This window comes from Burkholderia sp. BCC1972 (assembly GCF_905339605.1).
In the GTDB taxonomy this organism is placed as follows: Bacteria; Pseudomonadota; Gammaproteobacteria; order Burkholderiales; family Burkholderiaceae; genus Burkholderia.
In genome coordinates this window covers 57672-160931 of record NZ_CAJPGH010000020.1, presented here as the reverse complement: position 1 = coordinate 160931, position 103260 = coordinate 57672, and the positions used below count along the sequence as shown (strand labels likewise).

General features: G+C 66.1%; 82 protein-coding genes (1 of these 82 cut by a window edge). 27 read left to right on the top strand and 55 right to left on the bottom strand.

Going from position 1 to position 103260, the window contains the following annotated elements:
* Window positions 1-55 precede the first annotated feature (55 nt).
* A protein-coding gene (locus U5798_RS25905) for an IS3 family transposase (protein WP_322083641.1) occupies window positions 56-1266 on the top strand; the annotation gives its coding sequence in 2 pieces (ribosomal slippage) (window positions 56-371 and window positions 371-1266; 1212 coding nt in all).
* Window positions 1267-1445: 179 nt separating this feature from the next.
* Here U5798_RS25905 and U5798_RS25900 read toward each other — a convergent pair.
* From U5798_RS25900 to U5798_RS25860, 9 genes are all read right to left on the bottom strand, one after another.
* Complete coding sequence (locus U5798_RS25900) at window positions 1446-3089, bottom strand: DUF6396 domain-containing protein (protein WP_322083636.1); 1644 nt, start codon at window positions 3087-3089, stop codon at window positions 1446-1448.
* Window positions 3086-4831 (bottom strand): phospholipase D-like domain-containing protein, encoded by a 1746-nt coding sequence (locus U5798_RS25895; protein WP_322083635.1) that lies wholly within the window; start codon window positions 4829-4831, stop codon window positions 3086-3088. The genes U5798_RS25900 and U5798_RS25895 overlap by 4 nt, the downstream gene beginning before the upstream one ends.
* A 103-nt stretch (window positions 4832-4934) precedes the next feature.
* Window positions 4935-5741: a 4-hydroxy-2-oxoheptanedioate aldolase gene (hpaI, locus tag U5798_RS25890; protein WP_322083634.1), complete on the bottom strand. Its 807-nt coding sequence runs from the start codon at window positions 5739-5741 to the stop codon at window positions 4935-4937.
* Window positions 5742-5753: 12 nt separating this feature from the next.
* Entirely contained in the window at window positions 5754-6557 is an 804-nt protein-coding gene (gene hpaH / locus U5798_RS25885; protein ID WP_124447897.1) for a 2-oxo-hept-4-ene-1,7-dioate hydratase, read from the bottom strand.
* A 20-nt stretch (window positions 6558-6577) separates the two neighbouring features.
* Entirely contained in the window at window positions 6578-6970 is a 393-nt protein-coding gene (locus U5798_RS25880) for a 5-carboxymethyl-2-hydroxymuconate Delta-isomerase (RefSeq protein ID WP_322083633.1), read from the bottom strand.
* A 44-nt stretch (window positions 6971-7014) separates the two neighbouring features.
* Window positions 7015-7863 (bottom strand): 3,4-dihydroxyphenylacetate 2,3-dioxygenase, encoded by an 849-nt coding sequence (gene hpaD / locus U5798_RS25875; protein WP_124447901.1) that lies wholly within the window; start codon window positions 7861-7863, stop codon window positions 7015-7017.
* Window positions 7864-7913: 50 nt separating this feature from the next.
* On the bottom strand, window positions 7914-9377 hold the full coding sequence (gene hpaE / locus U5798_RS25870) for a 5-carboxymethyl-2-hydroxymuconate semialdehyde dehydrogenase (RefSeq protein WP_322083632.1): 1464 nt from the start codon (window positions 9375-9377) through the stop codon (window positions 7914-7916).
* A 22-nt stretch (window positions 9378-9399) separates the two neighbouring features.
* Window positions 9400-10164 (bottom strand): fumarylacetoacetate hydrolase family protein, encoded by a 765-nt coding sequence (locus U5798_RS25865; protein ID WP_322083631.1) that lies wholly within the window; start codon window positions 10162-10164, stop codon window positions 9400-9402.
* Window positions 10161-10850, bottom strand: coding sequence for a fumarylacetoacetate hydrolase family protein (locus U5798_RS25860; RefSeq protein WP_322083630.1), 690 nt, complete (start codon window positions 10848-10850; stop codon window positions 10161-10163). The genes U5798_RS25865 and U5798_RS25860 overlap by 4 nt, the downstream gene beginning before the upstream one ends.
* A gap of 152 nt (window positions 10851-11002) precedes the next feature.
* Between U5798_RS25860 and hpaR the strand changes: the two genes are divergently transcribed.
* On the top strand, window positions 11003-11443 hold the full coding sequence (gene hpaR / locus U5798_RS25855; protein WP_124447909.1) for a homoprotocatechuate degradation operon regulator HpaR: 441 nt from the start codon (window positions 11003-11005) through the stop codon (window positions 11441-11443).
* A 55-nt stretch (window positions 11444-11498) separates the two neighbouring features.
* On the opposite strand, the gene U5798_RS25850 is transcribed toward hpaR, so the two are convergent.
* Window positions 11499-12710: an SDR family oxidoreductase gene (locus tag U5798_RS25850; protein ID WP_322083629.1), complete on the bottom strand. Its 1212-nt coding sequence runs from the start codon at window positions 12708-12710 to the stop codon at window positions 11499-11501.
* A gap of 650 nt (window positions 12711-13360) precedes the next feature.
* Here U5798_RS25850 and U5798_RS25845 point away from each other — a divergent pair.
* Window positions 13361-13705 (top strand): DUF3564 family protein, encoded by a 345-nt coding sequence (locus U5798_RS25845; protein ID WP_124447913.1) that lies wholly within the window; start codon window positions 13361-13363, stop codon window positions 13703-13705.
* 46 nt (window positions 13706-13751) lie between these two features.
* On the opposite strand, the gene U5798_RS25840 is transcribed toward U5798_RS25845, so the two are convergent.
* Complete coding sequence (locus U5798_RS25840) at window positions 13752-13997, bottom strand: hypothetical protein (protein ID WP_322083628.1); 246 nt, start codon at window positions 13995-13997, stop codon at window positions 13752-13754.
* A 112-nt stretch (window positions 13998-14109) separates the two neighbouring features.
* Between U5798_RS25840 and U5798_RS25835 the strand changes: the two genes are divergently transcribed.
* Window positions 14110-16008 (top strand): peptidoglycan D,D-transpeptidase FtsI family protein, encoded by a 1899-nt coding sequence (locus U5798_RS25835; RefSeq protein ID WP_124447915.1) that lies wholly within the window; start codon window positions 14110-14112, stop codon window positions 16006-16008.
* Between the two features lie 138 nt (window positions 16009-16146).
* Here U5798_RS25835 and U5798_RS25830 read toward each other — a convergent pair whose 3' ends face one another.
* The 5 genes from U5798_RS25830 to U5798_RS25810 all read right to left on the bottom strand — a co-directional run bounded on the left by U5798_RS25830 (window position 16147) and on the right by U5798_RS25810 (window position 23159).
* Window positions 16147-17862: a cation:proton antiporter gene (locus U5798_RS25830; RefSeq protein ID WP_322083627.1), complete on the bottom strand. Its 1716-nt coding sequence runs from the start codon at window positions 17860-17862 to the stop codon at window positions 16147-16149.
* 166 nt (window positions 17863-18028) lie between these two features.
* On the bottom strand, window positions 18029-19441 hold the full coding sequence (locus tag U5798_RS25825; protein WP_322083626.1) for a cytochrome c: 1413 nt from the start codon (window positions 19439-19441) through the stop codon (window positions 18029-18031).
* Window positions 19438-21216, bottom strand: coding sequence for a GMC family oxidoreductase (locus U5798_RS25820; protein ID WP_322083625.1), 1779 nt, complete (start codon window positions 21214-21216; stop codon window positions 19438-19440). Before U5798_RS25820 ends, U5798_RS25825 begins: the two co-directional genes overlap by 4 nt.
* Window positions 21216-21956, bottom strand: coding sequence for a gluconate 2-dehydrogenase subunit 3 family protein (locus U5798_RS25815; RefSeq protein WP_322083624.1), 741 nt, complete (start codon window positions 21954-21956; stop codon window positions 21216-21218). The genes U5798_RS25820 and U5798_RS25815 overlap by 1 nt, the downstream gene beginning before the upstream one ends.
* Before the next feature lie 786 nt (window positions 21957-22742).
* A complete protein-coding gene (locus tag U5798_RS25810) occupies window positions 22743-23159 on the bottom strand; it encodes a DUF3995 domain-containing protein (protein ID WP_124447925.1) in 417 nt (138 codons plus the stop codon).
* A 270-nt stretch (window positions 23160-23429) separates the two neighbouring features.
* On the opposite strand from U5798_RS25810, the gene ald reads away from it, so the two are divergent.
* On the top strand, window positions 23430-24545 hold the full coding sequence (ald, locus tag U5798_RS25805; RefSeq protein ID WP_124447927.1) for an alanine dehydrogenase: 1116 nt from the start codon (window positions 23430-23432) through the stop codon (window positions 24543-24545).
* Window positions 24546-24600: 55 nt separating this feature from the next.
* Here ald and polX read toward each other — a convergent pair whose 3' ends face one another.
* The 5 genes from polX to U5798_RS25780 form a co-directional block, all read right to left on the bottom strand.
* Entirely contained in the window at window positions 24601-26367 is a 1767-nt protein-coding gene (polX, locus tag U5798_RS25800) for a DNA polymerase/3'-5' exonuclease PolX (protein ID WP_322083623.1), read from the bottom strand.
* A gap of 157 nt (window positions 26368-26524) precedes the next feature.
* On the bottom strand, window positions 26525-26917 hold the full coding sequence (locus U5798_RS25795) for a TraR/DksA family transcriptional regulator (protein ID WP_124447931.1): 393 nt from the start codon (window positions 26915-26917) through the stop codon (window positions 26525-26527).
* A 301-nt stretch (window positions 26918-27218) separates the two neighbouring features.
* A complete protein-coding gene (locus U5798_RS25790) occupies window positions 27219-28307 on the bottom strand; it encodes a glycosyltransferase family 1 protein (protein WP_322083622.1) in 1089 nt (362 codons plus the stop codon).
* A gap of 237 nt (window positions 28308-28544) precedes the next feature.
* The gene (locus U5798_RS25785; RefSeq protein ID WP_322083621.1) at window positions 28545-29951 is read right to left on the bottom strand and encodes an undecaprenyl-phosphate glucose phosphotransferase; all 1407 of its coding nucleotides are present in this window, start codon (window positions 29949-29951) and stop codon (window positions 28545-28547) included.
* An 11-nt stretch (window positions 29952-29962) separates the two neighbouring features.
* Window positions 29963-30745, bottom strand: coding sequence for a Crp/Fnr family transcriptional regulator (locus tag U5798_RS25780; protein WP_124447937.1), 783 nt, complete (start codon window positions 30743-30745; stop codon window positions 29963-29965).
* A 919-nt stretch (window positions 30746-31664) separates the two neighbouring features.
* Between U5798_RS25780 and U5798_RS25775 the strand changes: the two genes are divergently transcribed.
* The 6 genes from U5798_RS25775 (at window position 31665) to U5798_RS25750 (ending at window position 38578) form a co-directional block, all read left to right on the top strand.
* Window positions 31665-32447 carry a Crp/Fnr family transcriptional regulator gene (locus tag U5798_RS25775; RefSeq protein WP_322083620.1) on the top strand — a complete coding sequence of 261 codons (783 nt, stop codon included), beginning with the start codon at window positions 31665-31667 and terminating at the stop codon, window positions 32445-32447.
* Window positions 32448-32627: 180 nt separating this feature from the next.
* Complete coding sequence (locus tag U5798_RS25770) at window positions 32628-32879, top strand: acyl carrier protein (protein ID WP_124447939.1); 252 nt, start codon at window positions 32628-32630, stop codon at window positions 32877-32879.
* Window positions 32876-34072, top strand: coding sequence for an acyl-CoA dehydrogenase family protein (locus tag U5798_RS25765; protein ID WP_124447941.1), 1197 nt, complete (start codon window positions 32876-32878; stop codon window positions 34070-34072). The genes U5798_RS25770 and U5798_RS25765 overlap by 4 nt, the downstream gene beginning before the upstream one ends.
* Complete coding sequence (locus U5798_RS25760; protein WP_322083619.1) at window positions 34069-35043, top strand: amino acid--[acyl-carrier-protein] ligase; 975 nt, start codon at window positions 34069-34071, stop codon at window positions 35041-35043. The genes U5798_RS25765 and U5798_RS25760 overlap by 4 nt, the downstream gene beginning before the upstream one ends.
* Entirely contained in the window at window positions 35040-36095 is a 1056-nt protein-coding gene (locus U5798_RS25755) for a DUF1839 family protein (RefSeq protein WP_124447945.1), read from the top strand. The genes U5798_RS25760 and U5798_RS25755 overlap by 4 nt, the downstream gene beginning before the upstream one ends.
* A complete protein-coding gene (locus U5798_RS25750; protein ID WP_322083618.1) occupies window positions 36092-38578 on the top strand; it encodes a glycosyl hydrolase 2 galactose-binding domain-containing protein in 2487 nt (828 codons plus the stop codon). The genes U5798_RS25755 and U5798_RS25750 overlap by 4 nt, the downstream gene beginning before the upstream one ends.
* Before the next feature lie 60 nt (window positions 38579-38638).
* Here U5798_RS25750 and U5798_RS25745 read toward each other — a convergent pair whose 3' ends face one another.
* Together U5798_RS25745 and U5798_RS25740 are read right to left on the bottom strand one after the other, a co-directional pair.
* The gene (locus tag U5798_RS25745) at window positions 38639-40030 is read right to left on the bottom strand and encodes a sigma-54 dependent transcriptional regulator (RefSeq protein WP_185658097.1); all 1392 of its coding nucleotides are present in this window, start codon (window positions 40028-40030) and stop codon (window positions 38639-38641) included.
* A 690-nt stretch (window positions 40031-40720) separates the two neighbouring features.
* Window positions 40721-41944 (bottom strand): glycosyltransferase family 4 protein, encoded by a 1224-nt coding sequence (locus U5798_RS25740; protein WP_260434795.1) that lies wholly within the window; start codon window positions 41942-41944, stop codon window positions 40721-40723.
* Between the two features lie 216 nt (window positions 41945-42160).
* Here U5798_RS25740 and U5798_RS25735 point away from each other — a divergent pair, with 216 nt between their 5' ends.
* Entirely contained in the window at window positions 42161-42823 is a 663-nt protein-coding gene (locus tag U5798_RS25735) for a GNAT family N-acetyltransferase (protein WP_124447953.1), read from the top strand.
* Window positions 42820-44340 (top strand): mannose-1-phosphate guanylyltransferase/mannose-6-phosphate isomerase, encoded by a 1521-nt coding sequence (locus tag U5798_RS25730; RefSeq protein ID WP_124447955.1) that lies wholly within the window; start codon window positions 42820-42822, stop codon window positions 44338-44340. The genes U5798_RS25735 and U5798_RS25730 overlap by 4 nt, the downstream gene beginning before the upstream one ends.
* 81 nt (window positions 44341-44421) lie before the next feature.
* Here U5798_RS25730 and U5798_RS25725 read toward each other — a convergent pair whose 3' ends face one another.
* From U5798_RS25725 to U5798_RS25710, 4 genes are all read right to left on the bottom strand, one after another.
* Window positions 44422-45687: a right-handed parallel beta-helix repeat-containing protein gene (locus tag U5798_RS25725; RefSeq protein WP_322083617.1), complete on the bottom strand. Its 1266-nt coding sequence runs from the start codon at window positions 45685-45687 to the stop codon at window positions 44422-44424.
* Between the two features lie 36 nt (window positions 45688-45723).
* Window positions 45724-46869 (bottom strand): acyltransferase, encoded by a 1146-nt coding sequence (locus U5798_RS25720; protein WP_322083616.1) that lies wholly within the window; start codon window positions 46867-46869, stop codon window positions 45724-45726.
* A gap of 44 nt (window positions 46870-46913) precedes the next feature.
* A complete protein-coding gene (locus U5798_RS25715) occupies window positions 46914-48338 on the bottom strand; it encodes a DUF6418 domain-containing protein (RefSeq protein WP_124447961.1) in 1425 nt (474 codons plus the stop codon).
* A gap of 221 nt (window positions 48339-48559) precedes the next feature.
* A complete protein-coding gene (locus U5798_RS25710) occupies window positions 48560-50875 on the bottom strand; it encodes a GNVR domain-containing protein (RefSeq protein ID WP_124447963.1) in 2316 nt (771 codons plus the stop codon).
* Window positions 50876-51372: 497 nt separating this feature from the next.
* On the opposite strand from U5798_RS25710, the gene U5798_RS25705 reads away from it, so the two are divergent.
* Complete coding sequence (locus U5798_RS25705; RefSeq protein WP_124447965.1) at window positions 51373-52554, top strand: polysaccharide biosynthesis/export family protein; 1182 nt, start codon at window positions 51373-51375, stop codon at window positions 52552-52554.
* 133 nt (window positions 52555-52687) lie between these two features.
* On the opposite strand, the gene U5798_RS25700 is transcribed toward U5798_RS25705, so the two are convergent.
* The 4 genes from U5798_RS25700 to U5798_RS25685 all read right to left on the bottom strand — a co-directional run bounded on the left by U5798_RS25700 (window position 52688) and on the right by U5798_RS25685 (window position 60632).
* Window positions 52688-53941, bottom strand: coding sequence for a flippase (locus U5798_RS25700; RefSeq protein WP_124447967.1), 1254 nt, complete (start codon window positions 53939-53941; stop codon window positions 52688-52690).
* A 38-nt stretch (window positions 53942-53979) separates the two neighbouring features.
* Complete coding sequence (locus U5798_RS25695; RefSeq protein WP_322083615.1) at window positions 53980-55170, bottom strand: glycosyltransferase family 4 protein; 1191 nt, start codon at window positions 55168-55170, stop codon at window positions 53980-53982.
* Window positions 55171-55594: 424 nt separating this feature from the next.
* The gene (locus U5798_RS25690) at window positions 55595-57370 is read right to left on the bottom strand and encodes a serine aminopeptidase domain-containing protein (RefSeq protein ID WP_124447969.1); all 1776 of its coding nucleotides are present in this window, start codon (window positions 57368-57370) and stop codon (window positions 55595-55597) included.
* A gap of 832 nt (window positions 57371-58202) precedes the next feature.
* Complete coding sequence (locus tag U5798_RS25685; protein ID WP_322083614.1) at window positions 58203-60632, bottom strand: glycosyl hydrolase family 28-related protein; 2430 nt, start codon at window positions 60630-60632, stop codon at window positions 58203-58205.
* Window positions 60633-61221: 589 nt separating this feature from the next.
* On the opposite strand from U5798_RS25685, the gene U5798_RS25680 reads away from it, so the two are divergent.
* Complete coding sequence (locus tag U5798_RS25680) at window positions 61222-63423, top strand: glycoside hydrolase family 3 C-terminal domain-containing protein (protein WP_322083613.1); 2202 nt, start codon at window positions 61222-61224, stop codon at window positions 63421-63423.
* Between the two features lie 73 nt (window positions 63424-63496).
* Here the strand turns inward: U5798_RS25680 and U5798_RS25675 are convergent, their stop codons facing one another.
* Window positions 63497-63619: a hypothetical protein gene (locus tag U5798_RS25675; RefSeq protein WP_260434796.1), complete on the bottom strand. Its 123-nt coding sequence runs from the start codon at window positions 63617-63619 to the stop codon at window positions 63497-63499.
* Window positions 63619-64197: a DUF4865 family protein gene (locus U5798_RS25670; RefSeq protein WP_322083612.1), complete on the bottom strand. Its 579-nt coding sequence runs from the start codon at window positions 64195-64197 to the stop codon at window positions 63619-63621. Before U5798_RS25670 ends, U5798_RS25675 begins: the two co-directional genes overlap by 1 nt.
* Before the next feature lie 130 nt (window positions 64198-64327).
* Here U5798_RS25670 and U5798_RS25665 point away from each other — a divergent pair, with 130 nt between their 5' ends.
* A complete protein-coding gene (locus U5798_RS25665; protein ID WP_322083611.1) occupies window positions 64328-65185 on the top strand; it encodes a LysR family transcriptional regulator in 858 nt (285 codons plus the stop codon).
* A 113-nt stretch (window positions 65186-65298) separates the two neighbouring features.
* On the top strand, window positions 65299-65886 hold the full coding sequence (locus tag U5798_RS25660) for a YigZ family protein (RefSeq protein ID WP_322083640.1): 588 nt from the start codon (window positions 65299-65301) through the stop codon (window positions 65884-65886).
* Between the two features lie 60 nt (window positions 65887-65946).
* Here the strand turns inward: U5798_RS25660 and ppk2 are convergent, their stop codons facing one another.
* From ppk2 to U5798_RS25625, 7 genes are all read right to left on the bottom strand, one after another.
* Window positions 65947-66894: a polyphosphate kinase 2 gene (ppk2, locus tag U5798_RS25655; RefSeq protein ID WP_124447983.1), complete on the bottom strand. Its 948-nt coding sequence runs from the start codon at window positions 66892-66894 to the stop codon at window positions 65947-65949.
* A gap of 88 nt (window positions 66895-66982) precedes the next feature.
* Window positions 66983-68377: an OmpW/AlkL family protein gene (locus U5798_RS25650; protein WP_322083610.1), complete on the bottom strand. Its 1395-nt coding sequence runs from the start codon at window positions 68375-68377 to the stop codon at window positions 66983-66985.
* Between the two features lie 4 nt (window positions 68378-68381).
* Window positions 68382-69677: an HlyD family secretion protein gene (locus U5798_RS25645; protein WP_322083609.1), complete on the bottom strand. Its 1296-nt coding sequence runs from the start codon at window positions 69675-69677 to the stop codon at window positions 68382-68384.
* 12 nt (window positions 69678-69689) lie between these two features.
* Window positions 69690-70694: a hypothetical protein gene (locus U5798_RS25640; RefSeq protein WP_322083608.1), complete on the bottom strand. Its 1005-nt coding sequence runs from the start codon at window positions 70692-70694 to the stop codon at window positions 69690-69692.
* A complete protein-coding gene (locus U5798_RS25635; protein WP_124447991.1) occupies window positions 70691-72811 on the bottom strand; it encodes a peptidase domain-containing ABC transporter in 2121 nt (706 codons plus the stop codon). The genes U5798_RS25640 and U5798_RS25635 overlap by 4 nt, the downstream gene beginning before the upstream one ends.
* A gap of 144 nt (window positions 72812-72955) precedes the next feature.
* Window positions 72956-73141: a hypothetical protein gene (locus U5798_RS25630; protein WP_006479215.1), complete on the bottom strand. Its 186-nt coding sequence runs from the start codon at window positions 73139-73141 to the stop codon at window positions 72956-72958.
* Between the two features lie 224 nt (window positions 73142-73365).
* Window positions 73366-73542, bottom strand: a complete 177-nt coding sequence (locus U5798_RS25625) for a hypothetical protein (protein WP_006479216.1) — start codon at window positions 73540-73542, stop codon at window positions 73366-73368.
* 278 nt (window positions 73543-73820) lie between these two features.
* On the opposite strand from U5798_RS25625, the gene U5798_RS25620 reads away from it, so the two are divergent.
* Window positions 73821-75236: a TolC family protein gene (locus tag U5798_RS25620; protein WP_322083639.1), complete on the top strand. Its 1416-nt coding sequence runs from the start codon at window positions 73821-73823 to the stop codon at window positions 75234-75236.
* Window positions 75237-75320: 84 nt separating this feature from the next.
* Here the strand turns inward: U5798_RS25620 and U5798_RS25615 are convergent, their stop codons facing one another.
* The gene (locus U5798_RS25615; RefSeq protein WP_089453165.1) at window positions 75321-75770 is read right to left on the bottom strand and encodes a winged helix-turn-helix transcriptional regulator; all 450 of its coding nucleotides are present in this window, start codon (window positions 75768-75770) and stop codon (window positions 75321-75323) included.
* A 352-nt stretch (window positions 75771-76122) separates the two neighbouring features.
* Here U5798_RS25615 and U5798_RS25610 point away from each other — a divergent pair, with 352 nt between their 5' ends.
* Entirely contained in the window at window positions 76123-77046 is a 924-nt protein-coding gene (locus U5798_RS25610) for an alpha/beta fold hydrolase (RefSeq protein ID WP_124447995.1), read from the top strand.
* Window positions 77047-77154: 108 nt separating this feature from the next.
* Here U5798_RS25610 and ggt read toward each other — a convergent pair whose 3' ends face one another.
* On the bottom strand, window positions 77155-78876 hold the full coding sequence (gene ggt / locus U5798_RS25605; protein ID WP_322083607.1) for a gamma-glutamyltransferase: 1722 nt from the start codon (window positions 78874-78876) through the stop codon (window positions 77155-77157).
* A 428-nt stretch (window positions 78877-79304) separates the two neighbouring features.
* On the opposite strand from ggt, the gene U5798_RS25600 reads away from it, so the two are divergent.
* From U5798_RS25600 to U5798_RS25590, 3 genes are all read left to right on the top strand, one after another.
* Window positions 79305-79829 (top strand): metal-dependent hydrolase, encoded by a 525-nt coding sequence (locus U5798_RS25600; protein ID WP_124447998.1) that lies wholly within the window; start codon window positions 79305-79307, stop codon window positions 79827-79829.
* A gap of 190 nt (window positions 79830-80019) precedes the next feature.
* Complete coding sequence (locus U5798_RS25595; protein ID WP_322083606.1) at window positions 80020-84480, top strand: DEAD/DEAH box helicase; 4461 nt, start codon at window positions 80020-80022, stop codon at window positions 84478-84480.
* 138 nt (window positions 84481-84618) lie between these two features.
* Window positions 84619-85893 (top strand): APC family permease, encoded by a 1275-nt coding sequence (locus tag U5798_RS25590; RefSeq protein WP_322083605.1) that lies wholly within the window; start codon window positions 84619-84621, stop codon window positions 85891-85893.
* A gap of 97 nt (window positions 85894-85990) precedes the next feature.
* Here the strand turns inward: U5798_RS25590 and U5798_RS25585 are convergent, their stop codons facing one another.
* The 4 genes from U5798_RS25585 to U5798_RS25570 form a co-directional block, all read right to left on the bottom strand.
* Window positions 85991-86287 (bottom strand): XRE family transcriptional regulator, encoded by a 297-nt coding sequence (locus tag U5798_RS25585; RefSeq protein ID WP_124448004.1) that lies wholly within the window; start codon window positions 86285-86287, stop codon window positions 85991-85993.
* A 75-nt stretch (window positions 86288-86362) separates the two neighbouring features.
* The gene (locus tag U5798_RS25580; protein WP_322083604.1) at window positions 86363-86722 is read right to left on the bottom strand and encodes a type II toxin-antitoxin system RelE/ParE family toxin; all 360 of its coding nucleotides are present in this window, start codon (window positions 86720-86722) and stop codon (window positions 86363-86365) included.
* 127 nt (window positions 86723-86849) lie between these two features.
* On the bottom strand, window positions 86850-87836 hold the full coding sequence (gene pcaQ / locus U5798_RS25575; RefSeq protein ID WP_124448008.1) for a pca operon transcription factor PcaQ: 987 nt from the start codon (window positions 87834-87836) through the stop codon (window positions 86850-86852).
* Window positions 87837-87913: 77 nt separating this feature from the next.
* Window positions 87914-88651, bottom strand: coding sequence for a helix-turn-helix domain-containing protein (locus U5798_RS25570; RefSeq protein WP_124448010.1), 738 nt, complete (start codon window positions 88649-88651; stop codon window positions 87914-87916).
* A gap of 120 nt (window positions 88652-88771) precedes the next feature.
* Between U5798_RS25570 and U5798_RS25565 the strand changes: the two genes are divergently transcribed.
* The 3 genes from U5798_RS25565 to pcaG all read left to right on the top strand — a co-directional run bounded on the left by U5798_RS25565 (window position 88772) and on the right by pcaG (window position 90929).
* Window positions 88772-89347, top strand: coding sequence for a YiiX/YebB-like N1pC/P60 family cysteine hydrolase (locus tag U5798_RS25565; RefSeq protein WP_322083603.1), 576 nt, complete (start codon window positions 88772-88774; stop codon window positions 89345-89347).
* A gap of 277 nt (window positions 89348-89624) precedes the next feature.
* Window positions 89625-90332 (top strand): protocatechuate 3,4-dioxygenase subunit beta, encoded by a 708-nt coding sequence (gene pcaH / locus U5798_RS25560; protein ID WP_322083602.1) that lies wholly within the window; start codon window positions 89625-89627, stop codon window positions 90330-90332.
* 3 nt (window positions 90333-90335) lie between these two features.
* Window positions 90336-90929 (top strand): protocatechuate 3,4-dioxygenase subunit alpha, encoded by a 594-nt coding sequence (gene pcaG, locus U5798_RS25555; RefSeq protein ID WP_124448014.1) that lies wholly within the window; start codon window positions 90336-90338, stop codon window positions 90927-90929.
* A 427-nt stretch (window positions 90930-91356) separates the two neighbouring features.
* On the opposite strand, the gene U5798_RS25550 is transcribed toward pcaG, so the two are convergent.
* Window positions 91357-92136, bottom strand: a complete 780-nt coding sequence (locus U5798_RS25550) for an AraC family transcriptional regulator (RefSeq protein ID WP_124448016.1) — start codon at window positions 92134-92136, stop codon at window positions 91357-91359.
* Between the two features lie 142 nt (window positions 92137-92278).
* Between U5798_RS25550 and U5798_RS25545 the strand changes: the two genes are divergently transcribed.
* Complete coding sequence (locus tag U5798_RS25545; protein WP_322083601.1) at window positions 92279-93058, top strand: alpha/beta hydrolase; 780 nt, start codon at window positions 92279-92281, stop codon at window positions 93056-93058.
* A gap of 35 nt (window positions 93059-93093) precedes the next feature.
* Here U5798_RS25545 and U5798_RS25540 read toward each other — a convergent pair whose 3' ends face one another.
* The 8 genes from U5798_RS25540 to U5798_RS25505 all read right to left on the bottom strand — a co-directional run bounded on the left by U5798_RS25540 (window position 93094) and on the right by U5798_RS25505 (window position 102439).
* The gene (locus U5798_RS25540) at window positions 93094-93921 is read right to left on the bottom strand and encodes a M55 family metallopeptidase (RefSeq protein ID WP_322083600.1); all 828 of its coding nucleotides are present in this window, start codon (window positions 93919-93921) and stop codon (window positions 93094-93096) included.
* Window positions 93918-95000, bottom strand: coding sequence for a P1 family peptidase (locus tag U5798_RS25535; protein ID WP_322083599.1), 1083 nt, complete (start codon window positions 94998-95000; stop codon window positions 93918-93920). Before U5798_RS25535 ends, U5798_RS25540 begins: the two co-directional genes overlap by 4 nt.
* Window positions 95000-95893 carry a glutathione ABC transporter permease GsiD gene (gsiD, locus tag U5798_RS25530; protein WP_124448022.1) on the bottom strand — a complete coding sequence of 298 codons (894 nt, stop codon included), beginning with the start codon at window positions 95891-95893 and terminating at the stop codon, window positions 95000-95002. Before gsiD ends, U5798_RS25535 begins: the two co-directional genes overlap by 1 nt.
* A 13-nt stretch (window positions 95894-95906) precedes the next feature.
* Complete coding sequence (gene gsiC / locus U5798_RS25525; protein WP_124448024.1) at window positions 95907-96827, bottom strand: glutathione ABC transporter permease GsiC; 921 nt, start codon at window positions 96825-96827, stop codon at window positions 95907-95909.
* A gap of 67 nt (window positions 96828-96894) precedes the next feature.
* Window positions 96895-98457 carry a glutathione ABC transporter substrate-binding protein GsiB gene (gsiB, locus tag U5798_RS25520; protein WP_322083598.1) on the bottom strand — a complete coding sequence of 521 codons (1563 nt, stop codon included), beginning with the start codon at window positions 98455-98457 and terminating at the stop codon, window positions 96895-96897.
* A gap of 129 nt (window positions 98458-98586) precedes the next feature.
* Window positions 98587-100485, bottom strand: a complete 1899-nt coding sequence (locus U5798_RS25515; protein WP_322083597.1) for a dipeptide ABC transporter ATP-binding protein — start codon at window positions 100483-100485, stop codon at window positions 98587-98589.
* A gap of 26 nt (window positions 100486-100511) precedes the next feature.
* Complete coding sequence (locus U5798_RS25510) at window positions 100512-101498, bottom strand: isoaspartyl peptidase/L-asparaginase family protein (RefSeq protein WP_124448030.1); 987 nt, start codon at window positions 101496-101498, stop codon at window positions 100512-100514.
* Window positions 101495-102439, bottom strand: coding sequence for a MurR/RpiR family transcriptional regulator (locus U5798_RS25505; RefSeq protein ID WP_322083596.1), 945 nt, complete (start codon window positions 102437-102439; stop codon window positions 101495-101497). The genes U5798_RS25510 and U5798_RS25505 overlap by 4 nt, the downstream gene beginning before the upstream one ends.
* A 469-nt stretch (window positions 102440-102908) precedes the next feature.
* Between U5798_RS25505 and U5798_RS25500 the strand changes: the two genes are divergently transcribed.
* A protein-coding gene (locus U5798_RS25500; RefSeq protein WP_322083595.1) for an MFS transporter crosses the window boundary here: on the top strand, window positions 102909-103260 show its 5' end (the start). It continues 920 nt past the right edge of the window; only the first 352 of its 1272 coding nucleotides appear in the window; its start codon is at window positions 102909-102911; its stop codon lies off the right edge, out of view.

Sequence of the window (103260 nt, the reverse complement as noted above, 5' to 3'; positions counted from 1 at the left end):
TAAACTAGCGGGTAGGCATAAGACTGTGTTTTTGACTAACACCAGGCAGGAAGTGATGGACGTGTTGACGGGCCCGGAGCGCCGGCGGCGCTGGACGGCGGAGCAGAAGCTAACGATGGTGCGTAAGAGCTTCGAACCGGGGAAGTCGGTTTCGCTGGTCGCGCGCCAGCACGGCGTGAACCCGAACCAGCTGTTCCACTGGCGCAAGCTGTACCAGGACGGGAGCCTTTCAGCGGTCAAGGCTGGCGAGGAAGTGGTTCCGGCATCCGAACTGGCCGATGCACTCAAGCAGATTCGCGAGCTGCAGCGGATGCTCGACAAGAAGACCATGGAGAACGAGATTCTCCGAGAAGCAATCGAGTATGGTCGAGCAAAAAAATGGATAACGCACTCGCCCTCGCTGCCGGAGGACGACCAGTGAAACTGGTTTGTGAAGTTCTCGGCGTGCCGCGCTCGAACGTATCGGCACGACTGTCGCGTCCGGCGACGTGGCGCGACGGCCGTCAATCGAGGCAAACCGACGATGAGAGCGTGGTCGAGGAAATCCGTCGGGTCGTCAGCGATTTGCCCAGCTATGGCTATCGCCGGGTTTGGGGCACCTTGCGCAACGAGCGCGTTGCGGTTGGGCTGGTGCCGTTTAATGCCAAGCGCATCTATCGCGTCATGCGCACGCACGGGCTGCTGATGCAGCGCCGACCGATTCCGCCTCGGCCGCAACGTCGACATGACGGCAAAGTGGCCGTCGCGCGCAGCAACCAGCGATGGTGCTCGGACGGCTTCGAGTTCCGTTACGACAACGGTGAACCGCTGCGCGTGACGTTTGCGCTGGACTGCTGCGACCGGGAAGCAATGAGCTGGGCGGCCACGACGGCAGGTCACAGCGGCGACATCGTGCGCGACGTGATGCTGGCTGCCGTAGAAAATCGGTTTGGCAACGAGCTGCATCCCCCATCCGAAATCGAGTGGCTGAGCGACAACGGTTCGGGCTATACGGCCGACGATACGCGCCGGTTCGCAGCGGCCATCGGCCTGACGCCATTGACCACGCCGGTATGCAGCCCGCAAAGTAACGGGATGGCCGAGAGCTTCGTGAAGACGATGAAGCGCGACTACGTTGCCTTCATGCCGAAGCCGGATGCGGCGACTGCTGCGCACAACCTGGCCATCGCGTTCGAGCATTACAACGAGAAGCATCCCCATAGCGCGCTGAAATACCGCTCGCCTCGCGAGTTCCGGCGCTCATTGGATTCAGCAACCTTAGTGTGACGCTGACGCTGTGTCCGGGATTACAGGATCAACTCCACTCAGTGACGGAACCGCCGTCCTGTTTCAAGACATCTCACCTATCCTGCGCACTGCACTCGACGGTGTCGCTCTTGCGAGCGATCGGCTTGGCGTCAACGATGACCACGCCAGCCTACGTCGAATGCAGCGCTACACCCCTTTTAGAGAGTAATGGTGTAAATGCCGGCGGCGCCCGTTTCAGCATTCGGGCTCCCCAAATAGGTCCATTCAACCTCATCGCTCACAACGTCGATGAATTGCTCTGTAGGTGATGGAAACGCCCGCCCTTTTTCGACAAACGCTTGCTGATCCCATCGGTTAAACAAAGCGGCCATCGGGTGGTCATCTGCAACGCGGCCCTCCCACACGCCTGTTTCCGTGCAGCGACAATCACCCGAGCATTTCACTGCCAACGGCTGCGCCGCTACCTCGCGCAATAATCCCGCCTCAACCATATTCGCCAGAAAATCCGCACGCTGTGGCGGCAGGCGGTACGCTTCACCGAGGAAATGCCATTGCACTCGGTCCGGCGATAGCCATTCGTGCAACGGCGGCTCGAACCGCTCTCCCGTTTCAAAGCGCTCTGGCGAGCCGGATCGGGCAATCAACCGCCCATTGGGCTCATTCGATGAACCGTACAGTGCAAGCCAGTATCCCGTTTTGGGTACGCTTTGATCACCACTAACTGCAAGCGTGCTCGTTCCCAATGCGGCGACCGCATGACCGTCGGGTATAAAAGAACGTCCCTGAAGCGCACTGCTCTTTTGCCGCCTGACCGGTGGAGTGACCGCCTTCGCGGCATTGATCAGAGTTTGTCCGTCACCGTTCCATTTGGGTAGCGGCGCTGGCGGTAACGGCAGTATCTTGTCCAGGTTGGGAAGCTTCAATCGTCCGTCGTAAAGCTTCAAGATATCGGCAATTTTTCCGTACCGTTGAGCACGCGCTTTGTCGATATGGCCTACCAGATTGGTTCCATTTTCGAGATCCATCCCGTCAAATTCCGAAACGAGGCTATCTGCACATTTGGTGCTCCCGAGCTTCACACCTTCATGCAAGACCTTCAGCGCGTGGAGTTTTGCCTCAAGTGTGTTGGGACGCGCATAGATCAGCCCTAGCTTCTCTGCGGCGTCTCCATATCCCTGTGCAAAAGCACATTCGAGCATCTTGGTTCCCACCGGTTGGTTGGCCCAAAAGCCCTCACTGGGGTTATCGTAAGATGCGGCCAGCTTGTATCCCAGAAACGCCATTGCAGCCGGACTACCCATATCCGCTGCTCGCTGGAAAAAAGCGTAAGCGCTCGTAGCATCCCCCTCCTTTACCACGCCGTTGAGATGATATACACCCATCCTGTCGTACGCGTCGGGAATATCGAGCCTCATCGCCTTCTCGACCCATTGAATGGCGACCTCCGGATTGTGGTCTGGTACGCCGGAATGATCACTCAAGATCAACGACGCCAGATTCAGCATCGCTTTCCAATGCTTTTTTTCAGCTGCTTGCAGATAGAGCCGATACACCTTTGCATAGTCGATGTTGTCGGCGGGTATAGCCGGGTCGTCCAGCCTCAACGCCTGCTGGAACCACATTTCTGCCTGTGGGTCAACGGACGGCACCCGTTGCGCCTCATATACACAGGTAAAGTCTTTTCGATGTGGATCAAAGAGTGGTAGTTTTTCGTTTCGTGGCAGATCAGACATAGCAGTGGTCAAATTATTGCCGATAGAAGTCAGGATGCCCGCATGCGCCGTATTTATTAACAACAAAGCGGCGAGGGAAAAACGCAATACGTGGATAAAAATATTCATGCGTACACACTTTCAGGAGGGCCACCAACGCCACCGCTGTTTGGCACGGAGATCGCCCCGTACAGCGTCGTGGTCGAACGATGTTCGACGAATGGCAGCAAAAAACCCGTCATCGGTTGCGTACCCGCTTGCTGGATATCTTGATTCTTGCTCATTCGTCGATTCCAATTCCGGAATGCATCCGGCATATCTTTCGGGTGACCACTATATTTAATATCACCACCATAGAGCAATCCGAATACGCGCTCCCGGAGATCGGCCGCATAAATACCACCGGTTGCAGCTATATTAATTTCACTATCAATAGCCATGCTTCGCTGATTCAGGTTTGCGCTACCCACCGTAATAAACACGTCATCAATGATCATCAGCTTGGAGTGAATATAGATTTCCCGATAAGACATGTTTTTATCCGCATCGGGACCACTCGTTCGCAATCTCGCGACACTGACAACGACACCCAGTGTTTTCTCGAGATTTTCCACACCAGGCCGATCAAGCACTTCACCACGGCCTCTGCTGCTCTTTCCATAGACAAAATCAAGTTTCCCTTTATCGACAAGCCCCTTTTGCTCAGACATCGAATCACCAGCGCCAAGCAGGGTCAGTGTATCGTACGTTCGAGGCACCATTTCCTCCCGCTCCGGATGTGGGATCACGATAAAAAGATGCAGCTTCGGCATTTCGGTAACTGGCTTATTTGCCCTCTTCATCCAGTCTTCACAATGTTTTTTTCGTGTCTTTATCAGGTGACGGGCAAATTCCGGGTAGAAGAAATACTGATTTTCCATGTAAATATAGTTGCGTGCGCTACTGGTGGCCTGGAAATACACCTCCTTGATTGATTTTTCTCGTTCACGAGGTTGTGTGCGCACAATTTGCACAAGATGTGCCGGATTTCCGGCTGCCCGAGGAATCTTGGCTGGTGGTGCTGGAGGAATCTGGTACGGCAATTCTCCAACGTTGAGCGCCGCAGCCCATGCGTTTTCAAAATTGAAATGCATCTGCGCAAGCGCCGGCCCAACAATTCGGCACGCGTAGTCCTGAAATGGACGTCCACGCACATAGTTTTCGTGCCCTATTCCGTGCTGCACGTCGTTTTTCGAGAACTTGTTTTTCAAGTCCTGGTACAAGCTAGTTTTTGCCGGCGCAGTCTGCGTTGAAATTTCTCGCTTCAGCTCGTCTTCAATAAGTGACGATGACAAGACCTCACGCTTTCGATCATCGATTTCGTGGGCAGTCCGATCCCAGTAGTCGGTAACCGAATTCAGCCCCATGACGTAACCAACCGCCTTACTTCCGTTGTCGTAGTCGTAATCGATCAGGATTGGTTTCTGGTGATGTGTCCCATAGTCTTCCATCCCGCTTCGCTCATCAACAACACTGAATGTACTGGTTACAGGCTTGTCTTCTTCCGCAGGCGCAGTCGTCATCAAGGCTTTCGCATCGGCAGGCGAGACTTCACGCAGTACAACACGAAGGCGAGGATTTTTTCCGCTATTGCTTTTTCCTCCGGGTAGGTTCTCGGCCCACCACGCAACACAGGTCTTGTGACGCTCGCTCTTCTCATCGCCATACGCGGGCCCCTGTCGAAGATGGTAAACAATAGGACCGCTAGTCCAATTTTCCTGAACATCTGAAAAACCGGGCATATTGTTTTGGACGGCGGAGCCCCGTGGAGTAGACCAGATTAGCAATCGCACTGTGACAGGATTTTCCTTGCGCGTCGTGATTTCGTCCAATAATTGCCCGTAAGTTTGCCCTCGCGGCCAATTTTCGCACGCACGATCAGCACGACGGAAAGCGGACCGTTCGACTGGTCGAACGCCGCCCCCCACCGCATCATCAATACGTCCCGTCGCCCTTCTTCACCGCGCCGCCGCCATTCGCCTTGAACTGCGCGGCCAGCCGCTCCGCGCTTCTCGCCAGCAGCGTCGTATCGACGCCCACCGCGACGAACAGCGCCCCCGCTTCCAGGTAGCGCCGTGCGGCCGCCTCATCCGCGCTCAGAATGCCCGGCGCCTTGCCGGCCGCCTTGATCGCCCGGATCGCGCCGTCGATCGCGGCCTGCACGTCCGCGTGCCCGGGATTGCCGAGACGCCCGAGATCGGCGGCCAGGTCGGCCGGCCCGATGAACACGCCATCCACACCTTCGACCCGCGCAATCGCCTCGATCGCGTCGAGCCCCGCACGCGTCTCGACCTGCACGAGCACGGCCATCTCGTCGTTCGCGCGATGCAGGTAGTCGCCCACCCGATTCCACCGTGACGCACGTGCCAGCGCACTGCCGACGCCGCGAATCCCGTGCGGCGGGTATCGCGTCGCGGCCACGGCCGCGCGCGCTTCGTCGGCGCTCTGCACCATCGGCACGAGCAGCGTCTGCGCGCCGAGATCGAGCACCTGCTTGACGATCACCGGATCGTTCCACGGCACGCGCACGACCGGATGCGACGGGTACGGCGCGATCGCCTGCAGTTGCGCGAGGATCGTCGGCACCGTGTTCGGCGCATGCTCGCCGTCGATCAGCAGCCAGTCGAAACCGGCGCCCGCGACGACCTCGGCGCTGTACGGATTCGCGAGCCCGAGCCACAGCCCGACCTGCGCGTCGCCGCGCGCCAGCGCGGCCTTGAACACATTCGACGGAATCTGCATCGTTCGCTCACCTCACTCGAAGTAGCACTGGATCGTTCCGAGCGAGCCGTAGTCGACGCTGAACGTGTCGCCCGATCGCGCCGCGCACGGCCGCGTGAACGAGCCGCCGAGCACGATCTGCCCCGGTTCCAGCGCGACATCGAAGCGCGCCAGCCGGTTCGCGAGCCATGCGACGCCGTTCGCCGGATGGTTCAGCACGCCGGCCGCGACACCCGTTTCCTCGACCACGCCGTTGCGCGACATGATCGCCGCGACCCAGCGCAGGTCGACGTCCTGCGGCCGCACCGGGCGGCCGCCGATCACGACGCCCGCGTTCGCCGCGTTGTCGGCGATCGTGTCGAACACCTTGCGCGGCCGTTTCGTGTCCGGGTCGATCGACTGGCTGCGCGCGTCGATGATCTCGAGCGCGGGCACGACGTAATCGACCGCGTCGTACACGTCGAAGATCGTGCAGTTCGGGCCCGAGAGCCGCTTGCCGAGCACGAACGCGAGCTCGACCTCGACGCGCGGCACGATGAAGCGGCCGGTCGGGATCGTGCCGCCGTCTTCGAAGAACATGTCGTCGAGCAGCGCGCCGTAGTCGGGCTCGTCGATCTGCGACGTGTTCTGCATCGCCTTCGACGTGAGGCCGATCTTGTGACCCTTCAGCGTGCGGCCTTCCGCGAGCTTGAGAGTGACCCACGCGCGCTGGATCGCATACGCGTCGTCGATCGTGATGTCGGGATGGTCGAGCGAGATCTGGCGGATCTGCGTGCGCGCGCGCTCGGCGTCGTGCAGACGCTGCGCGAGCTGGTCGATGATGGCGGGTTCGAGCATGGTCGGATCGGGAATGAGGTTCAGCCGGCCCGCTTGTAGCGGGCGTGGATGTTGTTGTGCTTGTACGAGCCGCTTTCGCTGAACTCGGTCAGCTCCATCGACAGCGCGAGGTAGCGTTTCGCGTACAGCTCGGCGAAATGCGCCTTGATCGCGTCGAACAGCGCGTCGCACGCAGCTTGCTTCGTTTCGTCGCTGCGGCCCGCGCCGATCTTCAGCGTCACGTGGACGAACGCGTCGTCCTCGGTGCCGTCGGCCACGCAGTAGTCCTGCAGCTCGATCGCGCGCGAGCGGATGCCGCCGGTCGGGAACACGCCGCCCTGCGCGATCAGCGTCGCGTTGATCGTGCGCAGCAGCACGGGAATGCGTGCGTCGTCGCGGATGTTCGCGGTGTATTCGACGACGATGTGTGGCATGGCAAATCTCCGGTCGGATTCGGTTGCTTGGCGGGCCGCCGCGCTCAGGCCAGCGGGAAGATCGCGTTGATCTGCCCGGTGCCCGAACTCGCGAAATAGTCGGTGACGATCTCGACGGGCTTGTCGTAGCGGTCCCAGCCGAGCAGCCCGAGCAGCATCGCCGTGTCGTGCATCCCGCCTTCGCCGTGGCAATGCAGGTTGTACTCCGGCAGCATCGCGCAGAAGGTCTTGAAATCGCCCTGCTTCCACAGCTCGACCACGCGCAGGTCGACCTGCCGGAAGAATTCGCGGCTGATCTGGTGGATCGATTCCTCGGGGCTGTCGTTGTCGTTGAAGCGGTGCGACAGCGAACCGCTCGCGAGGAACGCCACGTTCGAATCGCTCTTCTCGATCGCTTCGAGCAGCGCCTCGCCGAAGCGGCGGCTTTCGTCGAGCTGATGCCACATGCACCAGCCCGCGATCGACACGACCTTGAAGTGCTGGTCGCCATTCATGTAGCGCATCGGCACGAGCGTGCCGTATTCGAGTTCGAGGCTGTCGATCTCGTGCGCGCGCGTCGCGATGCCGCGCTCGGTGGCCGTCTCGGCGATCAGCCGGCCGAGCGCCGGGTTGCCCGGATACGCGTACTGCATGTCGCGGATGAAATGCGGCAGCTCGTTGCTCGTGTAGGTGCCCGCGAACCGCGCATTGCAGTTCACGTGATACCCGGCATTGACGAGCCAGTGCACGTCCGACACGACGATCGTGTCGACGCCGAGCGCGCGGCAGCGCTCGCCGATCAGCTGGTGGCCGCGGATCGCCGCTTCACGGCAGCCGTGATGCCGGCCGGGCAGTTCCGACAGGTACATCGACGGCACGTGCGTGATCTTCGCGGCGAGGGACAGTTTGCCCATCGTTCAAGTCTCCCTATCGTTCGTTCTTGCGGCGACACGACCGGCGCCCGTCACACGCCCCAGCGCGGGATGTGATGCGAACCCATCGAGATGCACACGTTCTTGATCTCCGCGAACACCTCGAAACTGTATTCGCCGCCCTCGCGCCCGGTGCCCGATTCCTTCACGCCGCCGAAAGGCTGGCGCAGGTCGCGCACGTTTTGGCTGTTCACGAACACCATCCCGGCCTCGATGCCGCGTGCCAGACGATGCACCTTGCCGACGTCCTGCGTCCAGATGTACGACGCGAGGCCGTACGCCGTATCGTTCGCGAGCCGCAGCCCTTCGTCTTCGTCCTCGAACGGGATGATGCACGCGACCGGCCCGAAGATCTCTTCCTGCGCGATGCGCATCCGGTTGTCGACGTCGGCAAACACGGTCGGGCGCACGAAATTGCCGTTGCGCAGATGATCGGGCAGCCCGGCCGGCTTGTCCGCGCCGCCCGCGACCACACGTGCGCCTTCCTGCTCGCCGATGCGGATATAGCCCGTCACCTTCTCCCAGTGCTGGCGCGTGATCATCGCGCCGAGATTCGTGCCCGGATCGGACGGATCGCCGACCACCAGGTTGTTCGCGCGGCGCGCGAATTCCTGCACGAAGCGATCGTAGATCGTGCGCTGCACGAAGATCCGCGACCCGGCGGTGCAGCGTTCGCCGTTGATCGAGAAGATCGTGAACAGCGACGCATCGAGCGCGCGATCGAAATCGGCGTCGTCGAAGACCAGCACCGGCGACTTGCCGCCGAGCTCCATCGAATACTTCTTGAGGCCGGCGCGCTCCATGATGCGCTTGCCGGTGACCGTGCCGCCGGTGAACGACACCGCACGCACGTCCGGGTGGCGCACGAGCGCGTCGCCGGCCGTCGCGCCGAAGCCCTGCACGACGTTCAGCACGCCGGGCGGAATGCCGGCTTCGAGCGCGAGCCGGCCGAGCTGGTCGGCCGTCAGCGGCGACAGCTCCGACATCTTCAGCACGGCCGTGTTGCCGAGCGCGAGGCACGGCGCCGTCTTCCACGTGGCCGTCATGAACGGCACGTTCCACGGCGACACCAGCGCGCACACGCCTACCGGCTGGTACAGCGTGTAGTTCAGCATCTGGTCGTCGACCGGATACGTGCGGCCGTTCATCTGCACGCACACTTCCGCGAAGAAGTTGAAGTTCTCGGACGCCCGCGGAATCAACTGCTTGCTCGTCTGCGCGATCGGCAGGCCGGTGTCCTGCGTCTCCAGCGCCGCGAGCATCGGCACGTTCTTCTCGATCAGCTCGCCGAGCTTGCGCATCAGCTTCGCGCGCTCCTTCGCGGGCGTGTTCGCCCATTTCGGGAACGCCGCCTTCGCCGCGCGCACGGCCGCGTCGACCTCGGCCTCGCCGCCCGACGCGACGTCGGTGATGACTTCGCCCGTCGCGGGGTTCAGCGTCGTGAAGGTCTCGCGGCTCTCGACTTCGCGGCCGTCGATCCAGTGCTTGATGGTCATATGCTCTCCTGGTGCGACGGGCTCAGCCGACGCGATAGTAGTCTGCTTCGCCGACGATCGTGTTCACGAGCCGGCCGATCCCTTCGATCTCGGTCACGACCTCGTCGCCCGGCTTCGTGTCCGCCAGCCCCTCGGGCGTGCCGGTCAGGATCACGTCGCCCGGCGAGAGCGTCATGAAGCCGCTGATGTGCTCGATCAACGCCGGCACGTCGAAAATCATGTCGCGCGTGCTGCCGCGCTGCGTCTCCCGGCCGTTCACGGTCGTGCGCAGCATCAGGTCGCCCGCGTCGCCGATCTCGTCGCGGCTGACGAACCACGGCCCGAGCGGCGTGCAGGTGTCGCGGTTCTTCACGCGCAGGTTCGGGCGGTAGTAGTTCTCGAGATAGTCGCGGATCGCGTAGTCGTTCGCGACCGTATAGCCGGCTACGTAGTCGATCGCCTGCGCGCGGCTGACGTTGCGCGCGGGCCGGCCGATCACGACGGCCAGCTCGCACTCGTAGTGCATGTGCGTCGCATCCGCCGGGCGCACGGTGCGCGACCGGTGGCCGATGAACGTGTTCGGCCCCTTCAGGAAGATCAGCGGCTCGCTCGGCGCCTTGAACGCGAGTTCCTTCGCGTGGTCGGCGTAGTTCAGGCCGAGCGCGAACGTCGTGCGCGGCGCGACGGGCGGCAGCCACGCCACCGCGTCCTCGGCGACCTCGCGCCCCGTATCGAGGCGGATCGTGCCGTCGCCGGCCGGTTCGGCCGCATGCAGTGCGCCGTTGTAGATCACGCGTGCCGTCTTCATCGAGCTTCCTCCGCAACCAGCGTATGCCGCAACGTGCCGATGCCGGCGGCCGCAATCTCGATCGTGCTGCCCGCACGGGCGCGCGGTGCGCCGCCCGCGACGCCGAGCAACAGCACGTCGCCCGCGTCGAACGACATGAACGCCGTCACGTCGGCGATCAGCTCGCGCACCGGGCGGATCAGCGCGGCGGTCGACGCGGACGCGGCCGCCTCGCCGTCGATCCGCACCGTCAGGCCGATCGCGTCGACGTCGCCCAGCGCGGCGGCCGGCACGATCGCCGGTCCCAGCGGGCAGAAGCCGTCACGGCACTTGAAGCGCACGGCCGGACGGTAGTAATCGGGATGCGGCACCGACACGTCGCTCGCGAGCGTGAAGCCGTGCACGTAGTCGAGCGCCTGCGCGGCCGGCACGCGCGTCGCGCGCCGGGCGAACACGACGGCCACCGATGCGCCGATCTCCAGCGCGTCGACACCGGCCGGCACGACGACGGCCGCGCCGTCGGCCGCATGCGTGTTGGCGGGCTTGATGTACAGGATCGGTGCCTGCGGCGGACGGCCGTAAGGCGGTGCGTTCACGGCGTCGCCGAGCGCGTCGAGCGCCGCGCGCTCGTTGAGCAGCGCCCCGTAGACGGTACCGATGGCGACCGGCAACGGCGGCGCCGCGGCGGTCGTGCAAGACAGCTCCATGCGTCATTCCCCTGCCGCGCGTCGCGGCGCATCGTCAATAGTTAATATCTTAAGTAAACAATCGGGCGCTGGCAACCTCGATTACCCTGAGTTGCGAAATTCATCACCTTCGGCTGTTAAGATTGATGCGTCCCCGTCCTTTACCCACCCCGATGAACCGTACGCTCGACCATCGCAACCTGGCCATGCTGCTGCTCGAGGCCCGCGAAACGCTGATGGGTCTGTTTCGCCCCATTCTCAAGGAATTCGCGCTGACCGAACAGCAATGGCGGATCATCCGCGTGCTCGACGGCGAACCGGCGCACGCGCTCGAAGCGGGACAGATCGCCAAACGTTGCTGCATCCTGAGCCCGAGCCTCACGGGCGTGCTGGAACGGATGGAGCGCGACGGCCTGATCACGCGCACGCGCGCGCAGGAAGACCAGCGCCGGCTGCTGGTCAGCCTGACGCCGCAAAGCAGGAAACTGGTGACGGAAATCGGTCCGCGCATCGACGAGCAATACCGGCAGCTCGAATCGCGTTTCGGCCAGGACGGCCTCGAAGACATCTACCGCGCGCTCGACCGGCTCATCGAGCTCGGCGGCAACGCGTGACGACGGCGCCCGCGCCCGCCATGCGCGGGAACGGGCGCCGCGCCCGTGCGGACGGTCAGTGCAGTGCGCCGCGCATCAGCTCGGTCACGGCCACGCCGCGCGACGTGCGCATGCATTCCTCGACGTAATCGATGAACGGCAACGGCTCGAAATCGATTTCGTCGCGCACGCGGCGGTTGTCGAACACGCGGTCGACCGTCGCGAACTCTCCACAGCGCTGCAACGCGCGGCCGATCACGCGCTCGAGTGCCGGATCGGGCCGCCCGAGCACGTCGCGCACCACCAGCGGCAATTCGGCCGGCGCGCACGCCGCGTAGCGCGGCGCACCCGTCATCCCGGCCGCCTCGTCCATCGCGCGCACGATCTGCGCCACCTGCGGCGCCTCGTCGCCGGCCGACACGTGATAGACGTCGTGCGCGAGTGTCGGCTTCACGGCCAGCAGCATCGTCGCGCGCGCCACGTCGTCCACCGACACGATGTCGATCCGCGTCATCGGCCGCGCGGTGAAGCGGCGCGCGGCATGCGCCAACCGGAACATCCAGAACGAATTCGGCGCAGGCCGCGTGCCGAGCACCGTATGACCGACCACGTGCGACGGCCGCACGACGACGAGCGGCAGTCCGAGCGCGCGCAGGCGCTGCTCGGTTTCGGCCTTCGCGTGCAGGTAGTCGGCCGCCAGTACCGCGCCCGGCAGGCCTTCGTCGTCGCGCGCCGCGTCGTCCGCCGCATCGCCCGCCCCCGCTTCCTGCACGATCCCGCCACGGCCCGCATGTGCATAGGCCGTGCCGACGTATACGAAGCGCTGCAGGCGCGGCGCGCGCGCGAAGCGTTCGGCGAAGTGCACGGCATCGGCGATGTCGGCCTGCAGGTGCGCGCCATCGGCCGGCGATGCATGGCCCGCGCAGTGAATCACGTGTGTCGCGCCGGCGAGGCGAGGCGCGTCGGCGCCGTGCCATACGTCGCCGAGCGCGCCGACGATCACGTTCGCATCGGTCAGGCGCGACGCCCAGTAGGGCGCGAGGCCCGCGCGCAGCGCCGCTTCGCGCAGCCGCGCGACCGCGTGGCCGCGGTCCTGCGCACGCACGACGCACACGATGCGTTCGAGCAGCCCTGCGTTGACGAGCGCCGTCAGCACGGTACTGCCGATGAAGCCGGTCGCGCCGGTCAGCACCAGCCGTCCGACGTTCGCCGCCGCGACCGGTGCGCTGGCCGGCGACACGAGGCTCGTGCGCCAGTTGAGCGACAACGCGGTTTTCCAGATCAGCACGATAGTCTCCTTCGAAGAATCGGCCGGGTGGCGCGGCGCCCGCGGTTGCAGGCTGCGCACGGCTCACCGGCCGGGCCGGGGCTGACGCGCGCCCCGGCAGTCCCGATCGGGCATGCGGCCCGCGATCGCGTCGATCGCGTCTCTGGCACGAGGCGGCGGCAGCCGCCGCGGACGGGCGTCCGCGGCACGGGATCGGGATGTTCCCAGTGTGGGGCCCGACCGAATGCAAGTCTGTCCCGAAAGTTTCGTGAAAGTGTGCCGATTTGTACGCGATTGTCTGAGTGTGTCGTTCCGGGCCCGTCGTCAACGCGCCGAAACATCCGGCCGCGCAACGGCCGGACTGCGTCATGTCGCATCCGGCGACGTCGTTTCCCGCCGCCGGCCGCGCGCGACAGATCGACGCGCCCGGCGGCCATGTCATCCCATGTCTCGCGCGTCGGAATGCGCGCGCCGGCGCGGCAACCGCCCGTGACGCCCGCTAGTGCGCGGGCCTCCGGAATGACCACGAATCGTCAGACGTCGTTTCATCTGAATCCGCAATAGACTCAATATGGATTTATTGCGGATTAACACTTGCGTTTCACACCAGTCTATCTAGACTGGTCAAGTCAAAACGGTCGAATGTGTCATTTTTTTAGGAGACGATCACAATGCGCCTCACCATTCGGATTAATGGCAGCGATTCCGCAACCCGGCATGCCTTCGCGGTACTGTGGGTCGACACCGACGAAGGGCTGTGGTCGCGCGAGGCACATCAGGGCATCGATCTTCCGACCTGGGGCAAGGTCCGCGACGTCGAGGGCGCGATGGCCCTCTGCGCGGCCGACAGCGGCAACGCCGTCTGCCAGTTGAAGGGGCTGTCGTTCGGTGCGATGCAGCGCGAACAGGGCCCCGCCGTACTCGCCGGCGATCACGCCGGTGCATGGCGGCTGCAGGAAGTCGATCGCTGCACGACCCAGCCGGAATACCGGGAATTCATTTCCGTCGCCCGCTAGCATTCATTGACGTAAATCGTCTGCGGTCTTCGGGTTTATTCCGGCATCAGTGATATTCATTGCGATATTCATTATTAACGGCGCCCCTTTTCGGGGCGTTTTTCATTTTCGGGCATAAAGAAATAATCAGGAACCGGGCAATTGATCGCGCTGCATCGACGGCCGCGATCGACCGGTGCCGGAATCCGCAGCCCCGGATCGACGCGCGGCCCGCGTCGCCTGCCGTGACGTCGACATCCGCTTTCGCCGTGTTTTTCCTCCCCTGTTTCCGCGCGAGCCGAATCCAGGTCAACGTTTTTTCACGGGGCCGGAACACACTTTCCCCACACGGCGTTTACTCATTTATTACAATCGCATTATCCAGACTGATTTGCCGCCGTCGGGCGGCCCGAACCGGCCATTGCATGAGCGTGAAAAAGAAGACCCACCCCGCCGATCCGTACGCGGCCGCGACCAAGAATCCGATGCTCGCGTCGCGCCTGCCGATGTGGCGCTCGAGGTTCATCGTGATCATCGTGTTCCTCGCGTTCGCCGCACTGATCGCGCGGGCCTTCTGGGTGCAGGTCGCGAACCAGGATTTCTATGTCGGCCAGGGCCAGAAGCGCTACCAGCGCACGATCGAGCTCGACGCGATGCGTGGGCGCATCGTCGACCGCAACGGCGCGATGCTCGCGGTCAGCCTGTCGACCTATGAAATCTGGGCGAACCCGAAACAGGTCGCCGATACCGACTACCCGCAGATCGCGAAGGTGCTGGACATGCCGCTCGTCGAGGTGAAGCGGCGTCTCGGCAACGAGAAGACCTTCGTGCTGCTCAAGCGGCAGGTCGACGCCGATACCGCGGGCCGCCTCGACAAGCTCGCGATCGACGGCATCACGCAGATCGCCGATTCGAAGCGCTTCTACCCCGAAGGCGAGTCGGCCGCGCACGTGGTCGGCTTCACGAACGTCGAGGACAAGGGCCAGGAAGGCGTCGAGCTTGCGGCGAATGCACGCCTGCAGGGCACGTCCGGGCAGCGCGAGGTGATCCGCGACCGGCTCGGGCGCATCGTGTCGGACACGCGCCCGCTCGTGCCCGCGCAGCACGGCGCGACGATCGAGCTGACGATCGACCGCCGGATCCAGCAGCTCGCGTACAGCCAGCTCAAGGCGGCCGTGATCGAGAACAACGCGGAGGCCGGCAGCGTCGTCGTGCTCGACGCGCAGAACGGCGAGATCCTTGCGCTCGCGAACTACCCGACCTTCGACCCGAACGACCGCGCCCGCCTCACCGGCCAGCAACTGCGCAACCGCGCGGTGATCGACACGTTCGAGCCGGGCTCGACGATCAAGCCGCTCGTCGTCGCGCTGTCGATCGACGAACGCAAGGTCACGCCGAACACGATCATCAACACGTCGCCGGGCACCTACAAGATCGGCCCGGCCGTGATTCACGACACGTCGAACCACGGGTCGCTGACCGTCGCGCAGGCGCTGCAGAAGTCGAGCAACGTCGCGCTCGCGAAGCTCGCGCTGAACTTGCCCGCCGAAACGATCTGGAACAAGTACCAGGAGTACGGGATCGGCCGCGCACCGGAACTGACGTTCCCGGGCGTCGCGTCGGGCCGGCTGCGCGGCTACAAGCGCTGGCGTCCGATCGAACAGGCGACGATGGCCTACGGCTACGGCCTGTCGATGTCGCTGCTGCAGATCGCGCAGACCTACACGGCCTACGCGGGCGACGGCACGCTGCACCCGGTGTCGCTGCTGAAGAACGGCACCGACCAGCAGACGATCGACGCGCATCGCGGCCACCGCGTGACGTCGCCGCAAACGGCCGCGTCGATCCGCTCGATGCTCGAGATGGCGGTCGGCGAAGGCGGCACGGGGCGCCGCGCGCGCGTCGATGGCTACCGGATCGGCGGCAAGACCGGTACCGCCCGCAAGCAGGTCGGCGCGACCTACGCGAAGGGCAAGTACCGCGCGCTGTTCGCGGGGATGGCACCGATGAGCAACCCGCGCCTGATCGTCGCGGTGATGATCGACGAGCCGCGCGGCAAGGGCTACTACGGCGGCACGGTGGCCGGCCCGGTGTTCGCGTCGGTCACGAGCGGCTCGCTGCAGTTGCTCGGCGTGCCGCCCGATGCACCGGTCGAGCCCGAGAATGCGCCGGCGAAGGCCGCTGCGCCGCAGAAGACGGTCGCAACGCCGAAGGCGGCGGCGGCCGCCGCCACGGCCGCTGCGGCGCAGAAACCGTCGGCACCGCTCAAGACGGCCGCGCAGGCCGGCACGGTCGCGCCGACGAAGGCTGCAGCCGCAAGCTGACGAAGCCTCACGGGCGACGCCGCATGCGCGTCGCCCTTCCGTTGCTTTCGTCCCACCTTCCAGGAACGCCCCGCACTATTCGAGCGTTTCCACCGCGTCCCGTCCGATGCGCGGCGCGCAGCGCGATGCCGCGCGCGGTCAGTGCGCAGCCGCGACCGGCTTCGCCATCCTGCCGAGCACGTGCTCGGTCATCCCGCGCGCGAGTTCGGTCTCGCCCATGAACACGGTGCCGATTCCTTCGTGAGACAGCAGCGCGGCCTCGTCGCCGCTGTTCGTGCACAGCACGACCTCGAGCGTCGGGTTGAGCGTGCGCGAGATCTCGACGATCTGCCGCACGTCGAACACGTCCGGCAGCGTGACGACCAGCATCCCGGCGCGCGCGATGTGGGCCTGCACGAGCACGATCGGCTCGATCGCGTCGCCCGACACGGCCGCGACGCCGTCGGCACGCAGTTTCTCGACGAGTTCGCGGTTCTGCTCGACGACGACGTACGCAATGCCGCGCTCGTCCAGCGCATGCGCGATCCGCGTGCCGACCTTGCCGTAGCCGACGATCACGACCTGCCCGGTCAGGTGCGTCTGCGGCGTCGACATCGGCAGCGCGGCGAGCGGGTCGTCGCGTGCCTCGAGCTTGCGCGCGAACGCCGAATGCTTGCGGATCCATGCGAGCGCCGGGTCGATCATCGCGAACAGCAACGTATTCATCGCGATCGAGATCAGCGCGACCGCCAGAATCAGGCTCTGCCCCTCGGCCGACAGCAGCCCGAGTGCCCGGCCGAGCCCCGCGAGGATGAACGAGAATTCGCCGATCTGCGCGAGGCCCGCGCCGACCGTCAGCGCGGTGTTCAGCGGATAGCGGAACGCGATCACGAGCGCGACGGCCGCGAGCGTCTTGCCGACCAGCACGATCGCCGCGACCTCGATCACGTGCAGCGGCTCCTCGATCAGCACCTTCGGGTCGAACAGCATGCCGACCGAGATGAAGAACAGCACCGAGAACGCGTCGCGCAGCGGCAGCGTCTCGTCGGCCGCGCGCCGGCTGAATTCCGACTCGCGCATCATCATCCCGGCGAAGAACGCGCCGAGCGCGAAAGACACGTCGAACAGCTTCGCCGCGCCGAACGCGATGCCGACCGCGGCCGCGATCATGCACAGCGTGAACAGCTCGCGCGAACCGGTGCGCGCGACGAGCCACAGAATGCGCGGGAACACGCGCTTGCCGACCACCAGCATCAGCGCGATGAACGCCGCGACCTTCAGCATCGTGACGCCGAGCGTGCCCCACACGCTGCCGCCGGCCGCATGGGTATCGCCGGGCGGCGTGCCGCCGAGCAACCCCGCGACGGGCGGCAGCAGCACCAGCACGAGCACCATCACGAGATCCTCGACGACCAGCCAGCCGACCGCGATGCGCCCGTTGACCGTCTCGACGAGCCCGCGCCCCTCGAGTGCGCGCAGCAGCACGACGGTACTCGCGACCGACAGCGCGAGCCCGAACACGAGCGCCGCGCCGAGGCTCCAGCCCCACGTGAGCGCGAGCCCGCCGCCCAGCAGCGTCGCGACGGTGATCTGGACGACGGCGCCCGGCAGCGCGATCTTGCGCACCGCGAGCAGATCGCCGAGCGAAAAATGCAGGCCGACGCCGAACATCAGCAGCATCACGCCCACTTCGGCGAGCTGCTGGGCGAGCGACAGGTCGCCGACGAAACCGGGCGTGCCGGGGCCGATCACGATCCCGGCGAGCAGATAGCCGACGAGCGGCGGCATTTTCAGCAGCGACGCGAGGTAACCGAAGATCATCGCGAGACCGAAACCGGCCGCGAGCAACGCAATCAGGCTGACATCATGAGGCATCCCCCCTCCCAAGCTCTTGTAACTATTTAGTAAGGTTCAAGAGTGAAAGGATAAGGGATGAGGCGGAAGAATGGCGCGCGGCCGCGAAAAATTCATGCGGCCGCGCGCCTTTGCGGGGTGCAACCCCGGCGAAACGACAGGCGGGGCCGGCGCCCCGCCGCCCGCGTCAGCGCGACGCTTGCGGGAACCGCGCGCCCGGCGGCGGTTCGGGCCGTGTCGACGGCACGCTCTTGCGCACCTTCGCGACCTGCGCGGCCGTCACCGGCGCGCCCGTGTTGCCCCAGCTCGTGCGCACGAAGTTCGACACGTCCGCGACTTCCTGGTCCGACAGGCGCCAGCCGAACGGCGGCATCGTGAAGGTCGACGGCGCGGTGTGCGTTCCCTGCAGCGCACTGCCTTCCAGCACGACGTGGATCAGCGAGGTCGGATCGTCGCCCTGCACGACCGGGTTGCCGGCGAGCGCCGGGAACACGCGCGTGTAGCCGTGGCCGTCGCTGCGGTGGCAGGCCATGCAGTTGTCGCGATAGACGGCCGCACCCGGCTTGCTTGCGTCGCCCGTCTGCAGCGCCTTCGCGGCAGCCGCGTCGTACACGTGCGGCTGCTCGCCCTGCACGCGCGGCGGCAGCGTCTTCAGGTAGCGCGCGATCGCGTTCAGGTCGTCGTCGGTCATGTGCTGCATGCTGTGGCCGACCACGTCCGTCATCCCGCCGAATGCGGCCGTGCGCAGCGTGCGGCCCGTCTTCAGGAACTGCACGATCTCGGCGTCGTTCCACGTGCCGAGGCCCGTGCGCGGCTCGCCGCGCAGGCTCGTCGGCACCCAGCCGTCGATCGCCGCGCCGCCGGCCAGGAAGTCCGGGCCGTCCGCGTCGGTCAGGCCGCGCTCCTGCATCGTCGGCGCGCGCGGCGTGTGGCACGCGCCGCAGTGGCCGAGACCCTGCACGAGATACGCGCCGCGCGCGACCACCGGATCGGTGTACGGCGCCGCATCGAACGGCTTCGGCGTCGGCGCGAACATCTTGCGCCAGATACCGAGCGGCCAGCGCATCGACAGCGGCCACACGATGTCGACCGCGCGGTTCTGGTGCTCGACGGGCGCGACGCCGTGCATGAAGTACGCGTACAGCGCCTTCATGTCGTCGTCGGTCAGGCGCGCATACGACGGGAACGGCATCGCCGGATACATCGTGTCGCCGTTCTTGCGCACGCCTTCGCGCACCGCGCGCGTGAAGTCCTCGTAAGTCCAGCCGCCGAGGCCCGTCTTCGGGTCCGGCGTGATGTTGGTCGAATAGATGCCGCCGATCGGCGTGTCGAACTTCAGCCCGCCCGCGAACGGCTTGCCGCCGTTCGCGGTGTGGCACGCGATGCAGTCGCCGGCACGCGCGAGGTATTCGCCACGCTTGATAAGGGCCGCGTCGGCGGATCGAGGCGCGGGTGCGGCGGCCGCAGCGGAAGCCGCCGCAGGCGCTGCCGGTTGCGCAAATGCCGTCGTGCCCGCGAAGCCGAACGCGGCCCAGATGGCGCCGGCCGCCAGCGCGCGCGACACCCGGCGCGCGACGTCGTGGTTCATCGTCCTCTTCATACGGTCACCAGCGGGGCAGGATTTTTCAGGTATTGCTCGCGGATCGCGCGTGCCGACCAGTAGGCCAGCGCCGCGATGATCCCGGTCGGGTTGTAGCCGATGCCCTGCGGCAGCGCCGATGCGCCCATCACGAACACGTTGTGCACGTCCCAGCACTGCAGGTAACGGTTCAGCACGCTCGTCTTCGGGTCGGTGCCCATGATCGCGCCGCCGACGAGGTGGGTCGTCTGGTAGGCGCGCGAATCGAAGTGCTTGCCGAACTCGCGCGTCGACACGCCGATCGCCTTCGGCCCCATCGCTTCCGCGATCTTCTTCATCTGCCCGGTCACGTACTGCGCCATCTTGATGTCGTTGTCCTTCCAGTCGAACGTCATCCGCAACAGCGGCTGGCCGTATGAATCGCGATAGGTCGGATCGAGGTCGAGATAGACGTCGCGGTACGACATGTTGGTGCCGTGCGCGTCCATCGAGATCGTGTGCGCGTAGTTGTCCTTGACGGCCTTCTTCCACGCGGAGCCCCACTGTGGCGTACCGGGCGGCGTCGCGATGCCGCTGATCGGCTTCACGCCGGCCTGGTTCACCCACAGCGGCGAGCCGCCGACGAAGCCGAGCGGGCCGTGGTCGAAGTTGTCCGCGTTGAAGTCGTCCACCGCGACACCGTTGCCGCCCGCGCCGATGAACGGGTTCGTGTAGGTGTCCTTGTCGAAGAACGCCTTGATCGTCGACAGGTTCTGGTACGCGAAATTGCGGCCCACGACGCCCTCGCCCGAGATCGGGTCGTACGGCTTGCCGATGCCCGACAGCAGCAGCAGGTGCACGTTGTGGTACTGGAACGCGGCCACGATCACGAGATCGGCCGGCTGGTGCACTTCGCGCCCGGCCGGATCGACGTAGGTCACGCCCGTCGCGCGCTTCTTCGTGTCGTCGAGATCGACGCGCAGCACGTGGCACTTCGAGCGCAGCTCGAAGTTCGGCGCCTGCTTCAGCGCGGGCAGGATGTTCAGGTTCGGCGACGCCTTCGAGTACATGTAGCACGCGTAGCCGCTGCAGTAGCCGCAGAAGTTGCACGGCCCCATCTGCACGCCGTACGGGTTCGTGTACGGGCCCGACGTGTTCGCCGACGGCAGCCGGTACGGATGCAGGCCGAGCGATTTGGCCGCGTCGGAGAAGCGCTGTGCCGAATACGTGTTCAACTGCGCGGGCAGCGGGAAGTTGTCGCTGCGGTTCGCTTCGAACACGTTGCCGTCGCCGACCACCTTGCCGCCGACCTTGTACGCCTGGCCCGACGTGCCAAACACCTTCTCGGCGAAGTCGAAATGCGGCTCGAGCTCCTCGTAGGTCACGCCCGTATCCTGGATCGTCATCCCTTCGGGGATGAACTTCCTGCCGTAGCGCTCTTCATAGTGGCTGCGCAGGCGCAGCTCTTCCGGCGTGATCCGGAAATGCACGCCCGACCAGTGCAGCCCCGCGCCGCCGACGCCTTCGCCCGGCAGGAACGCGGCGAGCTGCCGGTACGGCAGCGCGGTGTCCTGCAGGCCGTGGCGGATCGACACGGTCGTCTTCGACAGGTCCAGGAACAGCTTCTTGCGGATGTTGTAGGTCAGCTCGTCGATCGTGTTCGGATACGCGCCGTCCGGATAGGTGTCGCGATATTCGCCGCGCTCGAGCGCGACGACCTTCAGGCCTGCTTCGGTCAACTCCTTCGCGAGGATCGCGCCGGTCCAGCCGAAGCCGACGATCACCGCATCGACGTGCGGCTTTTTCTCTGCGGCCATCAGCTGCGCTCCCCGTTGATCGAGACGGGCCCGTACGGATAGGGCTTGCCGCTCTGGTTGACGAAATCCATGAAGTCCGCGCGCGCGCCCGGAAAGCCGATCATCTTCCACGCGGCCATGTCGTGATTGCCGCCGTGCACCGGATCGCAGAAATAGCCTTCGCGCGTGTTCTGCAGCAACTGGCCGAAGAACACGCCGGGCGGCACGTCGTCGATCTGCGCGCCGCCCTTCTCCAGCGCGCCGAGCACGGTGTCGCGCGTCGGTGCATCGAGATCCGCGAACGCCTTGCCGTGCGCCTTTTCGCAATAGCGGTTGACGGCCGCGATACCGAGCCGGTAGATGTCGCGCGGCACCAGCTTCAACTGGTAGCCGAGCTCGGGCACGCCTTGCTGGAACGGCCCCTGCATGTACCACGTCGCGCCGTGCGCATACGGCGTCTCCATCTGGCGGTCGATGAATTCGGGCACGCCGGATTCGAGCGCGCCGGGGCCTTCGGTGTCGGCCGGGATCAGCCGGTCGACCGCGGCCTGGACGAACGCCCACTCCTTCGCATCGAAGAAGGTCGGCTTGTACGGGGCGCGTTCGGCGCCGGACGATGCGGCGGGCGCGTTGCCGGCCGTCGTCGCGGACGGCGACGACGAACGCAGGTCGCAGCCGGCGACCGACGCGATCGGCACGAGCGCGACCGACGTGCGCAGGAAACGGCGGCGCGAGTTGGGTTTGTCAGGTGGCGTGGACATGGTCGGATGTTGATCGTTGGGGATCGGGATCCGGACGCGCGCACTCCGCATGCGTCGTATCCGGTATGGCAGCCATGCCGCACGCGGCCAGCCGTCCTGTTCTTTCGTGTGCTGCGAACAACCTCGATGCGGGCACCGGCCGCGCGATGCGCAGCGGCGACTTCATGCAGCCGCGCGGCGCACCGGCTCCGGCAGCGCCGCACGGATCGACCTCTTATCGGGCTCTATCGTCAGACAAATACCATCTTTCTTCCGGCATTTGCCCCTCATCGCCATGACCCTGTTTCAACTTAGACGCCGCGTTTGCCGACGGCAAGCGAGACGTGCACGACCCTCTTTCGAGCACTGGGCGACGAGTGCCGCGAATTATATATGGAACCGGTTCCATTACGAGGGGGTTCGATGCAATTCAATGCATCGAAAATCGCAACAATCAAAAAAACAGGAAGCCGGAATGCGCAAGGATGGCGCAATGGCAGACGGATGAAGGCAGCGGGCTGGCGTTTGTTCCGCGCTGGAGATGTCGGATGGCTGTCTCTGTCCAGCGACGCGGCACCGCGTGATGGCGTCGGCGTGCGTCCGCATCATCCGTCGGCCGACATCCGGACTGCGCTGGCTGTCGGCGCGCGCGACGGCGTGCCGGTGATGCTCGAAGTCGATGCGCAGCACTTGCACCTGCAGGGCCACACGTTCTTCGTCGCCGAAAACGGCGTCTGGCTAGCCGATGCCGTGCCGGCCGAATGCCTCACGCCGATCGATACGCGGGCGGGCCGAACCGCCCGCCCGTCACCACGGCCAGAACATCGACGCGATCGACAGCGCCAGTGCCGCACACAGCGGCGAGTAACACAGCGAATCCATCCGCGCGAAACGCGACCCGCGAATCCGCTTGAAGAAGCCGACGTAACGGAAATCGCCGACGGCGCGCACCGCGAAGATCAGTGCGAACGCAACGACCGCGAACGCGATCGCATTGGGATACGCGTTGCGCCCCAGCCAGCCGGCACGCGCGGCCACCACCCACGCGCCGCCCAGCAGCGCCGCCGCGACGACAAGCGTGCCGATGGCGGTCGGCCGCAGCAGCGGCACGCCATCCTGTTCCGGAATCGCCGCACGCTTGCCGCGCCGCCCGCCCAACGCCCAGTAGGCGTGTACGAGCGCGATCGCACAAAGCGTCGGCACGCTGAAATACGCACCGGTCATGTCGGTAGTGTCCTTGTCTCGTTGTTCTGCCGGAAGGATCCGGCACGCGGCCCCGGCCCGCGCCACGCATGACGATACCGAAACCCGGCATCGCGTGCATTGCGACGTCCGGTCGCAACCCGTCGCAGCGCATGGTGCGATGCAGTGCGCGCGACTACCGCACGGGCCTGCCACTTGACTTCCCTTGGCGCGCTACTACCCTGTTATTCCAGTACTGCGGTCGGCATGCCGCTCGCACGACGACGATAACGAAGGCCATGGAGGCGACTCATGCTGATCGGTGTGCCGAAGGAGATCAAGAACCACGAATATCGCGTCGGCCTCACGCCGGCCAGCGCGCACGAACTCGTGCGGCACGGCCATCGCGTGCTTGTGCAGCGCGGCGCGGGCACCGCGATCGGCCTGCTCGACGACGACTACACCGCCGCCGGCGCATCGCTTGGCGACGACGCCGACGAAGTCTTCGCGCGCGCCGACATGATCGTCAAGGTCAAGGAGCCGCAGCCGGCCGAATGCGCGATGCTGCGGCGCGGCCAGATCCTCTATACGTATCTGCATCTCGCGCCCGATCCCGGCCAGGCCGCCGCGCTCGTGAAATCCGGCGCGGTCTGCATCGCGTACGAAACCGTGACGGGCCCCGGCGGCGGCTTGCCGCTGCTCGCGCCGATGAGCGAAGTGGCCGGACGCATGTCGATCCAGGTCGCGGCAACCCACCTCGAAAGTCCGCGCGGCGGCCGCGGCCTGCTGATGGCCGGCGTACCCGGCGTGCCGGCCGCGCACGTCGTCGTGCTCGGCGCGGGTGTGGTGGGCACCGGTGCGCTGCAGATGGCGGTCGGCCTCGGCGCGCGCGTCACCGTGCTCGACAACAACGTGAACCGGTTGCGCCAGCTCGACCTCGTGTTCGCCAACCGGATCGCGACCGTCTGTTCGAATGCGCATACGGTCGACGAAGCCGTGCGCGATGCCGACGTCGTGATCGGTGCGGTGCTCGTGCCGGGCGCATCGGCGCCGCGGCTCGTCACGCGCGACATGATCGCGACGATGCGCACGGGCGCGGTCGTCGTCGACGTCGCGATCGACCAGGGCGGCTGCTTCGAGACCTCGCATGCGACGACGCATGCGGACCCGACCTTCGTCGTCGACGGCGTCGTGCACTACTGCGTCGCGAACATGCCCGGCGCGGTCGCGCGCACGTCGACCTTCGCGCTGAACAACGCGACGCTCGGGCATGCGCTCGCGCTTGCAGACAAGGGCTGGAAGCAGGCCATGACCGACGATCCGCACCTGCGCGCGGGCCTCAACGTCTGCGACGGGCACATCACGTACGAAGCGGTCGCGCAGGCGCTCGGCCTGCCTTATGTGCCGGCCGCCGGCGTGCTCGCATGACGGTGCCGGCATGACGTGAACGCATGGCGGGCGGCATGCGCCGCCGGCCATGCGTTCACGTGCCCTTCGACCGGCTCCGCTTCGTCCCGCTGCCCTTGCCCATCGTCCGTGCCAGCAACGGCCGCAGTTGCGCGAGCGTACGCGTGTTCAGCACGTCGGGCCGCGTCAGCCAGCCGCGCCGTGCCTGATCGACGCCGTACGCAAGGTTGTCGAGTTCGTCGGCGTTGCATGCATCCGAGCCGATCGCGACCGGCACGCCGGCCTTCGCGGCCTCCCGGCACCAGATGTCGGGCAGATCGAGCCGCCGCGGCTGGGCATCGAGCTCGACGAAGCAGCCGCGCGCCGCGGCCTGCGCGATCACGCGCGGCACGTCGAGTTCGCATGCATCGCGCTCGCCGAACACGCGGCCGGTCGGGTGCGCGAGAATCGTGAAATGCGGATGGTCCATCGCGCGCAGCATGCGATCGGTCTGCGCGTCGCGCGACAGGTCGAAGCCGTCGCATACCGCGCCGACCACGAGATCGAGCCGGCCGAGCATCGCATCGGGCACGTCGAGGCTGCCGTCCTCGTGAATGCCGGCTTCCACGCCCTTGAGCAGCACGAAATCGTCGAAAGACGCATTGACACGATCGATCTCGTCGAGCTGCCGCGCGAGCCAGTCGAAATCGCTGCGACCGCGGCCGGCGTGCGGCGCGCGGTCGGTCACGGCCAGGTACGCGAGCCCGCGCGCACGGGCTGCCTCCGCCATGGCGCGCAGGCTGTCGCGGCCGGCCGACGCGTCGGTATGCGCATGCAGGTCGCCGTGGAGATGCTTGCGCTCGACCAGCGCCGGCAGCGCGCCGGCGCGCGACGCGTCGATCTCGCCGCGATTCTCGCGCAGTTCGGGCGGCACCTCGTGCAGCCCGATGGCGGCGTAGACCGACGCCTCGGTGTCGCCGGCAATCCGCTCGTCCCCGCGAAACACGCCGTATTCGTTGATCTTCAGCCCGCCGGCCTGGGCGATCCTGCGCAGCGCGATGTTGTGCGCCTTCGATCCCGTGAAATAGACGAGTGCCGCGCCGAACGCATCGGCATCGACGACGCGCAGGTCGACCTGCAACCCGCTCGCGAGCACGACGCTCGACTTCGTCTTGCCGTGCGCGAGCATGCGCGCCACGTCGCCGCAGCCGACGAACGCAGCAGCGACGGCGGCCGGGTCGCGTGCGGTGACGAGGATATCGAGATCGCCGACGGTTTCGCGGCGCCGGCGGAAACTGCCGGCCGGCACGGCCTGGCCGACGCCCGCGACCGCGCGCAGGCGGTCGAGCAACGGCATCAGCGATTGCGTGGCATCGGGCAGCAGGAAGCGTTGCGGTTCGCGGTGCAGGCGATCGTCGATTGCGTCGAGCAGATGGGCTTCGGTTTTCGCGCCGAAGCCCGGCAGTTCGCGCACGTGCCCGTTCTTCGCCTCTGCCCGCAACTGTTCGAGCGAATCGACGTGCAGCGCATCATGCAGCGCCTTCACGCGTTTCGCGCCCAGCCCCGGCACGTCGAGCAACTCGACGATCGCGCCCGGCAACGCATGGCGCAGCGTTTGCTGCAGCTCGCAGGTGCCGGTCGCGGCGATCTCGCGCAGCTTCGACGCGAGATCGGACCCGATCGACGGAATCTTGCCGAGATCGTCGCCGTGCGCGATCATCGTCGGAATATCGCGGCCGTAGTCGGCAATCGTCCGTGCGGCGTTGCGGTAGGCCCGCACGCGGAACGGATTGGCGCCCTGGATCTCGAGCATGTCGGCGATCTCGGCGAACACGGCCGCGCACTCGGCATTGTGGATCGGCATGGTCGGCGTGGCTCCCTTCCACGTGGATGGCGCCGTGCGCCGGCGCGGCGGCGTATGCGCGCCCGGCACCGCATGTCAGGATGTCGACGCTGCCGGGCGCACGACCTTCATCGTACGCCCGCTGCGCAGCGCGCGCAGCGCCGTTGCGGCGGCGACGTCAGAGGGAGGCGCGCGGTGTCGTGGCGTATTGCCGCTCGTAGATCGACTGGCAATGCGTGCAGCGTTCGGCGCTCGGGCGCGCCAGCAGGCGCTCGTAGCCCACCGAGCCGTCGCAATCGATGCATTCGCCGTAGCTGCCGTCGCGCATCCGCTGCTGGGCGCGGCCGATTGCACGCAGTTCGGTCAGCTTCATGCCGATCAGCGCATGATCGACGTCGACGAACAGATCCGCGTTCGCCTCGTCGCCCTCGTCGGGCGCCGCGCCGGCAAGGTCCGCATAGGATTCCGACGCGCGATGGTCCTCGCTCGTGCGGATCTCCGCACGCAGCGCCTGCTCGCTCTCGTTCAGCCGCTGTTTCAGCGTCTGCCATTGTTGTTGGTCGAGCGCCATGGCCGTGTCTCCTGTTCCGGGTTCCGCGCGAAAAAGTGCGGCGCGCGGTGTCGCGCCGGTGCGCGGCGCGGAGGCGTCACCGCCTGCGCCGCACGTCCGGGGGTGCGCCCGGCAGCACGAAGCGCAGGACGCATTCGACGCAGGATAAACCCATTGAACACGCGTGTGTTGACCCGAATCAGCTTGCATGCCGCGCGCCCAAAAATCGGGGACGGACGCGAAAACGCGACCACGCCGGATTCGTCCGATGCAGACGCGACCGTATCGATCGAGCCGTCGGGCCGGACGGCGTCACCGCCCGTCAGGCATCGGCACGGACGATGTCGAGCAACGCGCGCGCCGAACGCTGCCAGCTGTACTGCTGCGCACGCTCGCGGCCCATCGTGCGCAGCCGCGCACGCAGTTCGGGATCGTCCATCACGCGAGCGATCGACGCAGCGATATCCGGTGGCGAATAGGCATCGCAGAACAGCGCCGCCCCGCTGCAGACTTCCGGCAGCGAGCCCTCGTGCGACACGATGACGGGGCAACCGCACCGCATCGCCTCGAGCGGCGGCAGGCCAAATCCTTCGTACAACGATGGAAAAACGAAGCATCCCGCGTGCTCGTACAGCGCCTTCAGCTCGCCGTCGCTCACATAACCGGCCCACGTGACGTACGGATCGTCCTCGCGCAGGCCGGCCTCACGCACACCGAAGATCTTCGCATTGGCGCCGCCCGCGATCACGAAGCGCAACGTCGGGTGCGATGCCCGCATCAACGCGATCGCGGCCAGCGCGCGCACGAGATTCTTGCCGGGCGCGAGCGACCCGACGAACAGCACGTAGCCGTCCGTCTCGAGATTCAGGCGCGACAGCACACCGCGATCGGCATCGATCCGGTCGATATGGTCGACGGCACCCGGCACGACGGACAGGCGTGCCGGCGGCACGCCGAGCCGCGCGGCGAGCCGCGCCCGCGAAAAATGCGACACCGTCACGATATGGCGGGCGCGCCGCTTCAGGATCGAGAACGCGAAGCGGTACCACAGACGGAACGCGAGCGAATAGCCGGCCGGCAGATCGAAGATCGCCGCATCGTGGATCATCAGCAGCTGATCGCGCTTCGCCAGCGGGCCGATGTTGCACAGGCTCAGCAGGGTCCGGCCGCGTGTCGTGCGCGGCAGCGTCCATTGTTCCCACAGCGTGCCGCGCCGGCGCCCGGTGGTCTGCGACCGCACGCCGGCCGGCATCGCCGCCGGATCGTGATCGGACGGCACGACGAGCGACGGTTCGTCGCCGGCGTTCGCGATGCGCGCGAGTTCGGCCGTCAGTTCGTATGCCGCGCGCTGGACGCCCGTCATGCGCTGCGCGGTGAATTTCCCGTTGATTGCGAGGCGGCGCAGCCGCATGGTGTGCGCGGCTGTGCCGACGCCCCGTTCCGCGCGCGCTTCCTGAAGTACCGGTGCGCTTCGCTCCCGAATCGACGTTGACATGATCGTGACTGTTCCGATGGCTGCGACGCGACGAAGCGCCGCCGGACACTCCGCGGCGCGGAATGCTGATGTGCCGTCAGTGTGTCCGCGGCCGTCGTTCCGGTCGGTACGTTCGACCGCACAACGCACGGCTTTCCCGACGCTTCGCTATCCTCAGAAAGCGTTGCGCCCGATGAAACCTCGCACGATCGTCAGCAGGATGATCTTCATGTCGAACCAGAAGCTCCAGTTCTGCATGTAGAAGAGATCGAATTTCACGCGGGCCGCCATCGCCTCGACCTTGCGCGTCTCGCCGCGATAGCCGTTCACCTGCGCCCACCCGGTGATGCCCGGACGCACGCGATAGCGGTACATGTAGGAGTCGATCAGCTGCCGGTAGAGATCGTCGTGTTCGATCGCATGCGGGCGCGGCCCGACGACCGACATCTGACCGAACAGCACGTTGAAGAACTGCGGCAGCTCGTCGAGCGACGTGCGCCTCAGGAACGCGCCGACGCGCGTGATGCGCGCATCGTTGCGCGACGCCTGCCGCACGACGCCCGGCTGCGCGCGATGCACGCGCATCGTCCGGAACTTCAGGATGTCGAACTCGCGGCCGTCCACGCCCTTGCGGCGCTGCCTGAACAGCACGGGCCCCGGCGACGACAGCTTGACCGCGACCGCCAGCATCGACAGCAGCGGCAGCAACGGAATCAGCACGCCGACCGCAAACAGCCGGTCGAACGCGAACTTCGCCCACAGCTCCGGCGCGGAGCTCGGCGTGGTCGCGAGATTGATCGCCGGCATGCCGAGCACGTCGGTCGCGGAGCGATCGACGACCGCCATCTGCCGCACGTCGGGCAACAGCCTCAGTTCGACGAATTCGTCGCGCAACTCGCGCACGATGCGCTGGATCCGCCATTCGTGCGACATCGGCAGCGTAAGCCACACCTCGTCGATCCCGCCGCCGCGAATCATGTCGCGCAGCGCGGCCCAGTCATCGATCACCGGTACGCCGCCGATGCCGCCTGCGGCGGCCGGCGCGTCGTCATCGAAGACGCACGCCGCCACGAACGGGCCGTTCGGCGCGAGCTGCATCCGCTCGACCGCCACGCGCCCGTACGCCGTTGCGCCGACCACGGCAACACGGCGTTGCCGCGCCCGCGGGTCGTTGCGCGTCAGCACCCACGCCAGCAGCGCGGCACGGCCGAGCAGCAACGCCGCGTCGCCGGCCAGCACCGTGCGCACGATCCAGCGTGTCGTGACCGTGCCGCCGCGATTCATGATCCACATCGTGCCGGCCACCGTCAGCACGCTCGCGCAGACGACCGCCACCAGCGTCTGCGTCAGCACGTGCGCGCCGCCCTGCGCCGCCACGCCGCCGCGCACGGTGCGCAGGTAGCGCGGCAGCAGCGCCACCGTCAGTACACACAGCAGCGCGATCGCGCCGCGCTGCGCATCGGACAGCTCGCGCCACGCCAGGCCGGATGCCGCCTGCGCCGCAAGCGCCCCAGCCAGGACGAGCACGACGTCGACCGCCGCGATCGCGGCGCGCCGCATCGTATTCGTTCCACCGGACATCGACTGCATCGTTATGCACCATGTGCCGGGAATCCGCCACGCACCTCCGGCATGCGCGGGCGAAGCGGCGCCTGCCTCGTATTGCCGCGCGCCCCGAGCAAGCGGCGATAGTCGGCGCGAATCAGGTCGTAGCATTCACACGCGTGGTGTTCGAGACCGTCGCGGTCGAGCACCGTGATGCGGCCGCGGCGCTGCCGGATCAGCCCGGCTTCCTGCAGGTTGCCGGCCGCCTCCGTCACGCCTTCGCGCCGCACGCCGAGCATGTTCGCGATCGTCTGTTGCGTGACGGGCAACTCGTCGCCGTCGATGCGGTCGTGCGCGAGCAGCAGCCAGCGGCTCAGCTGCTCGCTGACCGAGTGATGCCGATTGCACAGCGCGGTGCGCGAGATCTGCGCCATCGTCGCCTGGCAGTAGTTGAGCAGCAGCCGGTACGTCTGCGGCGATCGCTCGAATTCGGCACGCATCACGCAGCTCGGCACGCGATACGCCATCCCGCCGATACGCACTTCGACCCGGCTCGATGCCGCGACGCCGCCGACCAGCGTGCCGAGGCCGACCACGCCTTCGCGGCCGACCACCGCCACCTCGACCATCGCACCGTCTTCCATCAGGTGCTGCACCGACATCATCGACGTCGTCGGAAAATACAGATGGCGCATCGGCTCACCGACCCGGTCGAGCATCCCGGCCTTGATCCGGACCAGTTCCAGATGCGGTGCGATGGTACGGATGCTGTCCTCCGGGAGGGCATCGAGGATGGCGTTCGCCGTGTAGCTCGAGTGAAGATGAAGCATGTCTGTATCCCTTTTATTGTCCGCGCCGCGTGCAGCCGCAAGCACGGAACTCGTTATCGCGATGCGCGCCCGGACGTTGACAGTGGTTGCGGCCCACAACCCTGATTCCGACTGGTCATCGGCTTGTTATCGCCGGATCGAGTCGACGTCGCGTTTCGACGCGCGAATTCGAATAAGCGATTTACGTGCCAATACCCGTCCATCCTTAATATATGAATCACGCCTGATTTAGATCGCCCGAATATGCGGCCTCGCCACATAAGAAACGTCTCATTTCCGGACACTCTGCCGGCGACGGACACAGCGCGTGATTTGACTGATCAATTCAGATGTAAGGAATCAGGGCAATGGAATCGGAACCATGAGGCTTATCGTTCAAATACTTACAGCCGTTTTTCAATTGTTTCCGTGATGTCCCGGGCCGTACTTCCCCGCGTGGCCGCACCGCACACGCTCGTTTGAAACTGTCTCAAATTTGAATCGGCACACGCGCTTCCCGTTCTGTAACCCAGCGCACACATCGCTCCCACACCATTGATTCTCAAGGCAATTCAGGCGAGCCCCGTTTATTTGTCAAATAATGTTCAATGTTCGCCCGATGATTTTCACGTACGATGCGCAGCGCCATCCGATTGATTCCCGATCCACCTTGAATGTCCGATCCGGACAGCATTCCGTTTCCGAATGATTAATTCGACGCGAATGAATCATTAAATTCACGTGACGTTTCCGCTCAAGCAAAATCGTCAAACTTTGTGAAATGACGTAATGTGAAACTGATCGGATTCAATCGCGTGCTAGCCTTTTTACCGCATCGTCATTCGATTTTCGATGAACACAAGTCCGCACGATCGTGCTAATTCCCGTTTCCCCGGGATCGCCGCGACGACGCGCGACCGCCACCCTACGAGGATGTGCCGTGACCTTCCAGGCCAACGACGCCGTCGCCTACGCGAACGGCATGATCGAGCTTTCCCACAGCTTCGATGCCAACCGGTTTCTCGCGGCCATCGACCGCGACGAACTTGCCACGCTGGCGCCCCAGCTTCAGCTCGTCCACCTGAAATCGGGGCAAGTGCTGTGCGAACCCGGCGAGATGCTCACCGCGGTGTACCTGCCCATCACGACGGCGATCTCGCTGCAGTACGTGTCGTCCGGCGGCATGACGCTGGAGGTTGCGGAGATCGGCAGCGAGAGCGTGGTCTGCGACGACGTGATCGGCGGCAGCGGCCGGATGCCGTGCCGAGCGGTGGCCTGCCGCGACGGCTTCGTCTACCGGCTCGACCGGCGCGTATTCTCCGCCGCGTTCGACGCATCGCCGGTGATCCGCCATCTCGTGTTCGTCTGCGTGCGGCTGCTGATGGCACAGGTGGCGCAGATCACGTTCTGCAGCCGGCATCACGTGCTGAAACATCAGTTATGCAGATGGTTCCTGCTGGCGTACGACCGTACGCGCAGCATCGAGATACAGGTGACGCACAGCATGCTCGCGCAGATGCTCGGCGTGCGGCGCGAAACCGTCACGGATGCCGCGGGCGAGATCCAGAAGCTCGGCCTGATCCGTCAATACCGCAGCTCGATCGAGCTCGCCGACCTTGCCGGCCTCGAAAAGATGTCGTGCGGCTGCCGCGCGATCGTGCGCGATGAAATGAAGCGCATTCTCTCCGCCGATTCCGGCGTGCCGGCCGCATCGCGCGCGTGATCGACGGAGCGGCCCGGCGCGGTGCCTCGGCGCCGCGAGCACACCAGGTCAGCGGTTTGTAGGGTGGCGAACAGAACGCCGTGCCTGCCAATGGTCTACTGATGCCGGACTGCCGGGGGGACGTCAGCGCACATCGCGCGTCTGCCCGAGCGGACGACACCACGCACGCCGGAGCAGCACGTGAAAAACGAAATCAGAACCATCCTCAAGCACGTCGCCCACCTCGAAGCCGCGATCGATTCGATCGGTGACGGGGACGACCTCTACGAAGCGGGCCTCTCCTCGCTCGACACGATCCAGCTGATGCTCGCGATCGAGAAGCAGTTCGACATCGAGATTCCCGACGAGATGCTGAACCGCAACCTGTTCCGCAGCATCGACGCACTCGCGGCCACGATCGCCACACTGCAACGCACCGAGCACTCCGCATGAGCGCGCTGCTTCCCGAACTCGCGGCCGACAGCGAATCGCATCGGCTCGACGAGGCCGCGCTCGCCGTCGCACAGATCGCCGCTCAGCATGCGGATGCGGTCGATCGCGACGCGCGCTGCCCCGTCGAGGCGATCGAGGCGATGCGCGCGCGCCGGCTGCTCGGCGCGATGGTGCCGACGCATCTCGGCGGCGCGGGCGCGTCGCTGGAAGACATCGCGTCGGCCTGCTCGATCCTCGGCCAGGCCTGCGCGTCGTCGGCCATGGTGTTCGCGATGCACCAGATCCAGGTCGCCTGCATCGTCGACCATGCCGCCGACCAGGGCTGGCACAAGCTGTTCCTGCAGCAGCTCGTGCGCCACCAGTGGCTGCTCGCGTCGGCCACGTCGGAAGACGGCGTCGGCGGCAACCTGCGCGCGAGCCAGTGCGCGCTCGAAACCGACGGCGGCGGGTTCCGGCTGCGCAAATCCGCGCCGACGATCTCGTACGGCGACTACGCGGACGGCATCCTCGCGACCGCGCGGCGCGACGCCGACGCACCGGCTTCCGAGCAGGTGCTCGTCACGCTGCTGCGCGACGGCTACACGCTCACGCGTCGCGGCGAATGGGACACGCTCGGGATGCGCGGCACCTGCAGCAACGGCTTCGTGCTCGATGCGCAAGGCGCCGCCGTCCAGTGCCTGCCGGTGCCGTTCGCGAAGATCGCCGAAGAAACGATGGTGCCGGTCTCGCACATCCTGTGGGCCGCGGTATGGATCGGCGTGGCCGGCGACGCGTTTCATCGCGCGCACCAGTTTTTCCGCGCACAGGCACGCCAGACCGACGGCGCACCGTCGCCCGCGGCGCGACGCATCGCCGAATCGCTCGCGCTGATGCAGGCGATGCAGGCCCGTGTCGACGCCGTGCTGCGCCTCCATGCGAACGCGTCGTCGAGCTCGTGGTCGGCCGGCATGGCCCGGGCCGCCGAAATCAACACGCTGAAGACCTACGTGTCGACGACCGCGCTCGAAGTCGCGCACCAGGCGATGATGATCTGCGGGATGGCCGGCTACAAGCAAGGCACGCCGTTCAGCATCGGCCGCCACCTGCGCGACCTGCTCGCGGCGCCGCTGATGATCAGCAACGACCGCATTGCCGCCAATACTGCGAGCCTGCTGCTCGCGCTGCGTCCTGCCACGCTGGAGAAACATTCGTGAACGACCGCCTCGCCGTGCCCTCCGCCGCCTCCCCTTCCGCCGACGCGCCGCTCGACCGCGCAGGCGTCAACCCGCTGCGCGACGAACTGATCGACGCGGGCCTGCTGGTCTCGACCGGCATCCAGGGCCTGTTCGGCCGCAGCGAGCGATTCGAGCGCGTGGTCGAAGCGCTCGACGCATTCGTCACGCGGCTCGGCGCCGACCAGCAGGCCGAAGTGCTGCGCTTCCCGCCGGCGATGAGCCGCACCGAGTTCGAGCGCAGCGAATACATGAAGAGCTTCCCGCAGCTCGCCGGCAGCGTGCATGCGTTCTGCGGCGACGAACGCCAGCACCAGCGCGTGCTGCAATGCCTCGATCGCGGCGACGACTGGACCGAAAGCCAGAAGCCGACCTACGTGGTGATGACGCCGGCCGCGTGCTACCCCGTCTATCCGGTCGTCGCACGCGCGGGCGCGCTGCCCGCCGACGGCCGGATCGTCGACGTGTTCTCGTACTGCTTCCGTCACGAGCCGTCGCTCGACCCGACCCGCATGCAGCTGTTCAGGATGCGCGAGTACGTGCGGATCGGCACGCCCGAACAGATCGTCGCGTTCCGCGAAACGTGGATCGAGCGCGGCACGCGGATGATCGAGGCGTTGCACCTGCCGAATGCGATCGATCTCGCGAACGATCCGTTCTTCGGGCGCGGCGGCAAGATCGTCGCGAACAGCCAGCGCGAGCAGAACCTGAAGTTCGAGCTGCTGATCCCGATCGAGCACGACGGCCGCCAGACCGCATGCCTGAGCTTCAACTACCACATGGACCATTTCGGCCTGCTGTGGAACATCCGCACCGCGACGGACGACGTCGCGCACACGGGCTGCGTCGGCTTCGGCCTCGAACGGCTCACGCTCGCGCTGTTCCGCCATCACGGCTTCGACATCGATGCGTGGCCGCAAGCCGTGCGCGACGTACTGTGGGGCACGCGATGAGATTCGTCTCTCGCGACGGTGAAGACGCGTCGTTCGAGGAGGTGCGCCACCGCGCACGCCACTACCGGCCGCACCCGCTGCACAGTCAGGAGATGGTCTGGAAGCAGACCAACTGCTACGTCGACATGTGGCTCGAGGTGCTCCGCTGGTGGGGCCTGAATCCGTACGCGGCGCTGCCGTTTACGATCGCACTCGATTTCGAGGGCGACCAGTTCACCTTCTTCAAGTTTCCGCACGACGAACTGGAGCGGCTCTACGGGATCGTCGTGCAGGAACACTCGATCTACGAGCCGCTCGACCGGCACATCGAGACGCAGGTCGCGCGCGGCCACCTGATGATCGTCGAGGTCGACGCGTGGTTCCTGCCCGACACGCGCGGCAGCAGCTACCGCACGCAACACACGAAGACGACGATCGGCATCGACGCCATCGACCGCGTGAAGCACCAGATCGGCTATTTCCACAACAGCGGCTACTACGTGGCCGAGGATTTCGACTACAACGGGCTCGTCGGCGGCAGTTCGCCGATGACGCTGCCGCCGTACGTCGAATGCGCGAAGCGGCGGTTTACGCCGCTCGACGAGCGCGCACTTTGCGACGCGTCGCTCGCCGCGCTGCAGCGTCACCTGCGGCGCCTGCCGGTCGTCAATCCGATCGCCGCCTTCCGGCGGCAGTTGCAGATCGACGCGCGCACCCTCGCCGATGCGCCGCTCGAGCACTTCCATGCGTACTCGTTCAATTCGGTGCGGCAGCTCGGCGCGAATTTCGAATTGTTCGGCCATTACGCGCGCTGGCTGCAGGCCAGCGGCTGCGTCGGGCCGTTCGCCGAGATCCGCGCCGCGTGCGATCGCATCGCGTCCGAAGCGATGGTGCTGGAATTCCGGCTCGCGCGTGCCTGTGCGCGCGGCAAGGAAGAACGCGGCGACTCGACGCTCGAGGCGATCGAGGCCGCGTATGCCGACCTCGTCGCCTGCGCGCGGCAGATCGGCTCGCCGCTGCGGCATGTCGCGCCGGCGCGCAGCGACGCGGCGCCCGTGCCGGCCATGCGGTGACGCGCGCGCGTGCCCTGCCCGCGTGGTCGATGCTCGCGACGGCCGCAGGCGCCGTACGTGAACCGCGCGACCTTCCGGCCGATGACGGCGGCTGGATCGCGGCGCCCGTGCCCGGCACGGTTGCGCAGGCGCTCGCGCTGGCCGGCCGGCTCGGCGACGCGCCGTCGCTCGACGAGCGCGACCACTGGTACCGGATCGCACTGCGCGGGCACGGGCCGCGCGTGCTGCGCTTCCACGGCCTCGCGACGCTCGCGCAAGCCTGGCTCGACGACACGCCGATCCTCCGCTCCGACAGCATGTTCGTCGCGCACGACGTGCCCGTCTCGCTCGACGGCACGCACCGGTTGACGCTCTGCTTCCGTGCGCTCGCGCCGCACCTGCACGACGCGCGCGCGCCGCGGCGGGCGCGCTGGCGTACGCGGCTCGCCGAGCCGGCCGCGCTGCGCACGGTCCGCTCGTCGCTGTTCGGACACATGCCGGGCTGGTTCCCGCCTTACGTCCCGGCCGGCCCGTGGCGGCCGGTCGACGTGCTCGATCCGGCCGACGGCCCCGTCCTGGCCGAATCCCGCCTGCAGGCGCGCGTCGAAGGCGACACGGGCTGGCTCGACGCGGAACTGACGTTCGCCGCGCCGCTGCCCGCGAACCTCGCCGCGCGGCTTTCATGCGGAGAACATCAAGCGACGCTCGAACGCGCCGGCGCCGACCGGCTGCGCGCGAGCGTCGCGGTCCCCAACGTGCGCCGCTGGTGGCCGCATACGCACGGCGAGCCCGCGCTCTACGAGATCACGCTGCATATCGGCGACGAACGGCGGCCGCTCGGCTCGACCGGCTTCCGCACGATCGAGGTCGACGGCGGTGCCGACGGCAAGGGTTTCGGATTGCGCATCAACGGCGTACCGGTGTTCGCGCGCGGCGCCTGCTGGAGCAGCGCCGACCCACTCGCGCTGCACGCGGACGACACGACCTACGGCCGCCTGCTCGGGCTCGCACGCGACGCCGGCTTCAACATGGTCCGCGTCGGCGGCACGATGACCTACGAGTCCGACGCGTTCCACGCGTGGTGCGACCGGCTCGGACTGCTGGTCTGGCAGGACTTCATGTTCGCGAACTTCGACTACGCGCTCGACGATCCCGCGTTCGCCGACGACATCGATCGCGAAGCCGATCAGTTGCTTGCACGCCTCGGCGCCTCGCCTTCGCTTGCAGTGCTGTGCGGCGGGAGCGAGATCGCGCAACAGGCCGCGATGTCGGGGCTCGGGCCGAAGCAGCGCTTCCTCGAACTGACGGCCGAGCGGCTGGCCGGCCATGCGGCCGCGCGCCGCCCCGACGTGCCGTACGTACCCGATTCGCCCGACGGCGGCGTGCTGCCGTTCACGCCGCGCGAACGCGTGTCGCACTACTACGGCGTCGGCGCGTACCTGCGTCCGCTCGACGACGCGCGGCGCGCGGATGTGCGATTCGCGAGCGAATGCCTCGCATTCGCGAACCTGCCGTGCGATGCGACGCTCGCGGCGCTCGGCTGGCCCGGCGTGCATGAGCCGCGCTGGAAAGCCGCCGTGCCGCGCGACCCCGGCACGTCGTGGGATTTCGAGGATATCCGCGACCACTATCTGCAGACGCTGTACGACGTCGCGCCCGACCGGCTGCGGCGCGAGGATCCGGCCCGCTACTTCGAGCTGTCGCGTGCGGCGATCGCGGACCTGATGCGCGAGACGTTCTCCGAATGGCGTCGCAGCGGCTCGCGCTGCGCCGGTGCGCTCGTATGGCAGTTCCAGGACGTGATGCCCGGTGCCGGATGGGGGATGATCGACGCCGCGCACCGGCCGAAATCGGCGTGGTACGCGCTGCGCCAGGTGCTGCAGCCGGTCCAGGTGCTGCTCGTCGACGAAGGCCTGAACGGGCTCGACGTGCACGTGGTCAACGAACGCCCGGTGCCGCTGTCGGCGGCGGTCGAGCTGGTCGCGCTGCGCGACGGCCGCACGCCGGTCGCGCGGGCCGGTTGCCCGGTGCGGATCGCCGCGCACGACGCGATACGGATCGGATCGGGCGACCTGCTCGGCCGCTTCTTCGACTGGACCTATGCGTACCGCTTCGGGCCCTGCGAACACGACACCGTCGTCGCGACATTGCGCGCCGACGACGGCACGCTGTTGTCGCAGGCGTTCCATTTCCCGTCCCGCACGCATCCGGCCGTGCTGGCGCGCCGCGAACTCGGGATCGAGGCGTGCGTGTCGCGCGCCGGTAACACGTGGCACGTCGACATCGACACGCGGCACGTCGCGCGCCACGTGCAGATCGACGCGCCGGGCTTCGTGCCGCGCGACGACTGGTTCCACCTCGCGCCCGGCACGCCGGCGCGTGTCGCGCTCGTTCCGTTGACCGCCTCCGGCAACAACCCGGCGACCGACGCCAACGTGCCGCCGGTGGTGGACATCCGCGCAGTGAATGCCGCGCGCGCGGTGCGCGCCACGCAGGCCGATTGACGTGACGCTCGCGGCCGCTTCAGGCCGCGAGCGTGTTCCATCCAGTCTCGATCAGATCGCTCAGTCGGACGAACCAGTACCGCGCGGCCGCTCGATGCCGTACGCCTCCATCCAGCGATACAGCGTCGCGCGCGACACGCCCAGCTCGCGCGCGGACGCCGCGACGCGGCCGCGCGTGCGCAGCAACGCGGTTTCGATCGCCTCGCGCTCGATCGACTTGCGGATGTCGGCCACCGACGGCGACGCCGCATCGAGGCAGTATTCGAGTTCGAGATCGCGCGCGGTGATCAGGCGCCCTTCCGTCATCACGACCGCACGGCGCACACGGTTGATCAGCTCGCGGACATTGCCCGGCCAGTCGTGCTTGTACAGTGCAGTAATCGCATCGGTCGAGAACCCGCGCACGCGATGGCGCGCGTCGCCGCGGAAACGCTCGAGCATGTGGTGCGCGAGCAGTTCGATGTCCTTGCCGCGTGCCCGCAGCGGCGGCTGGTCGATGCGCATCACGCACAGACGGTGGAACAGGTCGGCACGAAAACGGCCTTCCTCCATCGCGTCGCGCAGGTCGACGTGCGTGGCCGACACGATCCGGACATCGACGGGCACCGGATCGCTGCCGCCGAGACGATGAATCGAGCGTTCCTGCAGAAACCGCAGCAGGCTCGCCTGGCTCTCGTGCGGCAGGTCGCCGATTTCGTCGAGCAGCAGCGTGCCGCCGTTCGCGGCTTCGACGTAGCCGATCTTGCGCGCGTTCGCGCCGGTAAACGCGCCGCGCTCGTAGCCGAACAACTCGGATTGCAGCAGGTGCGGCGGAATCGCGCCGCAGTTGACCGCGACGAACGGGCCGCTGCGCCGCTCCGAATGGCGATGGATCGCGACGGCCGTCAGTTCCTTGCCGGTGCCCGTTTCGCCGAACACGAATACCGGTGCGTCGGTGCGCGCGAACCGCCGCACCGTATCGAACAGCCGCAGCATCGCGCTGCACGTGCCGACGATGCCCTTCTCCTCCGATTCGAGCTGTTCGCGGTCGCGTGCGAACAGGCATTCCATGCCATACGCATGGCCGACCGTATCGGCGATCCGCTGATGCGACGCGGGCAACGTGACGTAGTCGAAGCAATAGTCGCGCAACAGCGCACGCACGTTCGGCGACGCGGTCTGGCCGACGTCGACGAGCGCGACCCACACGACGTCGCGCATCGACGCGCAGGTCGACGCGATGCTGCCGATCGCATCGGCATGGCCGCCGCTGAGATCGAGAATGCCGCAGGTGATTTCGCCGGACGTGTCGCGCAACTCGTTCGCATGCGCGACGACCGACACTTTCCAGTCGCGGCGCGACAGTTCCTTTCGCAGCATCACGGACGGCGACTGCGTCCAGTAAATCAGCGGACGCTGCCCGTTACCGCTCTCCGCGCCGGCGCTCTTATCGCGCGTTATTGGCATATTCATAACGAACCATCACTTTCTCCACTCCGCGCCCCGTTCGCGTGCGCTGCGGCCGGTGGCGCATGGCCGCCTTTCCGCGCTGCGTTGCCGCAGCCTTGGCGAAGATCGAATCTGCACACGGCGAGAACCCCCGGAGGTCGAGCCGGATGTCATCCGGCCTCGTTGTCATCGAACTCGAACGGAACGCGCGGCTGCGGGAGCCACGACATTCCGGCTTTGAAGCGACCCGCCGTCAGGCGGGGCACGTCGGCAAACGGAACATCCGTCCGCATGTGCGTCGCGTCGTACACGACAGTCGCGCCCGATGCCGAACCGAACGGCGGTCAACCTGCTCGCAGATTGACCGCCGCATTTCATCCGTTCTTGAATTTACACCCCGTTTCGAGATGGTCTTGTTACCAAAAGATAATCCTGAATCAACCGGTTACGCAGCCCGTCGGTGCGCGCGACACATGTTTGGCCACTGAGATTTGATTATCACCGAGCATTCCCGTCAATCAGTGGCAAATACTACTTTTCCGCAAGATAACCACGATCGATTGCGTGCAATTTTCACCGAAATCCGGGAAAAAGACCGGCACCGCATGCCGCGCGCCGCATAATCGGGCGCGCCGCCGGCCGGCTGCACCGTCTTGGGACGGCATGCCGGCCGCCCGACCGTTACACGCCGTAATCAACCGGCGCGAATACCGGTCAGGTTCGCAGCGCCGCCCGGCCCTGCCGGACCGGCCGATCGCGCATGCCGTCTGCGGCCGGCGCCTCGTCGTCCGGTGTAAAGCCGGCGGGACCGGCCATCTCCTCCTGCAACGCGGCATAGCCGTCCATCACGAAGCGGGTGAACTCGTCCCGAAAGCGCGCCGAACCAAAGCGTTCGGCGTTCGCGCGACACGCGTGCGGATCGATCGACCCGCGCGGCAGCGCTTCGAAACGGGCCAGCGCGTCGAGCAGCGCGTCGACCGTCTGCGCGCGGTAGAACAGGCCCGTTGCACCGGCGGCCGGCCATGCGCGCACCGATTCGCGCACGCCGCCCTTCCCGTACGCGATCACGGGCGTGCCGCACGCCTGTGCTTCGACCGGCGAAATGCCGAAATCCTCTTCCGCCGCGAACACGAATGCGCGCGCACGCTGCAGGTGGTCGTGCAGCACGTCGAACGGCTGGTAGCCGAGCAGTGTGACGTTCGGCCCGGCCAGCGCGCGGATCTTCGCCATCTCCGGTCCGTCCCCGATCACGACGAGGCGGCGTTCGGGCGTACGCGAGAACGCGTCGACGATCAGGTCGATCCGCTTGTACGGCACGAGCCGCGATGCAGTCAGGTAGAACGCTTCCTTGTCCGGGCGCAGCGACAGGTGGTCGACATCGACCGGCGGATAGATCACTGTCGCATCGCGCCGGTAAGTCTTGCGGATCCGGCGTGCGATGAAGTTCGAATTCGCGGCCACACGATCGACGCCGTTCGCCGAGCGCGCATCCCAGTTGCGGATGTAATGCAGCAGCGCCCGCGCGATCGCCGATTTCGGCCCGCGTGCGAGCCCGGCTTCGTTCAGGTACTGGTGCTGCAGGTCCCAGGCATAGCGCACCGGCGAATGCACGTAGCTGGCGTGGAACTGGTCCGGGCCGCTCAGCACGCCCTTCGCGACCGCATACGAGCTCGACAGCACGACATCGTATGCCGACAGGTCGAACTGTTCGATCGCAAGCGGAAACAACGGCAGGTAGCTGCGGTAGCGCGTGCGCGCGAACGGCAGCTTCTGGATGAAGGACGTGCGCACCGCCCGGCCGCGCAGGCAGTCACGATCCTCGAGGAAATCGACGAGGCTGTAGACATCGGCCTGCGGAAAGCAGTCGATCATGTGGGCCAGCACGCGCTCGGCGCCGCCAGGCACGACCAGCCAGTCGTGAACGATCGCAATCTTCAAGTACCGCTCCCGATTCTTCATTGACGTTCGATATGAGTGAGCCGCGCAACGCGGCCACCATGCGGTGCCAATTATCGGGAAGCACCGGCGCGGCCGTTGTGTGCTACCGCACATTGCGCCGTTGTCGGTGCACCGCGACCGTCGCACCGCGCGCAGGCCCACAAACCGGAGCGTGAGTGCGCTTTCGAACAGACCGGCGCGCACGGCATCCGCATCATGATCATCGCCGCACCGCACAGGACGAATGCGTCCGTGCGGCATGGCGTGCTGAAGGTTTCACACGAGGACCGCATCATGGAATGGCATTGTTGTGAATTCGAACATCTGAGCGCCGTCGATCTCTATGCAATCCTGCGCGCGCGCAACGCCGTGCTGGTCGTCGAGGATGCGCATACCCATCTCGACATCGACGGCAAGGACGCAGGCGCATTGCACGTCTATGCAACCACGCGCGACGGCGATACGGCGGAAGTCGCGGCCTACGCGCGGATCCTGCCCGGCGACGACATCGACCCGGACGTCGTGATCGACAAGGTACTGACGAGCGAAGCGTGCCGCGACGGCGATACGCTCGAGCACCTGCTCGAACGTGCATTGACCGCCGCGCTGGCCGCATGGCCCGACGCCGCGCTGCGCATGCACGTCCCCGAGCCGCGCCAGGCGTTCTACAAACGTTTCGGATTCCGCAAGGCATACGGACCGTATCTCGAGCAGGGCGCGCCGTTCGTCGGCATGATCCGGCCGGCCGACCGCGCCGCCGGCGCGCTGCGCCAGCTGCTGTCCCGGACCGTTTCGACGGCCCGCTCGCGAAATGAAGACGCACGCGCCGACGCACGCGTACACAACCGGCTGCCCGCCGATACCGGAGCCAACCGATGACCCGCACCCTACGCCCGGTTCCCGAACCCGACCTGCCGCGCATCCTGCCGGTCATCCTCGCCGGCGGTTCCGGCACGCGTCTCTGGCCGCTGTCGCGCGAACAGTATCCGAAGCAGCTGATCGAGCTGACGTCGAACGAATCGCCGCTGTCCGCGACCGCGCGGCGCCTGAACGGCATCGCGAACGCCGCGCTGGGCGACACGCTGTTGCTGGTTTGCGGCGAACAGCATCGCTTCATGAGCGCCGCGCAAGTGGTCGACCGCGCGGCGCCCGCGCGCATCCTGCTCGAACCGGCCGCGCGCAACACCGCACCGGCGCTCACGCTCGCCGCGCTCGATGCCAGCGTGCTCGAGGACGACCCCGTGCTCGCGGTAATGCCGGCCGACCACGTGATCGCCGACGTCGGCGCGTTCCAGGACGCGATCGCCCGCGCGGCACGTTACGCGCAGGAAGGCGCGATCGTCACGCTCGGCGTGCTGCCGCGCCGCGCGGAAACGGGCTACGGCTATATCCGGGTCGGCGAGCCGCGTACGAGCCGCCACGGCGGACAAGGCGGCTATTCGATCGGACGCTTCGTCGAGAAGCCCGACGCCGCGCTCGCCGAGCGCTACCTGCAGTCGGGCGATTACTGGTGGAACAGCGGCATTTTCGTCACGCGCGCATCGGTCTGGCTCAAGGCGATTCGCGCACTGGCGCCCGAGATTCATGCGGCCTGCGAGTCGGCATGGCGCGCGGGCGTTGCCGAGGACCCGTTCTTCCGGATCGATGCGGCGGCCTTCGACGCCTGCCCTTCCGACTCGATCGACTACGCGGTCATGGAGCGCCTCGCCGACAGCAGCGATCTCGGCATCGAAGGCATCGTGGTGCCGCTGTCGGCCGGCTGGTCGGACGTCGGCACGTGGGATGCGATCTGGGAAATCATGCCGAAGGACGATCACGGCAACGTCGCGCGCGGCCCGATCGTGTTCGAGGACACGCAGGACAGCCTGGTGCGTTCGGAAGGCCGCCTCATCGCGTGCGTCGGGATGAAGGATGTCGTCGTGATCGAGACGCCCGACGCGGTGCTCGTCGCGAACAAGCACGACGTGCAGCGCGTGAAGAACATCGTCGCGCGCCTGAAAAGCGACCGGCGACCGCAGGCGAGCGAGCACCGCAAGGTGCAGCGTCCGTGGGGCCATTACGATTCGATCGATCTCGGCGAGCGGTTCCAGGTGAAGCGGATCGTCGTCGAGCCGGGCAAGCGGCTGTCGCTGCAGATGCACTATCACCGGGCCGAGCACTGGATCGTCGTGCGCGGCACCGCGAAGGTGACGCGCGGCAACGAAACCTTCCTGCTCAGCGAGAACGAGTCGACGTATATCGCGGTCGGCGAAGTCCATCGTCTCGAGAATCCCGGCCGGATTCCGCTGGAGATCATCGAAGTGCAATCGGGCAACTATCTCGGCGAGGACGATATCGTGCGCTTCGACGATCAGTACGGGCGCGAGGTCGAGGCACTGCCTTTGCAGCAGGCATAGCGGTGCGGGATACCGTGCGCCCGGCCCGCCGTGCGCGCGAACACCGCGATGGCGATATCGAACGACCGGCGCGTCTCGCCTTCAGTCGATATCGCGCCGCGACCGGCCGGACTGCCTGACGAATTCGCGTACCTGCGGCAACGACGAGACACCCGCACCCACCACGTCCGGTGCGACTGACCGCGATTGGAGCACGGCCGCGCACGGCCCGGCTTTCGCGTCGACGGCGGCGCAATCCTGCCGGGGGCCGACTCGCACCGTCATGCCGTGGACCTCCGACAAGGAATTGTCCACGAGCTGGACGCCCGACACGTTTCCCCACAAGCGAATGCCGTCGAACCGCGCGTGCGACACACGGTTGCCGATCACGGCCACGCGCGTCACCGAGCCCGACCACGTGCTGACCTCGATCGCGGCCTGCTGAGTGAGCGGACGCGGGTCGGTCCGGCCGGCCGCGGTCTGGATGGCCGATACCACGTTGTGCTCGACCCGGACGTCGGACACGCCGTAGGTCCGGTAGCTGTCTTCCTGCGCGACAAGGATCCCCGCACTCACCTGCACGTCACGCACGGTGTTGTTCGAGATCGTCACCTCCGCGCCGCCGACCACCGTGATTCCGCGCCCCCACGTATTGCCTTCGAGCACGTTACCGGTAATCAGCACGTTGCGGGTCAACGCCCCGTCGGCCAGGTAGCTCACCACGGCAATCATGTCGTCGCCGGACCCGCGGACGACATTGCCCTGAACCAGTACATTGCGCGCGCCGTGCGTGATGTGAATGCCGTCGGCGAGTGTCGACAGTACCCGGTTGCCGACGATCGCGACGTCCGCTCCGCCGAACACGAATATACCCGCGCTGGCGCCGCCGTCGATGACGTTGTCGAGCACCTGCACGTCACGCCCCGTCACCTCGACCTTGGTCGATTTCGGCGTGTCGAGACGCGTCGTGCCGGTTCCCGTGAGATGAAACCCGGCGAGCGTCGACCCGTCGCCCCGCATCTCGATCGTCTGATTGCCGGGAACGGTCGCAATCAGCGTCGCGCCGACACCCGACAACACGACATGCCGCTGCCGCACGACCAGCGAACGGCCGACGACATACCGTCCCGGCATGAACACCAGCCGCTGGCCCGGCTGCAGCACGTCCAGCGCCCGCTGCAGTTCGTCCGCCTGATCGGCTGCATCGGGGTCGGGATGAACGTACGCAGCCGGTAGATCCACGTGAATCGCACTCGTTCCGGAAGTGCCGGATACTGCCGCGGCGAACCCCGGCCACGCCAGGCAGCCAGCCATCGTCATGCCGGCGATACCGGCGCATACGCGAGACAGGCACTGCGATCTGCGCATATCGAATCATTTCCAGGGAGGAACCCGGCGCACGCATCAGCCGGTCGCATCGCCGGACGCGAGCACACCACGCCCCCGACGCGACGTGAGCGTACGCGCAAGCTTCACGAACGGTGCTTCACACAGCCGGTAGCCGGCCCACGACAACGGGATCAAAGGCACCATCGGTACGAACATGTACAGACCGAGCGGCCATCCGGCGATGTGGAAACGCTGACACAGCCAGTACGCCGCAAACAGCGGAAGACTGTGCAACAGGTACACCGAGTAACTGATCTTGCCGATCCATGACAGCAGGCGGATGCGAAGCTTCAGCACGGTCGCGAGCATCGCGAACGTCGCGATGCCGATCATGTAGGCAAGCGAAATCGGAAGGTGAAACGTGTTGTGATGCCGCCAATCATCGATGGCCCCCGCCAGCGCAACGCCGACGACCGGTACCGTTGCATAAGCGACCGCCGCCCGGTAAGTGACGGAGAGCCGAGACAGCGCACCGCCTCTGGCCAGTCCGACATGCAGCAGTCGCGTGGGGTTGTCGTACGCCTGGCGAAAGCATGCGCCCCAGAACATGATGCCAAGATGATATGGCATGGTCTTGTACTGACTGAGAAGATCAGCCGGGAACAGGTGCAATTTGAGCGTCAACACGAACAATCCGCATAACCCGACAGTGACCAGGCACAGGTGGAGCATCCGGTGAAGCGCCCCGCACCAGAACAAAATCAGGCACAACCCGTAAAAATACAACTCCGTTTCCAGCGTCCAGCCATGCGGCAGGATCAGGCTTTCCCCAAAGGCAACCGGGATCATGGTCACATTTGCCAGAATGCCACGCAGGTCCATCGTTTTATCGAACAAATACCAATGAACAAAATACCCTGCGGGCAGCGCCAGCCAATAGGCCGGATACAGTCGAAGAAATCGACGAACGAGGAACCGCTTCGTGCCCGCGCCGATCTCGCCGTGCAGGCTGGTTGGAATCAGCATGCCGCTGATCGCGAAGAAAATGACCACCCCGATTCTTCCGAAATTCACGGAGCGCTGCAGCGTGTCCAGCACCTGCTGTGAACCGGCAAGAGGGACGAACCGTTCTGCATAGTGCGTCCATATGACCAGTATCACCGCAACGGCACGCATGGCGTCGATATGCTGAAACCGCTCGGAACTCATCGCGTTTGACATGACTGGAATGGTGAAGACTCAAGGCACAAGGCGGCTGGCCGGGTTCATTTGGGATCCGAATGCCTCGCATCGACCCAGTACCACCAGGCGAGTGCGAGAACTGCATAAAAAGCCGTACGCGAGCCGAACATCATCCAGTATTCACCTTGCTGAACGGCGAAGGTTGCATATGAAAAGACCTTCGCCATCAGCCATAGCATCACGACCCCGCCGCGCATCGCCACCAGAATCTGCAGCGCACCGAGCGCGCCGTACACCAGGCCGGTCATCGCGATGAAGAGAGCGCCTCCGGCATAGCCGAACCAGTACACGGGCACGGCCATGTTCCCCATCGTGAAGGTCACGTCGTCGAACATGTAGGCCCTGAGCACGCTCGGCTCGGTGTACGACTTCATCAAGTCACGCAAGCCGCTCGGTTCGGAATCGTCGAAAAATGTCGGCATGGTCCAGGAACCGAGCGAGTTCACGAAGCGCCAGAAGGCGTCCGTGCCACCCAGCCTCGGCGCCGTGAACAGGTGTGCATCGTTGTCGACCACGTACCACGGCTGGCCCTGAAGCAGAAAGCGCGACGAAAGCATGTCGGCAACTTCGAGCCCCTGCCCGCGGTAGGAGTACACAATGGAAACGGCACCCAGCAACAGCGCCAGTCCCGCACCGATACCCAGAAAGCGGACAACCGGCTTGCCGTTCATCGCATGAATCGAAATGAACGGCGCCAGCGAGCACAACCCGATGTGCAGCACTGCCATGAATTGCTCGCCATGCATCACGTTGAGCGCCAGGTCGACAGCCATCGTCAGGATCGCCGCCGCTCGGATGCGCTTGTCGGGACTGGTGGCAATGGTGCCCAGCAGAAAACCCATGAAGGACTGATTGTTCAGGAACAGGTTGAACATCGTCCCGTTCGATGAATCATTCCGCAGCGCGTATCGATTGATGCCGGAAAACAACGAGAACCCGGACGTCAGACCCGCGATCACGCCGATCGCGATGATCGTGGCCGCGAGCCCGAACCCGATCACGATACTGATCGGTTGAAACGTGATCCGTGCCTTGATCGGCTCGCGCGCCGGGCGTTCGTCCAGAAACCGATCGAAGGCAACGAACGCACAGACGACGAAAATCAGATAGAACGAAAGGAGCCGGCTGAACGCCCCTGTCGCGTCACCGATGACGTCGGTTTCCGTCAGATAGCCGCCGTCCTCCAATCCCACGCCTGCAAGGAATGCGGTCATGCCGATCGCCAGTACGTAAAGCATCGAAATGGCAAACACCGGGCGCGATTTGACCAGGGCGACGAGCCCCAGTGTTGCCAGCAGAAACGTGCACAAGGCGCTCGACTCCTTCATGCCGAGCGCCGGCATCACCGCGTTGAACAGCAATGCGAGCGTGAACAGCGTCAACCCGATCAAGCTGTTCGCGGAAACAAAGCCTCCCGTGCCGCCCAATGCTCCCGTCGTTCTATCCATCGTGCCGCAACCCGAAATTCGCGCCATCCGTCATGCACCCGTACCCGGCGGCGCATGGCTGATCATCACGGGCGCTCAGGACCATGGCAAACCGCGTCCGGGAAGGCCGGATCAACCATGACCCGACGAACGGCATGGCTCGTGCCGTATCCGTATCGACTTGAGGTGTTCGTTTCGCCATGATCCGATGATTCATTTTCTGCGCTCCGCTCTGCTCGACATCACGCAACGTTTCTGAGCAGCTCCTTTCTTACGCGCGTCCATGCCCTGAACCACAACGTATCGGATGCGACGTAGCGAGGATCGGCCTGCGCCCGGGTTTCCTTCGCGTGTCGGTTCCCGTTCGCGTAATAGCCGTGGCGCAACGGTGAAAGCGCGAAGCCGTTGAACACCAGGCCATCCACGTTCGCACCGACCTTGTTCAGGTTCTCGATCGCGTCCGCCACATCGACGTAGCTGACCGAACCTTGACGCGCCACCATCAACGTGATGTCGGCGAACCTCGACAACATGGCGACGTATGCTGCCGGACGAACCGGCGGCGCATCCACGATGATCACGTCATATTCGCCGCGCAGCGAGGCGAGCAGCGCCCCCAGCTTCTCGGTGCCGTACAGGTTCGGCACGCGATCGACCTGTTTTCCGGCAGACAGCATGTCGAGATTTTCCTGAACGCGCGCGATCGCCTTCCTGAGATCGATCGAGCCTTTCAGCACATCCGACAAACCCTTCTCGTATTTCGCCGGCACGCGTCGGTCGATGCTCCCTTGGCCCGCATCGGCGCGCACAAGCAGGGTCTTCAGGCCGCTGGCCGCAAACAGACCAGCAATATTGGCGGAGATCATCGACTTGCCCTGCCCCGGTTCGGGCGACGTCATCAGGACAGTCGTCGCCTTGCCCCGATCCGCGCTCATCCTGCAACGCAACAGCATGGCCAGATTCGCCATCGCCTCGGCGAGCGGCGTATCCGGGTGCTCGCTCACCGCCATGAAAGCCGACCTGTCGCTCGGGTCGGCCTCGATCTGCCGCGGCGACGACGGTAGTACACCGAGCATCGGCACGCCGGCCATTGCTTCCAGATACTTCGGATCACGAACACGCCTGAAAAACAATGCAAAGCCTTGTGCCACGGCAACGCCCAATATCAGCCCGACCACTGCACCCAGCACGATCACGAGCATGCGCTTCGGCCGAATCGGCTTGTCGCTCACATCGGCCTTGTCGATGATCGATGCATTACCGACCGTGCCCGCTTTCGCGATCTGCAACTGCTGCGTGTTGTTCAGCAAGCCGACATAGAGCTGGTTATTGACTTCGACGTCTCGCGCCAGACGCAAATAGGTCTGCTGCTGCGACGGCAAGTGCGCCACCTTGCTTTTCAATTCGGCCGCCTGCTGATCGAGCGTCTTCAGCTTGTTGACCACGGCCGCGATCTGAGGCTGTCCGGCTACATATTTGGACGACAAGTCCTGATACTCGAGCTTGGCTTCGAGCCGCGACTTGTCCACCAGCGCCAATTGGTCAATGAGCAGCCTGACGTCGCCCTGCGAATCGATCGAACCTTGCGAGTTGCGAAACGTGTTCAGCGCCTGCTCCGCCTGCTCCAGCCGTGCCTTCACCGCCGGCAGTTGCGCTTCAAGGAACGCCAGGCTGCGTTCCGCGTCGTCTGAACGCCGTCTCGCGTTGATATCCAGATAGGCCGCGGCTATCGCATTGAGCAGCCGCGCGGCAAACACAGGATCGGGATCCTCGAGACTGAGCTGCATGATGCCCGACTGGCGTTTCGTTTCAGCGCCGGCCAGCTTGGTCAGGACGGCGTCGAGTCGAACGGACGTGGCAACCCGCCGTACCCGGAACTCCGTACCGGGGCGCGCCACGATCCGCGACACCTCCACGCGATAGCCGTTGCCTTCGCTCGGCTGGCCGATGACGCCCTTCAACACCGTTTGGCCATCGCTGTCCTTCAACAGGAAACGGTTGCCCTCGAGATAATCAAACTCCAGTTTTTTGCCAAGCTGTGCATCCGGGACGTCGAATTTGCTGAATTCGACTCGTTCACCGCCCCACGCCCAGAACGGTGTATTGAACAACGGCTTGACGAGACCATCCGCATCCTTCGACAGGATCGAACCAAGAAAACCACCGACGAGCGGAATCCGATTACTGACTGAAACTTCCGCCTGCGCGACGGTTTTCTCGATCGCCTGGGTGACGACCGTGCGCGAGCGAGCGATATCGATTTCGCCGATGACGGCGGAGTTCTGAATATCGAGCGCATTCGAAATCTCCGAAAGCGAACCCAGCGCGCTATGCTTGTTTTCCTGGACCTGTATCAATGTGTCAACAGAATAAATCGGTGTCGCCGACATCGCATACACGATCGCCAACAGCAGGCACCCCAGAAAAACAGAAATAAATGCATTTCGATAATAAAACACATTTTCCAGCAATTCGGTCAGCGTAAAGCGAGTCGCGTCGCGGGAAATATTTCCCGCGCCGTCTCGGTACTCATTAGATGAACGCTTATCCAATGCCATGCATAAACTCCCAAATTGCCACCTTGCCAGGTTTCTCGTGGCGCCGCGTGCTCGTGGTCACGCGTGCCGCGCGACACCCTTGCCAGGCCGGGCCATCGTGGGCGCCTGCCCTGCATCCGACTGCAGGTCGGTAAAAAGTGCGCCACTTAACCCTTGCCCCAGGAACCCCAATGATTCTGTTTGTCCGGGCCACTATGCGATAAATACCCGACGCGCTAAGTGCGATGGCTTACATTAACAGGCACTGATGGCGCGAATCTCTCGGTTGCCCATCTGTCTCGTGCTATGTTAAGTGCCCGTCGCTTCCCCTTTCGACAATCCATGACAATTGCGGGCTTGATGGCGCAGCCGGACGCATGACCGCCGATATCAGGATGTCGAGACGAGAAACGCCAGAAACTCGAAGGCACGGCAAGTATTAAATTAATTTAAATTGTTTCTAAATACGGGTCATATCCGGCCGGCAGACCAGCCGGTTTACCATGCTGAATGACGACATGAACAACCACCAGCTGTTCGATACGCTCGCGCTGAAAAAGAACGACCATGCAGCGCGTCGAATGCGCGCCGCGCTGTCCGTGGCGATTTCCACCCTGCTTTCGGCGTGTGCGTTCGCGCCGGGCCAGCACATGGCAGACCAGGCTGCATTGCCGGTCACGACCGCCGACAATGGCGACGTGACCAGTGACATGAAGGTGCCGGTCAAGCAGATCGATCTGACGCTGATCAACCAGATTCACACGGAGCAGAAGCAGCGCACCTCGTCGCCGATTCCGGGCAATCTGCTCGGCAAGCCGAGTGGCTACAAGCTCGGCCCGGGCGACGTGCTGCAAATCACGGTGTGGGATCACCCCGAATTCGCTGCCGCTGTCGGCCAGCCCACGCAGAACACGAAATCGTCCGACGCAGCACCCGGTTTCGTGGTCGATAGCGACGGCAACGTGCAGTTCCCGTACGTGACGCGGCCGATCCGCGCGGCCGGGAAGACTTCGGCGCAGGTCCAGCGGGAACTCGATGCCGAACTCAGGAAAGTGTTTATCAAACCGCAAGTGACCGTTCGCGTCGCATCGTTCCGCGCCGAGCAAGTGTACGTAGACGGCGAAGTGCGCGCCCCCGGTTCGCAGGCGATCAACGACATTCCGATGACCCTGGTCGAAGCGGTCAATCGCGCGGGCGGCTTCGCGCCGAGCGCGGATCAGAGTCGCGTGACGATCAGTCGCAACGGCACGACTTATCCCGTAAACGTCGCGCAGATGATGAAGACGGGCAAGAGTCCCGCCGCCATCATGCTGCAGCCGGGGGACCTGTTGCATGTGGGTGCGCGCGATGACAATCCCGTCTATGTCATGGGCGAAGTGAACAAGCCGACGGCCGTGCCGCCCCAACGCGATGGCTCGCTCACATTGAGTGCGGCGCTTTCGGAGGCCGGCCAGCTCAACCAGCAGACGTCGAACGCCCAACAGGTTTTCGTGCTGCGCAAGGCCGCCGACAGCGAGCCGGTCATCTATCACCTCGACATGAAGTCGCCCGTCTCGATGCTGCTCGCGAATCAGTTCCCGCTCGCGTCGAAGGATATCGTGTATGTCGACAACACCGGGCTGGTCCGCGCGAGCCGCGTGCTGAACCTGCTGCTGCCCGCCATCAGCGCGGGGTTGACCGGGGCGCTCATCACCAAGTAAGCGGCTTGTCGGAGGGACGGCAACGGCGACGCCTGTCGACTCGCATCGCACAATGGCTGCCGTTCGGAAGGATGGCGAATCCGTTGCATCACGCTTCCATCGCCGCCTCCTCGCCGGCGGCGCACGAATCGCCTCAGCCCGAACGTGCCGACAGGTTAATCAGACCGACCCGCTCACGACAGAGGACATACGCGAGCGCGACGGCGACGGCCGTTTCGGCGAGCAACACCGCGATCGCCGCGCCACGCTCCGCGAACAGCATGGCAAGCGGCGGCAGCAGCGTCACGTTCAGCACACCGGACGAGATCAGGATGATGCTGAAGGCGCGCTTCATGCCCATCGGCAGCATGGTTTGAACACCGAACAGATCCGTCATGCATGCCATGAACGGCACCAGTGCCAGGCAACGCAGCACGCCGACCGTCGGCGCAAACGAGCTGCCGTACAGGATCCGGACGACGAGCGGTGCGCATGCGTAGATCGTTGCCGACATGGCCAGCACCAACGCGCCCTGCAGCACGATCAGCTTTCGCAGGAATGCAAACGCGTCGTCACGCGCGTGATGCATCAGATACGTGACGTGCGGATAGGTTGCGGCTCTCAGCGGTTGCAGCAGGCCGACCGCAGCCCGGATCAACTTGTCGCCAGCGGAAAAATAACCGGCGGCGACACTGCCCGAGACGATGCTCAGCAGGATGGTATTGGTCGATGCATAGAACGAGATCGACGTCGATGCCAGAAACACCTGCGAGCCGCCTTTGAGCGCGGCGGCGATGTCGGCGAACCGCACGCGGACGCTGTCGATCTCGCGGCGGAGGAACAGGTAGGCAAGCAACGTCACTCCGCACAGCAACGGCACCGCCGCGTTGATGGCAACCGCGTGCAGGAGATCGTCCGGCGTGCGCACCCACAAGAAGAAGGCAACGACACTGCATGCACGGTACACGACCACCGTGACGCTGTAGACGCTCAGCTTCTGGATGCCCTGAAAGTACCAGCCCGGCGTCAGCGCGGCACCGACCGCCATCCCGAACCCGATCAGCAGCGCCGTGCGCTCCGCCGCGAAATGCGGGATGAGCAGGGTCAGCGCGACGAGCACGGCGAAGCCGGCGACCGTGATCGCCCACTGGGCACACACCGTTGCCCAGAAAATCCGTGATCGCTCCACCCTGCCGTCCGCCAGCGCGACACGCGGCGTTGCGGTCAGGTCGAAGCTGTAATTGGCCAGATTGATGAAATACGTTGTCACCGCCAGCACGAACGACAACCGCCCGTATTGCAGGGGGCCGAGCACGCGCGTCAGCAGCGGCAACGTGACGAGCGGCACGACGTACGTCGAGATTTGCAATGCGAACAACAACGTAAAATTTTTTCGGACAGCGGTCATCGTGCTTTACGGGCTGAGAGGAAACAGTGTGCCAACTGTCAATGTGCCCACGTTCGCGGTACATCCGTGCCGATGCCAAGTACGGCACACAGCGACGACGCGTAGCATTCGACCGAGTAACGCGACCAGTCGTAGTGACGATTGTCGCTATCGAGGTGCGCGCGCAGTTCGGTGAGCGCATGCGCGAAGCCTTCGGCCGTGCTCCGGTAGAGGATCTTGTTACCGATCTCGTCACCAAAGGTCGACAGGCTTCCGATGTCGTGCACGAGCGCCGGCAGGCCGAGCATCGCCGCCTCCACGATCACGAGGGGGGCGTTTTCCACCCAGATCGACGGTAACACGAGGGCATCGTGCGTCGGCAGCGCGGCGAACAACGTTGCATGATCGAGGCGCCCGGCAAAGCGCAGCCTCCCCGATTCGACGAGCATCGCGTAACGTTTTTCCAGGTCGGCCCGCTCGGCCCCGTCGCCGTAAACGGTAAGCGACGCAATCGCATCGCCGGCCGATTCGCTCATGAGCGCGAGAAACCGGCCGAGGCCTTTGTCCGCATCCACACGTCCGACGAACGCAAGATCGAGGCGATCGCTCCGGACGGGCTTGGGCGGACGAGGAACCAGCGTCGAGTCGATCGGGTTCGGCACCAGTGTGGCGGGAGTTCGGCCGCACTGCGCGATGAGATCTCGCATGAACGGGCTCGGGCAGAGGATCTCGTCGAACAGGCCAAGCGGATCGAAAAGCGCATCGACCGCATGCCAATGCAACTTCTTCGCGACGTCGTGAAGAATTCCGCGCGGGCTGGCCTTCAGCGCGACGCGCCGGCTGCGATGCAGCAGGTCGATCGACAACGGTTGCGCGCGTCCGCGGGGATAGACAAGCAGGCTCGGGTTGTAGAACAACAGATGGTAATCGTGCGCGGTCATGAACAGGCCACATCCCGAGTGCTGCTTGTAGCGCGCGAGCACCGGCAGAATCGCGCTCGAAAGTCGGTTGTGGTAGTTGTGCACGAGGATTCGTTGCGGTCGAAACCGATCGAGCAGCGCAACGAGCGCACGCGCGGCCGCAGGTGACCACGCACTTGCACGCCCGCCGCCTTCGACATCGGGTAGTGCACGCTCGTCGAAGGTTTCGACGACAACGCCGTCGCGGGCACGCAGCACGTCGACGGACACACGGTACACTTCCTCGGCACCGCCCTTGCGAGCGAAGTCGTTGATCACCAGCACACGCATCACGATCGGCCTCGGCGAACGCAATGCCGTGAGCGCGAGGCCGCGTCATCGCCTGCACGGCAGGGCCCGATCATTGCACGCGCGTTTCGCGAACCGGCGTCATCCCGTGTCGCATGCACCCGATCGTGCGCCACCCGCTCGCGGTGACGCAGATTCCACTTCCGATGTTCCCGGCACTCTGGCTTCATTGTCATTCCTGAACGGAGTCGCGATGGCGCCTGCGAAAAGGCGACCCCATGAAAATTCGACACTGTCAGGATAAGGCGACCGAAGCGGCGGAACTGTTCGCCCGGTTACGTTAGTCGGAGACTCCGGCAAAACCGCCGCCGGCGTGCTCCCTGGTGCCTCGCTGCCGAGGCGCCCGCACGGGAGAGACGCCGCGATCGCCGGTAGGCCGGGCCCGCGCGCGACGTCTGCCCGAACGTCATGAATGCGCGTGCTCCGGCTGCGCGGGTGCCGCGAATTCGGCCGGCGCGTACCAGCCGGCAAGCATTTCGGTACAACGCGTGACGACGTACTGCGCAGCGGCGTTGCCGTGCAACGAGTGATCGAGCGCGTCCTGCATATCGACGGATACGTTCGGCCAATGCGCGAACGCACGGGATGCGGGGCCGAAATGCCGGACGAGCGAGTCGACGCCCGCATCGAATGTGCCGTAGACGAGATGGGTACGGATGCCGCGCGCCGACATGTCTCGCAGCAATCCCCGAGGCGTCTCGCAACCCGGACACCAGCCGAAATGCTCGCCGACACGTTTGATGGGCACGGTCATGACGCCCGTGACGAAACGGAACGCGGCACGCAGGACCGGCCGCAGATCGCGCCCTTCGAGCATCAGCCGACGCAGCTTGTGGCGGCTGCGCAGCGACGCCCAATAGCCGCGCATCGAATTGGTCTGGTTATTGACGGCATTCGCGAGTGTTTCTCCCCGTGGCCATATGAAAACCGGAAGATTGACCGCAATCACGCCGGCGAAATGCTCGCGCGCAGCGGCATGAAGCGACGCGTACGCTCCGGAGCAAATCCCGAACGCCACGATCTCGCGATGTCCCTGTTCCTTCAGCCAGTCGGCTGCGGATGCAATATCGTCAATCACCTGGTCCGAGTACGGAACGTCCGACTGATCGTCTCTCGCACGCGGGCCGCTGTCGCCGACGCCGCTCGAATCGACGCGCAGGCTGCTGATACCCGATGCAGCGAGCGACCGGGCAAGTCGAACCGCAAACCGGCCGTCGGCAACATGCGGATTGGCCGCCGTATTGGTGATCAACAGCGTCGGCGCGGCAGCACGCCGGGTGCTGCCGGCCGGTTCGCACAACACGCCGACCAGCCGCCCTGGCCCCACGGAGATCACTCGCTCGATGCAGCCCTCGCCCGACAGGGTCATGGCTGACTCGGCACCCCGCACGGGAGCGCGCACGGCCGCATCGGAACCATCGTCGACCCAGTTCGCGATCGTATCGAGCAATCCTTCGGGCAGCCGCGACCAGACAGGCTCCCGCATGAGGCCGCCCCAGTCGGGACAGGTCCGCGTATCGACCGGCACACCGCGTGCCTGGAGCGCGTCCGACAGCGCAGGACCGTCGCCGTACGGCGTATCGACGAGCAGCGCGCGCGCCGGCAACGCCTGGAGTTGTCCGGCAGACTCACACAAGTTGATGCCCCGCAGTGCCGCGACGAGATCGTCGGGATACGCGTGCCCGAGCACGTGGAGAGGCCGTTCGTCTCGAACCGCCTCCCGCACGGCCGGCGGCACGTTGTCGAGCCAGCGTTGCGCGACGAGAGAAAGCTCGCGCAGGTAGCCGCGGCCGCGCACCACCGGCGCCAGCGCGACGAAGCGCGTGAATCCGGGGATGCCGTCCGCGGCGAGGAGCGCCAATGCGGCGCCGGCGCGCACGCCGACGAGCGTCAGCGTGTCCGACGCGACACGCTCGCGCAGCGCATCGGCGGCATGCCGAACGCTCTCGAGCATGTGGTTGAAGCGGTCGGCGTCATGTTCGTCGCCCAGCGAGTCGCCACTCGCGGGATAGTGGAATCGCAGCACCGGAAAGCCGCGCTCGGCGAGATGCTCGGCGAGCGCGCGTACGAGTTTGTGAAGCCAGAGCGCCTCGTGACCGAGCGGCTCGCAAATCACGATGCCATGTGGGCGATGGCCCGCGTGAAACCAGCCGACACATCCGTTGAACTGAATGGGTGTCATGATCCGGTCCTTTCGCCATACACCTGATGGTTCGTCGCGCCGCTGGATGCCTGCCGCATGCCGCGAAGCAGGCATCCGGGCACCGGAGACGGCTGCGCGTGCGTCCGGGTGAGCGTTAACTCGCGGCCGGAACGAGGCTGCATGTACGCCTGGCCGAATAAACCGAATCGGGAACGACTGACGTTGCGACGATGCGAGCCGGCTCCCCGTAACCGGCTCCGTCCTTGCGTATCGATTTGGGTTCCCACGGAAACGCCTGTATGTGAAAACACCCGCGTGACCGTCCGGGTCCGGCGAGTGCCTGTCGAGGATCGCCTGACCTGCAAGCGCCTCTGAGTTGAGATTGGTCTTGGTAATTTATTAGTTCGGACGACGTTACATTTCTGTTCGTTCCCCCGGATCAGCTTGACAGGCCAGACACGACAACCTGCTCGGATAGCGGCGATTAAGCCATCCAATCCCGACGCGTTCCGTACGTCACATTACATTTTCACAACACACCGTCTCGGACTTGCGGCGCCGCTTCCACGCAAGGCTCGCATTACCGGTCGCGCACGGTCGCCCCAACCGACCGCTCGGCACGCGTGAGCCATATTGGCGTTCGTCCGTCGACGTGCAGATCTGCGCCCGGTCGCGAACCCGCCCGGTCGATTGTCCCTGGCGGCATCATCGGCACTCGATCGCCATGGCGCTGTCGAGCCGGTCGTACTCCGGCGCGACAATGCGCGCCGGAGTACACGATTGAACACCGTCCGGCACCGTACGTATGTGAGGAACCTCACTCAACTCGTCACACGAATATCGGTCCGCCGCATCAGGCTCCGCACAACCGCTATTGCCCCAGTCTTGGAATCATCACGACCGTCGGGGCAGCGCTATAGGTGACCGTCATCGCATCGCCTGGCTTCAGATCGATGAGACCGTTCGTCAAGCCGGCGGCATAGGCCGCCTGCCCGTTTCGCGACACGGCGATCGACGATACGGTACCGCCGGTAACAGACATGCTGACCCCGCTGAGGTTGCGGTTCGCGAACGTCCATGGCGAAGGACCGACCGTCTGCGCGACCGGGTTGAGCTGCACCCCAAGACCGACAAATCCGTTCTGAGCGATGTTGTCCTCGCCCCACGCAGTAGAACTCCACGAACTCGAGGAAATCAGCGTGTCGATCGCCCGCGGATAATTGACGGGCTGAGCCATGTAATTGCCACGAACTTTGAGAGATGCGCCGGCGACAAGCGTTCCGATCGTTATGAAACGGGCGAGTCCATTGCAGCAGCCGATGTTTTCTCCGACGTTGTCGCTGATCTCCGTGACATTCGCGCAAGAGCCATCCACGTATATCCCGTCCTTTGATATGCCGGATAGCTGGTTTTTCGAAACGATGCAATTGCGAGTGTTGTACAAGGCAATTCCGGACACCGCGCTCAATCCCCCAGTCCCTGTGAACGTGATGGACGCGCCGTTTGCGATTCCGGTTCCAGTAATGTTGTTCGACAGAGTGACTGTCGGACCGTTGCCATTACCCGACACCGCGGTTACATACGTGCCTGTCGGAATGTTCGCTCCGGATACCCCCTGGCCGACTGCACAGCCACGCGCCGACGGATAAGGCGTAAACGTCAGCGTGTTGGTCCCTGCCGCCGACGCGGCCGAGGTCACGATGGTCTGCGACGCCATGCAGACCATCGGCGTGAATACGATGGCGGCACCATTTGCGACGGTGCCCGTCACGCCCTTGCTGAGCGTCACTGAAGTCGCCGTCACACCGGTCACGAAGGTTCCAGCCGCGATGTTGGGACCGCTGACGGTCTGCCCGATCGAGACGCCGGTCGTTTCATCGCCTGGCGATCCGAAACCGTAGAGATCGTTGCAAGTCACGCCCGTCGTCGTGGAGAACGTGAGCACGGTGGCGCCGCTCGCAGCAGAAGCCGTCGACGAAATCGTCGCCCCGAACAGGCCGACGCCCGAAAAGATCACGGCCGCACCACTGGGAACGGTCGCTTTCCTGTCCAGCGTGACCGTCGAAGTGCCCGCCGATACAACCATACCGATCTGTACGCTCGTCGATCCATTGAAATACCACGCGGTCATGCCGACCGCGACGCCAGGCGTATTGGCAAAGTTCAGTGTCATCGATGCCGACGTCGCACCGATCGTCGTCAACGGGAATCCGTTCTTGTTGTTGGGATCCCATGCATTGCTGATCGTGTTCTGCGAGATGTTGACGTGAATGTTGTTTCCAGCTGGTTGCCACAGTCCGATCGGCGTTCCCGCAGCGTTCTTGATCGTGTTGTTGACGATCGTGATATGCGAGTTGTTGAATCCGGCAGTTGCGGTCACGACCAATGCCCCATAGCCGATCGGTCCATTCGGCGAATTGACGATTGCACCGATATTCGATTGAACGCCGCACGTATCCAGAACGTTGTTCGCGATCGTCACATTGTCGTTGCCGTACGACTGGTAAACACTCGTCAACTCCGATGCGACATATATGCCGGCCGCCATCGGGTTGTAGATCTGGTTGTCGGTCACCGTGATGTCTTGCGCCCCGACGATCGCTACGCCACGCGCATATTTGGTTCCGACGACCCGGTTGTTTGCGATCGTGACACGGCGGGGCCGGACGCCCTCGTTGAAATAACCCACCACCGCAAACGCGTCGTCGCCGCCGTTGATCACTTCGTTGTTCGTAATCGTGATATCAGCGCTTGCCTTCGTCACATGAATGCCGTCATGCCAGATGTTGAGCAGCGTATTGCCGAACACCTTGCCGTTGACACAACTGCGCATCAGCGCGCCGCCGCCGGCCGAATTATTGAACTTGCATCCCGAGATTTCGAACTGGCTGCAGCCCTGCAAGTTGATCGAACCGGCGTTCTCGTCGGGGTAATACGCGGTCGCATTCACTGAAAAGAATTGCAGATTCCGGATTTTGAAATTACTGGCGCCGCTCCAGTAGATCACCGAATTCTGTCCGTGCGACGTCGTGCATTGCAGGATCGAGTCCCACCCGGCTCCGACGATCGATGCCGTTGCCGTCAGCGTATTGCTGTACAGGTAAGTCCCCGGCGGGAAATACAGCGGGATCCCGGCATTGAGCGCCACCTGGAGTGCCGCCGTATCGTCAGTCACGCCGTCACCCTTCACCCCGAACCGCCTCACGCTCATCGGGAGGTCGACCAGTTCCTGCAGCAGCGGCCGGGCGGTCAGACCCGTCGCGTTACCCACAACGTATGTAGCCGGAAATTCTGCTGTCATTCAAGCGCTCCATATCGCCGCGATTCAATCGCGATGCAAAGAAGTCAAAAAATGGGGGAATCCGAATGGAATGGGCGAGCACGATCGTTTGTGCTCGCCCATTCCAGAATAGAGGCGACAATCTCGACAAACAGTGCGTGAAATGGCCTAAGCCAGGTTCGATGCGCACGCAACAACCTGGAACGCATGCCTCGCCGTATCGCCCTCGAGAACGTGGCGCGCAGGCACTTCTTACACTGCTGCACAGCCGCAATCGGGAACGTTGACCACCTTTCCACCTCGCCGCCCCACCTCATCCAAAAAAGATCGTACGTATCGGTAGAAACACCGATGCTGTAGTCAAACTACATTCGTACGATTGGTCGCTGCGGAGAATCGCTACATCCGAATCGACCGTGCGGGACGGTCCGCGTCGCCGTCCTCGATGTTCGATCGGGCCCAACCGGCCGTAACGATTCCCCGCCTGGCCTGGCGTGCCGACGCGCAACCACCCTGCAGCGCCAGCCGAATACCTCCGGTGCGAATCCACCGGTCGTGCGCAGCTCCAGACATCATCCGAACAACCGGCAATACGATCATGGAGAACAACATGCGAGACAAACTCTGGCCGGCCGTCGTGCTGGCAGCGACCCTCTGCACCACCGCCTACGCCGGCGACGCCGATTTCAATTCGCAGGGCGACGCGACCGATACATTCGCGTCGGCCGCCGCGCAACGACGCGCCGACCTGCTCGTGCGCAAGATGACGCTCGACGAGAAGCTTCAGTTCATTCATTCGCAATACGAAATGTCCAAGGTGCCGGGCGGCGGCGCCGGCTACATCCAGGGCGTGCCGCGGCTCGGCATTCCCGATCTCAACATGGTCGATTCGGCGACCGGCTCCGGCAGCACGTCGCAGGCCAGCACGACGTTCCCCGCGACGATCGCCGTCGCCGCGAGCTGGGATCGCCGCCTGTCGTACGACTTCGGCAAGCAGGTCGCGATCCAGTTGCGCGCGCAAGGGTTCGGCATGGGCCTCGGCGGCGGCACCAACCTCGCGCGCGAGCCGCGCGGCGGCCGCCTGTTCGAGTATCTCGGCGAAGACCCGCTGCTCGCCGGCGACCTGCTCGCCGAACGCACGCTCGCCACGCAGCGGCAGAAGGTCATCGCGACGATCAAGCACTACGCCGGCAACGAACAGGAGCACGGCCGGATGGGCGGCAACACGCAGATCGACGAGCGTACGCTGCGCGAGCTTTACCTGCTGCCGTTCGAGATCGCCGCGAAGCGCGGTCGACCCGGCAGCGTGATGTGCAGCTACAACCGCTTGAACGGCGCGTATGCGTGTGAAAACAATCACCTGCTGAACGACGTGCTGAAAAACGAATGGGGCTTCCAGGGCCAGGTGCAGTCGGACTGGGGCGCCACGCACAGCACCGCGGCCGCGATCAACGCGGGGCTCGACGAGGAAGAAGACGTCGGGCCGAGCGTGTACCTGACGCCGGCAGCGGTCAAGCAGGCGATCGCGAACGGCTCGGTGTCGACCGCACGCCTCGACGACATGGTGCGCCGCAAGCTCGCCGTGATGATCCGCGTCGGCGTGATGGACGATCCGGCCAAGGGCGGCGGCACGATCGATTTCGCCGCGGCAAACCGGTTCGCGCAGGCGGCCTCCGAGCAGTCGATCGTCCTGTTGAAGAACGACGGCAACCAGTTGCCGCTGGCCGCGTCGGCGCTGTCGCGTATCGCCGTGATCGGCGGCCATGCGGACACGGCCGTGCTGTCCGGCGGCGGTTCCGGCAACACGCGCGATCCGGTCTCGGGTTCGTTCGCGGGCTGCGGCGGCCTGACGTTCGGTTCGTCGACGGGCTGCAGCTGGTGGCGCAATCCGTGGCTGAAGGTCGACGTGCCGATCGTCGCGGCGATCCGCGCGCTCGCGCCGGCCGCGCAGGTCACGTACGCGGGCAACAGCGACCAGCAGTCGCCGTTCCGCGCGTACACGCAGCAGGAGATCGACCAGGCCGCGGCGCTCGCGGGCCGCTCGGATGTCGCGATCGTCGTGGTCGCGCAGCCGGCCGGCGAGGATTTCGGCGACCTGCAGAGCCTGAGCCTCGCGAACCCGTCGAACCAGGATGCGCTCGTCGAAGCCGTCGCGCGGGCGAATCCGCACACGATCGTCGTCGTCCAGAGCGGCAATCCGGTGCTGATGCCGTGGAAGGACAACGTGTCCGCCATCGTCGAGGCGTGGTATCCGGGCGAAGCCGGCGGCAAGGCGATCGCGAACGTGCTGTTCGGCGCGGTCAATCCGTCGGGCAAGCTGCCCGTCACGTTCCCGGCGCGCGATCAGGATTCGCCGACCTGGGGGCAAAACGGCGCGTTCGACAACGACCCCGTCTACGCGGAAAAGCTGAACATGGGCTATCGCTGGTATGACGCGCGCAACATCAAGCCGATGTTCGAGTTCGGCCACGGGTTGTCGTATACCCACTTCGCGTATTCGGGGCTGTCGGTGTCGAAGCAATGGGACGGCTCGCTGAGCGTCGCCTTCACCGTGCGCAACGACGGGCGCGTCGCCGGCGCGGAAACGCCGCAGGTCTATCTCGGCGTGCCGTACAAGGACGAACCGCCGAAGCGGCTGGTCGGCTGGGAAAAGATCCGGCTGAATCCGGGCGAGGCGCGGCATGTGCGCGTGAACGTATCGCCTCGCATGCAGAGCGTGTGGGACACGTCGCGTAACGGCTGGCGGGTCGTATCGGGCGGGACGGTGTATGTCGGTGCGTCGTCGCGCGATATCCGGCTGCAAGGCAACTGATCGCCGCCGGACCAGCGGGGAGCCGCGCGCCGCGTGCCCGGCTTCCCCGTGCCTGCCGATCATCCGAACGGCGCTACCGGAGCAGCAGCGCCAGCACCGTCGCGAGCGCGGCCATCACGACGATCGCCGCCGCCACGCCGGCCAGATGCGCGGCAACCACCAGGCCGGCCGGCAATCGCGATGCGATGCCGGCCATCACGCACCGCCCGCTTCCAGCGTGTCGAGCAGCGGCCGCGCCAGATGCAGGATCTGGTACACCGTGCCGGCCGCGCCGTCGTCCGGTTCGTGATCCGTGACGAGCGCACGCGTCAGCCGCCAGCGCAGCGGATCGAGACTGACGGCAGCCGCCACCACCCCCTGCCGTGCCGCGACTTCGCGATTACGCGCAATCTCTCGTGCAAGTGTCGCGTCGAGATCGGCATCCGCCGGAATATCGAGGGTTTCCAGACGCGCAAAGCGTCCCGTCGCTGCCGCGCCCTTGCGCGCATCGAGCGCGACCTGCGCGTCGATCGGCGCGCGCCCGAAGCTGTCCGTCACGACCCGATAGCGGCCGTCCGTCACGAAGCGGGCGAACGCCTGCTCGCTGCGCCACAGGTAGAACGACGCATAACCGTTTTCCGTCGCGCCGAAACGGCCTGCTTCGCGAAGCAGGAACCCCTTGAACAGCAATTCCGGCGTGTCGTCCCACAGCCTGCCGCGCTCGCGCACGCGATTCCGGATGATCTCGAGGTCGTAGTCCGCCGGCAGGCGGTGCACGTAGTACGCGGTCAGCATGATCGACTCCTGGCGAAAGAAACGGCGGGACATCACGACGGCTTGGGAACAGCGTAGAAGACCTTGAATCATTTGAAAAGACGATGGCATCATATTTCAATGATTCGTTTTTAAAATGGATGAGTGCGCGATGAAAACGCTCGACATCGAAGCCGTGCAGGCGTTCGTGCTGACCGCCGACCTCAAGAGCTTCACCCGGGCCGCCGAGGCAATGGACACGACGCAGTCGGCGGTGAGCCTGAAGATCAAGCGGCTCGAAGACGGTCTCGGCCGCCGCCTGCTGGAACGCACGCCGCGGCAGGTGCGCCTGTCGGCCGACGGCGCCGCGTTCCTGGAGCCGGCACGCGAACTGGTCGCCGCTCACCACGGTGCGGTCGGCGCATTCGGCACGGGGCAGCGGCGGCTGGTGATCGGCGTCAGCCACCATGTCGTCGGCGCCGATCTCCCGATGCTGCTGCGGCGCATGAGCGAAGCGGAACCGGCGCTCGTGCTCGAGATCCGCGTCGCGGCGTCACGCGACGTGCTCGATGCATTCGACCGCGGCCAGCTCGACGCGGCCGTCGCGCTGCAGCACGACAGCCGGCGGCTCGACGGCGAAACCATCCTGTCGGAGTCGTTCGGCTGGATGGCGGCGGCGGATTTCGAGTACCATCCGCCGCAACCGCTGCGGCTGGCCACGCAAGCCGAGCCGTGCAGCGTGCGCCGCATGGCGGTCGGCGCGCTGGACGAAGCCGGTGTCGCGTGGACGGAAGTCTTTGTCGGCGGCGGTGTCGCGACGATCGGCGCGGCGGTGTCCGCGGGGCTCGCCGTCGCGGCGCTCGGGCATCGCGTGGCGCCCGCCGGCACGATCGACGTGGGCACGCAATACGGGCTGCCGCCATTGCCGGCGCGCGACGTGGTGCTTTACTCGAACCAGACCGATGCGCAGGCGAGGCAAGCGTTGCGCACGCTGGGCGCGGCGCTGCGGGCGTCGGTCGGCGTGCGCTGACGCCGGGCGCGGTATGCTTCGACAGGCGCCGCGCATCCGCGACCGCCGAGACAGACAACATCCGGAATACGGGCAGGCGATTGCATCGAGCATGCTTGCCCCTGACGATCGACGTGACTTACACCCTATCCGCACCCCGTACGACCGAACTCGAGATCCGCAAGAGCCGCTTCATCGGGTTCGCGATCCCCGTCGACGACCGCGACGCCGCGATGCAGGTGCTGCAGCGCCTGCGCGACGAGCACCCGACGGCCACCCATGTGTGCTGGGCATTGCTGGCCGGCGGCCAGTCGGGCATGTCGGACGACGGCGAGCCGTCGGGCACGGCTGGCCGCCCCATTCTCGAAGTGCTGCGTCATCACGATCTCGACGGCGTGCTCGGCGCGGTCGTGCGTTACTACGGCGGTGTGAAGCTCAGTGCGGGTGGCCTGGTGCGCGCCTATACGGACGCGATCGCCTCGGCGCTGCTCGATGCGGAGCGTGTCGAGCGGATTCGCCAGACGCGCCTCGCGATCGAGATCGGCTACCCCGAGGAGGCGCGCGTGCGCCGCTGGATCGAACAGGCCGCGTACGAACTGGTGGACAGCGCGTACGGGATGACGGTGAAGCTGGTGATCAAGCTGCCGGAAACCGCCGAGGCCGATGCGAGAACCGCGCTGTTCGACCTGACGCAGGGGCGCGCGGGTTTCCCGGCGCTTTGACGCGCGGGCAAGGCACCCACCTTCCCCGCTGTGCCCGATCAAGCCTGACGCATTCCGGCGTCAGTAAGTATCCGGCACGATCATGTCGTCCGGCGTCGGCCGGCGGATGTAATCCTCGTGATGCTCGCGCGGCGGCAGGTCGATCGACGGGTGCGGCACCTCGTGATACGGCACCTGGCTCAGCAGGTGGTGGATGCAGTTCAGCCGCGCGCGCTTCTTGTCGACGGCCTGCACGACCCACCACGGCGCTTCCGGAATGTGCGTGCGTTGCAGCATCTCTTCCTTCGCGGCCGTATAGGCCTCCCAGCGGCGGCGGCTTTCGAGGTCCATCGGGCTCAGCTTCCACTGCTTCAGCGGATCCTGGATCCGCGCCTGGAAGCGCACTTCCTGCTCGTGATCAGTGATCGAGAACCAGTACTTGACGATCTGGATGCCGCTGCGCACGAGCATCTTCTCGAACTCGGGCACCGACCGGAAGAACTCCTCGTACTCGTCGTCGGTGCAGAAATTCATCACGCGCTCGACGCCCGCGCGGTTGTACCAGCTGCGGTCGAACAGCACGATCTCGCCGCCTGCCGGCAGATGCGCGACGTAGCGCTGGAAGTACCATTGCGTGCGCTCGCGGTTGTTCGGCGCAGGCAGCGCGGCGACACGACACACGCGCGGGTTCAGACGCTGCGTGATGCGCTTGATCGCGCCGCCCTTGCCGGCCGCGTCGCGCCCTTCGAAAATGACGACGAGCCGATGCCCGGTGCTCACGACCCAGTCCTGCAGCTTCACGAGCTCGCCCTGCAGCCGGAACAGCTCGCGGAAATATTCCTTGCGCGCCTCGCGGCGCTCTTGCGAAAACAGCAATGCGTCGCCGTCGTCGAAGCGCCGGTCGTCGAGTTCCATCTCGAGCTCTTCGTCGTACGCGTCGACGAGATCCTCTTCGAAACGGCGCTGGCGCGCTTCCATCGAGTTCGTATCGAGGTTGTCGGTCTCGGTGCGGGTATCGTTGTCGCCCATGGGGCCTCCTTCCGTCATTGACGCAGCCAAACTCCACCATTATCCCAGTGTCGCGCGTCAAATTCATGAAAACGGGCGGCCACGCCCGTCAGAAGCGGAAGTTCAGCAGCACGCTGGCCAGCACGGGGTTCGCCGAAATGTCGAACGTGTTCGATGCGAGGGTCCGGTTCGGCTGGCTGATGTCGAGCGTGATCCTGGTCCGCAGCGGGACGTAGGTGACCATCCCGGTGACCCAGAGCCGGCGCGTGAGCTGGTAGCTCGCGCCGACGGTGAACACCGGCTCCCACACGCTCTTCACCTTCGCGGACACGTTGGTCTTCCCCGACAGCAGCAGGTCGCCGCCGGCATCCCAGATTCGCTGGAACAACGCCGGGTCGAGCAGCAGCGACTGCAGGCTGCCGATGTCCGCGCCCGCCGCGAGCAGCCCGCCGAGCGACGCCAGCTTGCGCTGGAACACGGGGTTCAGGTTCGTGTTCGTGAAACGCGTGTAGCTGATGCCGATGCCCGCGAACGGGCGGAAACGATCGTCCCGCTCGCCCAGGTAGTACTTGAACACGACGGAGCCGAGCCACGCGCGCGTGGTCGCGAGCGGGTTGCTTTGCGTGTTCGCGAGATCGATCAGCGGAAAGCGCCCGTGGACGCCGGCAAAGATGCGATCGAGCGGCAGCGCGATGCTGCCGTGCCCGCGCAACGTCAGCACCGGCGGAATGCCGCCCCCGAGTTCGGCCGCCCAGTTCTCCGAGAAAAAGTGAGTGAACGTGAACGCCAGCGTGTTCGTATTGCTGAGCGACAGACTCGAACCCTGGTTCTGGAAGCTGTTCAGTCCGAGCGCGTCGGTGCGCGTCGTCACCGGCGTCGACCGGCCGGTCGTCGCGATGAAGTGCCAGCCGAGGCCGACCATGTTGCGGTCGTCGCCCGCCAGTTGCTCGAGCAACGGCGGCGCTTGCGCGGCCGGCAGGTCGGGCAGCCGCGAAGGATCGACCGGATGCAGTTCGTACGGCATCCGGTCCGCGTGGACGACGCCGCCGGCCGGGGCGCCATCTGCCGGTGCGTCATGCGGCGCGGCCGAATCGCAGCCGCCGGCCGCATCGTTGTCGTCGAAGCCGATACCGTCCACGCCATCGTCGCGCGCTGCCGCGCACGCGCGCCCCGCTCCGCCGGTTCGCTGCCCGAGCGTGATCTTGCGTGCGGTCAGCGGGACGGCGTCGGGTGGCGCCGCGTCGGCCGAAGCGCCGTTGCGCCCGCCGCGTGCCGGCCCCGCGTCGGTCGCCCACGCGCTCGCATCGAACCCGTCCGCGTCGCCGCCCGGCCAGAAGCCGATGCCGTCGGCGCCGGCTTGCCAGCGCGGTTCCGCGTCGCCGTCCGGCTGCGGCGCACCGTGCGCGGCGGCCGCGCATGCGAACAGCGTCGCGCCGAGCCAGCGCGACAGCGGACGCGCGGAACCCGGCCGCGCGCGGCGGCGGCACGTGTCGCGATTCGCCATCGGCTCAGGCCGGCACGCCGAACAGGCGCTGGCGGATCCGGTACAGCGGCTCGAACAGCCATTCGAGCAGGCTGCGCCGCTCCAGCACGACGTCGGCCTTCAGCATCATCCCGGCCCGCAGCGACAACGGTCGCCCTTCGAACGACAGTGTGCGATCGGCGAGTTCGACCCAGGTCTTGAAGTAGGTCTGCGGCGCGGCCGCGTCGCCGGGCAGGTTCAGTTCCTTCGCCGAGAACGCAACGGGCGAGATCGACAGCACCTTGCCGCGATAGGTGCCGAACTTCTCGACCGGATAGCTTGCGTACGCAACCTTCACTTCCTGTCCCTTCTTCACGAAGCCGGCCTTCGACGACGGAATGTAGACCTCGGCGATCAGCCCGTCGGCCTTCGCGGGCAGGATCTCGACGACGCGCGTGCCGGGCGGGTCGATCACGCCGCCCTGCACGACATCGAGCCGCACGATCTGCCCGTCGGCCGGCGCGTACAGCACCTGGTTCACGTTCTCGTCGATGTTGTATTCCTTCGCATTCAGTTCTTCCTGCTTGATCTTCAGCTCGGCGTTCGCGCCGTCGTACTTGCTCTGCATCGTGTCGAGATCGCCGCGCAGCTTCATCGCGTTCTTCGCCAGCTCGGCACGGCGCAGCAGCAGGTCCTGGTACGCCTGCCCGGCCTGCAGGTACTGCGTGTTGACCTGGTTGTACTGCTCGAGCGTCACGACCTGCTCGTCGAGCAGCTGCTTCACGCGTGCGCGCCGTTCGCCGTATTCGTCGACGATGCGCTTCTGGTCCTGGATCTGCCGGTCGATCAGCCCGCGGCTCTCGCCCTGCGCGGCGATCTGCTGGTTGATCTGCTGCACCGACGACCGGTATTCAAGCTGCGCCGCGTCGATCTGCTGCTTCACCTCGACGCGCTGCCGGTCGAGCGCCATGCGCATCCCCTGCACGTTGTTCGCCTGGCTGACGAAGCTCGTGTCGCGCGTCACCGCGAGCAGCCGCTGGCCGGCCTTCACGTGCTGGTCCTTGCCGACGTAGATGTCGCGCACGGCCCAGCCCGGCGGCGCACTGACGCCGATCAGCCCGGAGCGCGGCGTCAGCATCCCCGACACGCTCTCGGTATTCGCGTAGCTCAGTTCGACGAGCGCGGTGACGAACATCGCGAACATCGCCAGCGACAGGTAGCAGAAGAACCGCATCGACACCGGCACGTCGACGACGCCGTGGATCACGGTGCCGAAGGTCGTGCCGCGCGCGAGCTTGCGCGACGGCTTCTGTTCTCGGAGGGCGGAGTTCCAGGTCGGCATGGGGCAGGCTCGTCAGGAGCGACGCCGCGCGGCCGCATCGAGCAGCGGCGCCGGCATCAGGTAAGGCGTGAAGTGTTCCCAGAAATGCCATTGCTCCGGCTGGCGCACGAGCGCCTGTTCGAGCCGGTCGACGATGCGCTGGTGCGTCGCGCGCACCGGCGACGCGTCGTCGTCCGCGCCGAGCATCGGCGCGAGCGGGCTGGCCGCGAGCTCGGTGAAATGCACCGCGCAGCGATCGCGGAACGGCACGCCCGTCGCGTACGCGACGAGCAGCGGAATCCCCTGCTCGACCGCAAGCTTCACGCCGCCGCCGGCCATCCGCACCCAGCGCCCGCCGAGCCGGCAGCGGTTGGTCTTGCCGAACTTGCCGTGCAGGTCGGAGAACAGCAGGAACACGGGCGCCTCGCGCCGCAGGCTCGTGATCAGCCGCCGCAGGTGCACGCGCTCCTCGATGTCGATGAACTCGACCTCGCCGGCACCGTATTCGGCAACGAGCCGCAGCGCATCGTCGAAGAACGCACCGGGCGCATCGCGGTGCAGGATCACCATCAGCTTGCGGTCGTCCGGAATCATGAAGCGCAGCTTCGTGACGAACAGCATCAGGTTGCCGAAGTGCAGCCCCGCGAGCATCAGCGGGCCGCCGCGTGCGAGCGCCGCGTGCAACTGGTCGTCGCCTTCGCACGCCATGCCGTCGATCATCGACTTCATCGATTCGAGGCTGTGCGTGCGCAGCTTGAGCCCCGCGAACTCGGCCTCGAACAGCTCGCGCACGATCGCGGCCGACACTTCGCGCACGCGCCGCGGATCGTCGTTCAGGTGCGCGCTCAGCATGTAGGCGACCGCGCGTTCGACCGATTCGCGAATGCGCGGAAAGCAGCGCAGGCACGCGCCCGAGCACCAGCGCATCAGCCGCAGCCCGCGCGCGGGCGACGTGCGCAACGCGACCGCACGCACCGCGCGGCGCACGAGGAACGCGTACGAGAACGGATTGAGCAGGAAGAGTCGCCCGAGCATCACCGCATCTCCTCGTTCGCGCGCCATGCGTCGGTCGCATCGATCAGGATGCCTTCGTTCATCTGGTAGATGCGGTCGACCATCGACAGGATCGACGCGTCGTGCGTGACGAGCACGATCGTGCACGGCAGCGTCAGCACGTTGCGGCAGATCTCGTGCGTCGTCGCCTGGTCGAGGTTCGACGAAAACTCGTCGAGGATCAGCAGGCGCGGCTCGCAATACAGCGCCCGCGCGATCAGCAGCCGCTGCATCTGGCCGGCCGACAGGAATTTCTGCGTATCGCCAAGCGGCGTGTCGTAGCGGTGGTCGAGCCGCTCGATCTCGTCGTGGATGCAGGCCAGCTTCGCCGCGTCGAACATCGCGCCGATCCGCGGCGCCGGCGCGAAGTTCGTGATGTTGTCGCGGATCGTCCCGCGAAACAGCTGGTCGGACTGCGTGACGGCCGCGAGATGCTTGCGGTACTGCCGCAGGTTGACTTCCGCGAGATCGACGCCGCCGACGAACAGCGTGCCGCGATCCGGCCGCACGAGCCCGCAGATCAGGTTCAGCAGCGTCGTCTTGCCGCTGCCGGTGCGGCCGACGATCGCGATCTTGCCGCCGGCCGGCACGTCGAGCGCGATGTCGCGCAGGATCGGGCGATTGCCGCCCTTCGGCGTGTACGACAGTGCGCGGATCGACAGCGCGCCGTCGAACCCGTCGACCGGCCGCACGACCGCGTCCGGCGCGGGCTCCTCGGTCTCGGTCTGCAGCACGTCGGCGACGCGGTCCATGTGAACCTGCAGCACCTTGCGGCGCACGTAGAGCTGGATCGAGTCGATGAACTTGTCCGCGAACAGGTTCTTGTACTGGATGAACGCGTAGATCACGCCGATCGTGCTCTGGCCGTGCATCACGAGCCACGCGCCGTAGGTCACGATCACCAGTTGCTCGACATGCACGATTCCCTTCGAGATCGCATCGAACAGCAGTTGCAGCCGCTCCTGCTGGCGCATCGCCTGCAGCTTCTGCGTGAACGCGTTGACCCACAGGCTGCTGCGCGCGGTCTCGGCCGACAGCAGCTTGATCGAATGCGCGGAGCGGATGTTCTCGATCAGCAGCGCATCGGCCTCGGCGCCGCGCGTGAGGATCTGCGACATCGCGTCCTGCAGCTGCGGCTGGATCGCGAGCCGGCTCAGCGCGAACAGCACCATCCCGGCCAGGCTGATGCCGGCCAGCACCGGGCTGTAGTACAGCATCAGCACGAGCGTCAGCGTGCAGGTGACGACGTTCAGCAGGCCGCCGACCAGCCCGTCGACGAGAAAGCGCCCGACCTCCGACACCGACGACACGCGCGAAATCGAATCGCCGGTGTTGTGGAACAGGAAATAGCCGATCGGCAGCCGCGCGAGATGGCCGACCATGTTCGCCGACAGCTGCTGCGACACGATGTTGCGCAGGTAGCTCTTGATGTTGCCGACGAGGTTCGCGTACAGCGTGTCGAACAGGAACACGATCGCGAACAGGATCGTCAGCAGGTACAGGATGTCGACGTCGGTCTTCTTCAGCGCCTCGTCGATCGTCAGTTGCACGTACGACGGGCCGAGCAGCAGCAGGAGCTGCGCGGCGACACCGCCCGCGATGCCGATCGCGAGGCTCTTGCGGATGCCCGTCAGCCCTTCGAGGTAGTCGCGCAGCCGGATCCGGTCGGCCTGCCCCGCCCGCGTGAAGCCGATGTCCGGATTCAGTTCGAGCGCATAGCCGGTGATGTGCGTGAGCGCCTGCGCGAGCGGCAGCTTCGTCTCGCCGAGCGCGGGATCAACGATGTGCACGCTGCCGTAGCCGACCTTCGTCAGCACGACATAGTGATTCATCCCCCAGTGCAGGATGCACGGCGTCTTGAGCGCGTCGAGTTCGCCCGCGTCGAACTGCAGCCCGCGGGCGCGCAGCCCGAGATCGTTCGAGATCTCCATCAGGTCGAAGAACGACAGCCCGGAATCGATCCGGACCGGATAGCGGTTGCGCAGCGTGCGCAACGTCGTTTCGCGCCCGTGCCACGACGCGATCATCGCGAGGCAGGCCAGGCCGCACTCCGTCACCTCGTCCTGCAGGACCGGACGGACTTTACGCGTATTGAAGAGCATGGTCGGGCACCCGGGGCGCGACGACGCGCCGCCCGGGCCTGCCGGTGCGGGCCCGTGACGGGTCGTGCGCGAGTCGCATGGGCGCAGCCGGCGCGCGGCCGGCCGCGACGGAAGATCGGTGTTGCCGGTGGCTTGGCAGGCCGCTCAGCGCGACGAGCCGAGCGACATCCGGAACTGTTCGACGGCGTGGGCCTGGTACTGGGTCATCAGGCCCTGCAGCGTGGTCCCGATCGACTGGTTGACGAGATCGACCGTATAGGCGGCCGAATTGGAGTAAAGCGACGCGCCGCCGCGAATCTGGCGGGCCTGTTCTTCCGTGATGTCTCGCATTTGTCGTGGCCTTTATATTTTCGGAATGCCTTCAGCCGTCAGCCAATTGCAAACTCGATGGCCGTTTGCTTTATTACGGAGATAATCCGGCACTCCCGCCTCCCGATAATCGCCCGAATCCGAAATAATTCATTTCGGATTCGCTTTATTACCACTGCGGCGATCGATTCTTTTCCTTCTTTTCGCAGCATTTCGCGCGGGGGGCGCCTCCCCGCGCACGGCGGTTACTTGCCGGTGTTATTGAACGTCTTCGGGTTCTGCAGGTAATTGCCGAGGCTCGGCAGGAACTGGCCGAGCGCGGTCACCACCGGCGCGGCGTCAACGGCGAGGCTACCCAGCGAGCTGATCGCACCGCCGCCATGCACATTCCTGACCTGTTCCGTCGTCATGACCTTCATCATTCTCTCCTCGTAAAAAATAAAGATGATGCAAAGAACCTTCATTGAAAGACAAACGGCTTTTAATCCCGAGCGACTTGTTAATCTAATAATCACTGCGATTACGAGCCGAAATCAGGCTATCATGCGGACGCATCGGAATTCAATGGAGGACACACTCTTACAGGTGTGTTTTTCGTTGTGTGACGGGTAATGGACATTCATGCTGTTTGAATTTCAATTTCAAAACGTTTAAATCCCGCCGCAAGGCATTGCGGCACGGGCAGGAGACGGAGACGGCCATGTTTGAAACGAGATGCGCGAATCGCGGATCGGCGACGCGGAATGCGGGTATTTCCCTATCAAGATTTTCGACTAGGTGGAATCCCCGACTTGCAACCGTGACAGTGTTCGCTGTAACGATAGCCAGCGGGTCGATCAACGCGCAGGCGTTCTGCCTCGACACGGCCTACCAGTACGCGTCCGTGCACGATCCGCGCTACCTGCAGGCGCGCAGCGAATACGATGCGGCCCGCCAGAAATTCCCCGAAGCGCGCGCGCAGATGCTGCCGCAGGCCGCCGCGCAACTCGAATGGGGGCGCTACGGCACGCACGCGAACCTGTTCGGCATCGACGTCAGCGGGTCGAGCAATGCCGCGTACGGTTCCGCACAAGTCACGCAGGCGTTGTTCAACGTGCCCTACCTGTACGACATGCGGCGCGCGACCGAATACGAGGAATCGGCGAAGCAGAAGCTCGAGGTCGCGAAGCAGGACCTGATCCTGCGCGTCGCGAACGCGTGCTTCGACCTGCTGAGCGCGCGCGAGAAACTGCAGTCGGCCGACGATGAAGTCAGCGCGCTCACGCGGCTCGAAAGCGACACGCGGCGCATGGCGCAGCTCGGGATGAAGACGATCGGCGACACGGCCGAGATCGAGGCGCGTCGCAGCCTCGCGGAATCCGACGAGGCACTTGCCCAGACCGACGTCGACGCGCGTCGCGCACGCTACGAGACGCTGCTCGGTTCGACGATCGATTTCGCGCGCTGGCCGCGGCTCGCGATGCGCGGGTCGTCGCCGCGCATTCCGTCGGGCGAATACGCGCCGCAGGACAACCCCGCGTACCGGCAGGCGTATCGCGATGTCCAGGTCGCGCGGCTCGCGGCGAAACGCGTCAGCGCCGAGCACTTGCCGACCGTCGACCTGTTCGCATCGTATTCGCGCGGGCTCAATCCGAACCTGCGCGGGCTCACCGATCGCTCGGACTTCCATCAGAGCGCGGTCGGCGTGCAGGTGACGATCCCGATCTTCTCCGGCGGCAGCGTGTACTACCGGCAGGTGGAGGCCGAGCACGTGACCGAGCAATACCGCAACCGGCTGCGCGAGGTCGAGGAACAACTGGGCACTGATCATCGCGAGGCGCTGTCTGCGCTGGAATCGGTCGGCAAGCGCATCCGCGCGCTGCAGCAGTCGCTGCAGGCCGCCCGGCTCGCGTACGATTCGTCGATGAAGGCGCATCAGGTCGGCTACAGCACGACCTACGAAACGCTGAACCTGCGGCGCGACATCTCGGGCATCCGGCAGAAGCTGTTCGACAGCTATCTCGATGCGCTGAAGCTGCAACTGAAACTGAAAAGCGTGCTCGGCACGCTCGACGAACAGTCGCTGATCGCGGTGGACGGCTTCCTCGAAAGCAACGCGGCGAACGACCGCGGTTGAACGCGATGCCCGCTCGTCGCTTGCCGCATCCGTGCGCAGGCGCATGCGTTGAGCGAGCGCTGACGCCGGCCGGTTCGCCGCACGTCAGTCGGGCGGCGGCAGCACGACCGTGTCCTCCGGCCCGAGCACGCGGCCGTCCTGCGAACGCAGTTCCAGCTTCCTGACCGGCAGCCCGGTCTTCCGGTCGACGAGCAGCACGTGCGCCTCGTCCGGTTCGAAGAAAAAATCCTCGCCCCACTGCCGCAATGCGACCAGCAGCGGAAACAGCCCGCGCCCCTTCTCGGTCAGCACGTATTCGTGATGTGCGCCGCCGTCGGCGGCCGGCACGATGTCCATGATTCCGTGCGCGACCAGGTTGCGCAGGCGGGCGGCCAGGATGTTCTTCGCGAGGCCGAGGTTCTTCTGGAATTCGCCGAAGCGGCGCAGCCCGTCGAACGCGTCGCGGACGATCAGCAGCGACCACCAGTCGCCGATCGCGTCCAGCGGGCGGGCGACGCCGCAGGGGGAATCTTCGTGCGTGGTTCGTCGGTTCATCGATGCATGGAGCAATGCCGCGCCCAGCGGGCGGGCTGAACGGCGGTCGTGTCCGGTGAAATGAATGGTTGCAATATAAAACCTGGATAGCAAAAGATCAATTGGGCGAACCCGACTGTTCGGGATCGATGAACGGTGCGAAGGTTTCGGCCCAGATTGGCATGTGGCGCATACCGTTATGACGATAAATTTCCTAATCAGCTCGTTCGAGCGCGTCGCTACGCGTGAGTGACGCCGCCCGCCGGCAGCGAGCCGGATCACTCTTTCGGTTGCAACTTGAAACCTTCTATCCTACGCTTCCATTCGGTTTCAACTTGAAACCAGACTATCCGACTACCTGAAGGAGCGTTCGATGATCCGGTCCGATGCCACGTTCGACGGCACCTTTCCTTTCGCCCCGCATTTCGACGACGCATCCGGCTTCCGGATGCACTACGTGGACGAAGGCCCCCGCGACGGTGAAACCGTCCTGTGCCTGCATGGCGAGCCCACGTGGGGCTATCTGTTCCGCCATCTGGTGACGGCGCTGAGTCCGACGCACCGAGTCGTCGTGCCCGATCACATGGGATTCGGCAAAAGCGCGACGCCGCAGGACCGCAGCTACTGGCTGCAGGATCACATCGACAATCTCGAGCGCTTCGTGCTCGCGCGCGGCCTCGATCGCCTCACGCTCGTGATGCACGATTTCGGCGGCCCGGTCGGCATGGGGCTCGCCGCGCGTCATCCGGACCGGATCCGGCGCATCGTGTCGGCGAACGGGCCGACGCCGTTCGGCCAGCCCGACCTCGTCGAGCGGCTGACCGCGAACGGCCGCGATGCGCCGTGGTTCCAGTGGATCATGCGCGCGGCGGCCGACGACACGCTCGAAACGGTACTCGGGCAGCTCGGTTTCAACATCCTGAGCACGCTGAAGCTGAACGGTTTCGAAAACCACGCAGTCGTCACCGATACGTGGATCGACGCGTACGGTGCGCCGTTCGCGCAACCGGCGGATTGCCTGGGTGCGATCGGATGGGCGCGCGGCCATGCGGCCGGCGCGCACCGGTTCGAGGCGCCCGATGCGGCGGCACTGCGCGCGATACGCGACAAACCCGCGCTCGCGATCTGGGGAGACGCCGACCGGACGCTCGGCGCCGAACACTTCCTGCCGCTCTTTACCGCACTGTTTCCGTCGGCGCCGGTCGAGCGGCTGGCGGGCGTCGGACACTACTGCTTCGAAGATGCGCCCGACGCCATTGCGGAGCGAATCGCCGGCTTCATCCGGACGACCGGCTAGAAAAATCGGCAGCCGGATCGACACGCCCGGCTGCCGAACGACGTGCGCGCCGCTTTCGCGAACGCGAACACGCACGCATCACGTCACGTCACGTCACGTCACGTCACGTCATCGAATGATCCGCGTCACACCCCGCCCACGCGGATCGGCCATCGCTTCCGGCGTCTTGCCGTCGATCTTGATGACCTGGATGTCGCCGCTGAAATCCTGCCCCTTCAGCGTATAGCCGCGCGCCTCGATCTGCTTCGCGAGTTCGCCTTCGATCGGGTGGTACGGCTCCCAGAAGATCGTGTTAGGCGGCAGCAGCTGGTGATGGAAGCGCATCGCGCCGACCGCTTCCTTCAACGGCATCTTGAAGTCGTAGATGTTGTTGATCACCTGGAAGATCGACGTGAAGATGCGCGAGCCGCCCGGCGTGCCGATCACGAGCGACACCTTGCCGCCCTTCGTCATGATCGTCGGCGACATCGACGACAGCGGGCGCTTCTTCGGTTCGATCGCGTTCGCGTCGCTGCCGACCACGCCGAACATGTTCGCGACGCCCGGCTTCGCGGAGAAGTCGTCCATCTCGTCGTTCAGCACGATGCCCGTGCCGTCGGCGATCACGCCCGAGCCGAAGTAGCCGTTGATCGTGTACGTGTTCGACACCGCGTTGCCCCACTTGTCGACGACCGAGAAGTGCGTCGTTTCGGCCTTCTCCGGCATCGTCGTGCCGAGGCCCGGCTGCACGCTCTTCGTGTCGGCGATCTGGGTCGGGCTTACTTCGGCCGCGCGCTTCGCGATGTACGCGTCGTCGGTCAGTTGCGCGATCGGCACTTTGTAGAAGTCCGGGTCGCCTAGATACTGCGCGCGATCGGCGAACACGCGTTTCTCGATTTCGGCGACGAGGTGAATGTATTGCGGCGAGTTGAGCTTCACGCCCTCGAAGTCTGGCTTGAGGACAGCCTTCATCTTCAGCAGCTGCACGAGGCCGATGCCGCCCGAGCTCGGAGGCGGCGCGGTGATCACGTCATAGCCGTTCCACTTCGCCTGCACCGGTTGGCGCCATACCGCGCGGTACTGCGCGAGATCCTCGGTCGTGATCAGCCCGTTGCCGTCGCCGGTCTTCATCGACGCGGCGATCAGCTCGGCCGTCTTGCCCTTGTAGAAACCTTCCGCGCCGTCGTTCGCGATCCGCGTGAGCACGTCGGCGAGGTCCGGCTGCTTGAAGTTCGCGCCGGCCTTCAGCCCGGAGAAGTACTTGTCGAAGTTGGTCTTGCCGCCGAACTCCTTGGATGCATCGACGCCGCGCTGCGCGAGCTGCTCGTCGACGACGAAGCCGTCGCGCGCATAGTGGATCGCCGGCGCGAGCACCTGCTTCCACTTCAGCTTGCCGAAGCGCTTCTGCGCTTCCCACATGCCCGCGACGGTGCCCGGCACGCCGGCCGCGCGCGGGCCGTACAGGCTCATGTCCTTGATGACGTTGCCGTCCTTGTCGAGGTACATGTCCTTCGTCGCGGCGAGCGGCGCGCGCTCGCGATAGTCGATGAAGTACGGCTTGCCGTCCTTGTAGATCGTCATGAAGCCGCCGCCGCCGATGTTGCCGGCCTCCGGATACGTGACGGCGAGCGTGAATGCGATCGCGACGGCCGCGTCGATCGCGTTGCCGCCTTCCTTGAAGATCCGCTCCGCGGCATCCGCGCTGTACTTGTCGGCCACGGCAACCGCCGAGCTCGTCAGGATGGCCGGCTGCGGCCCTTTCGCGTATGCGGGCGCGTTCGGCAGGAACCCGATGCCGGCCATCGTCGCGAGCACGGCAGCGGATGTCTTGAAGCGATTCAGCGTAGTCATTGCATGTCCCCCATGTGGATCTTCTTCAGGCAGGAAAAGCACCTGATCCGCTTATAGCCGCTGGCACCTCGTCAGCCACATGAGGATTTCGTAGTAAATCGGGTAATTCGGCATGAAACTGCACCGCATATTACGAATTGACCCGGATTGCGCGCGGTTGATCACTCAGCGGGCCGATGGCGTATGCGCGGTCACGTTGCAGCGCCGCGACGTGCAAACGCATCGATCGAAACCACATGCAATACACGCCATCACGCAGCGCACAAAAACCGAAAGTTGCGAACCTCGCGACATGCCGCGCAGCACGCGCAAAAAAATCTGCAAACGCCCCTCCCGCAGCGCGATTCGATCTGCGAAGATAGCGCCCCTTTCGCACGGCATCACCGTTTCGACCACGTGCCGCTTCACGTTTCTTCGTCTCGCTCGCTATGGCATCACACAATGCGCATCACGCGTCCGGCTTCGCGGCCGGCGTCGCCGCCGCCGTCCTCGTCGCACAAACCGGCGCCACCGGCCCGTGGCACATCGGCATGCTCGCCGCGTTCGTGGCGGGCGTCGCGGGCGGCACCGCGCCCGACTGGCTCGAAGTCGCGTGGTGGAGCCGCAAGCGCCGCCTGTGGATCACGCATCGCACCGTCACGCACTGGGGCATCGGCTGGATCGCGCTGCTCGCGCTCGGCTGGCACGGGCTCATCCATCATCCGCATCCGCTGTGGGCCGCGCCGCTGTTCGGCTTCGCCTGCGGCGGCGTGATGCACCTGCTGGCCGACTGGCCGAACCCGCTCGGCGTGCCGTGGATCTGGCGGCGCCACTCGCTCAACCTGTGGAACAGCGGGCATTGCGACCTGATCGTCGTGGCCGCAGCATGGGGCGGCACGCTGTGGCTCGCGCAGTCGCTGTGGTCGCGCGCGCCGCTGCTCGAACACTGGCTCGGCTGGCTGCATCGCGTCTAGTTGCAATTCGACGCAATTCGGCACACCGAATTGCACGCAACTTTCGGTTCGTTGAAAGCGCGGTGCGCGCCCCCATCTGAATCTGGATCGTCAGCATGCATGCCCGGCACGCACGCGCGACGTCTGGCACACTGACGATTCGATTCATGCACGGTTCGTCCGCGCACTCGCACCCCATTTCAACGTTTCGATGGACGTCACAGCTACCCGCCCTGCAACCCGCGCGCTCGACGTGTTCCACCCGGCCGTCGCCGCGTGGTTCCGTCGCACGTTCGCCGCGCCGACCGGCGCGCAGGCGCTCGCGTGGCCGCACATCAAGGCCGGCCGGTCGACGCTCGTCGCCGCGCCGACCGGCTCCGGCAAGACGCTCACCGCGTTCCTGTGCGCGCTCGACGATCTGGTGCGCGATGCGCTGGCGCACGACGGCACGCTGCCCGACGCGACGCTGGTCGTCTACGTGTCGCCGCTGAAGGCGCTGTCGAACGACATCCACGTGAACCTCGACGCGCCGCTCGCCGGCATCGCCGAATCGCTCGCGCAACTCGGCCTGCCGGTGCCGGCGATCCGCACGGCCGTGCGCACCGGCGACACCACGCAAGCGGAGCGCGCCGCGCTGCGCAAGCGCGCGCCGCACATCCTCGTCACGACGCCCGAATCGCTGTACGTGCTGCTGTCGTCCACGTCGGGGCGGCAGATGCTGTCGAACGTGCGCTCGGTCATCGTCGACGAAATCCATGCGCTCGCGTCGTCCAAGCGCGGCAGCCATCTCGCGCTGTCGCTCGAACGCCTCGACGCGCTGGCCGGCCACGCGTTGCCGCGCATCGGGTTGTCGGCCACGCAAAAGCCGATCGACGCGGTTGCGCGCTTCCTGGTCGGCGGCCCGGCCGACGCGCCGCGCGACTGCACGATCGTCGACACGGGCCACACGCGCGAGCGCGACCTCGCGCTCGAACTGCCGAACGTGCCGCTCGAACCCGTGATGGCGACCGACGTGTGGGAACAGGTGTACGACCGCATCGCCGGGCTCGCGGCCGCGCATCGCACGACGCTCGTGTTCGTCAACACACGGCGCACCGCCGAGCGCATGGCGCGCCATCTCGCCGACCGGCTCGGCAAGGACGCGATCGCCGCGCATCACGGCAGCCTTGCGAAGGAACACCGTTTCGACGCCGAGCAACGCCTGAAGCGCGGCGAACTGAAGCTGCTCGTCGCTACGGCGTCGCTCGAACTCGGCATCGACATCGGCGACGTCGATCTCGTCTGCCAGGTCGGCTCGCCGCGCGGGATCGCGCCGTTCCTGCAGCGGGTCGGCCGCTCGGGGCACCATGTCGGCGGCGTGCCGAAAGGCCGGCTGTTTCCGCTGTCGCGCGACGAGCTCGTCGAATGCGCGGCGCTGCTCGATTGCGTGCAGCGCGGCGAACTCGACGCGCTGCGCATTCCCGAAGCGCCGCTCGACGTGCTCGCGCAGCAGATCGTCGCCGAAGTCGCGTGCACGGAATGGCAGGAAGACGCGCTGTACGCGCGCTTCACGCACGCGGCACCGTACGCACGGCTGACACGCGAACGCTTCGACGAAGTGATGAAGATGCTCGCCGAAGGCTTCACGAGCCGGCGCGGCGTGCGCGGCGCGTACCTGCATCGCGACGTGGTCGGCGGCACCGTGCGCGGGCGCCGCAACGCGATGATGACCGCGACGACGTCCGGCGGCACGATCCCCGACATGGCCGACTATGCGGTGCTGCTCGAACCGCAGGGCATCCAGGTCGGCACCGTCAACGAGGATTTCGCGATCGAGAGCCTGGCCGGCGACGTGTTCCAGCTCGGCAACCAGTCGTACCGGATCATTCGCGTGGAAACGGGCCGCGTGCGTGTCGAGGATGCGCAGGGGCAATCGCCGAGCATTCCGTTCTGGCTCGGCGAGGGGCTCGGGCGCAGCGACGAACTGTCGGCGGCGGTCGGACGGCTGCGCGCACGGCTCGACGGGCTGTTCGCCGACGGCGAACGGCAGGCAGCCGCCGGTGCCGGTTCCAGTTCCGGCGGACGCAAACGTGCGGGCGGCAACGCAGAAGCCGAAGCGAATGCCGCAGCCGGCACCACGCTCGCCCCCGCCGACAGCCGCCTCGCACCCGCATTGCGCTGGCTGGTCGACGATCTTCGCCTGTCCCCGGACGCCGCGCGCCAGATCGTCGACTACCTCGCCCGCACGCGCGCCGCGCTCGGCGCACTGCCGACGCAGGACACGCTCGTGATGGAGCGCTTCTTCGACGAGTCGGGCGGCACGCAGCTCGTGATCCATTCGCCGTTCGGCAGCCGCATCAACCGCGCATGGGGGCTCGCGCTGCGCAAGCGCTTCTGCCGCAGCTTCAACTTCGAGCTGCAGGCCGCCGCGACCGACGACGCGATCATCCTGTCGCTGTCGCTCGCGCACAGCTTCGCGCTCGACGAAGTGTGGCGCTACCTGCGTTCGGCCAGCGCCGAGCACGTGCTGGTCCAGGCGCTGCTCGACGCGCCGATGTTCGGCGTGCGCTGGCGCTGGAACGCGACGACCGCGCTCGCGCTCCCGCGCTTCACCGGTGGCCGGCGCACCGCGCCGCAATTGCAGCGGATGAAGAGCGAGGATCTGCTCGCGACCGTGTTCCCCGACCAGGTCGCGTGCCTCGAGAACATCGTCGGCGAACGCGAGATTCCGCATCATCCGCTCGTCGACCAGACGCTCGACGACTGCCTGCACGACGCGATGGATACCGACGGCTGGCTCGCGCTGCTGCGCCGGATCGAAAGCGGCGCGATCGAGCTCGTCGCGCGCGACCTGCCCGCGCCGTCGCCGCTCGCGGCCGAGATCCTGAACGCGAAGCCCTACGCATTCCTCGACGATGCGCCGCTCGAGGAGCGCCGCACGCAGGCCGTACAGTCGCGCCGCTGGAGCGATCCCGAGTCGGCCGACGATCTCGGCACACTCGACGCCGATGCGATCGACGCTGTGCGCGACGAAGCATGGCCGCTCGTACGCGACGCCGACGAAATGCACGATGCGCTGCTCACGCTCGCCTGCATCGCCGACAGCGAAACCCAGGCCCACGCAGGCTGGCCCGAGCAGCTCGCAGAACTTGCGGAACGGCGCCGCGCGACGCAACTCGTCGTGCCCAACGGCGCCGCGCTGTGGGTACCGGTCGAACGGCTCGTATGCCTGCGTACGCTGCATCCGGACGCACGCACGATGCCGGCGCTCAAGGTGCCGGCCGTGTGCGCGCAGCCTTGGGAAGCCGATGCAGCGCTCGTCGACGTGATCCGCGCGCGGCTCACCGGCTTCGGGCCGCTCACGCTCGACGCGATCGCGACACCGCTCGGCCTGCCGACCGCGTCGATCGCGACGGCGCTCGCGGCACTGGAGCGCGAAGGCTACGTGATGCGCGGCCGCTTCACGCCGGGCGCGACGACCGACGAATGGTGCGAACGCCACCTGCTCGCGCGCATTCACCGCTACACGGTGAAGCGGCTGCGCCGCGAGATCGAGCCGGTCGAGCGAGCCGATTTCATGCGCTTCCTGTTCCACTGGCAGCACCTGACGCCCGACACGCGCGGCACCGGCCGCGACGCACTCGCGGCCGTGGTCGAGCAGCTCGAAGGCTACGAGGCCGCGGCGAGTGCATGGGAAGACGCGCTGCTGCCCGCGCGGCTCACCGACTACATGGCCGGCGGCCTCGACGAGCTGTGCCGCTCGGGCAAGCTGGTCTGGACGCGCATCGGCGCACCTGCCCGGGCGGCCGGCACGCCCGTGAAAACGACGCCGATCGTACTGCTGCCGCGCCGCCATCTTTCCGCATGGCAGGCGCTGCGCGATCCCGATGCGCAACCGGCGCTGTCCGCGCGCGCCACACAGGTACGCGATGCGCTCGCCGCGCACGGCGCGATGTTCTTCGATGCGCTGCTCGACGACCTGCACATGCTGCCCGTCGAGCTCGAGCAGGCGCTCGGCGAACTCGTATCGGCCGGCCTCGTGAACGCGGACAGCTACGCGGGCTTGCGCGCGTTGCTGAAACCGGCCGTCAAGCGCAGCGCGACCTATGCACCGCGCACGCGACGCGGCGGCGCATTGATCGGCGGGATGGACGACGCGGGCCGCTGGGCGCTCGTACAGCGTCACGCGCCGCCGGTCGATGCGGCCGCGTCGAAACGCGGCCTGGCCGCGACCGATCCCGACGCGCTCGAACACATCGCATGGACGCTGCTGCGCCGCTACGGCGTCGTGTTCTGGCGGCTGCTCGAACGCGAAGCCGACTGGCTGCCGAGCTGGCGCGAGCTCGTGCGCGTGCTGCAACGGCTCGAAGCACGCGGCGAGATTCGCGGCGGACGCTTCGTCGCCGGGCTCGCGGGCGAACAGTTCGCGCTGCCCGAAGCCATCCCGATCCTGCGCGAACTCAGGCGGCAACCGGGCGACGGGCAGTACGTGTGCGTGACGGGCGCCGACCCGCTGAACCTCGCCGGCACGCTGCTGCCCGGCGACAAGGTGCCGGCGCTCGCCGGCAATCGCGTGCTGTTCCGCGACGGCGTGCCCGTCGCATCGCTGGTATCCGGTACGTTCCACTACGCGCCGGACCTGTCGCCCGCCGCCCGCGAGGATGCGCGCCTGCGGCTCGCGCGTTACTGCTGACATCGGCTGACACGCGCACTGCACGGACTACTGATCGCCGTGCCGCGCTGCCGCGATCGTTCGGGTAGCATCGAACGATCGACCGCACGGGCTCCCGCTCGTCACCCTGCACAACAAGACTTCCGGAGACTGCCGCACATGGCCTCGCATGCCGATTCTCCCGCCGCTCATCACGCGGGTTCGTTGACCATTTTCCAAGGCGCTGCGCTGTATATCGGCGCCGTGCTCGGCACGGGCGTGATCGCGTTGCCCGCGCTCGCCGCCGAGGTCGCGGGCCCGGCCTCGCTGCTTGCGTGGGCGGCACTCGTCGTGCTGTCGGGGCCGCTTGCCGCCACCTTCGCCGCACTCGGCGCACGCTATCCCGACTCGGGCGGTGTCTCGACCTACGCACGGCGCGCATTCGGACCGAAGGCCGCGGCGATCGTCGGCTGGTGTTTCTACTTTGCGGTGCCGGCCGGTGCACCGGCCGCCGCGATGTTCGGCGGCGCCTACGTCGCGGCCGTCACGGGTGGCGGACACACGACAGTCATCGTCACGGCCGCCGCGCTGATCGCGACCGTGTCGGCCGCGAACGCATTCGGCGTCACCGTTTCGGGCCGCATGCAGCTCGTGTTGTCGGCACTGCTCGTCACGCTGCTGCTCGCCGCAGTGCTCACGTCCACGCCGCATGCGCGCACCGGGAACCTGCATCCGTTTGCCCCGCATGGCTGGCTCGCAGTGGGCCAGGCCGCAGCGCTCCTTGTGTGGAGCTTTGCCGGCTGGGAAGCGATCACGCATCTTGCCGCGGAATTCCGCCGGCCTGCCCATGACATGCCGCGCTCCGCCGGTATTGCGGTCGTGGTGGTCGGGTTCCTGTACCTGTCGGTGGCCGCTGCGAGCGTGATGGTGCTCGGTCCTTCCGCCGGCGCATCGGGTGCGCCGCTCGCCGAACTGATCGCGGGCGGCATCGGCAGCCACGCTCAGGTGCTGGCCGCCGCGGCCGCGCTGCTGCTCACGCTCGGTACGATGAATGCGTATTTCGCGGGCGCAGCCAAGCTCGGTGCAGCGCTCGGGCGCGACGGCGCGCTGCCCGCGTGGCTCGCGCAAGGCAGCCAGGTCGGCGGCGTGCCGCGCCGCAGCCTCGGCGTGATCGCCGTGCTCGCAGCCGTCGCGCTGGCCGCGACGACGCTCTCGGACGTTGGCCCGAAGCCGCTCGTGCTCGTCACGTCCGGATGTTTCGTGATGGTGTACGGGCTCGGCGCGGCAGCTGCGTTGAAGTTGTTGCCGCGCGGCGGGATCGCGTACCGCTGCGCGTGGGTTTCGCTGGTTGCAGTCGCCGGGCTGTTCCTGACGACCGGCTGGTATTTCCTGTGCCCGCTGCTGATCGCGGGCGCTGCACTGTTTTATCTGCAGGTGACCGCGTCACGCAAATGACCCGCCGTGTGCGAGCAGGCCGACGCGTGCCTGCTCGCATCGCTGCGCGTGCGAAGCGCCGGTCCGCAGGATGCCGGGTGCGATGCCTGCGCGCCGGTCAGGCCGGCACCAGTGCGAAGCTGAGCCGCTTGCCAAGTGCGGCAGCCGCGCTCGCGAGCGTCGCCAGCGTGAGGCTCGTGTCGGTTTCGTCGAGCAGCCGGTTGAGCGCGGCGCGGCTGGTTTTCATCCGCGCGGCCATCGCGGTTTTCGTGATGTGCTGCGCCTTCATTTCCTCGCCGATCTGCCACGCGATCACGCGCTTGATCGCGGTGGCGGTGGCCGCCTCGAGATTGCCTTCCGCTTCGAGGAAGGCATCGAAATCGCTGCCGATATGCGGGTTGTTCGTGGTCGTCATGTCGTACTCCAGTGCATGGCGTTGCCGGTCGCCCGACGCATCGGGGGCGATGCGTTCCGGCACAACCGGGGAAATTCAAATGGCATGCGTCAGCGCTTTCAGGCGCGCGACGGTGACGGAGATATCGTCCTGCGGCGTGGCCCGCGACTGTTTGAAGAAGCCGTGCAGCAGGACCATCGTGCCGCCGGACACCGTAAACAGCACGCGGGCGCTCCGCCCCGGCAGCATCACGCGGATCTCCCATAGATCCTTCGCCATCTTCCGGACCAGCGGCATGCCGAGCGGCCAGCCGAGTTGAACGGTCTTGATCTCTTCGCCGATCGCCCTTCGCTCCGCTTGCCTGAGCGAGCCGAGCCATTCGCGCACCGGCTCGTTGCCGCGGGCCGTGCGGAAGAACCGCACGCCGAGCGTGGCCTGGATCTGCTGTCTCGCCATCGTCTTGTCACTAATCGTACCAAAAACGGTACGATATGCCAAGCACCACGAAGATCGCTACTGGCCGGATGGCCAATCCGGCAGCGGGAAAACGGCTCGGGTCGTGCGGCGCGTGCAGCCCGACGGATCAACCGTCGCTGCGAGCCGGTTTGCGCGCCGCGCGTGGCGCCCGGTGCGCGTGCGCGTCGCCGAACCGCGACCGCGCGATGTCGCGCACGGCGTCGATCAGCGTCCGTGCGACCGGTGAGGGTTGCGCATCGGTGCGCAGTACGAGCCCGACCGGTTCGTCGGTGCCCGCGGACGGCAGCGGCAGGCGCGCGAGCGCACCGGCCGACAGGTCGTATTCGGCCGCATAGAGCGGCACGAACCAGACCGCGTCGTTCTCGAGCGCCAGCGCGCGTGCGACCGACACCGACAGCACCTCGATGAACGAATCCAGCGGCGGCACGCCGCATGCACCGAGCAGTTGCTCGGCCGACTGGCGGATCAGCGTGCCGAACGGCGGCAGCACGACCGGATAGCGCGCGAGCTCGGCGGCCGGCGCGGCGCTCGCCAGCAGCGGATGCCCGGCGCGCACGACCGCAACGAGCGGCTCGCTGTACAACTGCTCGAATGCGAGACCGATCATCCGCTCCGGCTCCGACAGCCGCCCGATCGCGCACTCGATCGCGCCGGACTTCAGGCGCTCGAGCAGATCGGCGTTCGCGGCCGTCGCGATCCGCACGACGACGCGCGGCCAGCGCTCGGCCAGCGCCTTCATCAACGCAGGCGCGAGCGACGCCGCCACCGTCGGCAGCATGCCGATTTCCAGCGTCGCGGCAGCGGCCCCGCCTTCGCGCGCGAGCAGCCCGACGCCCTGCCGCAGCGCCAGTACGCACGCATTCGCATGCGGCATGAACAGTTGCGCCTCGCGGGTCGGCTGCGCGCCCTGCCGGCCGCGCTCGAACAGCTTCACGCCGAGAATCGACTCCAGTTCGGCGATCGTCTTCGACACGGCCGGCTGCGTGATCGACAGGCTTTCGGCCGCCTTCTGCACGCCGCCCAGCTGCGCGACCGCGAGAAAGCACTGCAGGTGCCGGAACTTGACCCGGCCGTCGGCGATTCGATTATTCATAACGAGCGGTTATGCAGATGACGACAAAACGCCATTTTGCATAACTTTCCGGAAAGCCCCAAGCACGCGGTGCGATGTCACGCGACACGCCGCAGCGCCTGGAAACCGGACGGCTCCCAGATCCGCTTGGCGATCAGCAAGCCCGTCCCGTGCTTCTGCCCGAGCGGCGCGGACGACGACTCCGCATGCAGCGCGGCCGCCTTGCTGCGCAACCGGCGCAACTCGAGTTCGAGTTCCGCGGCGGCGGCCTCGGTCAGCATCCCTTGCGAGAACGTCATCGTCTCGCCGGCGCCGTCGAAGCGGCTGTCGAGGAAATCGCCGAGCGCATGCGCATGGAAGTAACGGCGGATCGGCCCGCCCGGCAGCCAGTCGAAATCGCGCGCGACGCGCACGCGAATCCGGTCGCCCGGCAGCAGCGCGACGACGTTCATCCGGTCGAGCATCAGCAGGTATTTCACGCACTCGGCCTTCGTCACCTGATAGGCCGACACGATGTCCTGCACGGTCCAGTAGTTGATCGCGCAGACGGCCACGAGCAGCAGCTTCTCGTCCGACACGAGCAGCGCCTCCTGCTGTTCGGTCAGCACGTGCAGCCTCGGCGCCGATGCCGACGCCTCCTGCACGAGCTCGGCCAGCGTGTAGCCGAGCAGTTGCGCGATCTCGGCAAGGCGCTCCAGCGTGAAGCGGCCGCTGGCGAACAGCCGCTTCACGCTCGTCTCGGAGACGTCGAGCGCACGCGCGACGTCGCGGTAGGTCATGCCCTGCGCCTTCAACTGGCGCTTCAGCGTTTCGATGAGTTGGGCGGTTTCGGTCATATCGGTATCGAAAAATGATGCTCCAGGTCAGATATTAGGCTACCTGCGCTCACAGATGAGCACTTTCCGTTACTTGTCTGCATAATCCGCTCCGTCCTGTCACTCAACGACGGAGCCGAAATGACCACCCGAACCGAAACCGCCGCCTGTGAACCGCACCACACCGCTCCGCGCGAAGCCCGCGACACGGCTCGCACCCTGCCGCTCGCGACCGTGCGCACACTGGCCGCCGGCGCGCACGTCGGCGATCTCGTGTTCATCCGCGTGCCGGCCGGTGCGCCGCGCGACGCGGCAGGCACGACGGGCTCGACCGGTGCGTGGGCCAATCGCTTCGGCATCGTCGTCGATACGTCGGGCGACGAACCGGTGATCGCCGAATCTGCCGCGCTGGCATGGACGACGCTCACGCCGCTGTCGCGCTTCGTCGCCCGTACCGACGGCGGGCGCATCGCACTGGCCCGCCGCGTCGCGGCGCCGACCGCCGACGCGCAGCGCCGCGTGCATGCGACGGCCGAACAGCGGATCGACGCACTGCTCGGCAAGCGCTTCAACCCGCGGGTGCGACGCGGGTTCTGCGCGCGGTACGTGAGCGACGTGCTCGGCACGGACCCCGCTGCGACGCCGGCCGCCTTGCTGCGCAGCGGCGCGCTGACACTCGAATTCGACGGGATCGTGTTCGATCCCGGCCATGCCTGACAACGGGCGCGCTCGGGGAGACCGCATAACAACAAGAACAAAAGACAAAAAATAGCGACGGGCTAGCTGGAGGGCCGTGCACGGGGTCGTCACCGACGACGCGAAGCCCGATCGCTTTCATCCGCCGGACAGGCATCCTGTCCGGCGGATTTTTCATGGGCGCGCCGAACATAACGAACAGTTATGTGATTCGCTAAAAAAGGTCATTTTGCATAACTTTCCGGATTGGCTAAAGTCCTGCCATCCACTTTGCGAAAAACCTATCAGGAGACGCCCGATGGATTCCCCCACGATCCTCACGCCGCGCGACTGGCCGTCGCATCCGGCCTATGTCCACCCCGAATACCGCTCGTCCGTGAAGCGCGGCCCGACCCGCCCGCTGATCCCGCTGAAAGAGAAGCTGCGCGACCAGTACGCACCCGTCTACGGCGCCGAGGATCTCGGCGTGCTCGACCACGACCTGACGAAGAACGCCGTGAAGAACGGCGAGCCGCTCGGCGAGCGCATGGTCGTCACGGGCCGCGTGCTCGACGAAGGCGGCAAGCCGGTGCGCAACACGCTCGTCGAGGTGTGGCAGGCGAACGCGGCCGGCCGCTACGTGCACAAGGTCGACCAGCACGACGCGCCGCTCGACCCGAACTTCCTCGGCGCGGGCCGCTGCCTGACCGACGACGAAGGCCGTTACCGCTTCCTGACGATCAAGCCCGGTGCGTATCCGTGGGGCAACCATCCGAACGCGTGGCGCCCGAATCACATCCACTTCTCGCTGTTCGGCGATTACTTCGGCTCGCGTCTCGTCACGCAGATGTACTTCCCCGGCGATCCGCTGCTCGCGTACGACCCGATCTTCCAGGGCACGCCCGAGGCCGCGCGCGATCGACTGATCTCGCGCTTCTCGATGGACATCACCGAAGAAGGCTACGCGCTCGGCTACGAATTCGACATCGTGCTGCGCGGCCGCGACGCTACCCCGATGGAGCGCTGAACCATGACGACGCTGAAGCAAACCCCTTCGCAGACGGTCGGCCCGTACTTCGCATACGGCCTGTGCCCGCAGCAATACGACTACGACCTGAAGAGCCTGTTCACGCCGACGATCGCCGCGGCACACGCCGAAGGCGAGCACGTGCTGCTGGTCGGCCAGGTGTTCGACGGCGACGGCAACGTCGTCGGCGACGCGGTGCTCGAATTCACGCAGGTGGATGGCGCGGGCCGCTACCCCGCCTCGCGCGACGACATCGCGACTTCCGGCTTCACGGGCTTCGCGCGGGTCGGCACGGGCACCGATGCGCAGCAGCGCTTCGTCGTCGAGACGGTGAAGCCCGGCCGCATCGCCGCCGACGAGGCGCCGCACATCAACGTGACCGTGATGATGCGCGGGATCCTCACCCATGCGTTCACGCGCGTGTACTTCGACGACGAAGCCGCGGCGAACGCGACCGACCCCGTGCTGAATGCGGTGCCGGCCGAGCGCCGCGCGACGCTCGTCGCGAAACGCGACGCGCAGCCGGGCCGCCCGGTCGTCTACCGCTTCGACATCCGCATGCAGGGGCCGGACGAAACGGTGTTCTTCGACGTTTGACGCGTGCGCCGGCGCATGCCGGCTTCGCACGCAACCGCACGCCGCGTGGCGCGATACCGACGGGCATCGCACCACGCGGCGTTTTTCTTGAGCCGTCGCGATCGTTCGATGATGCGTCGCATCGTGGCGAGTGGCGGCGGCGAACCCCGGTTGCCCGAGGCTTCCCGCCTCGATATCGAACGCCCGATTGAAACGCATGCTGCGACCGCACATGCATCGTCGGGCCAACGGGATATCGTTTGCGCGTTATGCGGCGTATCCTTCGTTATCCGCAACGAGCCGGAAGGATTAAATCGGGCGAGGCAATAATTACGCAATTCGTGCGCGACGCCGCCGAACGGGCCGTTCGCGCATTTTTTCTGACCGAGTGCCTTTAAACGCGTCCGACCGAATTTGGCGGGCGCGTATTTTTTTGCGCTGTGTCCGGCTAGCGCCGGATCTCCAGATATCGGCTCGGCGTGTCGCCGAGGATGCGGCGAAACGCCGACGTGAATGCGCTTGCGCTCGCGTACCCGAGATCGAGCGCGACGCGCGTCACCGGCTGCCCGTCGGTCAGGCGCGTAATCGCCGCGAGCATGCACACCTGCTGGCGCCATGCGGCAAAGCTCACGCCCGTCTGCGCGCGGAACTGCCGCGTGAACGTCCGCCGGCTCACGCCCGCATCGGCCGCGACCTGGTCGAGATCGGCCGCGATCGACGGCGACGCGAACAGGTGCCGGCACACCTTCGCCAGCCGTGCATCGGCCGGCAGCGGCGCATGCAGCGACAGGCGCGGCATCGTCGCAATTTCCGCGACCAGCAGGTCCATCAGCTTGCCCGCACGTCCGTCGACGTCGTACATGGCCGGCAGGTCGATCGCATCGTCGATCAGGTGCCGCAGCAGCGGCGACACGCCATACACGCCGCACTGCCCGGGCAGGCCGGCCGCCTGCGCGGCGTCGCCCGACACGAACGTATTGAGCATCGTGACCGGCCCGGTCATCGTCATTTCGTGCCGCACGCCCGCCGGCACCCAGCACGCGCGCTGCGGCGGCACCAGCCAGCGTCCGTGCGGCGTCGACACGCTGATCGTGCCGCGCGACGCGAACGCGAATTGCCCGCGCCCGTGCGCGTGCTCCGGAAACGTCGTGCCCGCCGCGTAGTCGTTGGCGGTCACGACCACGTTCCGCGGAATATGTTCGTAGGGATCTAGCAGCGTATTTCTCACGGCCTGAATTCTATAGTTAATGACCCGATATCGAAGGCAGGTCGCCTTCGAACGATCTACGATCCGCTCCACCGTTGCGCGACCTCACGGCCGCCACACCCGTCGGCCTGATCGGCCGGATTGCAATTTCATCGGAGCGGACATGCCGAATACGATCCACCGCGTGGGGGACGGCCCCCATCCTGTTCTTGTACTGCCCGGCTGGTTCGGCGACGCCCATGCGTTCGAATCCGTCGAACCATGGCTGTCGCACGCGCACTTCACCTACGTATTCATGGACTACCGAGGTTACGGCCGCATGCGCGACGCGGCGGGCGACTACACGATCGACGAGATCGCCGCCGACGCGCTCGCGCTCGCCGACGCGCTCGATTTCGCGACCTTCAGCCTCGTCGGCCACTCGATGGGTGCGATGGCGGCCGAGAAAATCGCCGTCATGGCGCCCGAGCGTGTGCGCGCGCTGGTTCCGATCACCCCCGTGCCGTGCGGCGGCCTGCCGTTCGACGCGGAGAAGCGCGCGCTATTCGAGCGCGCCGCCGACCACGTCGCCGACCGCCGCACCATCATCGACCGCAGCACCGGCGGCCGGCTGCCGGCCGCCTGGATCGAGTGGAAAGCCGCGTATTCGGCAGCCTGTTCGTCGGCGCAGGCTTTCGGCGCGTACTTCCGCGCGTGGGCCGATACGGATTTCAGCGACGAGATCGCCGGTACGCACCCCGTCAAAGTGCTGATCGGCGAACACGATCCCGCGTTCGACATGGCGCTGATGGCGCGCACCTACCTGCGGCGCTATCCGCTCGCCACCGTCGACGTGCTGCCCAATGCAGGCCACTATCCGATGAACGAGACGCCGCTCGCGCTGGTCGCGGCGATGGAAGCGTTCCTGCTCGCCGCGACGGCCGGCCCCGCCGTCGTCGACTGACCGGCCGCGCGCAGGCGGCATCGTTGCGGCGCGCATCACCGCAGCATGAACGACATCGCCGACAGGCTGTTCAGCGTGCGCACCACGTGCTCGACCGACGGCCCGTCGAAACGCAGCGTCACCGCATCGACCCGCTCGAGCGACGGCAGCACGCCGAACAGGTCGGCCAGCGCGGCCGTCTGCACGCGCAGCGTGCAAGCCGCCGGCGCGGGCCGATGCGTGCCGGCACGCACGCCGGCCGACAGCGCCTGCGCCACCGCGTCGCGCGCGGCGGTCGCGATCCGCGCACACGACGCGGCCGGCGTGAGCGTGTCGCCGCTCGATGTGCCGCCGGCCGTCTTGACCGTCTCGAAACGCGCGTCCGGGAACAGCGGCCGCGTTTCCTCGGCGAACACGTCGTCGCCCGTGGCAAGCGCGACGTGCGCGCCATATTCGTGCGCCAGCGCGCCGTACAGCCCGGCTTCGCCGAACTCGACGCCGTTCAGCCACACCTGCGTGAATGCAAAGCTGTTGATCGTGTGCGCGAGCACGCCGCGCGTCTGCGATTTCGCGTGAAAACCGATCATGAACACGAGATCGGGCCGCTGTTCGAGGCCTGCCATCATCCCGAGCGTGCGCGGCTTGCCGAGCACGACACGCGCACGCGCATCGAGCCCGTCGGGCAGCAGGTTGCGATAGCTGCCATGCGAATCGTTGACCCACACGGCCTGCGCGCCGCCCGCGAACGCGCCTTCGATCGCCGCATTCGCTTCGGCGGTCATCCAGCGACGCGCCCGTTCGTATTCCGGATTGCCGGCGCGCGTCTGCTCGGTGGCGAATACGCCGGCGACACCCTCGATGTCGGTCGAGATCAGGATCTTCATGACTGGGTCGAATACCCTTCGTTATCTTCGTTGAAAAACCGCTCGAGATCGGGCACCGCGTCGCGCAGCGATTGCCGCACGTGGCCGTCGCGCCCGGCGACCGTCACGGCCTGCAGCAACGCGTCGGCGATCGCGTGCTCGACGCTTTCGGCCGCAGCCATGAACAGCGGATCGAGCGCCGCATCGGCCACGAGGGCCGGCAGCGCGATCGTCGATGCGTCGTGCGCGATCGTGCAGGCGGTCGAGAACGCAAGCGCGATGTCGCCGCTGCCATGCCCGTAGACGGATCCCGTACGGGCCAGCCCCGCACCGGCGCGGCGCGCGAGCCGCGACAACTGCCGCGCGTCGAGCGGCGCGTCGGTGGCGAGCAACAGGATGATCGAGCCCCGCTCGGGCGGCGCCGCGTGCGCGGCCTCGGCCGCCCGCCGTTGCGCGACGATGCGCCCGAGCGGCACGCCGCCGAGCGTCAGCATCGGCAACCGGCCGAAATTCGCGAGTACGAGCGCGCCGACCGTATACGGCCGGCCGGCCGCGACGGCGACGCGCGAAGCGGAGCCGATCCCGCCCTTCAGGTCGAAGCACGACATCCCGCGCCCGGCGCCCACCGCACCGCGTGCGACGTCGCGCGACGCCGTGCGGCACGCGTCGTCGTAATGCGCGGCCGTGACCGCGAACGCCTGGATATCGTTCAGATAGCCGTCGTTGCACTCGAACACGAGCGGATTGACGGTCGGCCAGTCGCGGCCGATCTGCGGATTCGCCGCGATCGCCGCGCGGATCTGCGCCTGGGCGACCGCGCCGACACCGAACGTATTGGTCAGCGCGATCGGCGTATCGAGCGTGCCGAGTTCGCCGACCTGCACGAGCCCGACGCTCTTGCCGAAGCCGTTGATCACGGCCACGCCCGCGGGCACCTTGCTGCGGTACACGTCGCCCGGATGCGGCTTCACGACGGTCACCCCCGTCTGCACGCTGCCGGCATCGAGCGTGCAATGGCCAACCGTCACGCCCGGCACGTCGGCGATCGTGCCGCGCGGGCCGGCCGGCAGCGTCGCGGCCCACATCGGCGCAACACGCATCAGCGGCGCTCCAGCTTCGGATCGAGCGCGTCGCGCAGCCCGTCGCCGAGCAGGTTGAACGCGAGCACGGTCAGGAAGATCGCGAGGCTCGGGAAGATGGCGATGTGCGGTGCCGTCACCATGTCCGCGCGCGCCTCGTTGAGCATCGCACCCCACTCCGGCGTCGGCGGCTGCGCGCCGAGCCCGAGGAACGACAGGCTCGCGGCCGTGATGATCGACGTGCCGATCCGCATCGTGAAGTAGACGACGACCGACGACACGGTGCCCGGCAGGATGTGCCGCATGATGATCGTCCAGTCCGACGCGCCGATGCTGCGCGCGGCCTCGACATAGGTCATGTGCTTGAGCATCAGCGTGTTGCCGCGCACGAGCCGCGCGAACGCCGGGATGCTGAAGATCGCGACCGCGCAGATCACGTTGATCATCCCGTTGCCGAGGATCGCGACCACGCCGATCGCGAGCAGGATGCCGGGGAAGGCGAACAGCACGTCGGCGATGCGCATCGTGATGCGGTCCCACCAGCCTTCGTAGTAGCCGGCGAGCAGCCCGAAGAACGTGCCGATCACCGCGCCGAGCGCGACCGAGAAGAAGCCGGCCGCGAGCGAGATGCGCGTGCCGACGACGATCCGGCTGAAGATGTCGCGGCCGAGCGAATCGACGCCGAACCAGTGCACGGCCGACGGCCCCGCGTTCAGCGCATCGTAGTCGAAGTAGTTCTCCGGATCGAACGGCACGATGTGCGGGCCGACGAAGGCCAGCACGACGAGCGCCAGCACGAAGCCGCCCGCGACGAGCGCGACGGTCTGCTTGCGGAACTTGCGCCAGAATTCACGCCACGGCGTGCGGATCGCGGTCGGTGCGGCCGGCGCCGCGGGCTGGACAGTCGCGTTCATGCTCGCCTCACTCTCACTTGAACCGGATGGTCGGGTTGATGACCGCGTACAGCACGTCGACGGCCAGGTTGATCAGGATGAATTCGAGCGAGAACAGCAGCACGATCGCCTGGATCATGGGGTAGTCGCGCATCGTCACCGCATCGACCAGCAGGCGCCCGAGCCCCGGCCAGTTGAACACGACCTCGACGACGATCGAGCCGCCGAGCAGGAAGCCGAACTGCAGCCCCATCATCGTGACGACCGGGATCATCGCGTTGCGCAGGCAATGCTTGAGCACCACCATCGGCTCGTGCACGCCCTTCGCACGCGCGGTGCGCACGAAGTCCTCGTTCAGCACCTCGACGAACGATGCGCGCGTGAAGCGCGCCATCACGGCCGCGACCGCCGCGCCGAGCGTCAGCGACGGCAGCACGTAGCTCTTCCACGAACCGTCCGGCACGACCGGCAGCCAGCCGAGCTTCACCGAGAAGATTTCCATCAGCAGCATGCCGAGCGCGAACGCGGGAAACGAGATGCCCGACACCGCGATCGTCATGCCGAGACGGTCGGGCCAGCGATTGCGCCACACCGCCGACGCGATCCCGATCGCCATGCCGAACAGCGTCGCCCACCCCATGCTGACGAGCGTCAGCAGCAGCGTCGGCATGAAGCGCTCGCCGATTTCGGTCGATACCGGCCGCTTGCTGCGCGTCGACATGCCGAAATCGCCGTGCGCGATCTTCGTGAAGAAATTCACGAACTGCGCGGGCAACGGCCGATCGAGCCCGAGATCGGCACGCACGAGCGCGACCGTCGCATTGTCGGCTTCGGGGCCTGCCGCGAGCCGCGCCGGGTCGCCCGGCAGCAGGTGCACGAACATGAACACCAGCAACGCGACGATCGCGAGCGTGGGCAGCAGGCCGAGCAGCCGTTTGACGAGAAAATTCAGCATGGGGCACCGATCGAATCAGCGTGCCGGCGGCCTGCGCCGCCGGCACCGCGAGGCGGGCAAGCCGCCGTCATTTCACCGAGATTTCGTCGAAGTTGAACGAGCCGTCCGGCATCACGTACATGCCGTGCAATCGCTTGTTGCGCGCATAGACGATCTTCTCCTGCACCAGGAAAATCCACGGCGCGTCGGCCCACACCTGCTTCTGCGCGTCGGCGTAAAGCGAGGCCTTCTTCGCACGATCGGTCGTCTCGAGCGCCTTCGCGAGATCATCGTCGACGGCAGCGCTCTTGTAGTACGCGGTGTTGTAGAGCTTCGGCGGTGCCGATGCCGATGCGAGCAGCGGCGTCAGTGCCCAGTTCGCTTCGCCCGTCGATGCCGACCAGCCGCTGTAGTACATCCGCACCGGTGCCGTTGCCGGATCCTGGGCGCTCTCGACCTTCGCGACCCGCTCGCCGGCCTCGAGTGCCTGCACCTGCACCTTCACGCCAACCTGCGCGAGCTGCTGCTGGACGAACTGGATCAGCTTCTGCGCCGTCGAATGGTTGTACGCGGACCAGAGCGTCGATTCGAATCCGTTCGGATAGCCGGCTTCCTTCAGCAGCGCACGCGCCTTCGCCGGATCGTACGGCCAGGGCCCGAGCTTCGTCGCGTACTCGACGCCCATCGGCGCGACTCCGGTCTGCGGTGTCGCGTAACCGGCGAACACGACCTTCGCGAGCGCCTCCTTGTTGACCGCGTAGTTCAGCGCTTCACGCACCTTCGGGTTGTCGAACGGCTTTTGCTGCGTGTTCAGCGAAATGTAGCGCTGGATGATCGACGGCGACTCGATCAGTTCGATCTTCGCGTTGCTCTTGAGGTCGTTCGCCTGCTCGAACGGAATCGTGAACGCGAAATCCGCCTCGCCCGTCTTGATCAGTGCCGCGCGCGTGTTGTTGTCGACCACCGGCTTCCAGTCGATCGTGTCGACCTTTGGATACCCCTTCTTCCAGTAGCCGGCGAATTTCTTCACCTTCATGTCGTCGGTCTGCTTCCATTCGACGAATTCGAACGGCCCGGTGCCGACCGGATGCAGCGACACGTCACGCCCCCACTTCTTCAGTGCGGCCGGCGAGATCATCACCGCCGACGGGTGCGCGAGCGTATTGATGAACGCCGAGAACGGCTCGCGCAACGTGAACCGCACCGTGGTCGGATCGACCACCTCCGTCTTCTCGATCACGCGGAACAGGCCGTAGCGCTTCAGCTTGTTCGCCGGATCGGTCACGCGGTCGAAGTTCGCCTTCACCGCGGCCGCATTGAAGTCGGTGCCGTCGTGGAATTTCACGCCTTCGCGCAACTTGACCGTGTACACCTTCGCGTCCGGCGACGCCGTGTAGCTGGTCGCCAGGACGTTGACGAGCTTCATGTTCCGGTCGAAACCGAACAGCCCCTCGTAGAACGACTTGACGACGGCCTGCGACACCGTGTCGTTTGCGTCGTACGGGTCCATCGTCGTGAACGTCGAGTACACGGCGACCACGACGTTCTGCTGCGCGAACGCGGGCACCGCGACCGACAGCGCGAGCGCACCTGCTCCCGCCGCGAACAGCGCGCGCGGACGGAACATCGGGAACGAATACGGCTTGTTCATTTGGTCTGGCTCCTCTGGATGATTCGGTAACGCGTGGTGGAAATCGCGGTGCGACAGCATCCGCTCGGGAAAATAACGGCGTTGCCTGGCGCGTGCGCAGCTGCGGTCCATAGGCGCTCCGTCACGCACTCAATACGCGCCGCCGACGCGATGCGTCGCGACGTAATGATCGGGACCGACCGCGACGAGCGGCGCGACGGCCGGCTCGTCGCCGATCGCGCGGATCGGGCTCGGGATTTCGTCCGCCGCGAGCTGGCGCGGCGCATGCCTGCGCGCGGGATCGGCCACCGGCACCGCGCTCATCAGCTTCTTCGTATACGGATGCTGCGGCGCCTCGAACACCGCGCGGCGCGGACCGATCTCGACGATCTGGCCGAGATACATCACCGCGACGCGATGGCTGATGCGCTCGACGACGGCCATGTCGTGCGAGATGAACAGGTACGCGACGCCGAGCTCGCGCTGCAGGTCGAGCATCAGGTTGACGATCTGCGCCTGCACCGACACGTCGAGCGCCGACACCGATTCGTCGGCGATCACGACCTTCGGGTTCAGCGCGAGCGCACGCGCGATCGCGATCCGCTGGCGCTGGCCGCCCGAGAATTCGTGCGGATAGCGGCGCGCGGCCTCGGGCGGCAAGCCGACCTTGTCGAGCAGCCAGTCGACGCGCGCCTGCGCTTCGCTGCCGCTGGCGACGCCATGCACGAGCAGCGGCTCCATGATCGAGAAGCCGACCGTCAGGCGCGGGTTCAGCGACGCGAACGGATCCTGGAAGATGAACTGGATGTTCCGGCGCAGCGCCTGCAGGTCATGCCCCTTCATTGCGCTGATGTCGCGGCCATCGAATTCGATCGAGCCGCTCTGCGATTCGACGAGGCGCAGCAGCGAACGGCCGGTGGTCGACTTGCCGCAGCCCGATTCGCCGACGAGCGCAAGCGTCTCGCCCGCGCGCAGCTCGAAGCTCACGCGCTCGACCGCATGCACGTACTGCGACACGCGGCCGAACACGCCGCTCTTCACCGGAAAGCGCGTCACGAGATCGCTCACGCGCAGGATCGGCGGCGCAGCGTGATCGACGGGCGGCTGCACATTGTCGTTCGCGGCGGACGCAGCCGCGATCGTCGCATTCGCGTCGTCCACCTTCAGCAGCGGGAATTTCTCGGGCGTGTCGGTACCCTGCATCGAGCCGAGCCGCGGCACGGCCGCGAGCAGCGCGCGCGTGTAGCGATGGGCGGGCGCCGCGAAGATGCGGTCCGACTCGCCCTCCTCGACCTTCTCGCCGCGATACATCACGAGCACGCGGTCGGCCACTTCGGCCACCACGCCCATGTCGTGCGTGATGAAGATCACGCCCATGTTCATTTCGTCCTGCAGCCCGCGCACCAGTTGCAGGATCTGCGCCTGGATCGTCACGTCGAGCGCGGTCGTCGGCTCGTCGGCGATCAGCAGCGCGGGCCGGCACGACAGCGCCATCGCGATCATCACGCGCTGCCGCATCCCGCCCGACAGTTGGTGCGGATAGCGCGCGAATACGCGACGCGCTTCCGGAATACGCACGAGATCGAGCAGCCGCAGCGCTTCCGCGCGCGCCTCGGCCGCGCCCTTCGACTGGTGCAGCGCGATCGCCTCGCTGATCTGGTCGCCGACCGTGAACACCGGGTTCAGCGACGTCATCGGCTCCTGGAAGATCATCGCGATGTCCGCGCCGCGGATGCCGCGCATCGTCGCGGCGCTCGCCTGCGCCAGATCGACGAGTGCGCCGCCGCGACGCCGGAACGCGATCCGGCCGCTCGTGATCTCGCCGCCGCCGTGCTCGACGAGCCGCATCAGCGCGAGCGACGTGACCGACTTGCCGGAGCCCGATTCGCCGACGATCGCGAGCGTCTCGCCGCGGTCGACGTGAAACGACACGTTGCGCACCGCGTCGAACGTCGCGCTTTCGCGGCGGAACGTGACCGACAGGTCCTCGACGGCCACTACGCGCTGTTCGGGCAGCACGAGGCCGGATGGGGTTCGGCTCGAAGTCATGCGGGTTCTCCTCGTGCGATCCGGGTTCAGGCCGCGTCGTCGCGGTAGATGCCGACGACCGGCGCCTCGCCGACGCGCGCGTAGCCGCGGTACATCCCTTCGGTGTTGAACGGCATCGCGACATTGCCGTGCGCATCGACCGCGACGAGCCCGCCGCGGCCGGCGAGGCGCGGCAGCTTGTTCATCACGACGTCGTGCGCGGCGTCGGCGAGCGACGCACCGCGATAGGCGATCTGCGCGGCAACGTCATGCGCGGTCGCGAGGCGGATGAACATCTCGCCGGTGCCCGTCGACGAAACCGCGCAGGTCGCGTCGTCCGCATAGCAGCCCGCGCCGATGATCGGCGAATCGCCCACCCGCCCCGGCTGCTTGTTCGTGATGCCGCCGGTCGACGTCGCCGCCGCGATGTGGCCGTGCAGGTCGCATGCAACCGCGCCGACCGTGCCGAGCTTGCGGTCGGGATCGAGCGGCTCGGCCGGCTGCGCCTTGCCGAACGCGAACGTCGCCGCATCGTGGTCGAGCATCACGCCGGACGCCGCGCGCGCCTTGAGCCACTGCGCATGGCGTGCCTCGGTGTCGAAGTAGCCGGGTTCCGCGAGTTCGAGCCCCTGCGCGGCCGCGAACGCATCGGCGCCCGCGCCGGCGAACAGCACGTGTTCGCTCGCCTCCATCACGCGCCGCGCAGCGAGCACGGGATTGCGCACGCGCGTCGCGCAACAGATCGCGCCAGCGCCGAGCGTCGCGCCGTCCATGACCGCCGCGTCGAGTTCGTGCTTGCCCTCGGCCGTGTAGACGGCGCCGCGACCGGCATTGAACAGCGGACAGTCCTCGAGCATCCGCACCGCGACGGTGACGGCATCGAGCGCGCTGCCGCCATCGGCCAGCACCTGCTGCGCGGCCTGCAGGATCGCGGTCAGTTCGGCCCGATACCGGCGTTCGGTGTCGGTATCCATCGCCTCGCGCAGGATCGTGCCTGCGCCGCCGTGAATCGCGACGATCGCGGGAGAATTCATGATTTTTTCGGACGAGAGGAAGGAGGATTGGCAGACGGCAGCGCCGCCTGCGGCTGCACGAGCCACGGCAGCAGGAATTCGGTCATCTCGGCAGCGGACTTCGCGGACCGGTGCGTGCGCAGCGCGACCGCATCGATCAGCGCCTCGATCATCGTGAGCACGGCGGCTTCCGACGTGGCCGCGAAACGCCGTTCGGCCTTGACGTACAGGTTCAGCGACGCGACCGGCGCCAGCGGCGATTGCGGGCCGTCGGAAATGCCGAGGACGCGTGCGCCGCGCGCCGCCGCCCGGCGGACCAGTTCGATCGTGTCCTTCACGTAGCGCGGAAACGCGAGCGCGATCACGAGATCGCGCGAATCGGCCGTGTACAGGCGCCGCGCCGCGTGCGACGGCCCGCCGAGCAGCGCGAGCGACTGCACGTTGTCGTGGCACACGGACAGCCCGTGCTCCATCAGCCCGCTGAGAAACGCGCTCGACCCGGCGCCGAGGATCAGCACGCGCCGCGCGCCGACGATCGCCTCGACCGCGGCCTCGACATCGGCCGCGTCGAGTTGCGCGCGCGTGCTCTCGATGTTGGCGGCAGCCTGGTCGAATACCGCGTCGATCCATGCCGCGCCGCGTACGCCGGGCTCCTGCTCCTGCGCGGAACGCAGCCGTTCGACCGGCCCGAGCGTCGCTTCGAAGCCGCGCACGAGCGCCGCGCGCATCGCCGGATAGCCGTCGAAACCGAGCGCCTTCGCGAAGCGGTTCGCGGTCGCGATCGACGCACTCACGGCCTGCGCGAGTTCGTCGATCCGCATCGTCGCCGCGCGAAACGGGTTCGCGAGCACGAATTCGCCCATGCGCCGGTGAATCGGCGTCATCAACGGCATCGCCGACGCGATCCGTTCGGCGATCGCGGGTTCTGCCTGAATGGCGTCGTGCGGAACGAGAGGCGTCATGCGAAGGGTCGTTGCAAGGATGATGAAAATCAATTTACACAATCCTTGTTCCGGAAAAAAATTAATTTTCATCAGGGTTGTCACGCCCTGTCGGACGTCCGCCGGGCGCCGTGCCGTCGCCGAGCCCCGCCGCGCGGGGCTCGGCACGCGAGCGTCGTCCAGGTTCGCGCCCCGCCGCCGCCAGCACACCGGGAAAACCCCGATCATGTTCGTTCGAATGCAAATTGGCGTTGACCTGATTCGAATTCGAACATAGGATGCTCGAAAATGATCAGTCGTCAGATAACAATCGCGCCCAACAGCGACATAATTTTCGCTTGAACGGCGTAATTTCGACAAAAGCCGCTGGGAAGCGGCGGCCAGAATGATCGGACATCGTACAAATAAGGTAAAAGAGCCTTCCTGACCGGACGGCTCGCATGGATCAAGACAGGCTTTGCATGCCTGCCCTGCCCAACAGGAGACAGCAGTGAAAACAGTCAAGGCATTGCGCTGGTGGATCATCGTGCTCGTGTGTCTCGGCACGATCCTCAACTACCTCGCACGGAATTCCCTCGCGGTGCTCGCGCCCGAGTTGAAGCAGGTGTTCGCGATCTCGACGCAGCAGTACTCGTACATCGTCGGCGCGTTCCAGATCGGCTACACGATCATGCAGCCGGTGTGCGGATTCATCGTCGACCTGATCGGGCTGCGGCTCGGGTTCGCACTGTTCGCGACGCTGTGGTCGGTAGTCGGCGTCGCGCATGGTTTCGCGTCGGGCTGGCTGTCGCTCGGCATCCTGCGCGGCTTCCTGGGGCTGTTCGAGGCCGCCGCGATTCCGT

Bases quoted from the DNA above. Each gene is read 5' to 3' on its own strand.
- U5798_RS25825 (WP_322083626.1), bottom strand. From the start codon at position 19,441: ATGAAGAGGACGATGAACCACGACGTCGCGCGCCGGGTGTCGCGCGCG.
- U5798_RS25505 (WP_322083596.1), bottom strand. From the start codon at position 102,439: ATGACGCCTCTCGTTCCGCACGACGCCATTCAGGCAGAACCCGCGATC.
- hpaE (WP_322083632.1), bottom strand. From the start codon at position 9,377: ATGACCATCAAGCACTGGATCGACGGCCGCGAAGTCGAGAGCCGCGAG.
- U5798_RS25515 (WP_322083597.1), bottom strand. From the start codon at position 100,485: ATGACTTCGAGCCGAACCCCATCCGGCCTCGTGCTGCCCGAACAGCGC.
- U5798_RS25820 (WP_322083625.1), bottom strand. From the start codon at position 21,216: ATGGCCGCAGAGAAAAAGCCGCACGTCGATGCGGTGATCGTCGGCTTC.
- hpaD (WP_124447901.1), bottom strand. From the start codon at position 7,863: ATGGGCAAACTGTCCCTCGCCGCGAAGATCACGCACGTGCCGTCGATG.
- U5798_RS25795 (WP_124447931.1), bottom strand. From the start codon at position 26,917: ATGGCGCTCGACCAACAACAATGGCAGACGCTGAAACAGCGGCTGAAC.
- U5798_RS25700 (WP_124447967.1), bottom strand. From the start codon at position 53,941: ATGACCGCTGTCCGAAAAAATTTTACGTTGTTGTTCGCATTGCAAATC.
- U5798_RS25780 (WP_124447937.1), bottom strand. From the start codon at position 30,745: ATGCTTCATCTTCACTCGAGCTACACGGCGAACGCCATCCTCGATGCC.
- ald (WP_124447927.1), top strand. From the start codon at position 23,430: ATGCTGATCGGTGTGCCGAAGGAGATCAAGAACCACGAATATCGCGTC.
- U5798_RS25590 (WP_322083605.1), top strand. From the start codon at position 84,619: ATGGCCTCGCATGCCGATTCTCCCGCCGCTCATCACGCGGGTTCGTTG.
- U5798_RS25580 (WP_322083604.1), bottom strand. From the start codon at position 86,722: ATGGCGAGACAGCAGATCCAGGCCACGCTCGGCGTGCGGTTCTTCCGC.
- U5798_RS25815 (WP_322083624.1), bottom strand. From the start codon at position 21,956: ATGTCCACGCCACCTGACAAACCCAACTCGCGCCGCCGTTTCCTGCGC.
- polX (WP_322083623.1), bottom strand. From the start codon at position 26,367: ATGCCGATCCACAATGCCGAGTGCGCGGCCGTGTTCGCCGAGATCGCC.
- U5798_RS25645 (WP_322083609.1), bottom strand. From the start codon at position 69,677: ATGCCGACCTGGAACTCCGCCCTCCGAGAACAGAAGCCGTCGCGCAAG.
- U5798_RS25860 (WP_322083630.1), bottom strand. From the start codon at position 10,850: ATGGAGCTGTCTTGCACGACCGCCGCGGCGCCGCCGTTGCCGGTCGCC.
- U5798_RS25790 (WP_322083622.1), bottom strand. From the start codon at position 28,307: ATGCGGCTGCGCCGCCTCGCAATCAACGGGAAATTCACCGCGCAGCGC.
- gsiD (WP_124448022.1), bottom strand. From the start codon at position 95,893: ATGAACGCGACTGTCCAGCCCGCGGCGCCGGCCGCACCGACCGCGATC.
- U5798_RS25540 (WP_322083600.1), bottom strand. From the start codon at position 93,921: ATGAAGATCCTGATCTCGACCGACATCGAGGGTGTCGCCGGCGTATTC.
- U5798_RS25830 (WP_322083627.1), bottom strand. From the start codon at position 17,862: ATGCCTCATGATGTCAGCCTGATTGCGTTGCTCGCGGCCGGTTTCGGT.
- U5798_RS25630 (WP_006479215.1), bottom strand. From the start codon at position 73,141: ATGCGAGACATCACGGAAGAACAGGCCCGCCAGATTCGCGGCGGCGCG.
- gsiC (WP_124448024.1), bottom strand. From the start codon at position 96,827: ATGCTGAATTTTCTCGTCAAACGGCTGCTCGGCCTGCTGCCCACGCTC.
- U5798_RS25685 (WP_322083614.1), bottom strand. From the start codon at position 60,632: ATGACAGCAGAATTTCCGGCTACATACGTTGTGGGTAACGCGACGGGT.
- U5798_RS25755 (WP_124447945.1), top strand. From the start codon at position 35,040: ATGAGATTCGTCTCTCGCGACGGTGAAGACGCGTCGTTCGAGGAGGTG.
- U5798_RS25735 (WP_124447953.1), top strand. From the start codon at position 42,161: ATGATCATCGCCGCACCGCACAGGACGAATGCGTCCGTGCGGCATGGC.
- U5798_RS25690 (WP_124447969.1), bottom strand. From the start codon at position 57,370: ATGACACCCATTCAGTTCAACGGATGTGTCGGCTGGTTTCACGCGGGC.
- U5798_RS25535 (WP_322083599.1), bottom strand. From the start codon at position 95,000: ATGCGTGTTGCGCCGATGTGGGCCGCGACGCTGCCGGCCGGCCCGCGC.
- gsiB (WP_322083598.1), bottom strand. From the start codon at position 98,457: ATGAACAAGCCGTATTCGTTCCCGATGTTCCGTCCGCGCGCGCTGTTC.
- U5798_RS25715 (WP_124447961.1), bottom strand. From the start codon at position 48,338: ATGGATAGAACGACGGGAGCATTGGGCGGCACGGGAGGCTTTGTTTCC.
- U5798_RS25615 (WP_089453165.1), bottom strand. From the start codon at position 75,770: ATGAACCGACGAACCACGCACGAAGATTCCCCCTGCGGCGTCGCCCGC.
- U5798_RS25585 (WP_124448004.1), bottom strand. From the start codon at position 86,287: ATGACGACCACGAACAACCCGCATATCGGCAGCGATTTCGATGCCTTC.
- U5798_RS25635 (WP_124447991.1), bottom strand. From the start codon at position 72,811: ATGCTCTTCAATACGCGTAAAGTCCGTCCGGTCCTGCAGGACGAGGTG.
- pcaQ (WP_124448008.1), bottom strand. From the start codon at position 87,836: ATGAATAATCGAATCGCCGACGGCCGGGTCAAGTTCCGGCACCTGCAG.
- U5798_RS25900 (WP_322083636.1), bottom strand. From the start codon at position 3,089: ATGAATATTTTTATCCACGTATTGCGTTTTTCCCTCGCCGCTTTGTTG.
- ggt (WP_322083607.1), bottom strand. From the start codon at position 78,876: ATGACTACGCTGAATCGCTTCAAGACATCCGCTGCCGTGCTCGCGACG.
- U5798_RS25785 (WP_322083621.1), bottom strand. From the start codon at position 29,951: ATGTCCGGTGGAACGAATACGATGCGGCGCGCCGCGATCGCGGCGGTC.
- U5798_RS25680 (WP_322083613.1), top strand. From the start codon at position 61,222: ATGCGAGACAAACTCTGGCCGGCCGTCGTGCTGGCAGCGACCCTCTGC.
- U5798_RS25710 (WP_124447963.1), bottom strand. From the start codon at position 50,875: ATGGCATTGGATAAGCGTTCATCTAATGAGTACCGAGACGGCGCGGGA.
- U5798_RS25810 (WP_124447925.1), bottom strand. From the start codon at position 23,159: ATGACCGGTGCGTATTTCAGCGTGCCGACGCTTTGTGCGATCGCGCTC.
- U5798_RS25620 (WP_322083639.1), top strand. From the start codon at position 73,821: ATGTTTGAAACGAGATGCGCGAATCGCGGATCGGCGACGCGGAATGCG.
- pcaH (WP_322083602.1), top strand. From the start codon at position 89,625: ATGGATTCCCCCACGATCCTCACGCCGCGCGACTGGCCGTCGCATCCG.
- U5798_RS25765 (WP_124447941.1), top strand. From the start codon at position 32,876: ATGAGCGCGCTGCTTCCCGAACTCGCGGCCGACAGCGAATCGCATCGG.
- U5798_RS25570 (WP_124448010.1), bottom strand. From the start codon at position 88,651: ATGACCGAAACCGCCCAACTCATCGAAACGCTGAAGCGCCAGTTGAAG.
- U5798_RS25625 (WP_006479216.1), bottom strand. From the start codon at position 73,542: ATGATGAAGGTCATGACGACGGAACAGGTCAGGAATGTGCATGGCGGC.
- U5798_RS25565 (WP_322083603.1), top strand. From the start codon at position 88,772: ATGACCACCCGAACCGAAACCGCCGCCTGTGAACCGCACCACACCGCT.
- U5798_RS25510 (WP_124448030.1), bottom strand. From the start codon at position 101,498: ATGAATTCTCCCGCGATCGTCGCGATTCACGGCGGCGCAGGCACGATC.
- U5798_RS25610 (WP_124447995.1), top strand. From the start codon at position 76,123: ATGATCCGGTCCGATGCCACGTTCGACGGCACCTTTCCTTTCGCCCCG.
- U5798_RS25720 (WP_322083616.1), bottom strand. From the start codon at position 46,869: ATGTCAAACGCGATGAGTTCCGAGCGGTTTCAGCATATCGACGCCATG.
- U5798_RS25835 (WP_124447915.1), top strand. From the start codon at position 14,110: ATGAGCGTGAAAAAGAAGACCCACCCCGCCGATCCGTACGCGGCCGCG.
- U5798_RS25880 (WP_322083633.1), bottom strand. From the start codon at position 6,970: ATGCCACACATCGTCGTCGAATACACCGCGAACATCCGCGACGACGCA.
- U5798_RS25865 (WP_322083631.1), bottom strand. From the start codon at position 10,164: ATGAAGACGGCACGCGTGATCTACAACGGCGCACTGCATGCGGCCGAA.
- U5798_RS25545 (WP_322083601.1), top strand. From the start codon at position 92,279: ATGCCGAATACGATCCACCGCGTGGGGGACGGCCCCCATCCTGTTCTT.
- hpaR (WP_124447909.1), top strand. From the start codon at position 11,003: ATGAACCGTACGCTCGACCATCGCAACCTGGCCATGCTGCTGCTCGAG.
- pcaG (WP_124448014.1), top strand. From the start codon at position 90,336: ATGACGACGCTGAAGCAAACCCCTTCGCAGACGGTCGGCCCGTACTTC.
- U5798_RS25695 (WP_322083615.1), bottom strand. From the start codon at position 55,170: ATGCGTGTGCTGGTGATCAACGACTTCGCTCGCAAGGGCGGTGCCGAG.
- U5798_RS25725 (WP_322083617.1), bottom strand. From the start codon at position 45,687: ATGCGCAGATCGCAGTGCCTGTCTCGCGTATGCGCCGGTATCGCCGGC.
- U5798_RS25675 (WP_260434796.1), bottom strand. From the start codon at position 63,619: ATGGCCGGCATCGCATCGCGATTGCCGGCCGGCCTGGTGGTTGCCGCG.
- U5798_RS25600 (WP_124447998.1), top strand. From the start codon at position 79,305: ATGGCATCACACAATGCGCATCACGCGTCCGGCTTCGCGGCCGGCGTC.
- U5798_RS25650 (WP_322083610.1), bottom strand. From the start codon at position 68,377: ATGGCGAATCGCGACACGTGCCGCCGCCGCGCGCGGCCGGGTTCCGCG.
- U5798_RS25745 (WP_185658097.1), bottom strand. From the start codon at position 40,030: ATGAATATGCCAATAACGCGCGATAAGAGCGCCGGCGCGGAGAGCGGT.
- hpaI (WP_322083634.1), bottom strand. From the start codon at position 5,741: ATGCAGATTCCGTCGAATGTGTTCAAGGCCGCGCTGGCGCGCGGCGAC.
- ppk2 (WP_124447983.1), bottom strand. From the start codon at position 66,894: ATGGGCGACAACGATACCCGCACCGAGACCGACAACCTCGATACGAAC.
- hpaH (WP_124447897.1), bottom strand. From the start codon at position 6,557: ATGCTCGAACCCGCCATCATCGACCAGCTCGCGCAGCGTCTGCACGAC.
- U5798_RS25670 (WP_322083612.1), bottom strand. From the start codon at position 64,197: ATGCTGACCGCGTACTACGTGCACCGCCTGCCGGCGGACTACGACCTC.
- U5798_RS25730 (WP_124447955.1), top strand. From the start codon at position 42,820: ATGACCCGCACCCTACGCCCGGTTCCCGAACCCGACCTGCCGCGCATC.
- U5798_RS25705 (WP_124447965.1), top strand. From the start codon at position 51,373: ATGAACAACCACCAGCTGTTCGATACGCTCGCGCTGAAAAAGAACGAC.
- U5798_RS25845 (WP_124447913.1), top strand. From the start codon at position 13,361: ATGCGCCTCACCATTCGGATTAATGGCAGCGATTCCGCAACCCGGCAT.
- U5798_RS25665 (WP_322083611.1), top strand. From the start codon at position 64,328: ATGAAAACGCTCGACATCGAAGCCGTGCAGGCGTTCGTGCTGACCGCC.
- U5798_RS25595 (WP_322083606.1), top strand. From the start codon at position 80,020: ATGGACGTCACAGCTACCCGCCCTGCAACCCGCGCGCTCGACGTGTTC.